Annotated in this window: 104 protein-coding genes and 1 tRNA gene; 32 read left to right on the top strand and 73 right to left on the bottom strand. The window is 67.3% G+C overall.

Annotation, left to right across the window (positions count from 1 at the left end; all coding sequences use genetic code 11):
* Positions 1 to 38: 38 nt before the first annotated feature.
* The 4 genes from B5F79_RS00530 to B5F79_RS00515 all read right to left on the bottom strand — a co-directional run bounded on the left by B5F79_RS00530 (position 39) and on the right by B5F79_RS00515 (position 2,992).
* Entirely contained in the window at positions 39 to 680 is a 642-nt protein-coding gene (locus tag B5F79_RS00530) for a class I SAM-dependent methyltransferase (protein WP_087216955.1), read from the bottom strand.
* Positions 681 to 755: 75 nt separating this feature from the next.
* Positions 756 to 1,343 carry a TetR/AcrR family transcriptional regulator gene (locus tag B5F79_RS00525; RefSeq protein WP_087216954.1) on the bottom strand — a complete coding sequence of 196 codons (588 nt, stop codon included), beginning with the start codon at positions 1,341 to 1,343 and terminating at the stop codon, positions 756 to 758.
* Positions 1,344 to 1,532: 189 nt separating this feature from the next.
* Entirely contained in the window at positions 1,533 to 2,270 is a 738-nt protein-coding gene (locus tag B5F79_RS00520) for an alpha/beta fold hydrolase (protein ID WP_087216953.1), read from the bottom strand.
* Positions 2,271 to 2,608: 338 nt separating this feature from the next.
* Positions 2,609 to 2,992: a hypothetical protein gene (locus tag B5F79_RS00515; RefSeq protein WP_087216952.1), complete on the bottom strand. Its 384-nt coding sequence runs from the start codon at positions 2,990 to 2,992 to the stop codon at positions 2,609 to 2,611.
* On the opposite strand from B5F79_RS00515, the gene B5F79_RS00510 reads away from it, so the two are divergent.
* The 4 genes from B5F79_RS00510 (at position 2,991) to B5F79_RS00490 (ending at position 7,176) form a co-directional block, all read left to right on the top strand.
* The gene (locus B5F79_RS00510) at positions 2,991 to 3,233 is read left to right on the top strand and encodes a hypothetical protein (protein ID WP_235858660.1); all 243 of its coding nucleotides are present in this window, start codon (positions 2,991 to 2,993) and stop codon (positions 3,231 to 3,233) included. The two genes, B5F79_RS00515 and B5F79_RS00510, sit on opposite strands and share 2 nt — an antisense overlap.
* A gap of 629 nt (positions 3,234 to 3,862) precedes the next feature.
* Positions 3,863 to 4,162, top strand: a complete 300-nt coding sequence (locus tag B5F79_RS00500) for a DUF6110 family protein (protein ID WP_083662194.1) — start codon at positions 3,863 to 3,865, stop codon at positions 4,160 to 4,162.
* An 8-nt stretch (positions 4,163 to 4,170) separates the two neighbouring features.
* Positions 4,171 to 6,246 carry a heavy metal translocating P-type ATPase gene (locus tag B5F79_RS00495; protein WP_087216951.1) on the top strand — a complete coding sequence of 692 codons (2,076 nt, stop codon included), beginning with the start codon at positions 4,171 to 4,173 and terminating at the stop codon, positions 6,244 to 6,246.
* A gap of 48 nt (positions 6,247 to 6,294) precedes the next feature.
* Positions 6,295 to 7,176 (top strand): acyl-CoA thioester hydrolase/BAAT C-terminal domain-containing protein, encoded by an 882-nt coding sequence (locus tag B5F79_RS00490; RefSeq protein WP_087216950.1) that lies wholly within the window; start codon positions 6,295 to 6,297, stop codon positions 7,174 to 7,176.
* 77 nt (positions 7,177 to 7,253) lie between these two features.
* Here the strand turns inward: B5F79_RS00490 and B5F79_RS00485 are convergent, their stop codons facing one another.
* The 7 genes from B5F79_RS00485 to B5F79_RS00455 form a co-directional block, all read right to left on the bottom strand.
* Entirely contained in the window at positions 7,254 to 9,161 is a 1,908-nt protein-coding gene (locus B5F79_RS00485; protein ID WP_087216949.1) for a heavy metal translocating P-type ATPase, read from the bottom strand.
* A 107-nt stretch (positions 9,162 to 9,268) separates the two neighbouring features.
* Positions 9,269 to 9,544, bottom strand: a complete 276-nt coding sequence (locus B5F79_RS00480; RefSeq protein WP_087216948.1) for a metal-sensing transcriptional repressor — start codon at positions 9,542 to 9,544, stop codon at positions 9,269 to 9,271.
* A 377-nt stretch (positions 9,545 to 9,921) separates the two neighbouring features.
* On the bottom strand, positions 9,922 to 10,746 hold the full coding sequence (locus B5F79_RS11080) for a TipAS antibiotic-recognition domain-containing protein (RefSeq protein WP_206390933.1): 825 nt from the start codon (positions 10,744 to 10,746) through the stop codon (positions 9,922 to 9,924).
* An 81-nt stretch (positions 10,747 to 10,827) separates the two neighbouring features.
* On the bottom strand, positions 10,828 to 11,211 hold the full coding sequence (locus B5F79_RS00470) for an MmcQ/YjbR family DNA-binding protein (protein ID WP_087216947.1): 384 nt from the start codon (positions 11,209 to 11,211) through the stop codon (positions 10,828 to 10,830).
* Between the two features lie 32 nt (positions 11,212 to 11,243).
* Positions 11,244 to 11,564 (bottom strand): type II toxin-antitoxin system PemK/MazF family toxin, encoded by a 321-nt coding sequence (locus B5F79_RS00465; protein ID WP_206390931.1) that lies wholly within the window; start codon positions 11,562 to 11,564, stop codon positions 11,244 to 11,246.
* A complete protein-coding gene (locus tag B5F79_RS00460) occupies positions 11,554 to 11,799 on the bottom strand; it encodes a type II toxin-antitoxin system RelB/DinJ family antitoxin (RefSeq protein ID WP_087216945.1) in 246 nt (81 codons plus the stop codon). The genes B5F79_RS00465 and B5F79_RS00460 overlap by 11 nt, the downstream gene beginning before the upstream one ends.
* Positions 11,800 to 11,918: 119 nt before the next feature.
* The gene (locus tag B5F79_RS00455) at positions 11,919 to 12,566 is read right to left on the bottom strand and encodes a GNAT family N-acetyltransferase (RefSeq protein WP_087216944.1); all 648 of its coding nucleotides are present in this window, start codon (positions 12,564 to 12,566) and stop codon (positions 11,919 to 11,921) included.
* Between the two features lie 391 nt (positions 12,567 to 12,957).
* On the opposite strand from B5F79_RS00455, the gene B5F79_RS00450 reads away from it, so the two are divergent.
* A complete protein-coding gene (locus B5F79_RS00450) occupies positions 12,958 to 13,740 on the top strand; it encodes a class I SAM-dependent methyltransferase (RefSeq protein WP_087216943.1) in 783 nt (260 codons plus the stop codon).
* 407 nt (positions 13,741 to 14,147) lie between these two features.
* Positions 14,148 to 15,392, top strand: coding sequence for an ATP-binding protein (locus B5F79_RS00445; protein ID WP_087216942.1), 1,245 nt, complete (start codon positions 14,148 to 14,150; stop codon positions 15,390 to 15,392).
* Between the two features lie 4 nt (positions 15,393 to 15,396).
* Here the strand turns inward: B5F79_RS00445 and B5F79_RS00440 are convergent, their stop codons facing one another.
* From B5F79_RS00440 to B5F79_RS00425, 4 genes are all read right to left on the bottom strand, one after another.
* The gene (locus B5F79_RS00440; RefSeq protein ID WP_087216941.1) at positions 15,397 to 16,233 is read right to left on the bottom strand and encodes a helix-turn-helix transcriptional regulator; all 837 of its coding nucleotides are present in this window, start codon (positions 16,231 to 16,233) and stop codon (positions 15,397 to 15,399) included.
* 193 nt (positions 16,234 to 16,426) lie between these two features.
* Positions 16,427 to 18,094: a hypothetical protein gene (locus B5F79_RS00435; protein ID WP_087216940.1), complete on the bottom strand. Its 1,668-nt coding sequence runs from the start codon at positions 18,092 to 18,094 to the stop codon at positions 16,427 to 16,429.
* A gap of 5 nt (positions 18,095 to 18,099) precedes the next feature.
* A complete protein-coding gene (locus B5F79_RS00430; RefSeq protein ID WP_087216939.1) occupies positions 18,100 to 18,408 on the bottom strand; it encodes a DUF1648 domain-containing protein in 309 nt (102 codons plus the stop codon).
* A 30-nt stretch (positions 18,409 to 18,438) separates the two neighbouring features.
* Positions 18,439 to 19,185 carry an ABC transporter ATP-binding protein gene (locus tag B5F79_RS00425; RefSeq protein ID WP_087216938.1) on the bottom strand — a complete coding sequence of 249 codons (747 nt, stop codon included), beginning with the start codon at positions 19,183 to 19,185 and terminating at the stop codon, positions 18,439 to 18,441.
* A 127-nt stretch (positions 19,186 to 19,312) separates the two neighbouring features.
* On the opposite strand from B5F79_RS00425, the gene B5F79_RS00420 reads away from it, so the two are divergent.
* The 3 genes from B5F79_RS00420 (at position 19,313) to B5F79_RS00410 (ending at position 21,259) form a co-directional block, all read left to right on the top strand.
* Positions 19,313 to 19,690, top strand: coding sequence for a GntR family transcriptional regulator (locus tag B5F79_RS00420; RefSeq protein ID WP_087216937.1), 378 nt, complete (start codon positions 19,313 to 19,315; stop codon positions 19,688 to 19,690).
* Positions 19,691 to 19,699: 9 nt separating this feature from the next.
* Positions 19,700 to 20,812 carry a DUF1648 domain-containing protein gene (locus B5F79_RS00415; RefSeq protein WP_087216936.1) on the top strand — a complete coding sequence of 371 codons (1,113 nt, stop codon included), beginning with the start codon at positions 19,700 to 19,702 and terminating at the stop codon, positions 20,810 to 20,812.
* A 237-nt stretch (positions 20,813 to 21,049) separates the two neighbouring features.
* Positions 21,050 to 21,259, top strand: a complete 210-nt coding sequence (locus B5F79_RS00410) for a hypothetical protein (RefSeq protein ID WP_143786191.1) — start codon at positions 21,050 to 21,052, stop codon at positions 21,257 to 21,259.
* Between the two features lie 208 nt (positions 21,260 to 21,467).
* Here B5F79_RS00410 and B5F79_RS00405 read toward each other — a convergent pair whose 3' ends face one another.
* From B5F79_RS00405 to B5F79_RS00390, 4 genes are all read right to left on the bottom strand, one after another.
* Positions 21,468 to 21,830 carry a metal-dependent transcriptional regulator gene (locus tag B5F79_RS00405; protein WP_087216934.1) on the bottom strand — a complete coding sequence of 121 codons (363 nt, stop codon included), beginning with the start codon at positions 21,828 to 21,830 and terminating at the stop codon, positions 21,468 to 21,470.
* Positions 21,820 to 23,607 (bottom strand): ABC transporter ATP-binding protein, encoded by a 1,788-nt coding sequence (locus B5F79_RS00400; protein WP_087216933.1) that lies wholly within the window; start codon positions 23,605 to 23,607, stop codon positions 21,820 to 21,822. The genes B5F79_RS00405 and B5F79_RS00400 overlap by 11 nt, the downstream gene beginning before the upstream one ends.
* 11 nt (positions 23,608 to 23,618) lie before the next feature.
* Entirely contained in the window at positions 23,619 to 25,415 is a 1,797-nt protein-coding gene (locus tag B5F79_RS00395; protein ID WP_087217134.1) for an ABC transporter ATP-binding protein, read from the bottom strand.
* A gap of 133 nt (positions 25,416 to 25,548) precedes the next feature.
* Positions 25,549 to 25,764: a helix-turn-helix domain-containing protein gene (locus B5F79_RS00390; protein WP_275083312.1), complete on the bottom strand. Its 216-nt coding sequence runs from the start codon at positions 25,762 to 25,764 to the stop codon at positions 25,549 to 25,551.
* Between the two features lie 103 nt (positions 25,765 to 25,867).
* On the opposite strand from B5F79_RS00390, the gene B5F79_RS00385 reads away from it, so the two are divergent.
* Both B5F79_RS00385 and B5F79_RS00380 read left to right on the top strand, forming a co-directional pair.
* Positions 25,868 to 26,371: a hypothetical protein gene (locus B5F79_RS00385; RefSeq protein ID WP_087216932.1), complete on the top strand. Its 504-nt coding sequence runs from the start codon at positions 25,868 to 25,870 to the stop codon at positions 26,369 to 26,371.
* Between the two features lie 66 nt (positions 26,372 to 26,437).
* The gene (locus B5F79_RS00380; protein ID WP_087216931.1) at positions 26,438 to 26,629 is read left to right on the top strand and encodes a hypothetical protein; all 192 of its coding nucleotides are present in this window, start codon (positions 26,438 to 26,440) and stop codon (positions 26,627 to 26,629) included.
* A 216-nt stretch (positions 26,630 to 26,845) separates the two neighbouring features.
* On the opposite strand, the gene feoB is transcribed toward B5F79_RS00380, so the two are convergent.
* Together feoB and B5F79_RS00370 are read right to left on the bottom strand one after the other, a co-directional pair.
* Positions 26,846 to 28,783, bottom strand: a complete 1,938-nt coding sequence (feoB, locus tag B5F79_RS00375) for a ferrous iron transporter B (protein WP_087216930.1) — start codon at positions 28,781 to 28,783, stop codon at positions 26,846 to 26,848.
* Positions 28,780 to 29,004: a FeoA family protein gene (locus B5F79_RS00370; protein ID WP_019128997.1), complete on the bottom strand. Its 225-nt coding sequence runs from the start codon at positions 29,002 to 29,004 to the stop codon at positions 28,780 to 28,782. Before B5F79_RS00370 ends, feoB begins: the two co-directional genes overlap by 4 nt.
* A gap of 169 nt (positions 29,005 to 29,173) precedes the next feature.
* On the opposite strand from B5F79_RS00370, the gene B5F79_RS00365 reads away from it, so the two are divergent.
* Positions 29,174 to 30,205: a helix-turn-helix transcriptional regulator gene (locus B5F79_RS00365; protein ID WP_087216929.1), complete on the top strand. Its 1,032-nt coding sequence runs from the start codon at positions 29,174 to 29,176 to the stop codon at positions 30,203 to 30,205.
* Between the two features lie 111 nt (positions 30,206 to 30,316).
* Here the strand turns inward: B5F79_RS00365 and B5F79_RS00360 are convergent, their stop codons facing one another.
* The 7 genes from B5F79_RS00360 to B5F79_RS00335 all read right to left on the bottom strand — a co-directional run bounded on the left by B5F79_RS00360 (position 30,317) and on the right by B5F79_RS00335 (position 37,726).
* A complete protein-coding gene (locus tag B5F79_RS00360) occupies positions 30,317 to 30,832 on the bottom strand; it encodes a sigma-70 region 4 domain-containing protein (RefSeq protein ID WP_143786190.1) in 516 nt (171 codons plus the stop codon).
* Between the two features lie 125 nt (positions 30,833 to 30,957).
* Positions 30,958 to 31,086, bottom strand: a complete 129-nt coding sequence (locus B5F79_RS11245) for an iron dependent repressor, metal binding and dimerization domain protein (RefSeq protein WP_275083307.1) — start codon at positions 31,084 to 31,086, stop codon at positions 30,958 to 30,960.
* 49 nt (positions 31,087 to 31,135) lie between these two features.
* On the bottom strand, positions 31,136 to 32,869 hold the full coding sequence (locus B5F79_RS00355) for an ABC transporter ATP-binding protein (RefSeq protein ID WP_087216927.1): 1,734 nt from the start codon (positions 32,867 to 32,869) through the stop codon (positions 31,136 to 31,138).
* A 2-nt stretch (positions 32,870 to 32,871) separates the two neighbouring features.
* The gene (locus tag B5F79_RS00350) at positions 32,872 to 34,716 is read right to left on the bottom strand and encodes an ABC transporter ATP-binding protein (protein WP_087216926.1); all 1,845 of its coding nucleotides are present in this window, start codon (positions 34,714 to 34,716) and stop codon (positions 32,872 to 32,874) included.
* A 141-nt stretch (positions 34,717 to 34,857) separates the two neighbouring features.
* A complete protein-coding gene (locus B5F79_RS00345) occupies positions 34,858 to 36,411 on the bottom strand; it encodes an ABC transporter ATP-binding protein (protein ID WP_087216925.1) in 1,554 nt (517 codons plus the stop codon).
* The gene (locus tag B5F79_RS00340) at positions 36,408 to 37,118 is read right to left on the bottom strand and encodes an energy-coupling factor transporter transmembrane component T (protein ID WP_087216924.1); all 711 of its coding nucleotides are present in this window, start codon (positions 37,116 to 37,118) and stop codon (positions 36,408 to 36,410) included. The genes B5F79_RS00345 and B5F79_RS00340 overlap by 4 nt, the downstream gene beginning before the upstream one ends.
* Positions 37,115 to 37,726, bottom strand: coding sequence for an MptD family putative ECF transporter S component (locus tag B5F79_RS00335; protein ID WP_087216923.1), 612 nt, complete (start codon positions 37,724 to 37,726; stop codon positions 37,115 to 37,117). Before B5F79_RS00335 ends, B5F79_RS00340 begins: the two co-directional genes overlap by 4 nt.
* 208 nt (positions 37,727 to 37,934) lie before the next feature.
* Here B5F79_RS00335 and B5F79_RS00330 point away from each other — a divergent pair, with 208 nt between their 5' ends.
* From B5F79_RS00330 to B5F79_RS00315, 3 genes are all read left to right on the top strand, one after another.
* Positions 37,935 to 38,900, top strand: coding sequence for a helix-turn-helix domain-containing protein (locus B5F79_RS00330; protein ID WP_087216922.1), 966 nt, complete (start codon positions 37,935 to 37,937; stop codon positions 38,898 to 38,900).
* A gap of 344 nt (positions 38,901 to 39,244) precedes the next feature.
* A complete protein-coding gene (locus B5F79_RS00320) occupies positions 39,245 to 39,835 on the top strand; it encodes a TetR/AcrR family transcriptional regulator (RefSeq protein WP_087216920.1) in 591 nt (196 codons plus the stop codon).
* Positions 39,836 to 39,838: 3 nt separating this feature from the next.
* Positions 39,839 to 40,336, top strand: a complete 498-nt coding sequence (locus tag B5F79_RS00315; protein WP_087216919.1) for a hypothetical protein — start codon at positions 39,839 to 39,841, stop codon at positions 40,334 to 40,336.
* Positions 40,337 to 40,443: 107 nt separating this feature from the next.
* On the opposite strand, the gene B5F79_RS00310 is transcribed toward B5F79_RS00315, so the two are convergent.
* From B5F79_RS00310 to B5F79_RS00300, 3 genes are all read right to left on the bottom strand, one after another.
* Positions 40,444 to 41,211, bottom strand: a complete 768-nt coding sequence (locus tag B5F79_RS00310) for a C40 family peptidase (RefSeq protein WP_206390927.1) — start codon at positions 41,209 to 41,211, stop codon at positions 40,444 to 40,446.
* A 435-nt stretch (positions 41,212 to 41,646) separates the two neighbouring features.
* Complete coding sequence (locus tag B5F79_RS00305) at positions 41,647 to 43,428, bottom strand: ABC transporter ATP-binding protein (RefSeq protein WP_206390925.1); 1,782 nt, start codon at positions 43,426 to 43,428, stop codon at positions 41,647 to 41,649.
* Positions 43,429 to 45,282, bottom strand: coding sequence for an ABC transporter ATP-binding protein (locus B5F79_RS00300; protein ID WP_206390923.1), 1,854 nt, complete (start codon positions 45,280 to 45,282; stop codon positions 43,429 to 43,431). It lies immediately after the preceding gene.
* Between the two features lie 106 nt (positions 45,283 to 45,388).
* Here B5F79_RS00300 and B5F79_RS00295 point away from each other — a divergent pair, with 106 nt between their 5' ends.
* Positions 45,389 to 46,372: a helix-turn-helix transcriptional regulator gene (locus tag B5F79_RS00295; RefSeq protein WP_158094796.1), complete on the top strand. Its 984-nt coding sequence runs from the start codon at positions 45,389 to 45,391 to the stop codon at positions 46,370 to 46,372.
* A 177-nt stretch (positions 46,373 to 46,549) separates the two neighbouring features.
* Here B5F79_RS00295 and B5F79_RS00290 read toward each other — a convergent pair whose 3' ends face one another.
* The 11 genes from B5F79_RS00290 to B5F79_RS00240 all read right to left on the bottom strand — a co-directional run bounded on the left by B5F79_RS00290 (position 46,550) and on the right by B5F79_RS00240 (position 57,478).
* Positions 46,550 to 47,998, bottom strand: coding sequence for an ATP-binding protein (locus B5F79_RS00290; protein WP_158094795.1), 1,449 nt, complete (start codon positions 47,996 to 47,998; stop codon positions 46,550 to 46,552).
* Positions 47,999 to 48,221: 223 nt separating this feature from the next.
* A complete protein-coding gene (locus B5F79_RS00285; protein WP_087216915.1) occupies positions 48,222 to 49,946 on the bottom strand; it encodes an FAD-dependent oxidoreductase in 1,725 nt (574 codons plus the stop codon).
* 76 nt (positions 49,947 to 50,022) lie between these two features.
* The gene (gene ahpC, locus B5F79_RS00280) at positions 50,023 to 50,586 is read right to left on the bottom strand and encodes an alkyl hydroperoxide reductase subunit C (RefSeq protein WP_087216914.1); all 564 of its coding nucleotides are present in this window, start codon (positions 50,584 to 50,586) and stop codon (positions 50,023 to 50,025) included.
* A gap of 185 nt (positions 50,587 to 50,771) precedes the next feature.
* Entirely contained in the window at positions 50,772 to 51,137 is a 366-nt protein-coding gene (locus B5F79_RS00275; RefSeq protein ID WP_087216913.1) for a heavy-metal-associated domain-containing protein, read from the bottom strand.
* Positions 51,138 to 51,187: 50 nt separating this feature from the next.
* Positions 51,188 to 51,574, bottom strand: a complete 387-nt coding sequence (locus tag B5F79_RS00270) for a YbaN family protein (RefSeq protein ID WP_087216912.1) — start codon at positions 51,572 to 51,574, stop codon at positions 51,188 to 51,190.
* Positions 51,571 to 51,936: a nitrous oxide-stimulated promoter family protein gene (locus tag B5F79_RS00265; RefSeq protein WP_087216911.1), complete on the bottom strand. Its 366-nt coding sequence runs from the start codon at positions 51,934 to 51,936 to the stop codon at positions 51,571 to 51,573. The genes B5F79_RS00270 and B5F79_RS00265 overlap by 4 nt, the downstream gene beginning before the upstream one ends.
* Positions 51,936 to 53,576, bottom strand: coding sequence for a thiol reductant ABC exporter subunit CydC (cydC, locus tag B5F79_RS00260; protein ID WP_342632967.1), 1,641 nt, complete (start codon positions 53,574 to 53,576; stop codon positions 51,936 to 51,938). Before cydC ends, B5F79_RS00265 begins: the two co-directional genes overlap by 1 nt.
* Positions 53,573 to 55,336: an ABC transporter ATP-binding protein/permease gene (locus B5F79_RS00255; RefSeq protein WP_164484265.1), complete on the bottom strand. Its 1,764-nt coding sequence runs from the start codon at positions 55,334 to 55,336 to the stop codon at positions 53,573 to 53,575. Before B5F79_RS00255 ends, cydC begins: the two co-directional genes overlap by 4 nt.
* Before the next feature lie 233 nt (positions 55,337 to 55,569).
* A complete protein-coding gene (locus B5F79_RS00250) occupies positions 55,570 to 56,181 on the bottom strand; it encodes a DUF4203 domain-containing protein (RefSeq protein WP_087216909.1) in 612 nt (203 codons plus the stop codon).
* A 93-nt stretch (positions 56,182 to 56,274) separates the two neighbouring features.
* A complete protein-coding gene (locus B5F79_RS00245) occupies positions 56,275 to 56,955 on the bottom strand; it encodes a hypothetical protein (RefSeq protein ID WP_087216908.1) in 681 nt (226 codons plus the stop codon).
* A 28-nt stretch (positions 56,956 to 56,983) separates the two neighbouring features.
* Positions 56,984 to 57,478 (bottom strand): hypothetical protein, encoded by a 495-nt coding sequence (locus B5F79_RS00240; RefSeq protein ID WP_087216907.1) that lies wholly within the window; start codon positions 57,476 to 57,478, stop codon positions 56,984 to 56,986.
* Positions 57,479 to 57,573: 95 nt separating this feature from the next.
* Between B5F79_RS00240 and trhA the strand changes: the two genes are divergently transcribed.
* The 4 genes from trhA to B5F79_RS00220 all read left to right on the top strand — a co-directional run bounded on the left by trhA (position 57,574) and on the right by B5F79_RS00220 (position 62,158).
* A complete protein-coding gene (trhA, locus tag B5F79_RS00235; RefSeq protein ID WP_087216906.1) occupies positions 57,574 to 58,296 on the top strand; it encodes a PAQR family membrane homeostasis protein TrhA in 723 nt (240 codons plus the stop codon).
* A 210-nt stretch (positions 58,297 to 58,506) separates the two neighbouring features.
* Positions 58,507 to 59,382, top strand: a complete 876-nt coding sequence (locus B5F79_RS00230) for an ROK family protein (RefSeq protein ID WP_087216905.1) — start codon at positions 58,507 to 58,509, stop codon at positions 59,380 to 59,382.
* A 303-nt stretch (positions 59,383 to 59,685) separates the two neighbouring features.
* Positions 59,686 to 61,104, top strand: a complete 1,419-nt coding sequence (locus B5F79_RS00225; protein WP_087216904.1) for a Sapep family Mn(2+)-dependent dipeptidase — start codon at positions 59,686 to 59,688, stop codon at positions 61,102 to 61,104.
* Between the two features lie 298 nt (positions 61,105 to 61,402).
* On the top strand, positions 61,403 to 62,158 hold the full coding sequence (locus B5F79_RS00220; protein WP_087216903.1) for a DeoR/GlpR family DNA-binding transcription regulator: 756 nt from the start codon (positions 61,403 to 61,405) through the stop codon (positions 62,156 to 62,158).
* A 92-nt stretch (positions 62,159 to 62,250) separates the two neighbouring features.
* On the opposite strand, the gene B5F79_RS00215 is transcribed toward B5F79_RS00220, so the two are convergent.
* From B5F79_RS00215 to B5F79_RS00165, 11 genes are all read right to left on the bottom strand, one after another.
* Positions 62,251 to 63,774: an alpha-amylase gene (locus tag B5F79_RS00215; protein WP_087216902.1), complete on the bottom strand. Its 1,524-nt coding sequence runs from the start codon at positions 63,772 to 63,774 to the stop codon at positions 62,251 to 62,253.
* Between the two features lie 132 nt (positions 63,775 to 63,906).
* Positions 63,907 to 64,866: a hypothetical protein gene (locus B5F79_RS00210; protein WP_087216901.1), complete on the bottom strand. Its 960-nt coding sequence runs from the start codon at positions 64,864 to 64,866 to the stop codon at positions 63,907 to 63,909.
* A 259-nt stretch (positions 64,867 to 65,125) separates the two neighbouring features.
* Positions 65,126 to 65,677 (bottom strand): transcription repressor NadR, encoded by a 552-nt coding sequence (locus B5F79_RS00205; RefSeq protein WP_087216900.1) that lies wholly within the window; start codon positions 65,675 to 65,677, stop codon positions 65,126 to 65,128.
* Positions 65,674 to 66,528, bottom strand: coding sequence for a carboxylating nicotinate-nucleotide diphosphorylase (gene nadC, locus B5F79_RS00200; RefSeq protein WP_087216899.1), 855 nt, complete (start codon positions 66,526 to 66,528; stop codon positions 65,674 to 65,676). The genes B5F79_RS00205 and nadC overlap by 4 nt, the downstream gene beginning before the upstream one ends.
* Positions 66,529 to 66,597: 69 nt before the next feature.
* Complete coding sequence (locus B5F79_RS00195; protein ID WP_241147204.1) at positions 66,598 to 67,848, bottom strand: FAD-binding protein; 1,251 nt, start codon at positions 67,846 to 67,848, stop codon at positions 66,598 to 66,600.
* A gap of 92 nt (positions 67,849 to 67,940) precedes the next feature.
* Entirely contained in the window at positions 67,941 to 68,870 is a 930-nt protein-coding gene (gene nadA, locus B5F79_RS00190; protein WP_087216897.1) for a quinolinate synthase NadA, read from the bottom strand.
* A 168-nt stretch (positions 68,871 to 69,038) separates the two neighbouring features.
* Positions 69,039 to 70,067 carry a polysaccharide deacetylase family protein gene (locus B5F79_RS00185; RefSeq protein WP_206390919.1) on the bottom strand — a complete coding sequence of 343 codons (1,029 nt, stop codon included), beginning with the start codon at positions 70,065 to 70,067 and terminating at the stop codon, positions 69,039 to 69,041.
* A gap of 317 nt (positions 70,068 to 70,384) precedes the next feature.
* A complete protein-coding gene (locus B5F79_RS00180; protein ID WP_087216896.1) occupies positions 70,385 to 71,659 on the bottom strand; it encodes a coiled-coil domain-containing protein in 1,275 nt (424 codons plus the stop codon).
* Positions 71,660 to 71,798: 139 nt separating this feature from the next.
* Positions 71,799 to 72,851, bottom strand: a complete 1,053-nt coding sequence (locus B5F79_RS00175; protein WP_087216895.1) for a nucleoid-associated protein — start codon at positions 72,849 to 72,851, stop codon at positions 71,799 to 71,801.
* A gap of 90 nt (positions 72,852 to 72,941) precedes the next feature.
* Positions 72,942 to 74,504, bottom strand: coding sequence for a 4Fe-4S dicluster domain-containing protein (locus tag B5F79_RS00170; protein WP_087216894.1), 1,563 nt, complete (start codon positions 74,502 to 74,504; stop codon positions 72,942 to 72,944).
* Between the two features lie 166 nt (positions 74,505 to 74,670).
* Entirely contained in the window at positions 74,671 to 75,330 is a 660-nt protein-coding gene (locus B5F79_RS00165) for an RluA family pseudouridine synthase (protein ID WP_087216893.1), read from the bottom strand.
* Between the two features lie 471 nt (positions 75,331 to 75,801).
* Here B5F79_RS00165 and B5F79_RS00160 point away from each other — a divergent pair, with 471 nt between their 5' ends.
* The 3 genes from B5F79_RS00160 to B5F79_RS00150 are packed head-to-tail and all read left to right on the top strand — an operon-like array spanning position 75,802 to position 79,564.
* Positions 75,802 to 77,484, top strand: coding sequence for an efflux RND transporter periplasmic adaptor subunit (locus tag B5F79_RS00160; protein ID WP_087216892.1), 1,683 nt, complete (start codon positions 75,802 to 75,804; stop codon positions 77,482 to 77,484).
* 2 nt (positions 77,485 to 77,486) lie between these two features.
* Entirely contained in the window at positions 77,487 to 78,314 is an 828-nt protein-coding gene (locus B5F79_RS00155) for an ABC transporter ATP-binding protein (protein ID WP_087216891.1), read from the top strand.
* A complete protein-coding gene (locus B5F79_RS00150; RefSeq protein ID WP_087216890.1) occupies positions 78,311 to 79,564 on the top strand; it encodes an ABC transporter permease in 1,254 nt (417 codons plus the stop codon). The genes B5F79_RS00155 and B5F79_RS00150 overlap by 4 nt, the downstream gene beginning before the upstream one ends.
* Positions 79,565 to 79,769: 205 nt before the next feature.
* Here the strand turns inward: B5F79_RS00150 and hisS are convergent, their stop codons facing one another.
* Positions 79,770 to 81,086 carry a histidine--tRNA ligase gene (gene hisS, locus B5F79_RS00145; protein WP_087216889.1) on the bottom strand — a complete coding sequence of 439 codons (1,317 nt, stop codon included), beginning with the start codon at positions 81,084 to 81,086 and terminating at the stop codon, positions 79,770 to 79,772.
* A 173-nt stretch (positions 81,087 to 81,259) separates the two neighbouring features.
* Here hisS and B5F79_RS00140 point away from each other — a divergent pair, with 173 nt between their 5' ends.
* Positions 81,260 to 81,637 (top strand): hypothetical protein, encoded by a 378-nt coding sequence (locus tag B5F79_RS00140; protein WP_087216888.1) that lies wholly within the window; start codon positions 81,260 to 81,262, stop codon positions 81,635 to 81,637.
* Positions 81,638 to 81,849: 212 nt separating this feature from the next.
* Here the strand turns inward: B5F79_RS00140 and B5F79_RS00135 are convergent, their stop codons facing one another.
* Positions 81,850 to 82,896 carry a branched-chain amino acid aminotransferase gene (locus tag B5F79_RS00135; protein ID WP_087216887.1) on the bottom strand — a complete coding sequence of 349 codons (1,047 nt, stop codon included), beginning with the start codon at positions 82,894 to 82,896 and terminating at the stop codon, positions 81,850 to 81,852.
* A 140-nt stretch (positions 82,897 to 83,036) separates the two neighbouring features.
* Between B5F79_RS00135 and B5F79_RS00130 the strand changes: the two genes are divergently transcribed.
* Entirely contained in the window at positions 83,037 to 84,095 is a 1,059-nt protein-coding gene (locus B5F79_RS00130) for a threonine aldolase family protein (protein ID WP_087216886.1), read from the top strand.
* Between the two features lie 286 nt (positions 84,096 to 84,381).
* Here B5F79_RS00130 and B5F79_RS00125 read toward each other — a convergent pair whose 3' ends face one another.
* From B5F79_RS00125 to B5F79_RS00100, 6 genes are all read right to left on the bottom strand, one after another.
* Positions 84,382 to 85,023 carry an HAD family hydrolase gene (locus B5F79_RS00125; protein ID WP_087216885.1) on the bottom strand — a complete coding sequence of 214 codons (642 nt, stop codon included), beginning with the start codon at positions 85,021 to 85,023 and terminating at the stop codon, positions 84,382 to 84,384.
* Between the two features lie 136 nt (positions 85,024 to 85,159).
* Entirely contained in the window at positions 85,160 to 85,618 is a 459-nt protein-coding gene (locus tag B5F79_RS00120; RefSeq protein ID WP_087216884.1) for a type II toxin-antitoxin system VapC family toxin, read from the bottom strand.
* Positions 85,615 to 85,917, bottom strand: a complete 303-nt coding sequence (locus B5F79_RS00115) for a type II toxin-antitoxin system RelB/DinJ family antitoxin (protein ID WP_087216883.1) — start codon at positions 85,915 to 85,917, stop codon at positions 85,615 to 85,617. The genes B5F79_RS00120 and B5F79_RS00115 overlap by 4 nt, the downstream gene beginning before the upstream one ends.
* 198 nt (positions 85,918 to 86,115) lie before the next feature.
* A complete protein-coding gene (locus B5F79_RS00110; RefSeq protein ID WP_087216882.1) occupies positions 86,116 to 86,742 on the bottom strand; it encodes a DUF47 domain-containing protein in 627 nt (208 codons plus the stop codon).
* Positions 86,743 to 86,811: 69 nt separating this feature from the next.
* The gene (locus tag B5F79_RS00105; RefSeq protein WP_087216881.1) at positions 86,812 to 87,861 is read right to left on the bottom strand and encodes an inorganic phosphate transporter; all 1,050 of its coding nucleotides are present in this window, start codon (positions 87,859 to 87,861) and stop codon (positions 86,812 to 86,814) included.
* 244 nt (positions 87,862 to 88,105) lie between these two features.
* Positions 88,106 to 89,554 carry a glycoside hydrolase family 1 protein gene (locus B5F79_RS00100; protein ID WP_087216880.1) on the bottom strand — a complete coding sequence of 483 codons (1,449 nt, stop codon included), beginning with the start codon at positions 89,552 to 89,554 and terminating at the stop codon, positions 88,106 to 88,108.
* A gap of 182 nt (positions 89,555 to 89,736) precedes the next feature.
* Here B5F79_RS00100 and B5F79_RS00095 point away from each other — a divergent pair, with 182 nt between their 5' ends.
* Positions 89,737 to 90,594, top strand: a complete 858-nt coding sequence (locus tag B5F79_RS00095; protein WP_087216879.1) for a MurR/RpiR family transcriptional regulator — start codon at positions 89,737 to 89,739, stop codon at positions 90,592 to 90,594.
* 418 nt (positions 90,595 to 91,012) lie between these two features.
* On the opposite strand, the gene B5F79_RS00090 is transcribed toward B5F79_RS00095, so the two are convergent.
* The 5 genes from B5F79_RS00090 to B5F79_RS00070 form a co-directional block, all read right to left on the bottom strand.
* On the bottom strand, positions 91,013 to 92,002 hold the full coding sequence (locus B5F79_RS00090; RefSeq protein ID WP_087216878.1) for an ABC transporter ATP-binding protein: 990 nt from the start codon (positions 92,000 to 92,002) through the stop codon (positions 91,013 to 91,015).
* 2 nt (positions 92,003 to 92,004) lie between these two features.
* Positions 92,005 to 92,994, bottom strand: coding sequence for an ABC transporter ATP-binding protein (locus tag B5F79_RS00085; RefSeq protein ID WP_087216877.1), 990 nt, complete (start codon positions 92,992 to 92,994; stop codon positions 92,005 to 92,007).
* 10 nt (positions 92,995 to 93,004) lie between these two features.
* Entirely contained in the window at positions 93,005 to 93,910 is a 906-nt protein-coding gene (locus tag B5F79_RS00080) for an ABC transporter permease (RefSeq protein WP_087216876.1), read from the bottom strand.
* 9 nt (positions 93,911 to 93,919) lie between these two features.
* Positions 93,920 to 94,840, bottom strand: coding sequence for an ABC transporter permease (locus tag B5F79_RS00075; protein WP_087216875.1), 921 nt, complete (start codon positions 94,838 to 94,840; stop codon positions 93,920 to 93,922).
* A 123-nt stretch (positions 94,841 to 94,963) separates the two neighbouring features.
* A complete protein-coding gene (locus B5F79_RS00070) occupies positions 94,964 to 96,673 on the bottom strand; it encodes an ABC transporter substrate-binding protein (protein ID WP_087216874.1) in 1,710 nt (569 codons plus the stop codon).
* A 263-nt stretch (positions 96,674 to 96,936) separates the two neighbouring features.
* On the opposite strand from B5F79_RS00070, the gene B5F79_RS00065 reads away from it, so the two are divergent.
* The gene (locus B5F79_RS00065; RefSeq protein ID WP_241147203.1) at positions 96,937 to 98,268 is read left to right on the top strand and encodes an alpha-L-fucosidase; all 1,332 of its coding nucleotides are present in this window, start codon (positions 96,937 to 96,939) and stop codon (positions 98,266 to 98,268) included.
* Between the two features lie 6 nt (positions 98,269 to 98,274).
* A complete protein-coding gene (locus tag B5F79_RS00060; protein WP_087216873.1) occupies positions 98,275 to 100,917 on the top strand; it encodes a transglutaminase domain-containing protein in 2,643 nt (880 codons plus the stop codon).
* A 527-nt stretch (positions 100,918 to 101,444) separates the two neighbouring features.
* On the opposite strand, the gene B5F79_RS00055 is transcribed toward B5F79_RS00060, so the two are convergent.
* Both B5F79_RS00055 and B5F79_RS00050 read right to left on the bottom strand, forming a co-directional pair.
* Positions 101,445 to 101,520: transfer RNA gene (locus B5F79_RS00055), tRNA-Thr, on the bottom strand.
* Positions 101,521 to 101,601: 81 nt separating this feature from the next.
* Positions 101,602 to 102,090 (bottom strand): aquaporin, encoded by a 489-nt coding sequence (locus B5F79_RS00050; protein ID WP_087216872.1) that lies wholly within the window; start codon positions 102,088 to 102,090, stop codon positions 101,602 to 101,604.
* Between B5F79_RS00050 and B5F79_RS00045 the strand changes: the two genes are divergently transcribed.
* Together B5F79_RS00045 and B5F79_RS00040 are read left to right on the top strand one after the other, a co-directional pair.
* Positions 102,007 to 102,660, top strand: a complete 654-nt coding sequence (locus B5F79_RS00045) for a transporter substrate-binding domain-containing protein (RefSeq protein WP_446723457.1) — start codon at positions 102,007 to 102,009, stop codon at positions 102,658 to 102,660. The genes B5F79_RS00050 and B5F79_RS00045 overlap by 84 nt on opposite strands.
* A 12-nt stretch (positions 102,661 to 102,672) precedes the next feature.
* A complete protein-coding gene (locus B5F79_RS00040; RefSeq protein ID WP_087216870.1) occupies positions 102,673 to 104,496 on the top strand; it encodes a hypothetical protein in 1,824 nt (607 codons plus the stop codon).
* A 138-nt stretch (positions 104,497 to 104,634) separates the two neighbouring features.
* On the opposite strand, the gene aspS is transcribed toward B5F79_RS00040, so the two are convergent.
* Entirely contained in the window at positions 104,635 to 106,404 is a 1,770-nt protein-coding gene (aspS, locus tag B5F79_RS00035; RefSeq protein WP_087216869.1) for an aspartate--tRNA ligase, read from the bottom strand.
* Between the two features lie 464 nt (positions 106,405 to 106,868).
* Between aspS and B5F79_RS00030 the strand changes: the two genes are divergently transcribed.
* A complete protein-coding gene (locus tag B5F79_RS00030; RefSeq protein ID WP_087216868.1) occupies positions 106,869 to 107,528 on the top strand; it encodes an HAD family hydrolase in 660 nt (219 codons plus the stop codon).
* 198 nt (positions 107,529 to 107,726) lie between these two features.
* On the top strand, positions 107,727 to 108,035 hold the full coding sequence (locus B5F79_RS00025; RefSeq protein ID WP_087216867.1) for a CDP-alcohol phosphatidyltransferase: 309 nt from the start codon (positions 107,727 to 107,729) through the stop codon (positions 108,033 to 108,035).
* Positions 108,036 to 108,308: 273 nt separating this feature from the next.
* Here the strand turns inward: B5F79_RS00025 and B5F79_RS00020 are convergent, their stop codons facing one another.
* The 4 genes from B5F79_RS00020 to B5F79_RS00005 all read right to left on the bottom strand — a co-directional run bounded on the left by B5F79_RS00020 (position 108,309) and on the right by B5F79_RS00005 (position 113,316).
* Complete coding sequence (locus B5F79_RS00020; protein ID WP_087216866.1) at positions 108,309 to 109,400, bottom strand: glycerol dehydrogenase; 1,092 nt, start codon at positions 109,398 to 109,400, stop codon at positions 108,309 to 108,311.
* A gap of 117 nt (positions 109,401 to 109,517) precedes the next feature.
* A complete protein-coding gene (locus B5F79_RS00015; protein WP_087216865.1) occupies positions 109,518 to 110,081 on the bottom strand; it encodes a PTS sugar transporter subunit IIA in 564 nt (187 codons plus the stop codon).
* Between the two features lie 327 nt (positions 110,082 to 110,408).
* A complete protein-coding gene (locus B5F79_RS00010) occupies positions 110,409 to 112,520 on the bottom strand; it encodes an FtsX-like permease family protein (protein WP_087216864.1) in 2,112 nt (703 codons plus the stop codon).
* Positions 112,510 to 113,316 (bottom strand): ABC transporter ATP-binding protein, encoded by an 807-nt coding sequence (locus B5F79_RS00005; protein WP_087216863.1) that lies wholly within the window; start codon positions 113,314 to 113,316, stop codon positions 112,510 to 112,512. Before B5F79_RS00005 ends, B5F79_RS00010 begins: the two co-directional genes overlap by 11 nt.
* Positions 113,317 to 113,453: the final 137 nt, after the last annotated feature.

Below are 113,453 nucleotides of genomic sequence, written 5' to 3'. Positions count from 1 at the left end.
TCGTGTTTTCATCTCCGATTCGCCGATCATATCGCTCCTCAGGCCCCCTTGTGCGCGACGGCGACGCAGGCGGACTGGCCCACGCGGCGCCAGGACACGTCGCTGAACCATGTGCCGAGGATGCGGCGCATCTCGGCCTCGGAGTAGATGCGGACGTCGCCCTCCTTCGAGTGGGGCATCCACGCGTTCATGATCGCGCGGGCGGGCGCCGGCTGCCACGCGTCGCCGATGATAAAAGTGCCGCCGAGAGCGAGCACGCGCCACGCCTGGAATGCCGCGCGCTCGGGGTCCGGGTAGTGGTGGAAAGAGTCGTTGCACCAGGCGGCGTCGAACGAGCCGTCGCGGAAGGGCAGGCGCTCGGCGTCGAAGAGGAGGACCTCGGCCCGCTCGCCCAGGCGCGCGCGGGCCGCCTCGGCCATCCTCGGCGACAGGTCCACGCAGCTGAGGCGCGCGCCCGGGAGCCCCTCGAGCACCAGCTCGGCGAGGGCGCCCGTGCCGCAGCCCAGGTCGAGCAGGCGCGGGGCGGGGTCGCCCTCCACGGCGCGCCTCACCTCCGCGAGCACGTGCGGGTAGAGCCGGCGCGCGTGGTCCCCCTGCATGCCGGCGTCGTAGGTAGCCGCCTGCGCGTCGAAAGCGGCGCGGGAGCGCGAGCGCAGCAGCTCGGCGTTCTTCTCGTCCATCTTGCGTCCTTTCTGTTAAACATTGTTCAATACAATCGGCCGAAAAGAGCCCCGGCAGCGGCCGGGGCGGGATCCCTAGTCGGCGGCGGCCCCCGAGCGGAACTCGGCGAGCAGCGCGCGGAGGTAGCGGCGGGCGGCGGCGGCCGCGGCGCCGTCCGGCATGCCCGGGCCCGAGGCGAGGCCCACCGCGCCGTAGGTCATGATCGCGGCGAGCTCGTCGGCGTCGGGCGCCGGCGCGCCGCGCGAGGCGGCGTCGGCCTCGAGCGCGGCGCGCAGGTGCGGCCGCACCGCCTCGCACATGGCGAGCGAGAGGCGGTCGTGCAGCGTCCCGTTGCCCTCGGCGTGGAAGAAGGCGGCGTAGGGGAAGCCGCCGCCCGCGCCGAGCTCGAGGGCGCGGTCGAGCCTCTCGTCCAGCGAGGGGCCCTCCTCGTCCAGGATGGCGATTATGCCCTCGGCGCAGCGGCGGGCGTAGTCCCCGATGGCCTCGGCGAACATCCTCTCCTTGGAGTCGAAGTAGTGGTAGGCGAGCCCCGGCGCCACGCCCGCGGCGCGCGCCACGGCCCGCACGGACACGTTGTCGTAGCCCTCCTCGGCGAAGAGCCTCATGGCGCAGGCAAGAAGCTCGCGCCGGCGCTCCCCGGGGTCCATCACGGTTCTGGTCACGGCGGCCACCTCCTCGTGACTGATGGTACACCTCTATTGAACATTGGTCAACACTGAGGCGCGCGGCGGGCCGCCCGTGGGGACTGTCTTTTGGGCGGCCCGCCCGGGGAGGCGCCGCGCGGGCGTTCTTCTCGTCCTATTTTGATACGCAACGCCTTGCATCTGCCGTGGCGGTGCTCGGGCGCTTGCCTATGGGCGACCCTCGAGCGCCTCGAGGTAGACACCGGGATGCCACAAGCTCGCCTCGCCGTGCCGCCAGCCAGGGCGCTCGACGAGCGTGCTGCCCGGCATGGCCTCAGCCAGTGCGCGCGCCGAGCGCACCATGACGCGGGGCTCCTTCCCGCCGACGAGGATGGTCGCCCGCGCCCCGCAGGCCGCGAGCTCGGGCCTCAGCCGGTAGGAGCTGTTCACCCGCATGAAGGCGATCATGTCCCGCTTCGATATGGCGCAGCTGTCACGGTAGTAGGGCTCGTAGAGCTCCTCGGGGAGGTGGAGGCTCGCGAACTGCGCCCGCGCGAACCAGGGGCGCCGCACGAGCGGGTAGCTCAGGGCGACGGCGGGCGCGGCGAGGGCGCGGGCGGCGCGCATGGGGAGCACGAGCGCGCTCTCGATGACGGCGCGCTCCGCGATCCGCGGCCGCTGCGCGAGGGCCTCGAGGGCGACCTGCGCCCCGAGGGAGACGCCGCCGAGCGCGTCGACGCGCCCGCCGAGCTCGCGGTCGATGAGGGCCACGAGCTCGGAGGCGTTGTCCTCGATCGAGGTGAACGGGCGGTCCGAGCCGGCGTGCCCGTCGAGAACGGGGAGCACGACGCGGTACCCGTTGGCGGCGAGCAGGTCGGCGACGGCCCGGTAGTTCCACCACGAGAGGCCGCCCCCGTGCAGGAGCACCGCCGTCCGCGGGCCCGAGCCGAGCGTGTGAGTGACCATCTTGATCCTTTCGACGGGGACATTGCCCGGGCGGCGCCGTTGGAGGCTCCCGCGAGCCTGGACCGACGCATGGGCACACGGCTCTTCTCGTCCCGTGCGCCCCATTATACGGGCGGCGTGCGGGAGTTTTCCACATTGGGGCCTCCGGGCGCTCTTCTCGGCGTGAGACGCTTTGGAACGCTGGGCAACGGAACGCGCGGAGCGCCGGGAGGTTATCGACAGCCTCTCGCGAGAATGTGGAAAGGCGCTGGTGGCGGTGCATGCGCGGTCGTTCTTCTCGCCTATAGCATTAATTAAGTTGATTACTGAATTGAGGGCGTTCTTCTCACCCAGCGAAACTACCTCGCGCCCGCCGCCTTGGCCTGCTTCCAGACCTGGTAGAGGATGTCCTTGAGCGCGAGCATGGCATCGAGCTCGGAGTAGCCGCGCTCGGCCTTGAGCTCGTCGAGCATCTGTCGGATGCGGCGGGCGTAGAGGGGCACGTTGACCTCGCCCTGGCAGCGGGCGAGGATGGGGTACCTCTTGGCCCAGGCGCTCGTCCAGTCGACCTTCTCCGTGACCTCGTCGCTCGTGCGCTCGATGGCCTCCTCTACCTGGGCGACGTCGAGGTCGAACGAGATGAGCTCGTCGAGCGTCACCCCGTAGGCCGTGGCGAGGCGCTTGGACTGACGGATGTCGGGGAGCGTCTCGCTGGCGGCGCACCCGGATTTCCCCCGGCTCATGGCTGACCTTGAAATCTATGTGAACGGCGTGGCGGTGAAGCAGGTGCAGACCGCAAACGCTATCGTGGACACCATGGGCGCAACGATTATGAAGCAATATAATCCCGGTCTGACCGACCCGCAGTTAAGACAGCTTGTTGCCGCCCACATTAACGATGACAGCTTTTGCCGCTATGTTATACAACAGGACATAAACGGAATAGCCCTTGACCTGCGAGAAGCCCACAGGGACGATTTTTAGGTCTCGTGTGGATGCGCGTGCCGCAGCCGGCGCGCTGCGTCCTCTTTGGCGGGTGGAGCAACCTCGTCTTCACGGTCATGTTCGCCGCGATGCTCATCTGCCTGCTCGCCTAATCACCACCGGACCTATACTATATGTAGACCGTCACGATCGTCTGTGGATCGCTTATCGGGGAGTCTCTTTGAAATCCACGCGAACGACCTGCAAATGCAGCGGCAGTCGACGAACCGGGCAAGAATGCGGTGGACGGGCGGCACGCCCGGCACCTTGAGCTTCTGGTAGCCCTGCATGTACCCGCAACTGGAAACGGAGAGCAGCGGCAACCAGGGCTCCAACTACGCTTGCGCATCCCTCACGGAGAAGTACGCGCCGATGTCCGTGATGCCCGTCTGCTTCACCCAGGTCTTGAGCATCAGCTTGACGTTGGTTCTCCCTCGCCACATCGAACGCCAGCCGCCCGCCGGGAAAGCGCTCCGCCATGGATGCGACCAGCCGCCGCATTCTTTCGAATTCTTGGCGGCAAGTTCTTCCCAATTCACAAATCACACCACTCCTCTCCTCAAAGTGAACTACAGTTAACTTGAAATTGTTTACCAAGGCGTACTGTTGTGCGCAGAGAGGAGTTTCGCATGAGTACTCTGGGCTTTCTCAAGGGGACGCACGGTCTGCTTTTGGGCGCGGGCGTACTGATCGGGTCTGTTGGCGCCAAGGTGCTTACGAGCGACGGGGCGAAACGCGTCTACGTAGAAGCCGTCGCGGCTGGGCTGCGCGCGAAGCAGGCCTGTGAAGACACCGTCGAACGCGCACGCGCCGAGATGGACGACATCGTCGCCGAAGCCGCGTATCTCAATGAAACCGTCTACGGCGTCGAGGACGAGGAAGACAGCGCGTCGGATACCGCCGCAGAGACCGTCCCCGCTAAGGCGTAGGCGCGCCCGTGCGATACGTCATCGAACACGAGGTGCCGGGGCGGCTGCGCCTTACGTTTGCCGATCACCTTGACGCGTCCGACGCCCTCGCCCTCGAGGCCTCGCTCTCTTCGTGGACAGGCGTCGAGCGCGTGCGCTCCTACCCGCGCATTCGCTCGGTCGCCATCTGGTACCGCGACGCCCTTGCAAGGACCGCCCTGCTCGATCGGCTGAACGAGCTCAGCCGCGTCCAGCTCGATACGGCGCGCGCCCAGGCGCCCACGGCGCTCGCGCCCGCGGTCCCGTCCGCCGCGCGCAGTATCATCCGCCTAGTGGGCAACCATCTCATCCGCCGCTGGCTCCTCCCGCCCGCACTGAGGGCGGTATGGGCCGGCCTTCACTACCTCGGGTTTCTGCGCGCCGGCCTCACCTCGCTCATGCGGCACCGCCTCGATGTGCCGGTACTCGACGCCACGGCCATCGGCCTGTCGTTTGTCAAGCGCGACCCCAAAACCGCGGCGAGCACCATGTTCCTCCTCGACCTGGGAGAGGTCCTCGAGGACGCCACCCGTGAACGCTCAGAGCACGAACTCATTCGCTCCCTCATGGCCATTCCCCAAAACGCCCGGCGCCTCGAGGACGGCGAGGAGGTCACCGTGCCCGCCCAGAGTCTCCGCGCGGGCGACCTCGTCGTGGCGCGCGCCGGCATGCCCGTGTGCGTCGACGGCGTGGTGGTACGCGGTGCGGCCATGGTCAACCAGGCGGCACTCACCGGCGAGCCGCTTGCCGTCGAGCGCAGGGCCGGCGACGACGTCTTCGCCGGCACCGCGGTTGAAGAGGGCGAGATCGTCATCCGCGTGGGCGCCGAGCCCGCATCGACCAAGCTCCGCTCCATCGTGAATCTCGTTGAAGCCTCCGAGCAGCTCAAAAGCGAGATCCAGACGCGCCGCGAGCACCTCGCGGACCGCTTCGTGCCGTGGAACTTCCTGCTTGCGGGGCTTGTGGCGGCGACCACGAAAAGCCTTGCCAAGACATCGGCCGCCCTCATGGTCGACTACTCCTGCGCCCTCAGGCTCACGTCGTCCATCAGCGTGCTCGCCGCCATGAGCCAGAGCGCGCACGAGGGCATGGCCGTCAAGGGTGCCAAGCATTTCGAGGCCATCGCCGCCGCCGACACCATCGTGTTCGATAAGACGGGAACGCTCACCGAGGCGACGCCCCGGGTCGCGCGCGTGCTCGCCCTCGTGCCCGATTGGACCGAGGACGAGGTGCTGCGCACCTCGGCCTGCCTGGAGGAGCATTTCCCGCATCCCGTGGCGCGCGCCGTGGTGGCGGCCGCCGCCGCGCGCGGCCTCGAGCATCGCGAACGCCATGCCGAGGTCGCCTATATCGTGGCGCACGGCATCGCATCGGCGCTCGATGGCAAGCGCATCGTCATCGGTAGTCGCCACTTCGTGATGGAGGACGAGCACGTCGAAGTCGCCCCCGAGGCAGAGGCGCGCATCGACGGCGACCTCGAAGGCCTCTCACCGCTCTACCTCGCCCAAGACGGAAAGCTGGTGGGCGTGCTCGGCATCGAAGATCCCTTAAAGGCAGGAGTGCCCGAGGCAATTGCGGCACTTCGCTCACAGGGCATCGGCCACATCATCATGCTCACCGGCGATAACGAGCGCACCGCCGCACGCATCGCCGCCGAGGCGGGCATCACCGAGTACCGGGCTAACCTGCTCCCCGAGGACAAGCATGCCTACGTGGAGGCGCTCGTGGCTCGCGGACGACGCGTCGTCATGGTGGGTGACGGCGTTAATGACGCGCCGGCGCTCTCCGCCGCCGATGTGGGCATCGCCATGGGCACGGGCACCGCCATCGCGCAGGAGGTCGCCGACGTCACGCTCGCCGCGGGCGGGCTCGACGCCATCGTGCGCCTGCACGCGCTCAGCCGCTCCCTCATGGGGCGCCTCGACCGCTCGTTCACCGCGGTTATGGGCATCAACTCGGCGCTTCTCGCTGCGGGAATCGTCGGCATCATCCGACCCCAGACCTCGGCGCTCCTGCACAACGGCACCACCATCGCGCTGGCCGCAGAAAGCGCTCGACGTCTCTAGGAAGCATCAATCGGTCCGCTGTGGAGCCTGTCGTTGGGAAGTGGAGACATGGAACGGTTCACCGTCGAGCAAGACGGCTTCTTCGGATTCCTCCACTTGCCGGAGCGGCACGTCGAAGCGTACTCCGGCAAGGCGCTCATCGTGCTCGGCGGCAGCGAGGGCAACGAGAACATCCCGCGCAACCTCGGTGCGCGTTTCGCACGGGAGGGCATCGCCGCACTCGGCCTGTGCTACTGGAACGTGCCGGGACTCCCCGATGAGCTCATCGAGGTGTCGATCGAGCCAATCGAGCGTGCCGTCGCCTATCTCCGGCAGCGTGGCTTTGACCGCGTGGCGATCTACGGCATCTCCAAGGGCGGCGAGCTGGCGCTTCTCGCCGCCTCGCTCATGCCTCAGATCACCTGCGTCGTCGCCATCTCCCCGCTCGCCTGCGCCATGCCGGGCATCACCGGCAACAAAAGCCTTGCCGGCAAGGGTCTGAGCGACCGCTCGAGCTGGACCTGGCGCGGCGAGCCCGTGCCCTGCGCGCGAGGCGGCGGGAGGCTCCCCTACCTCGGCATCATCCGCCGTATCGTCACCGAGCGCCAGCTCGACATGCGCTTCGTCTACGAGCGGATCGTCGAGCGCGCGCCCAAGGAGGCCTGGATTGCCGTGGAGCGCATCAACGGGCCAGTCCTTCTCGCCAGCCCCTCGCATGACGCCATGTGGCCGAGCGACGAGGCCTGTCGGATCGTCGAGCAGCGCCTCGCCAAGCACGCCCATCCCTTCGAGATCACGCGACGCTCCTACGAGTACGCGAGCCACATCCTCGTGCCCATGGAGACACCCTCGCTCAAGCTCTTCCGCGTCGAGCGCGCCCACCCCGAAGCATGCCGGCAAAGCCGCGAGGACGCCTTCACCCAGACGCTCGCGTTTCTCGCCCGGTGGTAACGGATGCTTCTACAGCGACGCCTCGTAAGCGTCAATCATCAAGCTCGCCGCTAGGCCGAATACCGCCCCTAGCAGCCTTACCGAACGCGCGGCTTCCATCCCAGTAGAAGCGCTGAGTTGACGATAACGAGCACCGAGCCCGCGTTGTGCACGAGGGCGCCCGCCACAGGGTTCAGGACGCCCGAGATGGCGAGCGCGATCGCGATGAAGTTGAGCGTCATCGAGAACGTGAGGTTGATCTCGATGGTCGTCATCATGCGGCGGGAGAGGCGCAGGAGGTGCGGTAGCTCGGCGATGTCATCGTTCACGAGCGCGATGTCCGCCGCGTCGACGGCGATATCGCTGCCGACGCCTCCCATGGCGATGCCCACAAGCGCGCGCTTGAGCGCAGGCGCGTCGTTGACGCCGTCGCCGACCATACAAACGCCCTTGCCCGCGCGCTCCGAGTCATCGATGAAGGAGAGCTTGTCCTCGGGCAGGCATGCGGCCTTGTAGGTGGTGATGCCGAGTTCGGCAGCCACGTGGGCGGCCGCCACCTCGCGGTCCCCCGTGAGGAGCACCGGCTCCACGCCCGTCTCCCACACTGCCGAAAGCGTAGCGGTGGCGTTCTCGCGCACGCGGTCGGCGAGCGCGATGAACCCCGCTGCCGCGTCGCCCCAGCCGAGATAGGTGATCGTTGCCCCCTCGGCGCGCGTAGCGTCCACGCGCCTCCCCAGCGCGTCCGGTATAGCCAGACCGTGCTCCGCCAGCAGCGCGGCGCTGCCGGCGTACACCGTGCGCCCGCCCACCTCGGCCACTACGCCGCGACCGGGCACCATGGCAAAGGACGTTGGGTCCTTCGGCGCCACTCCGGCGTGCTCCGTGGCCGCGGCCACGATGGCGCGCCCGAGGGGGTGCTCGGATCGCTTCTCGGCCGCGCCGGCAACTGCGAGCAACGCGTCCTCGCTCACGTCCTTCTCGCCCGCGCACACGGCAACCACCTGCGGCTCCCCCGTGGTGAGCGTGCCTGTCTTGTCAAAGCACACGCGCCTGACCTGCGCCAGGCGCTCGAGCGCGTCCCCCTCGCGCACCAGAAAGCCGTGCCTGGTGGCGTTGCCGATCGCCGCCATGATGGCCGTGGGTGTGGCGAGCACGAGCGCGCACGGGCAAAAGACGACGAGGATGGTGACCGAGCGGATGATCTCGCCCGTCACGAGATAGGTGAGAACTGCTGCCACAAGGGCGATGACGACGATCCACACCGCCCAGCGGTCGGCGAGGTTCACGATCTTGGCCTTGCCGGCGTCGGCCGACTGCACGAGGCGAATCATCCGCTGGATGGATGAGTCCTCGCCCACGCGCGTCGCGGCCATGTCGAACGAGCCGAACTGGTTGACCGTGCCGGATGACACCTCGTCCCCCGGGCCCTTGTCCACCGGCAGGCTCTCGCCGGTCATGACCGCCTGGTTCACCGAGGTCTGACCGGAGACGATGACGCCGTCTACGGGCACGGCCTCCCCGGGCAGCACGCGTAGGATGTCGCCCACCTGAACGGCTTCCGCCGCGATGGTCTCCTCCGCCACGGGGCGTGGCTCCCCGCCCTCGGCCGTTGCGCGGGCGATGCGCCGTGCCGTGCGCGGCGTCAGATGGACGAGCCGTTCGATGCCGGCGCGGGCGCGCGCCACGGTGAGCTCCTCGAGCAGCCCGCCGAGCTGCATGATGAAGGCGACCTCGCCCGCAGCGAAGTCCTCGCCGATGAAGACGCTCGCGATGAGGGCGAGCGAGACGAGCACGTCGGCCGTGATGTCGAACTCCGTCACGAGGCCGATGACGGCCTCCAGGATGATGGGCACGCCGCACAGGATGATGGCGACCCATGCGATCGAGAACGGAAACGGCTCGACGCCCGCGAGCGAGAGCACGAGTGCCACGCCCGAGACGGCGAGAAACGCGATGTTGCGCTTAGTGCCGCCCCACTCCAGCAGCTTCTCGAGACCTTCGATCATGGGCTCTCCCGTCCTTCTCGCCGGCGCGTTTTGATACCTATACCCCTATGGGTATAACGCTTTGAGGGAGAGGAGTCAAATCCGAAGTTCTTTTTTCAGCTGGGGCACTAAATCATGTTGGCGAAACGCTCGACGGCCTTGGTGAAGTCGGCAACGGTCTTGTCCGCGTCCCCGTGCTCGATACCGTCGCGCACGCAGTGTTGGATGTGCCCCTCGAGCACAACCTGGCCGCATCGGTGCAGGGCGCTCTTCGCTGCGTTGATTTGCGAGAGGATGTCCTCGCACGGCACGTCCTCGTCAATCATGCGATCGATGGCCTGCACCTGGCCGATGATCTTGTGCAGACGCCTGTGAAGGTTCGCCGCATCCATGCACTGCCTCATCGCATCCCCTCTCCGCGCCGCGCGCGATTACCAAAACCTTTCCGCCATCATAGCGGGCCGGGCCGGACAGCGCATCGCAGATGGTCTTCGTCCTGTTACGGCCCCCTTTTGACAACCCTGAACGCACGCCATGTCCCGCCTATACCCGATAGGTGGAGCATTCACACTCGAGGATGCCCGGAAAGGCGTTGACGACGTAGAGCGGAACGTTTACCAGCCAATCCTGTTGCTTCAACCCGCGCAGCGGGAAGCGCACCGCCATCGTGGCAAGGCCCGCGACGAGCTCATCTGCGGCGATCGCTCAAAGTGTGATCCGATACTACCCGTTTCCCACATGTACTGATGCAGGCAACCCTAAAGACAGCCACGCAAGACGATCACGCGCACACGCGGATCGCGTCGCGCAGGAACTGCGTGGCACCGGGCGCCACCTGCTCGTAGTAGGCGCGGAATCGCTCGTCTGAAATGTAGCCCTCCGCCAGACCCTTGTGCGCCTCGGGTGTGTAGGTACCCTCCGGCCAGTACATGCGCAGCCAGCGGGCGTGCATCGCCACGAGCTTGCGTGCCTCGGAGCCCGCCGGGTCGCCCGCCTCCATCGCACGGAGCAGCTGCTCGTTGATGGCGACCGCCAGCTCTTCCGCCTGTAGGTGAGCCGCTTCGCCCATCGCCAGGTACTTCTTGTTGGCGGCATCCACCACCTCGTCGCCGTACGCCGCGCGCGTCTCCTCGCCGTAGGTCTTCTCGTTCTCGGCGACCTCACGCCAGCGGCGAAGCGTCGGCAGCACCGCACCCAAAAGCGACGCCGCCTCGTCCACAGTCCAACCCATCGCCTCGGCCATGCGCGGCGCGCAGTCTTCGATCATCTCGTCCATCGTGGTCTCGTAGGTGTAGGCGCCCCCGTCGTAGCACCATCGGCAGAAGTCCTCGGCCTCGGAACCGTCCGCCTCATGACCGTGCTGGCCGGGGCCGGTGAACATCATGCCGCAGCTCTGGCAGTAGTGCTCGGGCATGTCGAGGAGCTCCGTTACGGGGACGTCCAGCTCGCGCGCGATGAGCTTGAGCATGTCGATGCCGGGCTCGGTGGCTCCGCATTCCCACCGGCTCACCGCCTGCCTCGTGATGTAGAGCCGACGCGCCAGCTCCTCCTGGGTGAGCCCGCGCTCGCGGCGCAGGCGGGCGAGCGCGTCCTTGAGCATGATCATCGGGGGCTCCTCTCGTCTGGGTCCTTCTCGCCCATTGTCCCGGAGGCCGGGCCGCCCGTCGAGCAACAGATCGTTGCACGGCTACCCGCCGGCGACCTCCCGTTGCACGCGCTTGGGCAGCCTAGCAAAGACGAGGTCGTAGCTCATGTCGCAGAGGTCGAGCACGAGCCCCTCGGGAAGGTTGGCGTCCAGGTCGACGGAGACCCACGTGCGCCCGTCGGAGTAGTAGCCGGGAAGAACCGCGCCCGGATGCTCCGCGCGCAGCTCCAGGATGCGGTCGGAGTCGCACTTGAGCGAGAGCAGGTGGCGCCCCGCGTAGGGCGGCTTGGCGTCGGGCGAGGCAGTGAACTCGCAGGCGAACTGCCTGTCGCCAACCCAGTACACCATCCAGCCCCACTTCTCGTGGAGGGCCTTCGTGGCGCCGGGGCGCGAGAGCAGATGGGCGTCTATGCGCGAAGAATCCATAGGACACCTCCCCCATACCTCACGACTACAGCTTATGAGATGTCCAAGACCATGGCGAGCTTTGCCGTCACCTCGTCCATCCGGTCACGCTCCAAAACGCCAATCCTCTTGCCCAGCATGCCACGACTCACCGAAGCGATCTTGTCAGCCATGACAAAGCTCGTGCGCTCAAGTCCGTTTTGAGCGAAGGGCTCGACGCGGACTCTCGTCGGCATTCCCGAACTCTCATAGGTCGTCATCAAGCAGAGGACAATGGAGTCGAACCCAGCAACGCTGTCGCTCTGCACGATGACAACCGGACGAGCTTTGCTTGCGTAAAGATCGTCGCGCATCGTCCAAATCTCACCGCGCATCACTCATCATCCTCAGGGCAAGTCGGTCGGAAAAGTCCGCCGCCTCCTGCTCGGTTGCGAAGGCCTCGATCTTGGGCTCAGGCAGCCGCACCTCAAACGGAAAACCCCGATGGGCATTAAAAGCAGACACGAAGATGCGCATCGCATCCGCCGGCGTGGTGCCCAGAAGCCTTGTCGTCTCGCGGAAGCGCTCCGCCTCAGCGTCCTCCACGCGCGTAGCAAGTTGTGAACTCATAGTGACCTCCAGCAATATGTTGATATTTGCTATGTATTGTACCCACTTGATAACAGATGACACCACCATGATGAGAATCAGTTACGGTTGCGAGGGGTGAATCGCGGTTCCGGACGCGCTCATAAGATAACGAAGCGGTAGGAGCCTGGACGAAGGGAGTCGCGCCCGGAGGCGACCCAGGGCACGAGACCTCCCTGGAGGTATGCCCTCCCGGCGAGGCCGGGGGCGGTCAGCACCCGCAGGGCGGCCGCGCGCGCCCGTTTGAAGGGGGCTCCCCCTCGGGCACTCTCGTCACGCCCGCCGAGCGGCGGCACCATCACGGCCTCCCCGTCGTCGCCGGAGACCTCTCGGAAACCGAACCTCTCGTAGAGGCGTGCGGCGGGGTTGGAGCGCCGCACCGAGAGCGACAGCGCGGGGTAGCCGAGCTCTGAGCACCGCTCGATGAGGGAGGAGAGCAAGGCGGCCCCCAGCCCGCGGCCGCGATGGCCCGGCAGGACGGAGACGGCGAGCTCCGGCACGCCGTCCCCCGCGAAGCCGTAGCCGCGCATGAGGCGCGCCCAGGCGGCCCCCACGACCTCGCCGCCCTCCTCGGCGCAGACGGCGACGTCGCCGGTTCGGCCGAAGCCCTCGACGTAGGCGCGCAGCGCCGGGTCCGCGGTCACGGAGCGCGGCGGGCGCGGCTCGCCCGGCTCGGTGTGGATCGCCTGGTACAGGAACTCGTCCAGCAGCCCGTACTCGCCGGGCAGCATCTCCCTGATTCTCGACATAGCTGTCCCTCCATCCGATAGCGAAAGCGTCAGGCGTCATCGGCTAGAGGTCCGTCGTCATGCGCGCCTCCTCGGGAGGGGATATCTGAGGCGATTGTACCCGCAGGGGGCACATGGACGCGCGGAGACCAGGGGGCGCCCCGCGGGAGGTTCCCCCAGGGCTAAGGGGCCTGCGATCGCGGCAATAGCGGCAGGCTGCACGTGTTCGTGAGCAGGAGAATGATTTGGACGTCGGGCAGGGCCCTCCGGGTTTTCCAGTTGCAGCTCGAGCACCGCGCTCTCCGCCCCTCACCCACCCCGTATGCCCGCCATCAAACTCTGGCGAGAAGGTAAGCTTGAGAACACATACTGGACGCATGCGTCCAGCGGGCAGAAAAGAAAGGGGGAGCCTATGGCGTCCTATGACTTCGACGGCGAGAGGTACGAGCGGGCCTCCGCCCATCAGCGTGCGTGGGGCGGCGACCTCATGTCCCTTCTTGACCTCAAGGGCAACGAGCGTGTGCTCGACTTGGGGTGCGGCGACGGCGCGCTCACGGAGCGGCTCGCTAGGCTCGTACCCGCGGGCTCGGTCCTTGGGATTGACTCCTCTGAGGGTATGGTCGCTACAGCCAGAGCCCACCATCAGGCGGACAATCTCGGCTTTTCCCTCATGGACATCACGGACATGAGCTTCGAGAACGAGTTCGACGTCGTGTTCTCAAACGCCGCGCTTCACTGGGTGCACGACCACGATGCCCTGCTCGCGGCGGCACATGGGGCGCTTTGGAGCGGTGGCTGCATACTGTGGGACTTCGCCGGTGAGGGCAACTGCCAGACGTTCTTCTCGGTCATCCGCGAGGTCATGAGCGCCAAACCCTGGTCGGAGCTCTTTCAGGACTTCACATGGCCGTGGTTCATGCCGTCACGCGACACCTACGAAACTATGGCCGCCGACGCCGGCTTCTCCAGGCTCGAGGTAACCGATCTTGTCCGCGACCAAGTCTTCCCCACGGCAGAGGCGATGGTCGCCTGGATTGACCAGCCGTGCATCGTTCCCTTCCTTGCTGCGCTTCCCAAGAGCGAGCGCGCGGCCTTCCGCGACGAGGTGGTGCGACGTACGCTGAAGATGGCCGGGCGGCCAGACGGCACCTGTTTCGAGTCCTTCAGGCGCATCCGCGTGTATGCGATGAGATAAAGTGACGCAGGCGTCATCTCAGATGTTATGGGCGCATCGTCGTACGTTTTATACCGGCGCTCATGTGCCTCTCAAATCTGGAGTGCATTCCGGATTTGAGAGGCACATACCACTGAAGCCGACATGGCACCCTCATAAAGATGTATGCCCCCAGCGTCGACATCGGCAGGACTCTGACAGGCCCCGGTGGCCCACACCCGCCCTTCATGAGCCGTGCACTCGATGAAATGGCCTCGTAGGCGGCTGCCACGCTGGCGTGGTGCATGGGGGCCGCGACCCAGGCGGGTACCCAAAGCCGATAGAGCCCACGCAGTTGTCAGCGCTGCCGGAATTTCAGGTGTAACTGAAATCTAGGACGTATTCGTGCATAGTTTCAGGTATACTCGAAACAAGAAGAGGAGGCCTATATGGACCTGCATCCCCGACGCATAAATCGTCCCCGCTACCAGCGTATCCTCGACTCGCTCCGCGAAACAGAACCGGTCAAGGTGCTCCAGGGAGTCCGCCGCTGCGGAAAATCAACGATGCTCGCCGCCTTTCGGGATCGACTCCTTGCGGACGGCGTTGCACCTCAGAACATCTTTTATCGCCGCTTTGACGAGTTCGGGCTCCCCCTTGAGCAGTCGGCGGAAAACCTCATGTCAGACCTCCAGACGGCCTTCAAGGCGGCAAATCCAACCGTAACGATGTACGTCTTCCTTGATGAGATCCAGGAGGTCGAGGGCTGGGAGCGCGTGGTCAGGCGTCTGCATACCCGTCCCGGCACCGACGTTTACATCACAGGCTCCAATGCGCACATCCTCTCATCAGATCTGGCGACGCTGCTCTCCGGTCGTCAGGCAAGCGTGATGGTCCACCCCCTCTCGTTTGAGGAATACCTTGCGTTTCGCAAGGCCTTCGACATGGATGGCTCCGAGGAAGCGGCCTTCGCTGACTACCTGCGCTTCGGTGGCATGCCCAGCCTATTCACGCTGCGAGACCGTTCGATTGAGAGCATCTCCCGCGAGCTCTCCTCGATCATGGACACCGTCGTCCTGAACGACGTTGCGCGCCGACTCAAGCTGCGCGACGTCGCCCTGCTCCAGCGCCTCATCACCTATCTATTTGCCACGGCGGGCAACCTCTTCTCCACCAACAAGGTCGTCGGTGCCCTAGCGAGCGCGCGGAGAAAAACGAGCTCCGAAACCATCGATAACTACATCGATGCGCTTGAAAAAGCTTACGTCATCTCGGAGACATCGCAGACGGGGTTGCAGGGCAAGCAGCTCCTTGCGCCGCAACGCAAGATCTACCCTGTCGACCAGGGGCTTCGGAACCTCGTGACGCACTTCTCGGCCGAAGACACGGGCTTCCAGCTGGAAAACGTCGTACACAACGAGCTGACAAGAAGGGGATACACCGTCGAGGTGGGGACGCTGAGGGTGGGCGAGGTTGACTTCGTGGCGAGAAGAAATGACGAGGTCTTCTACGTCCAGGTCTGCGCGACCATGCTCGACCCGGCAACACGCGAGCGCGAACTCAAGCCCCTGCGCGCCATCACCGACGCGTTTCCTCGGCGCGTGATAACCCTCGACCGGTTTGGTCTCGGCACGACGGAGGATGGCATCCAGGTCGTTAACGCGATTGATTGGCTGCTAAGAAGTAGTGAGTGAGAACTCATACACCGCTTGCATTGCGGCGCTTCCGCCCGATCGCCCAGAACGCGAGGAGCACGACCGCTCCACCCGCGACGGCGAACCAGTCGCGAGGAGAGCCAAGGCCGCCCGTCGCCGCGCCAAGGGCGACGGCGCCCGCGACCCAGAGCGCAGGCAGGACGGCGGCCGCCCACGTCGGGCGGGCGTAGCGACCCAGCATCCGCGCCGCCACCAGCGCGGCAGCGACGCCGACGGCTGCCGCAAGCCCGGTGAAATCCCGCACGTCAAGCAGCAGACCGCCCAGCACCAGCACGCCGATGCCCACGGCAAGCCCCACGAAGACCTGAAGCACCAGCCGCATGGCGTTGGCGGAGGCGCTCTCCCGCGCCGCCTCCACAGGGTCGCCAGACGCAGCCCCCAGAAGCTCGGCCGCGCTCCTGGCGTCGCACCCGCCCTCCTGGCGCCGCGCAACGAGGACGACCACGGCGGACACCAGCACAAGCACCGCCAGCAGCAGGCGCAGCGCCGAATCCAGGTCGTCTCTCCCCGCCGTCGCCATAATGGCGAGCACGGCGATGATGGTGACCTCGACCGCTCCCAGCGCTATCGCGAAGGCCTTCCTCTGCTGCTCGTTCTTCTCGACCATCTCGCGCATCTCGTCCACGTCCCCTCTCACCATCTCGTCGATCGTGGTGCCGAAGAGGTTCGCGAGCAGGAGCATGCTCTGGACGTCGGGCAGGGTCTTGCCGGTCTCCCAGCTACTCACCGTGACGCGGCTCACGTAGAGCCTCCGTGCGAGCTCGTCCTGGGAGAGCCCGAGCCGCTGCCTGCGCTCCCTGATCTGGTTGCCGACGTCCATGCGCGCTCCCCCATCCCTCGCGGTCTCTCCGACACCCCGAACGTAGCCGAGGGGCGCCCACGGTGCAGTATAAAGTGGTTTACAGGCCATCTGAACTGCGGAACAGGGTCTTCCGTCGAAGCTGCGCCGCTCGCGGGAGGCTCCGGGGAGGGGCCGCCGTGGGGACTTCTCGTGACGGCCCCTCCCACCGGCGTCACTCGCCCCAGCCGGGGCCCGGGAGCCCGCGGCGGGCGGCCGCGCGGAGGGCGGCGAGGCCGGCGAGCGCGCAGGCGGCGGGGGCGGCGAGGTTGATCGCGACCGCCGGTGCGGCCCCGAGGGAGCCGGCGGCGGTCGTCGAGAGGAGCCCGAGGCCGAGCGAGGCGAGGGCCCCGCCGAGCGCCCCGACCATCATGGGCAGGCCGCGCTTGACGACCTCGGCGGGCGTGGTCCAGGAGAGGTTGGGGCGCGAGGCGTCGATGGCGAGCGCGAGCGCCGCGAAGCCCGTGAGCATGCCGGCAGCCGTCACGACGCACTGGAGCACCAGGAGCGGAGCGATGCCGCCCGCCAGCAGCGCGACGGCGGAGGCCGCAACCGCCACCCCGCCGAGCACGAGGTTGGCGAGGAGCTTGGAGCCGAGCACGGTCCCGGCGCCCACCGGCGCCGTGAGCATGAGCCAGCTCGCGCGCGCCTCGAGCGAGACCGAGGGGGCGGCGGTGAGCGACATCGCACCGCAGAAACCGAAGACCCACGGAAGCGCCGCGTCGACCTGGACGCGCAGGGCCGCGACGGCCCGCGCGTCGAGCTGAACGCCGTTGATGACTCCCGAGGCGAGGAGCGCATCCGCGCCGAAGAGCGCGACCGCGCCCGCGGCCACGACCATGAGGATGAGCCCCGCGCAGCTGTTCATCGCGTAGAAGGGCATGGAGCCGATGCGGCGGAGCTCCTTGACCGCGAGGGCGCGCAGCGGGCTCGCGGCCGAGCGGGACGCCGCGACCGCATGCGCACGGCGGTGCGGCCCGGAGGTCGCCGCCGCGTTCGCCGACGGGTAGCGCGCCGCGAGGGCCCCCGTGACGAGCGCCGGAAGCGCAAGCGAGAGCGCGGCGAAGGCGGCAAAGCCCGCAGCCGAGCCCTCGCCCATCGCCGAGGCCGCCCATGCGGCCGGCGGGTAGGCGGAGGCCGCGGCCGCGGAGAGCGCGCCCGCGACGTCGCCCATCGCGGCGAGGGCGGCGGCGTCATCCGCCCCCGAAGAGGCGCCGCCGAGCGCGAGCGACCCGACGACGACGCCCGTCACCACGAGCACCGTGAGCACGAGCTGCACCGCCCCTGCGTGCCGGAACCGCACCGCGACCGACGTGAGCGCAAGCGACAAGAGCGTGGCCACCGCCGCCGGCGCGAGCGGCGCGCATACGGAGCAGAGCGCGGCGGCCACAACGCCGAGCGGGCTCACGGGCATCGCCAAAAAGTACGCCACGTAGAGCGGGGCGGACAGCAACACGGAAAGCGCAATGCCGAAACCATAGAGCGGTGCCGTGCGCGCGAGCACCGCGGTGCGCACGCTCACCGGCAGCGCCGCCACGAGGTCGTAGTCGCGGCAGCCGAACACCGTGCCCGGGGCCTTCACGAACACGAGCGCAACCGCGGCGAGCGAGCCCGCAAGCGCAGCGAGCGCCGGGATTGCCCCGGCCGCGCCAACGGCGACCATGCTGCTCCCGAGCAACCACATGTAGGCCACCGCCATGCCGGCAAGCAGGACGACGAGCGCCGCGGCGCCGAGCAGCCGCGCACGGCCCCTCCCGCCCCGGAAGCCGAGGCCGTAGAGGAGCGAACGCGCCTGCAGCGAGAGCAGCGGGCGGAGCGCACGACCAGGACGAAGGGCGGGCATCGCCATCACCTCGTCCCCAGGAACACGGTGGCGGCGGTCGCGAGGAGCGCGACGGCGGGCGCTATGTAGTACATGGCGGCGCGCCCCTCGCCCCTGCCCGCGAGCCTCGCCGAGACGAGGAGGCCGATCGCGACGCAGGCGGCGGGCACGCCGAACACCACGGCGTCCCGCGGCCAGAACGAGCTCGCCTCGCCCGTGAGGCCCCACTGCATGGGGACCTGCTCGGGCAGGATGCCGCGGGCGGCGAGGGTCACGGCGAGGGTGAGCGCGCACAGGGCGGTGCTGGCGACGATGTGGGTCTTTGCGGACTTCATGGCTGTTCCTCCTTGGTCTTGAGAACAGGTTTAGCGGCGCGACGGGATGGCGGCGTCCCTCTCGTCCACGAGCTCGAGGAACACGTCCTCGAGCGAGGCCGAGCCGCGCACCTCGTCGGTGGGGCCGGAGGCCACGAGCTCGCCGCGGCGGATCACCGCCACGGTGTCGCAGAGCCGCTCCACGACCTCGAGCACGTGGGACGAGAAGAACACCGCGCCGCCGGCGTCGGCGCGCTCGCGCAGGATGGCCTTGAGCTCGTGGGAGGCCGAGGGGTCGAGGCCCACGAAGGGCTCGTCCAGCACCAAAAGCGCCGGGTCGTGCAGGAGCGCGCCTGTGAGCACGAGCTTCTGGCGCATGCCGTGGGAGTAGGCGGAGACCGGCTCGCCGAGGGCGTCCGCGAGCTCCAGGCGCGCCGCGAGCTCGCCCGCGCGCCGCCGGCGCTCCTCCGCGCCCACGCCGAAGACGTCCGCGATCAGGTCCAGGTACTGCGCGCCGGTGAGGAAGTCGTAGACGTCGGGGTTGTCCGGCACGTAGGCCATGAGGCGCTTGGCCGCCACGGGCTCGCGCCAGACGTCGCGGCCGCAGACGCGGACCGTGCCGGACGTGGGCGGCTGCGCCCCCACCACCGAGCGGATGAGCGTGGTCTTGCCGGCTCCGTTGTGGCCGATGAAGCCGCAGATCTCGCCGGACGCCACCGCGAGCGAGAGGTCGCTCACGGCGACCTTGCCCCGGTACTCCTTCCGGTAGCGGCTCACATCGAGGACGGGCGTTTCCATGGTTCCTCCTGACGCCTCCAGTTGTTAGTTCTGCTATAGCTCAGCTATAACAGTTGACGGCATGCTACCACTCATCTGCTCCATTTGCTATAGTTCATATAGAACAATTTTCGGAAACGGGCACGCCATGGTCATCACCGTCGACAAGCTATCGGACGCCCCGCTCTACCTGCAGCTGCGCGACGCCGTCATCGCGGGTATCGCCTCGGGCGAGCTGCGCCCCGGCGACGCCCTGCCCTCCGTGCGCTCGCTCGCCGAGGACCTGGGCATCAACCTGCACACCGTCAACAAGGCCTACGCGACGCTGCGCGACGAGGGCTACGTCATCATGCTCGGCCGGCGCGGCGCCTACGTGGCGGACGCCCCCGCCGACCCCGCCGCCGGCATGGGCGAGGCCGCGCTCGAAGCGGCCCTTACCAAGCTCGCCACCGAGTTCAAGGCGTCCGGCGGCACCCGGCACGCATTTCTCGCGGCCGCCAAACGCGCCGCACAGAACCTGGACTAGGGAGCGCACATGTCGCCTGACCTCATAGCACTCGTCACCAACGCGTCGATGGCGCTCATCACCTTCCTCTCCGGCTGCCTCGTCGCCGCGACGCCCTGGCTCACCCGCGGGCGCGAGGCGTTCGCGGTGAGCGTGCCGGAAACGGCGCAGGCAGACCCCCGCATCCAGCGCATGCGGCGGGTCTTTCTCGCCAGCGTCCTCGCCATCTCGGCCGCATCCGCCGTCGCCACCCTGGCGCTCTCCTCCACGTTCCCGCTCGCGATGGCGGCGGTGGTGTGCGTGCCGGTCGCGGCGGGCTTCGCGCTCATGCTCGCCTTCCGCGCCCGCGTGCAGGCGATCAAGCGCGCCGAGGGCTGGGAGACGCGCGCGGCACGGCTCGCCGTCGTCGTCGGCGCCTCCGAGGCGAACGCGCCCCGCCCGCTCCCGCTTGCGTGGAATCTTCTCTATGTGCCCGTGATCCTGGCGACGCTCGCCCTCGCGCTCGCGCTCTACCCCGCGATGCCGGACCCGGTGCCCGTGCACTTCGACGCCGCGGGCGCGGTCGACGACTGGATGGCCAAGGGCTGGCAGGTCATCGCCATGCCGCTCGCCGTCCAGGCGTTCATGGCGCTCTGCCTCACCGCGTCGCACTGGCAGATCCTGAGGAGCCGCCGGCCGGCCTCGCCCGAGCACCCCGTCGCCTCCGCCATCGCCTACGGCGCGTTCGCCCGCGCCCAGAGCGCGGCGCTGCTCGTCACGGGCCTCGTGATCACCATGTCGATCGCGATCATGCCGCTCGCCTTCGCCGGCGTGGTCAGCTCGGACCAGTCCCTCGTGGCGCTCGTCGTGATCATCATCGGCGCGATACTCCCCAACCTCGCCGTCTCGCTCGTCTACGGGCAGGCGGGGTCGCGCCTCCTGCGGCGCATGACGGCGTCGAGCGCACTCGACTACGACGACGACGAGCGTTGGCACCTCGGCGTCTTCTACGTGAACCGCGAGGACCCCTCCGTCGTGGTGCCCCGGCGCTTCGGCGTGGGCTGGGCGATGAACTGGGGCAACCCCAGGTCGTGGGGGCTCGTCGCGCTGCTCGTCGCGGCGGTCGCGGCCTTCGTCGCGGTGGTCGAGGTCCTGCTCAGATAGGGCGGACCGGCTCGTCCACGCAAGAGGTCCAACCCCCGAGCGCCCGCGCCCCGGACGACCCGCCGGGGCGCGGGCGCCCTCATGCCCGGCCGGCGGCCGGAGCGGCGGTCGGCCCGTCGCCGACCGGGTGGCGCCTGCACTTTGCGGCCTCAAGGGCGCATGCAAAACCTCGCACAAACCTCCGCGCGGTTCCGGTTGGTGGGGGTTGCGGGCGCCCGGCGCCCTTTGCAGACGCCCTTGACCCCGCGACGCTCCGGCGCGGCTCCTCGGGGAGCAAGGCCGACGACGACGGGCGCGCTCGTCGGCGCGGGCGTCGTCGAGCTCGCGGGCCGCTCGGTCCGCTCGGGCTTCTGCTCGTACCCCCTCGCCGCCGTCCCTCGGGACGCGCTCGAGAGGCTCCGCGGCTACGAGGAGACCGTGCGTTCGCTCGCCTCCCGCGAGGGGTGAGAGAGCGGGTGACCGGGGAGCCTTTGCGCGGAGCACCCGCGGCGCCCGCGGTATGATTGGCTGGTGGGAGGGGCCGTCCGTGGGGATTGATCGTCTGGGCGGCCCCTCCCACCGGGGTTCTTCATCCCATTTGAAATGTTGCCAGCTCCGCCCGGAAAAAGAGCCGCCCTGAAAACCACACGTTGGGAGACTCGCTCGCCCATGTTGCTCAGCCCTCTGGCGCCAGGCGCTCTGAGAGCTTGCGGAACGAGTCCTCGGAGAGGCAGTGCTCCATGCGGCAGGCCTCCGCCGAGGCGGTCCGGGCGTCGACGCCCGCCTCGACGAGCAGGCGCTCGAAGAAGCGGTGGCGCTCGAGCGTCGCCGACGCGGCGCGCTCGCCCTCCTCGGTGAGGAGCACGTCGTGGCCGCACATCCGGACGAGGCCGGCCGCGGCGAGGTTCGAGAGCGCCTTCGTCACGCTCGGCTTGGAGCGTCCGAGACGCTCGGCGATGTCAACGTTGCGGCACGACCCGCGCAGGCGGCGAATCACGAGGATGGCCTCGAGGTAGTCTTCGCCCGACTCATGAAGCATCGATCGCCTCCCCGCTCACGCCGGCGACGGTCTCCTCGCCTATGCGCCAGCCCTCCGCGCGGCTGCGAATCTCGACGAAGCGGCGATACGTCCCTTCCTGACCGAGTAGCTTCTCGTGCGTGCCGCGCTGCACGATTCTGCCGCCCTCGACGACGAGGATCTGGTCGACATGCTCGATGGTCGCGAGCCTGTGCGCGATGACGACCACCGTCTTCCCCCGCGTGAGCTCGGAGAGGGACTCCTGTATGAGGGACTCGTTCTCTGGGTCGATGCTCGCCGTCGCCTCGTCGAGGATGACGATCGGGGCGTCCTTGAGCAGCGCCCTGGCGATGGAGATGCGCTGCTTTTGGCCACCGGAGAGGGCGCCTCCGGCCTCGCCCACCAAGGTTTCGTAGCCATCCGGAAGCTCGCGGACGAACTCGTCGACCCGCGCCCTGCGCGCCGCCTCGACGACCTCTTCGCGCGTGGCGCCCGGGCGCCCGAAGCGAATGTTGTTCTCGATGGTGTCGTTGAACAGGTAGACGTTCTGGAACACCGCCGAGAAGTTCCTCAGAAGGCCGTCGCAGGTCAGCTCTCGCACGTCATGCCCCCCGACAAGGACCGAGCCCTCGTCGACATCCCAGAAGCGCATCATGAGGTTGGCGATCGTCGTCTTGCCCGATCCGCTCGGGCCCACGATGGCGCACGTCGTCTTCTCCGGAATGCTGCACGACACGTCCGACAGCACCTTCGCGCCCGATTCGCGACCGTACGAGAACGAGACGCCTCGCAGCTCGATACCGTGCTCAGTAAGGGGGACGTCTCGGCCGTCGGAATCGATGTAGGGGGCGTTCTCTATGGCGTCGATACGGTTCATGATGTCATCGAGATCGCCGAGCATGTGGGCGGAATCGTTCACGCGCTCGACGCCGGAGAACACGGTGAACGAGAATGCGCAGAGGGCAAGGAGCATCCAGAGCTCGATGCCGCCGTTCGCATATCCCCACACGGCAGACGCCACGACGCTGACGCTCGCCAACTTGAACGCAACGAGGTGGACGAGATTGCGAGGCGTGAAGCCGAACTCGATCGCGATGCGTGCCTCCTTCAGCCTCCTTATCGTTGCCAGGATGGGCCGCATCGCGGCCCCTCCATGGCCGTACGGCTTCGCCGTTCCGAGCCCCCGGACGTACTCGACGATATCCCCAGCGAGTTGTTCGGTCTCCGCATGCGCCCTCGGCGTCAGGCGCTTCGAGACCCTGTTTACCGCCGTGAGCGCGAGGCAGGATACGACGGTGCCGGCGAGGGCGGCTAATCCGGCCATCGGCTCGAGGATGAAGAGGAACGCCACAACTGCGGCAAGGTTTACGTAGCCGTTGATCACTGCGTCGACCATCTTCATGCCCTGAAGCTCCAAGATGCCCAGTTCCGTGGTCGCCGTCGCCAGTATGTCGCCCGTCTTGACCTCGTCGAAATAGCCGAGCGGGACGCGCTTCAAGACGTTGCCGATCTTGATGCGATCCTCAGGCGCCACCTCGTATCCGATTGACTCCTGCAACCGATTCTTCCCGTATGTCAGGATGAAGCGCAAGCCTATGCAGGCGATGAGCGCCAGAAGCGACCACCAGACCCACGACGGGTCGAGCTCCTGGATGCCGCGCGCATCCTCCGCAACACGGGCGAGCAGCCAGGCCGCGAGCATCACGGGCGCGGCCGTTGCCCACGTCATGAAGAACGAGCAGACGCAGCCTAGGATGAGTCTTTTCTTGTAAGGGCCGGTCCAGCGGACGATTCTCATGAGAGCCTAGATCATCGGGAGCCCCCTTTCTGGCCACTCGATCCAGCCGCCCAGTCCCTCGCCCCGATGTGCGCCCTCCACATGCGCCCGTAGAGCGGGCATTTTGCGAGAAGGTCGTCATGGGTCCCTTGGTCGACGATCGAGCCCTTGTCGATAACGATGATGTTGTCCGCAGCCGTGATCGTCGAGAGCCGATGGGCTATGACCACAAGCGTCTTTCCGGCCGAGAGTTTCGCGATAGAGCGCTGGATCTTGTCCTCGTTCTCCGGATCGGTGAACGCGGTGGCCTCGTCGAGGAGGACGATCGGCGCGTCTTTGAGGATCGCGCGGGCTATCGAGATGCGCTGGCGCTCCCCACCGGAAAGGGCGCCGCCGGCCGCGCCGGCTTGTGTGTCATAGCCTTGCGGGAGCTTCGACACGAACTCGTCGCAGCAAGCAGCCCTGGCGGCCTCGGCGACCTCCTCGTCCGTCGCCTGCGGTCGACCGAGACGGATGTTCTCCCGGATCGTGGCATCGAAGAGGTAGTTGTCCTGGGCGACGAAGCTCACGAGTTCGGACAGCTGGTCGAGGGGCATCTCGCGGACGTCCACGCCGCCCACGGAGACCGATCCGCCGCATACGTCCCAATGGCGCGCGACAAGACGGGCGATGGTCGACCTGCCCGAGCCGGAAGGGCCCACCAGGGCGGTGAACGAGCCCTGCGAAATCGCGAGGGACACCCCATGGAGGACATCGTCGCCCTCGTCGTAGGCAAACCTCACATCTTTCATCTCGATCGACGCGTCGAGCGGCAGCGCCCGCTCGGCGGGATCGGAGAGCTCGGGCAGGTCGAGGAACTCTCTCGTGTCCGCGACGGCGTACTCCATGGACTTCATCTCGTTGACGAACGAGGTGAACCTCATGATCGGGTCAACGACGGCAAGCGCCAAAATCACGCACATCGCGAATTGCGACGGGGAGAGCGCTCCCGCGAAGTACATCCAAAGTCCGACGGGCAGCACGCCCAGAAGCGTCGTCGGCATGATGCTTGCCATGAGGTTCATGACGACCCACGTCGAGCGGAACCATCCCATCGTGTAGTCCTTGAAGCTTCGCACCGCATCCGCGTACTTCCGATACGAGTCGCTCGCCTGGTTGAACGCCTTGACTACCTGGATGCCCTCGATGTACTCGACGATCACGCTGTTCACGTGGTTGCTCTCGGCCATGTACGCCGCGTACCTGGCGTTGAACTCCTTGAGGCTCGACGCGAACACGGCAAGCCCGATCGGCACGGACGCCAGGCAGGCCAGCGCCACGCGCCAGTCGGTGGCCACGAGCCACGCCGCGAGCCCCAGGGCGAGGAGCGTCGACCCGGAGAGCTCGGGGATCATGTGGGCGAGCGGGACCTCGATCCCCTCTATCCGGTCGATGAAGACGTTCTTGATCTGGCCGATGCTCTTCCCCTGCACGGTGCCGAGCGAAGCCCCCATCAGCTTGTCGACGAAGTCCCGGCGAAGCGTCTCCAAGATGGTGTAGGCGGACACGTGGGAGAGAAGCGTCGAGACTCCGAACAGCATTTTGCTCGCGACGTAAGACGCCGCGGCCAGGCAGAGCCAGGGCAGCGCTTCCTCGAAGGCGAGCCGCCCCTCCATGGCTGTCGCCATGATCCGATACACCGCGTAGAAGGGCACGAACCCCGCGGCGACGCTCAGGACCGATGCGAGGAGGGAGCCCGCCATCCTCCCCCTGCATCGTCCCGAGTAGGAGAGCAGCGTGCCCAGCCAGGCGCGCTGTCCGCCGTTGCCCGACTTCTCGTTCTCGGCCATAAGCACCACATCCTCATCCCGCGCCGTCCGGCGCGGCCGCAAAAGAGTTAACCTTAGCTTATTATCGTGTCGGACAGGGGCGCCTTCAGCTCCATCTGGGCGATGTTCGCCCAGATGGTCAGAAACAACGGCCCTACTGCAAGGTGCGACGATAGTCGGCGGGACAGACGCCCCACACGGACTTGAAGGCGGCGGAGAACTTGGACGGGCTGTCGTAGCCCACCGCGGCCCCGATGTCGGCCACCCTCATCTCGGACTCCCTGAGGAGCTGGGCCGCGGAATCCATCTTGAGGCGCCGGAAGTACGCGGCGGGAGAGGAAGAGTTGATGGTATGATGGCAGCCCGGCAAGCCCCTTGTTATGTTCCGCGAAAGCGGGTAAGATACCTATCGATGGACCCGGGATGACCGCTGCTTGCATGTCACCGGGTCTAAATTTTTATCTGGAGGAGCCATGGCCGAAGAGCCGAAGACGAACCCCTCGTCAGAACCCACGACGGACGATGCGCGCGCCACGAGGGCGTGGGCGGAGCGCTGGCTCTCGCATAAGAGGTTCGCACCGTACCTTGCCGCCTGCGGGGGCGACGTGGAGCGGGCGCTCGACCTCTACGAGTGGAACATATCGCTCGGGCAGGTGCTCATGAGGGACATCTCGCACTTCGAGGTCGCGCTGCGCAACGCCTACGACCGCGTGATGGGCGAGCGCTGGGGCGGTGCCCACTGGCTGCTCGACGAGGGGTCGCCGGTGCTGCGCCCCATCGTGCGCATGAGCAAGAGCGGGAAGGCGCGCGACGTGAACCTCGTGAACCGCCGCGCCGTCGCCGAGGCGCGCAGCAACGCGCACGATCGCGACGACTCCGACCAGGTGATCGCCAACCTCATGCTGGGCTTCTGGACGCACCTGACCGACCGCAGCCGCGAGCGCGACCTGTGGATCCCCTACCTCAACGCCGCGTAGCCGAGGGGCACCAACCGTAATGACCTCAACCGAGTCCTCGCGGCCATCAACCGGGTGAGGAACCGCGTGGCCCACAACGAGCGGCTGTTCGACCCCCTGACGGAGACGCTCTCGCCTGCCCGCGCCGACGCGGACATCACACAGCTGCTGCGGGTCCTCTGCCCCGAGGCCGCCGAGCGGCTGTACGGGGACGGCGGGAGGACGCCCGTCGAGCTGTTCTGCAAGGAGCACCCCGCGCCGGCGGACGTGAGGCTGTAAGGGATTCGGGGACGGGGCGTCTACGGGCGCCCTTTTCCTTGCCCTTCGTGACGCACCCATCTTCCAAAACGAGAATCCTGTCACAGCATTCCGCAACAAGATCCATATCGTGGGCTATCACGAGCACGGCAACACCTCTTGAGGCGATGTCTTTCATTACATCTGCCACTCCAACCATATGGAAGAAGTCGTGCGGCGACTGCGGGGCAACGCTCGCTAGGAGCATAGCGAGCTCACGTGATAAACGACGCACCCCAACAGCAGCGAGCAGCAGATGTAGAACGCTGCGGTGATGACAGTCCACTTGGTCGAGTGCACCTCACCCCAGGTCGCCGACACGCTCGCCGCGCACGGCATGTTGAACGTGAACGCGAAGATGAACGCGAGCGCCTCGGGAGCCGAGATGGCCTGCGCCATGACCTCGCCGATGTTCGACGCCGCGGCGGCGGCGCCGGTCATGACGCCCACGAGCACGGCGTTGGGCGTCGCGGCACCCGTGAAGAGCCCCGAGAGCACCCCGAGCGCGGACTCCTTGAGCACGAGGGCGCACAACCACGCGGTGAACGTCTGCCAACCCATGCCGAAGAAGCGCGTGACCGGCTCGATGGCGGTACCGAGCGCGTAGAGCACCGACCCCTCGACGTTGCCGGTCGCGGTGTAGGTAAGCGCCCAAATCGCGAAGGCGAAGAGGGCGACGACCCGGATGGCTCGCACGAACATCTGTCGGCTCTTGAGCAGGGCTCCGCGCGCGACGTTGCCCAGATGCGGCCGATGGTACGGCGGAAGCTCCATGACCATGCCGGCGCGCTCCCCCTTGGCCACCAGGCGCGGCCCGAACACCCTGCCCACGAGCCACATGATGAGAATCGTCACGACGAAGATGCCCACGATCACGAGCGGCGCGCCGGCCACGCCGAAGAACGCCACGGCGAGCACCGGAACCACGCCCCAGGTCGAGCCGCACGGGATGGCCCAGGCCATCATCACCGTGAGCATGCGCTGGCCCCACGAGTCGATGACGCGCGAACCCGACACGCCGCCCATCGTGCAGCCGAGGCACATGAGGAAGGGCATGAGCGACTTGCCCTGCAACCCGAAGCGCGCCATGGTGTGGTCGAACACGTAGGAGATGCGCGCCATGTAGCCCGCCTCCTCGTAGAGGCCGAACACGAGGTTGATGCCGAAGACGTAGCCCACCATCATGGTGCCGAAGCACAAACTGTTGAACACCACGCCCGCGAGGAAGCTGCCCAGAACATCGGGCGCGCCCGCCTGCGCGAGCGCGCCCGCCACGACCTGCCCGAGCGACGAGATGGCGCCGCCGAGCATCATGATGGGAATAGCCGGCACGAACGCCAGGATGAACCCGAGCAAGATCATGCCGATGGTGATGGGCTTCGACCAGCGTGAGCCCGTGACCACGCGATCGAAGCGCGAAAGCGCGTGCGGGCGCGCGGGCGCCTCCACCGCTCCGTCGAGCAGCCTCTCGATCCAGGCGAACTTCGCTGCGGCCGTGCCCTGGATCGTGTCGGGGGCGGAAGCGATCCCCTCGCGCAGGCGCGCACCATCCACGACGGAACGCTCGCGCACCGTGCGTGCAAGCGCGTCAAGCAGCGCGCCGTATCCCTCGGGGCGCGAGGCGACGAGCGGCACCACAGGAACGCCCAGCCGCCGCGCGATAAGGACGGCGTCGATCCGCTTGCCCTGGTTCTCGGCGACGTCCATGAGGTTGAGGGCGAGCAGGCACGGCTGCTCCGGGCACGCCGCAACGAAGTCGGCGAGCATGTAGAGGCTGCGCTCGAGCTGCGACGCGTCGGCCATCACGAGCACGATGTCGGCAGCGCCCGATGCGAGGTAGTCGCGCGTCACCTCCTCTTCGGGCGAGTTGGCCGCGAGCCCGTACGAGCCGGGGAGGTCGACGACCTGGAACGCCGTGCCGCCGCGCTCGAACGTCCCCTCCTTCCGCTCCACGGTCTTGCCGGGCCAGTTGCCCACGTGCTGGCGCGCCCCCGTGAGCCCGTTGAAGAGCGTCGACTTGCCCGAGTTGGGCTGGCCGAGCAGCGCGACCGTGACGCCGCCCGCCGCCTTGCGGGCGGCGGGCGCCTTCGCGCCTCCCGCCGCGGGGCAGGAAGCCGCACATCTCTCGCAGCTCATGCGACCACCTCCACCTCGATGCGCATGCAGTCGCCGCGATCGAGCGCCACGTCGCTGTCGCGCACGTGCACGAGCACGGGCCGGTTCTTGACGTTTTGCAGGACCTCGACGGCGCATCCCTCCGTCAGCCCGATGGCCGTGACGCGCGAGACGAACCGGTCGTCGCCGGATACGGATGCGATACGGGCAGAAAGCCCCGTCGCCACATCGCATAGTCTCATGGAATCGCTCCTTTCCTTAAACGGGCATGACGCCCGCGGCCACCAAAGTAAGCCTGGAACGTATGCCCCCTCAACTCCGCGATGTAGGTTCAGCTCCAAATCTCATCAAGTTAGATAAAATAAACTTTTGAGACGAATGGGGCTGGACTGCGCGAACGGGAGATAGCCTATGGGGAACGCACCCTTCACCGATACGGAGAGCAACCGGGGGACGCGCCTGCGCGTCGCCTCCGGCGTCGAGCTCGCCCAAGACGCCGACGGCGTCTACGAGCTGGTGCTGTCGCACCCGGTCGGGAGCGGGTGCATGCGAGGCCGACCCCTGTCGCGCGACCTGTTCGTCGCCAACGTCGACTTCGCGTGCGAGCGGTGCCCCAACGTCCCAGAGGCCCCGTCCGTCCCCCTCCCCGCGTTCTCGCGGGGCAAATGGCTGACGATAAACCTGTGCCACGAGGGCCGCTGCGAGGTCGACGTCCCGAGCGGGGGTCTGGCGACGGTCTCGGCCGGCGAGGTGTGCATCAGCTGCTCGCAGGAGCGCCCCGCCGAGTTCCGGTACCCCTCGGGACGCTACCGGGGCGTCGAGGTGTTCGTGAACACGCGTATCGCTCGATCGCCGCTCTTCTCGCTACTCGATGACGAGGATGCCGTCGAGGCCATCGCGCGACAGGCGGGCAGCGCCGCCGTGCTCAGCGGCGACGGCGAGCTCAACGGGCATATGAGACGCATCGCCGCCCTCGTCGAAGCACCCGACAGGGCTCTGGCCACCTACGAGGTTCTCGGCTTGCTGCTTGGCCTCCAACGTCGCGACCTCTCCTGCGCCAGACCCCGCTTCATCCTCACACGCGCCCAGATGCACATCGTTGCCGCCGTGCACGACGAGCTCGAGGGCTCTCTCGACTGCGCCCACGACGCCCGCGTGCTAGCGTCGGCGTTCGGTGTGAGCGCGGCGACACTCAACCAGTACTTCTCGCGGGCATACGGGAGCACTGTCGCGGGGTACCTCCGCAAGCGGCGCATGGAGGTCGCCGCCGCCCTGCTTGCCAGCGGAGCGCGCGTCGCCGAAGCCGCCGTGCGCGTCGGCTACGCGAACCCGAGCAAGTTCTCCTCCGCGTTCAAGAGGGAATACGGAACCGCACCGAGCGAGTGGAGGCGGCGTCGATTCGGCGAGAGGGAGGGCGTTCACGAAGTCAAGGGGGAGTTCTAGGAACGCTGACGCGCGGCGGCTTGCCGGCGGCATGGTCACCGAGCCGAATCATTTTTGACCCCGGGATACTCAAGCCCGTTCGGGCAGGGGCCGAACGGGCTTGAGCGACCTTCAATCCCCGTCGGTCAACAAGGCCCTCATCCGCCTCCGTGCGCGCGCAAGGCTGTACTTCACCGCCCGCTCGGAGCAGCCCTCGCGACGGGCGATCTCCCTGACCGGGAGGCGCACGACGGCATGCATGAGTAGGCGGCGAAGCTGGACTTTCGGCAGCCGGGACAGCGCCGCGACGAACTCGTCCGCCTGGCAGTGCTTCATGAGGGCGAACCCCGGGTCCGACTCTGGTCCGGTTGACGCGGCGGACGGGCCCATGGCATCGAGGCCGAGCGTGTGCCGGGCCTCCCTGCGCTCGATCCGCCTCGCCTCGCGCCGCATGTCCTCGAGCGCGCCGGCGACCGCCGCGTCCACCTCTACGGGGACCGTCGTCCCGCCGGGGCCCGCAACGATGACAACGGTGCCACGGGCGCTCCCGGCAACGGGGCCGCGCCCGTAAAGCCGCGCTACCCCGTCCCCCTCCCGTCGAGGCGCGCACATGCCCACAAGAAGGCGGCCCCTCTTGTCGTTCGGCAAAAGGGGCCGTTCTGAAAGCCGCCGTGGGGAGGCGCGCTATCCTATGCGGCGCCGGTCTCTGGGGCCAGGCGGTCGGCGAGCCTGCGGAACGAGTCCTCGGAGAGGCAGTGCTCCATGCGGCAGGCCTACGCCGAGGCGGTCCGGGCGTCGACGCCGGCATCGGCGAGCAGCCGCTCGAAGAAGCGGTGCCGCTCGAGCGTCGCCGACGCGGTGCGCTCGCCTCCCTCGGTGAGAAGAACGTCGTGCCCAGACATCCGGACGAGGCCGGCGGCGGCGAGGTTCGAGAGCGCGTTTGTCGGGACGTCAGGCGAGCTGGCGGTCGGCCGCCCACATCACGGCGTACTTCCCGCCTCGCGCGACGAGCTCCTCGTGCGTCCCCTGCTCGATCACATGCCCGTCGCCGATGACGGCGATGCTGTCGGCGGTCCTCACGATGGGCAGCGTGTGCGCGATCATGATTACCGTCTTGCGGCGTGCGAGAAGGTTCCCGATCGCCCGTTTGACCGCCAGCTCGTTTTCGATGTCGAGCGATGCCGTCGCCTCGTCAAGCAGCACGATGGGGGAATCCCGCAAGATAGCGCGAGCGATGGAAAGCCGCTGCCGCTCGCCTCCCGAGAGGCGCGACCCGTTCTCGCCGATGCGGCTGTCGTAGCCCTCGGGCATCCGCTCGATGAAGCCCTCGGCGTTCGCCAGGCGGCACGCCTCCCTGATCTCCTCACCGCTTGAGCCGGGTTTGGCGTAGCGCACGTTTTCGGAAATCGAGTCGTCGAACAGGAAAACGTCCTGGTCTACGATCGACACGTTCTCGAGCACGCGCTCGGGGGCGTACGCCGCCGTATCCGTGCCTCCGATGAGGACCGATCCCTTGTCGGGCCTGTAATACTGGGCAACGAGCGAGAGCGCGGTCGACTTTCCGCAGCCTGAATCCCCCACGAGCGCCGTAAGCCTGCCGGGGAGACACACGAGATCGAGGCCTCGGAACACGGGATTGTCCCGCTCGTACGCAAAGTCGACGCCAGCAAGCTCGATGCCCGCGTCCCCGACAGGGAACGTGGTGTCTGTACCCTGTTCCTCCTCTTCGGAGGCGACTTCCGCAATGCGGCGCTTCGCAATGGACAGGTTGCGGTAGGCGGTCAAATCGACGAAAAGCGCCGTCGTCATCTTGATGATGAACAAGGGCAGCATGATGATGAGCACGGCGGAGACCACATCGAGCGTTCCCGCGAGCAGCGCTTCGCCGCAGACGAGAAACAGTGCGGGCGTCCCCATGCCGATAAGGGCAAACACCACGGCACCCGGCGGCGTTACCGCCGCTTCGTACCGATAGCTGATGTCGGAGAACGCACGCATGCTCTCGACGATGCGGTCGTTCGCCGTCCCGCCGATGCCGTAGGCGCGCAGCGTCTGCATACCCGTCACGTGTTCGACGATCGCGCTCGCGTTCGATACCTGGATGGCGCTTTTGCGCGCGCCGAAACGCCTGACCTGGCGCCACGAGTAGGCGAGCCCGGGAATGACCAGGAGGTACATCGCGGCGACGATGATCCCCGCCGGAGCGAAAAGCCAGGTAACGAACGCGATGAGCATGGTCGCCAGAGAGATGTTCTTCGCGATGCTGCCGGTTTTGTGCGTGAGAATCTGCTCGTAGTCGTTCACGTTCACCGTGAGCGCGTTCAGGTAATCGCCCGAGCTCCGTTCGGTAAAGCGCGAAAGGGGGATCTTCTTGATCTTCTCGCCGAGATAGACCCTGATGCTTCGGCTTATCTGAGCGCCGCCGATTTGTCCTTGGAGGTAGCCGTACCCGTACACGACGAGACGGACCGCGAACACCGCCGCGACCGCCGCCGTCATGGCGAGAGCCGACGACATCGTGAACGTCCCCTCAAAAACGCCCCGTATCACGAGGTAGATGAGGACGAAGTTGCACCCATCGAGCACTCCGTCCGCCACCATGCAGGCAACGTGAATGGAAAAACGCCTGTTCTTCGCGAAGATGCGCGCGGAATCCCGCCGCGACGCCGTATTCTGACCCGTCACCGCTACGCCCCTTTCCTCGAGCCTGCCCCGGCGCCTTCTGCGGAGCTCCTCGTCGAGCCCGCTTCCCCGCCGCCCGAGCTGTCGTCCTCCGAAGCGTCCGCCCATCCGAAGCTGACGCTTCGCGCTTCGTCGTAGTCGCGCCATGCCCGCGCGTAATACGGGCACGACGCGAGAACCCGTTCATGCGTGCCGACCGCCGTCACGGACCCGTCTTCGACGACGGCGACCCGGTCGCATCCGCGGACCACGCCGAGGCGGTGCGCGATGATGATCACTGTCTTCCCCTCGCACAGGTTCCCGATCGCCGTATCGATCTGGAGCTGGTTTTCCGGATCGGCGGCGCTCGTCGCCTCGTCGAGGATAAGGATGAGCGCGTCCTTCAGGATGGCGCGCGCGATAGCGATACGCTGGCGCTGCCCTCCCGACACCCTGTCGCCAAGGCTTCCCATCTCGGTGTCGTAGCCTTCCGGCAACGTCATGATGGAATCGTCGATGCAGGCAAGCCGCGCGGCCCGGCGCACGTCCTCGATCGAGGCGTCGAGGCCCATCCGGATGTTCTCCAAGATGCTGCCGCTCGTGAGGAACGTCTTCTGGAAGACGACGGCGACATGCGCCAAAAGGTCGTCGTATTCGATCGACCGCACATCCTGCCCACCGATGAGCACTTCGCCGGAATCGGGATCGTAGAAGCGGCTGATGAGCTCGACCAGGGTCGTCTTCCCCGCACCGGACGGCCCGACGATCGCAAGTCGCTCTCCCTGGGCGATGCGCAGCGATACCCCGCGCACCACCTCGCGAGAGGCGTCGTAGGAGAACCGCACGTCGCGAAGCTCGATGTCGGATCGTTCGGGGAACGGCGATCCGCCTCCGAACACCGGCATGTCCAGCAGCTCCTGGACGCGCGTCGCGCCGCTTGCGACCTCGGCGAGCTTGGATCCCACCTCCTGCAGCAGGCGAATCTCCACGAGGTAGAGGGATCCGACGAACGCGAACAGCAGGTAGGTGCTCCCCGAGATGGCGGCCGTCGTGAACATGAGCCCGCCGAGGGGAACCATGATGAGCAGCCCGCATTCGATTACGACCAGGTACGCCGCATAGGCTGGCGCGGTCTTGCGGGATATCTCGCACCATACGTCGTACTCTCCGTCGACGCTGTCCCGGAAGCGCTTGAAGGAGGCGGTCCCCATGTTGAGCGCCTTGATGACCCTCATTCCTGAGACGAACTCGACCATGACGGAGTTCATATGCGAAAGCGCCTCGGCAGCCCGGGGCATGACCTCTCCCATCACCTTGAAGCACGCCCCCATGAGCGCTACGGCAGCGGCAAAGGGGATGAGCGTCGCGAGCGCGAGCGGTGCGTTCGTCGAGCACAGGAAGGCGAACGCCGCGACGGGCCCCGCAAGATACATAAACGCTTCGGGAATGTTGTGGGCCAAGAACAGCTCGAGGCGCTCGACGTCGTCGAGCAGCACCGTCTTGATCTGCCCCGCCGACCGCTCTCCCAGGGACCCAAGCGGCGCGTGCGCCAGATGGTCGACGACCCGGCACCTCACGTCGAAAAGCGTCCGATAGGCGCCCTTGTGCGACAACAGGCTCGAGGCGGCGAAGCATGCGTACTGCACGACGAATCCAATCGCCACTACGACGGCGCACCGCGCGAGCAGCCCCTCGGTCAGGGTCCCCGCATACGCCGCCCGCATGATCTCGAAAACGCCCCAGTACGGAACCATGGTCATAAGGCCCGATGCCGTCGCCGTGATCATCGACGCGACCAGAAACTTCCGATTGGCGCCCGCCCATGCGAGCACGAGCGAGAACGCCCCGCCTGCCTTCTTCTCCTTTGCCATACCGCCTCCTTGTTCGCATGTCTGCACTTGTTCGTCTCTGTGACGAACGGACGTATTCGATCACGTAGTTTCAAGGCGAGGATAACTATTCTGCTTTCTAGCGGCGCTTACGAGGCGTGCATACGTCTTCTCGGCGCAAGGTTACGTCCAATCGTCGCACTGGCTATCGACGAATAACGCACGGCGTATCGCGCCGACACCCCCCGCGACGTCGTAGCTGCCCGCAACCACGCCTTCGGAGAGCTCCACGGCGCGATCGCAAGCGCACGCAATGAACTCAAGATCGTGCGTCACCACGAGAACGACTCGCCCCTCGTCGGCAAGGCGGCGGATAAGGCTTGCCACCCGCCTCATGCTCTCAAGGTCGAGCCCGCTCGTCGGCTCGTCGAACACGAGCACGTCTTTCCCGGCGGCGACGCACGACGCAACCGCAAGGCGCTGTTTCTGGCCGCCCGAAAGCGTTGCCGGATGGCGCCCGGAAACGTCACGCAGGCCAAGCGACGATAGGATGCCCTCCACGTCGACCGACCGCGCGCGGTCCTTCGGCAAGCCGAAGACGACCTCCGATGCGGCGCTTTCGGCAAAGAGCTGGTAGTTCACATCTTGGAATACCATCGACGAGCGCGAGAGCCGCTCCCGTTCGTTCACCTCTTTGCCGAAAAGCCGAAACGCCCCCGATCCTTTCGCCAGGCCGCATATCGCGCGCGAGAGGGTCGATTTGCCGGCGCCGTTTCTCCCCACAAGGGCGACGACATCTCCCGCTCGCACCGAAAGGTCCACACCGCGAAGCACCTCGTGCTTTCGGTACCCCGCCCTCGCGTCGCGAACATCGAGCCCCGCTTCCGCCTGAAAGACTTCGCCCGCCCCGGCCCGCCCATCAGCCCGCGGTGCCGACTCCGAACGCGTTTGGGAATCGGCCGTCACGCGAGCCGATGCCGCGACGTCGTTCAGGCTTCGGACGCGCAGCCCGAGCTCGCGGACTTCTCGCGCGGAGAGCGATGCGAACTCCTGCGCGGAAAGCCTCTTCGTAACGCGGCCGTCGCCCATGACCACAATCTCGTCGGCGATTCCCGCAAGCCACCAGAGGCGATGCTCGGCGACGAGCACGGACGCCCCGGCGGCTTTGGCGGTCGCCACGTACGAGCGCAGGTCCATGATCGCCTGCATGTCGAGATTGCTCGTCGGCTCGTCGAGCACGAGGTTCGTCGGCCGCGCCGCCCATGCGCTCGCGAACGCGATCCGCTGCTTCTCACCGCCCGAAAGCGAGAAAATGCTCCTGTCGGCGAGATGTCGGATGCCCAGCTCGCTGACGGTCTCCGCCACGCGTTTGCGGATCTCCTCTTCCGGCGTCGAGCGGCTTTCCAAAGCGAAGGCCATCTCGCCGGTCGAATCCACGTTGAAAAACTGCGTGCGCGGATTCTGGAACACGCTCCCGACGCAGAGCGCGACCTCCCAGCTCTGCATCTGAGCGCAATCGCGCCCGTCGATTGTCACGCGCCCGGAAAGCGCACCGGGAAAGAACGTCGGAGCGAGCCCGTTCGCCAGCCGCGTCACCGTCGTCTTGCCGCACCCCGACGGGCCGCACACCAGCACGCACGAGCCCTGCGGAACCGCAAGGTCGAGCCGCGACACGCCTGCGGCCCGCCCCGGCGCGGACCGCTCGTAGGTAAACGTCACGTCGCAAAGCTCTATCATGCCAGGCCCCTTAGTACGATCGCCGTCGCGAGGACGGCCGCGGCAACGACGGCAACCGCCGCGTCCGCTATGCCGAACTCGATATGCAGGTAGCACGTGCGCGGCGCCGGGTTCTCGATTCCTCGCGCCACGCTCGCGCACGAAAGCTCGTCGGCAACGTTGAGCGCGTTCATCATGAGCGGGACGTACAGGCACTCGACCGTGAGGCCCGGCCTGCGCAGAAAGCCGCCGAGGGTGGGGCTCACCCCGCGCATGCGCATGGCGTCCTTGATGTAGCCCCAATCCTCGCGAATAGCGGGAACGTAGCGCATCATCACCGCGAACGGAATCGTCACCTCGCGCGGGCAGCGCATCTTCGAAAACGCGCTCATGAACTCGTTGACCTGCGTGGTCGAAACGATGATGGCCGCCAGCAGCCCGCAGGGAAACACTTTGCGGACGAGCAGGAAGAACGAGTTGAAAAGCGTGCTGAAGATGCCGAGGTTCACCTGGACGAGCGCGATGGCGATTCCCATGGCTGCGCAGTAGAGGGCGAACATCGCGATCGACAGGCGCATTTTGCCGCACAGCGCCCCGAAGACGACGGCGAGCGCCATCATCCCCGCCTCGAACGGCAAGCCCGGGGAAAAGAGCACCGCAAGCGCCCAGACGAACAGCAGGGCGAGCTTCGTTCGCGGGTCAAGGCGCACGGAAAGCGGCCCGCTCACGCCGTCATCCCCGCTTTCTCGAACTGCTTGCGCAGCATCCGCATTCCAACGAGCGCGCTTGCCAGCGCGCAGGCGATCGTAAGCCCGATCATCGCAGGCAGCACCCAGTCGGCGCCGGTTGCGACCATCGTGTCCATATTCGCTTGTTCGGTGCCCTTTTCGGTCAGGTACGCGGAATACCCCGTCGGATCAAGCCAGAGCATAATGTAGGAGCCCATGGGGTTGAGCGAGAAGACGAGGAAGCTCGCGATGTTGAGCGGCTTGCTTCTAAAGCCTCCAGCGCCCGCTATCAGGTCGCCCACTATGCCGAGCACGACGAGGAACACCGACCAGAGCCAGTACATGCCCGTAACGAACATGACGACCGCCTCGACGATGCCAAGGATGATGAGGGGTCCGTGCTTCGGCACGCGGGTGACGAGGAGCAGGTAGACCGGACCGGTGAGAAGCGCCGCGCCCGCCGGCATGAGAAACGTCAAAACCGGGTTGGGCGCGAACAGCATGCTCCCCACCATCATGAACACGAAGTAGAGCGCGATGCACACGCCCGTGGTCACGAGGTCTCTCGCCCCGAGGCCACGTTTCGCCTTCTGAACGCCGCTTTGCATAGTTCCTCCTTACGAAGATAGATGTAAGTCATAGCTAACTCTATGTAGGAGAAGGTTATTGGGAAGAGTCACGCCCCCCGAGGCGTCCAATCGTCGTACTTTCGCGTCCGATCGTCGCGTGGTCGGCCTTATCGTCTGCTCCCGGGCCGGCGTCCCCCTGATATCATATTTGTTAACCATGTCTTACTGAAACGAAGGGACCGGACCAATGGAGGACGGCGGCATCCACGCCTCGACGATAGAGCAGTCGGGATTCGAAGAAACGCCTCGCCCCGCAGGGTTCGGTCCGCTGTGGAAGTCGTACGCCTCTTCGGGCGGATTCGCCCATGGGTATTACCATCTTTGCGCGCCGAGCGACCGATGGAACATCGCCATCCACGACTTCACGCTCGAGAAAGACGCGCTGCTCGAGTTCAAGCTGCCGGAGTACCTTTCAATCACTTGGTACGAATCCATTTCGGGCGAGGAGCTCACGCCGTATCGGAAACTGCGCTCAAAGGCGCTCTGGGGGTTCTGCAGCGACAAAGGCGGCTGGCGCGGGCTCGTCCACGGCGGCGTTCCCGTCCGTGCCATAGGAATCGAGGTCACGCCCCGCATGTCGGCCGAATACCTGGAGTCTGAATACGAAGGGCAGTTCGAAAGCGTGCGCGACGCGTTTCTATCCGTGAACGACATGCATGCGTTCCCGGAGATGAGGGCACTGCTCGCAAGCCTCTATCCGCATCCGGGCGACGAAAGCAGGAGCCTGCTGTTCTACGAAGGGAAGGTGCTTGAGGCGCTCGGGCTGCTCGTGGAGAGAACCCGCGCTTCCCACCAGAAACCTTGCGCTCGGCTTTCCGAAGAGGACGCCAGACGGATCCGCGCCGTCATCTCCTACATCGACGACCACGCCGCAGGCAACCTGCTCGTGCCCGACCTCGCCCGTGCGGCGTGCATGAGCCCCACCAAGTTCAAGGAGAGCTTCCGAATCGAGACGGGGTCGACCTTCACCGCATACGTGCAGCGACGCCGCGTGAGCATGGCCGAATCGCTCCTGCGGCAGCCCGACCTCACGATCGCCCAGGTTGCACGGGCGGTCGGCTACACCTGCTCGGGCCGCTTCTCGACAATCTTTCAGCGTGAAACCGGCATGCTTCCAAGCGAGTACCGAAACACTCTCGCTCGTCGGCCGTGAAGGGCGAGGACGTCGGCGGAACGCGCCCGATGGCGCGTTGACGATCCGCTGCGCTTCAAATACAGCGCGGCGTCCGTCAAGAAGACGGCGTTTGGCCCGGACCCCGCAGGATGGCACCGCGCTCGAACAGAGCGGCTTCGTCGCAGCATTCCGCTGCGGGGTTCATGCCATGACCGCCCTCGAGCGCTGCGGCTCCATTTTTCGTCGAGCCTCAAGCGAAGAACAGAGGATGCGCACGCCGGCGATGAAGGCGATGTGCTTCGCGACGAAGGAACTCTCCCTCTTGACAGGACTCCACGACCTGTTAGCGTCCAACCCGTAGGACCACGTTGGACGGAGGCGCCATGCCCGCAGCCATACCGCCGCAGCCGCTCGAACCGACCGAGGAGGCCCTCCTCGAGGCTGGGCTCGCCCTCATCCGGGAGAAGGGCGTGCGGAAGATGACCGTCGAGGAGGCGGTGCGTCGGGTCGGCGTCGGCAAGCGGACGCTCTACCGCCTCTACCCGACCAAGGAGGCCTTCGCGCTCGCCCGCATAACGCACGGCAAGGCCGCAATGTGGCGGGCCATCGACGGCCTCGCCCGCGAGCGGGGCGGGCTCGGCCGAGGCGAGGTCGCCGCGCTCCTCGGGCGCTTCTCCTTCGACGGCGGCGAGAGCGTCCTCGGCGAGGTCTCCCCGGAGGACATGGCGTGGCTCGCCGGGAAGCTGCCCGGGAGGTCCGTGCTCGACCCCGCGACCGACGAGGCGGTCTTCGCGGCGATCGCCTCGCGCCTGAGGGGGATGCGCGAGGGCGTCGACCCCCACGTCGCGGCGAACATGATGAAGGTGATGGCGCTCGCCTGGGAGAACCGGGCGCGCCTGCACGCGGACGCCCTCGCGGAGAACCTCGCCCTCATGCGCGAGCAGCTCCTCGACTACCTGTTCGGGAGGGGGTGAGCGATGTCGCCCGCCCTCTTCGCCGCTGAGGCCGCGGCGGCCTGCCTGCTGTTCTCCGCCGCCGTATGGGCGTCGCTCAGGCGCGACCCCATGTTCTGGTACCAGGACTTCCCACCCGCGGTCCGCGAGCGCCTGAAGGCGCTCCCCGAGTATGCCGGCAGGATCCCCGAACTCAGGCGCACCGCCGCCAGGAAGCTCTCCGTCGCGCTCGCGCTCGTGGCCCTGCTGGCCGCCGTGGCGCTGGCGTCCGGCGCGCGGGACTTCGCCGGCGCGCTCGGCTGGTGCTTCTCGCTGTGGTCCGTCGTCAACCTCTGGGACGCCCTCGTGCTCGACACCCTCTGGTTCTGCTGGGGGCGCGGCGTGAGGATCCCCGGGACCGAGGACCTCGAGGACGCCTACCTCGACGTCCGCCCCCACTGGCTGGGCTTCCTGGCGGGGGAGGCGATCGGGCTCGCCGTGTCCGCCGCGTCGGCCGCCGCGGTGGCCGCCCTCCCGCTCTGAGGCGGCGCGCGGGTCCAGCCGACAATCCCCACGGCCGCCCATTCGCCAAAGAAAAAGCGGGCGCCGAGAGACGGCGCCCGCAAAGCCGCGCCCTTGGCGCGGAACGCCTAGTACAGCGGCGTCCCGTACCCGAGTATCGACGCGCTGCCAATCCCATAGCTCCTCCTCGCGCAGGAGTCGCTCGTGTTGCCCTCGATGGTGTGGACGGTCGAGCCGTCGCAGGACTCCACGATGCCCACGTGGTCGGCACCGTCGTCCCCTCCCCAGTCGAAGAACACGATGTCGCCCGGCCGCGGCTCGTACCCACGGTCATGCCATAGCCCCGCGGACTTGAACCACTGGACCCCGGCCGAGCACGCGGCGAACTTCGGGACCGCACCGGCCTCGATGTAGCCGCACTCGTTGGCGCACCAGCTCACGAAGCACGCGCACCACTCGACGCGCCCGGAGAACCCGTACCACGACCAGTACGGCTGCCCGCCGACGTTGCCGATCTGCGAGGCGGCCACCTCGACGATGTCCCCGCTGCCGCCGGTCACCCCGTAGAGGACCGACTGCCACATCGCGGCGTAGCGCTCGTCGAGGAGCTGCGCGAGCATGTCCGCCTGCTCGGCCGTGAAGCCGTAGGACGCCGCCGCCTCGTCCGGGGACCTCGCGGAGAGCGTGACCACGAGCACGCGCCTGGTGACGGTCTCGGTTCCCTCCGCGACGGTGCCGTCCTCCCGCTCGACCTCGACGATCTCCTCGACGCGGCGCTCCTGCACCTCGAAGTCGATGGCGTTCATGTCCCAGAAGACCTCCTCGAGGGAGGCGAGGCGGCGCTCGTCGAGCGTGAGGACGTCCGCCGGGTCGTCCGGGTCCGCCGCGGTCCTCACCGACCACCAGCCCCGGGACGTCGACCGCGAGGACTCTTTCGTCGTTGTGCCCCGCCGCTTCGGCGTGGGCTGAACCATGAACTAGAGCAACCCCAAGTCGTAGGGACTCGTCGCGCTGCTCGCCGCGACGGTCGCGGCGTTCGTCGCGGTGGTCGAGGTCCTGCTTAGGTAGGGAGGGCGGCCAGCTCGTCAGCGCAGGAGGCCTGACTCCCCCCAGGCGGCCGCCGCCCCAGCGCCCCAGCCCATTGGAAAGCGCAACGCCCCGTGGGTTTGTTCCCCGAGGGGCGCTGCCATTTTGGTAGGCCGGGCAGACGATGTTTAATTCCGCTCAAGGCAGTTCATCGCTTGGCCCGAGGGAGGCTGGCGGCGGTGAGAGGAGCCGCCCGTGGGGACTGTTCGTCTGGACGGCCCCGCCCGCCGTTCGGCCCGCCGGCCTTAGCGTCCTCCCCTGCCGCCGACACTCCAGCCGAGGCTCTCGGCCTGGATGCGAACGAGACGGGCGTAGAGGCCGCCCGCGGCCATGAGCTCGGCGTGAGTGCCCTGTTCGGCGACGCGTCCGCCATCCAGCACCACGATGCGGTCGGCGCCAGCAACGGTGCGCAGGCGATGCGCGATCACGAGCACCGTTTTGCCGGTACAAAGCCTGCTCACGGCGTCCTGCACGAGTGTCTCGTTCTCGGGGTCGAGCGAGCTCGTCGCTTCATCGAGCAGCACGATCGGCGCATCCTTAAGAAGCGCGCGGGCGATGGAGAGCCGCTGGCGCTCGCCGCCGGAGAGCCTAGCCCCGTTCTCGCCGAGGCGCGTGCCCCAGCCCTCCGGCATCCGCTCGATGAACTCCTCGCAATGGGCCGCCCTTGCCGCCGCGAGCACCTCTTCGTCGGTGGCACCGCGCCGGCCCATGCGGATGTTCTCCATGACCGTGTCATCGAAGAGCGTCACGTCCTGGAAGACCACCGAGACGTTGCCGAGCCACGACTCCTCGTCGAGCGTCGCGAGGTCGACCCCGCCCGCCGAGACCGAGCCAGAGGTCGGTGAGAAGAACCGCGCGACGAGCTTGGCTACGGTTGACTTGCCCGAACCGGAGGGGCCCACGAGCGCCGTGACGGTGCCCGGCTCCATGCGGAAGGAGACGCCTCGCAGCACCTCGTCGCCGCCCGCGCCGTACGAGAAGCGCACGTCGGCAAGCTCGACGCCCTTCTCGCCCAGCCCTGCGGCGTCACCCGAACCCGTCGCGACCGGCTCGTCGGCGAGGGCGCGCAGCCGCGCCGTACGTCCCGAGAGCTGAAGAAGGTTCGGCAGCTGAGAGAGTATCGAGGTGATGGGCCCATACACGCGCGAGGCGATGAGCAGGAACATAAGGAGGGTCAGAAAGTCGACCTCGCCCGCCGCGAGCAGCGCCGTGCCGACGAAGACCGTGAGGCCCACGCCCGCCTGGAGCACCGTCGTGGCCGCCGAAACGCACACGTCAACGGAGAGCTCCACCCTCATCGCGATGTCGCGCAGGGTCTGGAGCGCGGCGCGCATGGGTGCGGACTGCGCACCCACCTGCCGGCACGCGCGGATGTCGCGGATGCCCCCAACGAAGTCCATGAGGCGGGCGGACGCCTCCAGGCGTGCACCGGTCTGCCGCTCGAAAAGCTGCCTCTCGTGTCCGCGCGCGGCAAGCACGATGAGAAGCGCCGCCGGCAGCGTCGAGAACACGCAGAGCGCGAGGTGCCACTCGAAGAAGGCGAGCATGACGCACACGACCGCCGTGGAGACGCAACTCGCCACAAGCTGCGGGATGGTACTCGACATAAGCGACTCACGGCTGGAGACGTCCCCCATAAGGTTCTCGGTGAGCTCGGAGAGATCCCGCTGGTTGAAGAAGCCCATGGGGAGCCGCCGCAGGTGCTCGGCGAGGCCCATGCGCGTGGCCTCGGTCTCGCGGTACGCCGTCACGTACGTGCGCCGATAGTCGTTGCGCGCGCAGAGGAACACGACGACGAGGCCTGCGACGCCCGCCGCGAAGAGTCCCCAGAGGGCCTGCCAGTCGACGTTCTCCCCCGTGAGCCGCATGAGCACCGCCCCGAACGCCATGACCGTGATGGCGAAGGGCACCATGAGGGCGAGGTTGGTAAGGGTGCACGCCGCGATGGCGCGCTTGAGGCCGCGGTAGCCCTGGTCCGTGAGGGCGAGCGCGCGCTGGAGGCGCGGGATCCTGTTCGGGGCAGCCATCTAGGCCACCTCCCTTCCGTTCGGCGCTTCCGACCCGATGCCCCATGAGAGGGCCTGCGTGTAGCGCTCCCACATGCGCGCGTAGGTGCCGCGCGCGGCGAGCAGGCCCTCGTGCCGGCCCCGCTCCGCCACGCGGCCGCCGTCGATGACGACGATCTGGTCCGCGCCCGCCACGGCCGAGAGCCGGTGCGCGATCATGATCACGGTCCTGCCCGCCATGAGGCGCTCGAACGCCTTCTGGATGAGGTGCTCGTTCTCCGGGTCCGAGAACGCCGTGGCCTCGTCGAGCACCACGATGGGCCGGTCGGCGAGGATGGCGCGGGCGATGGAGACGCGCTGCGCCTCGCCGCCGGAGAGGTGCACGCCCTCGCTGCCGTAGACGGTGTCGTATCCCTGTGGCAGCGCGCGGATGAAGGCGTCGGCCTGCGCGGCGCGCGCCGCCTCGACGACCTCCTCGCGCGTGGCATCTGGACGGGCCATGCGGATGTTCTCGAGCATGCTCGCCCGGAAGAGGTGCACGTCCTGGAAGACAAGGCTCACGCATCCCATGAGCACATCAGGGTCGATGTCGCGCACGTCGACGCCGCCGATGCGCACCGCGCCCGCCGAGACGTCCCAGAAGCGCGCCACGAGGCTCGCCACGGTGGACTTTCCGGCGCCCGACGGCCCGACGAGGGCGCAGGTGGTGCCCTCCGGCACGGAGAGGCTCACGCCGTCGAGGGCGAGCGGGGCGTCCTTCTCGCCCTCCGCCCCATACGAGAACGACACGCTGTCGAGCTCCACGTCGAAGCGCTCCGGCACGCGCGCGGACCCGGGCGCCGGCGCAGGGAGCACCGGGATGCCGAGCACCTCGTCGATGCGCGAGAGGTGGGAGGAGATGATCATGCTGTCCTCGGAGATGTACATCATCTTGTTGAGCGCGCCGGCGATGGAGGGCACGAACAGGAGGTAGAAGATGAAGTCGAGCGCGAACGGGCGGAACGCGCCGCCCGCGAGCCCCGCGCCGAGCGCGATGCCCACCGGCAGGACGAACAGGTAGGCGTTGTTGATGATGGCCGTGAAGGCCGGCATGAGGCTCTGCCAGAAGAGCGCCACGTCAAGCGCGAGGTCGGTGTAGGCGCGCACCGCCGCGGACAGGCGCCCGAACGACTCCGCCGTCTGGCCGAACGCCTTCACGACGGGCATACCGCGCACGTACTCCACCGTGGCGTTCGTCATGCGCTCCTGGTTGACCAGATGGCGCCGCATCTTGTCCGTGATCGACTTGTTGGAGAAGCCCGCCGCCTCGACGCCGAACGCCGCGACCACGCACGCCACCGCCGCCAGGCCGAAGCGCCAGTCGAAGACGAAGAGCAGCACCACGATCGCCACCGGCGCCGTGAACGCCACCGCCATGTCGGGCAGCGAGTGGGCGAGGAACCCCTCGATGGCGCCGACGCTCTCGTCCATGACCCTCCCGACGCGCCCCGCGCCAAGCGCCTCGAGCCGCCCCAGCGGGATGCGCCCCAGGTGCTCGACGATCTGGAGCTTGAGGTTGTACTCGGCGTCGAAGGCCGCCGAGTGCGCGCAGAGAAGCGCCGCGAGGTAGAGTCCGATGTTGCCCGCCACACCCCCGAGGGCCATCCAACCGAGCCCCGCCATGCGAGCCGCGTCGAGCGCGGCGAAGTCGGGGTAGACCGCGACGACGTCCGCCACCACGAGGTAGACCGCGATAAACGGCACGAACGAGCACATCGACGATAACGCCGAGAGCACCATGGAGAGGTAGATGAGCCACCTCCCGCCGCCGGTGAAGCCGATGACGCGGGCGGCCCAGGACTCCTCCTTGCCCACGCCCTCCATTCGCTTGGCCATGTGGCCCCCTTTCCGCTGCGACCGCGCGGATAGCCCGATGCGGACGCGGCAAGTTAGACTAGACTTACTGTTATTCTGCAACCGCGGAAAGGAAGGGCGTGCGAACATGGGGGAAACGACCGACCCGAGAGGCGCGCGACCAAACGAAGAGTCCCGGCTCTTCCAGGCGGAGGAACTCGAGCGCATGGGGCTCCTGCCCGCAGGCGACGACCGGGGCGCCGGCGAGCTCTTCGTGGGCGACGGCGTGCGCGCCGAGGGCTGGTACCGCGCGTGGGCGGGCGACGGTCTCACGGTGGTCACCTGCGACTTCACCATCCTCGTGGACACGCTCTTCGGCATCGACACGCGACGCTACCTCACCGTGCGCGGCCCGGCAGCGAGCGAGGGGCGCGCCGGCGCGGCGGATCCCGTGGCGATCGCCTACATCGAGACGCGCGAGGGATGGGTCACGACGCCCGTGCCGGCCGGCTCGCACTTCGCCTACGCGGAGGTCGAGTACTTCGAGGGCGCGCTCCGGAGCGCGTTCGCGGAACTAGAATGGAACTCCATCGGCGAGGCCTCGTCGCTCCTCGCGGAGATGCGCCATGACGTGGGCTGGGCGCCCGGGGTCCTCTCCGCCCTTGACGAAATCTCTGGCGTCGACCCGGCGGTGCCAGGAGCGGCGCTCGTCTACGAGGGCGCGGCAAAGGTGCTGCTCGGCTCACTCGTCGGAACCGTGGCCGCCTCCCTGCCGGAGAGCCGTGACGACCGGGTTGGCGTACTCGCCGCCGTCGAGCTTGCGAACACACGGTGGCGCGAGGGCGCGAGCCAGGAGGAGGCCGCCTCCGCGGCGGGCATGGGGCTCACGAAGTTCAAGCGGCTGTTCCAACATACGACCGGGAGCACGTGGAGTGCCTACCTTACCGCACGGCGCATGCGCGAGGCGAGGGTGCTGCTCGCATCCGGGAAGGCGGTTGCCGAGACGGCGAGGAAGGTCGGCTACCGCTCCCCCACGAGCTTCTCAGCAGCGTTCTCAAGGGCGTATGGGATGAGCCCACAGCTGTTCAAAGAGACCGTAAGCACGCGGTTTCTGGATGTTGCTGCGGCATGACGCATGCTCGCGCACTCACGACCAATAAAGCACCGGCGATGGTCAGTAAGCTCACGACGCCGCTTTTCGAGCTCGAAACGGGCTTTGCCTTCAGGTCAAGGATGTCCCGTTTGATAAAATAACTCTGTTCGCCTCTGCGCAGCATACCTGTCTAGCATGCACTTCAATGGTTTCTTCCTACCGAACCTGAGCATACAGGCGCTCAGTATCCACTAGGAGCCAGTTACCTTCTGTCTCGAGCTTCTTCCGCGTTGCGGGCGCGATGTCATGCTTGGTGAACAGCGCAAGCCACGTATCTCGGTAACTGCCAAGCAGCGCTGCGCGTCGACGCAGCTTTGCCACCTCATCACTTTCGTTGAAGGAATTCCTCCACTTGCACTCCCCGATCAGAAGCGACGAGCGGATGCGACTGTCAGCAACAACATCGATATCCTCCTGTTGCTTCGTTGTTGGGTTGGCCCCCCACCACCGTCCAAACCGGAGCGGAACAAACGGAAGATGTTCCTCCCTCGCCTGTGACACAACCCATTGCAGGCACATCTCCTCGAACCATAACCCAACGTACGCGTTGAGCTCCTCTCCGCCAAGGACCTCCCGAGAAATCGGCGCGCCCGCGTCAAGCTCGATGGCGTCGGCATATGGAGCGACAAAGCGATACCAAAACGCAAAGCTGGGCTCGTGAAGAGCATAGATTCCCTTGCGCGACGTTTTGGGATTCTCCCCAAACGGAACAACCTTCTTCACCAGGTGCAGCTGAGAAAGCGTTCCGAGATACTTGCCCACCGCCGTGCGATTCTCTCCAATGCGGTCGGCAATCGCCTGAGGACGATTCGCGCCGCACGCCACGGCGTCCAGAATCGAGCTGTACAGAGCGGGCTCTCGGAGCTCTTGGCGCAGCAGCATGAGAGGCTCTTCGTAAAGAAGCCCCTCTTTTGAGAAGAAAAGGTTAGCGATGTTCTCCTCGAATGTCAGCCCCTCGTCAATCCCTGCGAGGTAGTGCGGTGTGCCCCCAACGCACGCATAGTATCTCACCAGGTCCTCGAGGGACGAATTGGGGAGCATGCGTGCCGCATCAGCATAATCGAACGGGGCGAGATGGATTTGTGCTGTGCGCCGCCCGAACAAGGGGTTCTTTGCACCCATGCCGCCTCTGGAATCGGACGCCTCCCCCATCACACGCTCTTCCATAAACCCCTGGTTGCTCCCCGTGAGAATGAGGAAGATGTTCGTCTTCGAAAACAAATGGTCGATGACAACCTGCAATGCCGATATGAGCCCTTCGTTCTTTGATGCGGCATAGGGGAACTCGTCAAACACAAAGATGAGATGGGTGTCGCCCGCCTGTCGGGCAACAAAGGCAAGGGCTTCCTCCCATGAGGGAAATGCTCCCGTACTCACGGGAAAGCTCGCCCACTCGTAGATTTTCCGCGAGAAGTCACGCAGGTTCAGCGCATCGCTTTGAATCTTCGCCGTGAAAGAAAGCGTCGGCTTGCCCTGGGCGAAGGCAGCCGCAAGCGTTGTCTTGCCCACACGGCGGCGACCGTAGAGGACTACCATTTGGAACGACCCCTGTTGATAGAGCCGCTCGAGCTCTTCAAGCTCGCGCGCTCGCCCAACGAACTTCATGATGCCCCTCTCTAGTACAATTAGTATATTCATAAGTATACTACTTGTGAATATACAGTCTGTGCCACATGGCTTGGATCCGTCATTGCAGCCATGGGGCCGTAACGGCGGAGGACAGGTGCCCTTGTCAGTGGGACGGGTCTCGTTGTTACGGTCCTCGAACCGTAACAACGAGAGCGCAGGATGCCCGTAGGCAGGGTATGTGTGCAAAAGTGCCTGTCCCTTATACGATCTCCTCCAGCAGCTGCGCCACGCCCTTCTTGCCAAAGGTCACGCGCTCGCGACCGTCCGCATGGCGGATGACCACGCACGGCACGCTCATGGCGCGATAGCGGTCGCGCAGCGCGCCGAAGTGCGCCACGTCGTAGGCCTCCGCCGTCACGCGCGGGCTGAGCGCGGCGATGCGCTGCGCGGCCACCACGGTGTCCGGGCACATCGTGCACGAGAGCGAGACGAGCAGCGTGATCTGCAGGTCCTCGGTGATTCCCTCCGCCGCGGCGCGGTCCGCGTCCGCGATGGGCTGCCCGGGGCCTGCCGCGTTGTAGAGCCCGAGCACGAAGCTCGTGAGCTCGTGGCCGCCCGGCACGCCGTGGAAGGCAAGGCCCGTCCACGCGCCGTCCTCGCGGCACACGCGCACGCAGGGCAGCTCCCCGGCGGACAGCTCGCCCGAAGGCGCTACCTCCACGGAGAGCCTGTCCGTAAGCGCGGCCAGCTCCTCCATGTATGCTCGAAGCTCGGTCGAGACCGGACCATCGTCGAGGTGCAGCCGCAGGACGAGCGGGCGCTCCATGCGCGAGAAGACCGTGTCGAGCTGCGCCCTCATCTCCGGCGTGAGGAGCGACCCGTCGTCCTGGGCGGCCGGGAGCTCTCCCTTCGGCGCCTCGGGGGCGCGCGGGCGCGACACCGGCGCCTGGGGCACGAGGCCCGTGCGCTCCTGTGCGGCCTTGAGGTAGCGCTCCATGTCCGTCGCGGTCTGGGCGGCCTGCCCCACGGCCGTCGCCACCTGGCGCAGCGTCTTCACGCAGACGTCGCCCGCGGCAAAGAGGCCGTCCGCCGAGGTCATCTGGCGCTCGTCGGTGAGAACGTACCCGCGCTCGTCGAGCTCGGCTATCCCGCGCACGAGCCCCGTCGCCGGCGCGTAGCCCACAAAGACGAAGATGCCAAAGGTCTCGCCCGCCGGAGCCTCATACGTGGTCTCCTCGCCGGTATGCGTGTTGCGGCAGCGCAGGTGCCGGAGCCCGACCTCGTCGCCGCCTGCCTCCACGAGCTCGGTGTTGTAGAGCACGTCGATCTTGGGGTGGCTCTTCGCGGGCTCGGCCGCCGCGGGCGCGCAGGTGAAGTCGTCCCCGCGCACGAGCACGGTCACGTGGCTCGCATACTTGGTGAGAAAGACGCTCTCCTCAGCCGCAGCGAAGCCGCCGCCCACCACGAAGACCCGCTTTCCCGTGAAGAACTCGCCATCGCAGGTGGCGCAGTAGGCCACGCCGCGCCCGCGGAACTCCTCCTCGCCGGCAAAGCCCAGGCGGCGCGGGCTCGCCCCGGTGGCGAGAAGGACCGCGAGGCAGGAGAGCTCCCCGCGCGAGGTGCTCACGCGCTTGACGTCGCCCGCCAGATCGAGCCCCGTCACCTCGGCGAGCAGGAACTCCGCGCCGAACGACTCGGCCTGCCGCCGCATGGTCTCGGTGAGCTCGGCGCCGCTCGCGGAGAGGACGCCGGGGTAGTTCACCACCTCGCTCGTGATGGTGATCTGCCCGCCGAACGTCTCGCGCTCGACCACGAGCACGCGGTAGCGCGCCCGTGCGAGGTAAAGGGCCGCGGTGAGGCCGGCGGGACCGCCGCCGATGATGACGGCGTCGTAGAGGCTCTTGGAATCGGGCCGGGCCGCCGCGTTCTTCTCGCTTGCGTTCTTCTCGCTTGCGTTCTTCTCGCTCAGGTTTTTCTCGCTCATTCTTTGCTCCCTATGTACGAGGGCCGCGGCCGGATGCCCGGTCGCGGCCCTGTCCGAGTCTTCGCGCACAGCGCGCCTACAGCTGACCCACCAGGTCGAGGCTAGGCCTCAGCGTCTCGGCGCCCGGCTGCCACTTGGCGGGGCAGACCTGGTCGCCGTGCTCGGCCACGAACTTGGCGGCCTGGACCAGGCGCAGCAGCTCCTTGGCGTTGCGGCCGATGCCGCCGGCCGTGACCTCGTAGACCTGGATGCGGCCCTCGGGGTCCACGATGAAGGCGCCGCGCTCGGCGAGGCCGTCGTCCTCGATCAGGACCTCGAAGTCGCGCGCGAGGACGTGCGCCGGGTCCGCCAGCATGGGGTAGGCAACCTTGCCCACGCGCTCGGACTCGTCGTGCCACGCCTTGTGCACGAAGTGGGTGTCGCAGCTCACGGAGTAGACCTCGCAGCCCTCGGCCTTGAAGGCGTCATAGTTCTCTGCCAGCTCCTCGAGCTCGGTGGGGCAGACGAAAGTGAAGTCGGCGGGATAGAAGAAGAACAGGCTCCAGTGCCCGAGGGTGTCCGCCTTGGTGACGGTGTGGAAGTCCCCGTCCTGATAGGCCTGGACGGTGAAGTCGGCGATCTCCTTGTTGATGAGGGACATGCTTGGCTCCTTTGATTGGTGGCTACCCGTTGGGGCTTGCTCAAGTGATACCCCTCTGGCCGCATTTCTGACTCGAAAGTTTGAGTAGGTTTACTTTTAGCCCATACCACACGGGTTCTTCACAACTAGCGGGCCGCGCGCAGCTGCGGACGCTCTGGCGAGAAGAACCGTCCAGAAGCCGCGCGCTATCCCGCCACGTGGTAGCCGGCCGACTCCACGGCAGCAGCGAGCGCGACGGGATCGATCGGATCCTTGGAGAGCACGCGCACGCGGTCGGGGAGGCTCGCGCGCGCCCACACGCCGCCGATGCCGTCGAGCGCGGCCTCCACGGCGGCGAGGCAGTGGTCACAGTGCATGCCCTCGACGGTGAGGTCTGCAGCGTACGGGTAATGCGCCTCGTTGGTATCTGCGACCGTCGGGCGCGTGACGTGCGACTCTCCCCCGCCCGAGCACCCGCACCCGCAGCCGCCCCGGCGGAGCGTCCGCAGGTAGCGCTGGGCGGCAAGAAGGACGACCGCCACCACGGCCAGGACGATGATGACGTTGATCATGGCAACCTCCCCTTATCTCCTTACGAGCTCGCGTTCTTCTCGCCCGCCGCTCACGCCTCCGCAGGCACGCGACGGGTCTTCACGCCAAAGCAGAAGTACAGGATGTGGAACACCCACACGCACGCGAGGACGACCTGCCCCACGCGCACCGCGTGCATCATGACAAAGCCGATGGACATGAGCACGGTCACCGTGATCATCACGCGAATCTTGGTGGCCCAGTCCATGCCCTGGCCGCTCACGTAGCTCTCGAGGTTCTTCTTGTAGAGCTTGGTGCCCGTGAACCACGCGTGCAGCCGCTCCGAGCTCTTGGCAAAGCAGAACGCCGCGAGCATCAGAAACGGAAACGCCGGGAGCAGCGGCACCACCGCGCCAATGGCCCCCAGCACGAGCCCCGCGCATCCCAGCGCGACGAGCAGCACCTTCTTCACCTTCATGCGCCCTCCTTGGAAAGTCGCCTCTTCTCGGCCTTGGTCTCGATGACGTGACGGACGGCCGCCACGGGGTGATGGAAGATCATGCGCGGGCCCGAGAAGCGCATGACCTCGCGGATCTTCTCGCGCATCTCCGGCTTGTAGCAGTGAACGCGGCAGTTTGAGCAGAAGGTCTTGGTCTCCATGAACGGGCAGCGGTCGCTGCGCTGCCGCGCGTACTCCGCGAGCTCGGCACACTCCGGGCAGAGCTCGCCGCCGCGCGCACCGTGCCGTTTGCGGCAGTAGAGCGCGATCATCTCGGAGACCATGCGCTTCTCGCGCTCGCGCTTGGCCGCCACGCGCGCGGTGTCGGTCGTACGCGCCATCAGCTCACCCTCCCGTTCTCAACGCTGACCACGGTGTCGGCGATGCGCATCGTGGACGGGCGGTGGGAGACGAGAAGAACCGTGCGCTCGCCGCGCTCCTTGGTGATGGAGCGCAGGATGACGGCCTCGTTCAGGCTGTCGAGGTTGCTCGTGGGCTCGTCGAGCAGCATGAACGGGGCGTCGTGCAGGAAGGCGCGCGCGAGCCCCAGGCGCTGGCGCTCGCCGCCGGAGAGGGTGTCCCCGAGCTCGCCGACGGGCGTGTCGTAGCCCTTGGGCAGGCTCGTCACGAAGTCGTGGACCGAGGCCTTGCGGCAGGCGTCCTCGATCTCTTCGTCCGTGGCGTCGAGCCGCGCGATGCGCAGGTTGTTGCGGATGCTGTCGTGGAAGAGGTGGGTCTCCTGCGTGACGAGGGACTCCAGCTCGCGCAGGTTGGCGGTGTCCACGCGGCGCACATCGCGCCCGGAGACGGAGACGCTGCCCTCGTCCGCGTCCCAGAAGCGCATGAAGAGGCGCAGCAGCGTGGACTTGCCGGAGCCGGAGCGCCCGGTGATGCCCACCACCCTGCCCACGGGAGCCTCGAGCGAGACGTCATCGAGCACGCGCTCGTCTCCGTAGGAAAAGCCCACGTGGCCTGCCGCGGCGCCAGAGAAGCCCACGCGCTTCTCGCCCGTGACCTCCGGCGTCACCGGCTCCTCGTCCAGGATGGCGAGCACGCGATTGCCCGCGGCGAGGGTGGGCTGCAGCGTGGAGCCCAGGTTCGCGAGCGCCACCACCGGCCCAAACGAGCTCATGAGCGCGAGTACGGGGATGAGCACGCCGTCAAAGCCCACGGAGCCCCGCGCGTTGAGACCGGCCGCCACGAGCAGCATGGCCAGGTCGCAGGCGAGAATGACGGTGTTGGTGAGCGCCGTGGCGCGACCCGTTGCCCGCTTCATGCGCTCCTCGTCCGCGGCGAGCTCGCGGGACCGCTCGTCCATCTGAGCGAGGCGCCCCGCACCCGCGCCGTACTGCAGGATCTCGTCCAGGCCGCGCAGGCTCTCCAGAACGAAGCTCGAGAGCTCGCCCGCGCCGGCGCGGAAGTGAGCGCCGGCGTCCCCGGCGAGACGCGCCGCGACGAGCGGGCACGCCACGCCCACGGCGAGGTACGACGCCGCGGCCACGACGGCGAGCACAGGATGGAAGCTCCCGATGAAGGCGCAGGCACCCGCGCAGAAGAGCAGGGCGATCGCCGTCGGGGAGATGGTGTGCGCGTAGAAGACCTCGAGAAGCTCGATGTCAGAGGTGATGAGCGAGATGAGGTCGCCGCGGTCGCGCCCCTCGAGCTTGGCGGGCGCCAGGCGGCGGAGAGCCCGGAACACCCGGTCGCGGATGAGCGCGAGCAGCTTGAACGCGATGAAGTGGTTGCACGCCTGCTCGCCGTAGCGAAGAAGCCCGCGCGCCACGGCGCAGACCGCCATCGCCACGATGAGGCCCGCGAGCGGGGCGGCAGCGCCGCCGGCGAGCACCGCGAGCACGCCGTATCCGCCGAGCACCGTGATCGCCGCCGCGCACGCGTGGCCGAGAAGTCCCATGAGGATCGCCAGCGCCATGAACCCCACGAGCGGGCGCACCAGTCCAATAAGTCGCAGCATCACCCTCATGCGACCACCTCCCGTGAGACGGCGGGGACCGGCACGCTTGCCTCACCAAACTCCTCGAGCTCGCGCTGGGCGCGCCAGAGCGTTGCGTAGCGGCCTCCCAGAGCGACCAGCTCGTCGTGGCGCCCGCGCTCCACCACGCGGCCGCCGTCGAGCACGAGAATCTCGTCCGCGCGCACTACGTTTGCCAGGCGGTGGGAGATGAGCATCACCGTCGCGCGCCCCACGAGCCCGCGGACGGCTGCCATGATGGCGTCCTCGCTCTCCGCGTCCACGTTTGACGTCGCCTCGTCAAAGACGTAGACCGGCGTCTCGTGCAAGAGCGCGCGAGCGATGGCCAAACGCTGCCGCTGGCCGCCGGAGAGGTTGGAGCCCCGCTCGGCGAGCATCGTGTCCAGCCCGGCCTCGCCGCGGAGAAACCCCGCCAGGCGCGTGGCCTCGAGTGCCGCCCAGAGCTCGCCGTCGGTCGCCGAGGGCTTCGCGACCAGCAGGTTCTCTCGCACCGTGCCCTTGAAGAGATAGCTCTCGTGCCCAACGTACGTCACATGGGCAAGAAGGTCAGACGCGTCGAGCGCGGAGACCTCCGCGCCGCCCACCGCAAGCGAACCGCGATACCCGCGCAGGCGCCCCAGCAGCAGCGCGGCGAGCGTGGACTTGCCGCAGCCGGACTCCCCCACCACCGCGACGAAGCCGCCCTCCGGCACGTCGAGGTCGACGCCGCCCAGCACCTCGCGCTCCCCGTCGTACGAGAAGCGCAGGCAACTGGCGCGCACGCCGCAATGCGTCGGGAATGCTTCCCCGCCCGCCGGCGGCTCCGGCAGGTCCAGAAGCTGGAAGATCTTCTCGCTCGCTGCCATGCCGTTCATGGCCACGTGGAAGAACGACCCCAGCTGGCGCATGGGAATGAAGTAGTCCGCCGCCAGCAGGATGATGGCCAGGCTCCCGCCCAGACCAACGGCGCCCGCGGCCATCTGCGTGAGCGCCACCGCAACGCCCGCCGCCGCCCCGCCGTAGGCGACGAGGTCCATGATCGTGATGGAGTTGAGCTGCATCGTGAGCACGCGCATGGTGATGCGCCGGAACTTCTCGGCCTGCTCGTTCATCTCGGCCTGCTTGAACTCGTCGGCCTGGTAGACCTTGAGGGTGGTGAGGCCCTGGAGGTTCTCCAGGAAGGTGTCGCCGAGCTCGGTGTACTGGCCCCAGTAGCGGCCGAGCAGCCTCTTTGCCCAGGTCTGCACCGCGGCGATGGCCACCGGGATGAGCGGCACGCACACGAGCAGCACCACGGCCGCCGGCACGCTCACGCCAACGAGCGCCGCAAAGAGCGTGAGCGGCGCGAGCACGGCATAGAAGAGCTGCGGCAGGTACGCGCCGAAGTAGGTCTCCAGCTGGTCTGCGCCCTCCACGGCCACCTGCACGACCTCGGAGGTGCGCACTCCCTCGCGGTAGCTCGGCCCCAGACGCAGGAGCTTCTCGTAGATGCGGCGTCGCAGCGTGCGCTTGACCTCGCGACTGGCGAGAAATCCCATGCGGGCGGAGCCCACGGCGGCAAGCGCACGCACCACGGCGGCAGCAGCCACGCAGAGGGCGAGAAGAACGAGGTCCTTCTCGCCCGCCGCTCCCACCCAGAGCAGGGAGAGCGTCCTGCAGACGACGAACACCATCCCCATGTTGGCGAGAAGCGCAGCCCACTGGAGGGCCACGCTCGCCGCAACGTAGCGCATGCTCCCCGGCACGATGCCGATGAGCCTCCTGTCGATCATCACGTGTCGTCGCCCCTCACGTCCGACGGCTTTCTCTGTTAGACAGAGTAAACTATTTGGACGCAAGAGTTAGTTATGCGAAACTCAATTTGTTAGACGCACATAACTTTTTAGGCGCTGGCACGACAGCCCGACTTGACAAAGGGACTGTCCCTTTGTCAAGAAGGCGGGCCGCCCACGAGTGGCGGCCCGCCCCTACCTGACAGTTTGCTCAGGTCAAACTGTCAAACTGGCTAGTCGTGCGTCCTGGTCTGAACGATGGCGCCCACCACGGCGAGCGCGAGCGTGCCCACGAGGATGGGGGTGCCGTACGCGGCGGCGAACTCGCCCCCCACGTAGCCGGAGAGCGCGTCGAAGGTGGCCATGGCGTCGCCGGGCACCGCGCGCTCCGTGAGCGAGCCGAACGCCAGCGCGGCGGCGAGGACGTTGGGAACCGCGAAGGAGGCGCCGGTCCACGCCGTGCCCCAGCGAACGATGGTGTCGGACCAGCGCACGCCGGCGAGGCCCACGAGCACGCCCGCGACCACCATGATCACGGCAAGGAAGTCCGCGGCGCCCTCCGGGAGGAGCATCGTCACGATGAAGCCGAGCGCGGCGCCGGTGACGAAGCCCGCGAGGAAGACGGCCGCCTTGTAGGCGAACTTGGAGAGCAGCGCCGCCACCACGCCGAGGACGGCCGCGATCACGAGGGACACGGTCGAGGCATCGGACGAGGAGAGGGCGATGTTGAAGACGCCGAGAAACACGAGGGCACCGAGCATGAGGAAGAAGAGGCGCTTGCCAAAGAAGCAGGCGGCGGCGCCCACGAGGATGTTGACGAGCAGGTAGACGATCACGAACTCCATGCGGGACCTTTCACGCGCGAGACGGGAACAACCTTTCAAGCATATCCGCGGGCCGGTCCTTGCGCCGCCCACGGGCTGAATGGGCGCTTGAGGCTACTTGCGGGACTTCTTGCCCTTGCCCCTCTTGGCGGAGCCCTGCTGGCCGGAGCCCTGCTGGCCGCTCTTCTCGCCCTTGCCCGAGCGCTTCTCCTCCGCGCGGCGGGCGCGCTCCTCGCGTCGCTTGGCGCGGGCCTCGGAGCTGGCCTTCATGGCGGCCCGCTCCTCCTCCGCCTCGCGGGTGCGGCGCCGCTCCTCGGCCTCGCGGGCGGCGAGGTCGGCGGGGCTTCCCGTGACGGGAGCCCACGCCACCGCATAGGCAAACCCAAGCGCGATGTCCACGATCGGCAGGCCGAGTACGCTCCAGAACAGCACCGCCGGGAGCGTCATCCCCTGAGGGGGCTCGGGCGAGAGATAGGGCACCAGGGCGGCGATGAGGGTCATGACCACGAGCAGGCTCGCCGCACGACAGCCGGACTGCACCGCGGCGGGCACCGTCATGCTGGAGCGCCGCACGAAGATGATCCCGATGAGCGCGGCGAAGAGATAGATGGAGGCGGGCATGGCGTACGAGCCGGCGGCCTGCAGCTGCGCCGGGGCGTCCGAGGAGCCCTGCCCCACGGCGTAGAGGATGACGCTTGCCACCAGCAGCACGGAGAGAACGGCGAGGTTCTTGTAGTACGTCGAGCTCGCCATCGGGTAGGTGACGCCCTTCCTCGAGAACGGCATCTGGAACATACGGGTCTCCCCTCTCGTGTCCGGCGCGCTAGGAGGCGCGCCCGTCCTTCTCGTCATCCGGCAGGTACTTGGCGAAGGGCCCCCTCTTGGACGTGTCAACGCCGGCGCAGCCGAGCGCGTAGGCGAGGCCGAGCATCATGATGAGGATGGGCGCGGCCATGGTCACGTAGACCACTATGACAGCCGGCCCGAGGAAGGACTCGGCCGCGGCGGGCACCACCACGGGAACGGCGGCGAGCAGGATGAAGACGAGCGAGAGGACGGCCACCACGCGGCACGCGAGCCGGGCGCCGCGACCCATGAGGATGTGCTTGAACCAGAGGAGCAGAAGGCCAATGATCACGCCCATGCCGAAGAGCAGGAGCGGCGCCGCGAGCACCATGCCCGTCTGAACGACGGGCGAGTCCGTGGCGGCGAGGACGGTGTCCGGGTCGGTCAGGTGGTACCAGGCGAGAAACGCGATGCTCGCGGCGCAGACCACGACCCATGCGACAAAGTTTCCGATGAACGTCGATTTCTTCAAGGAGCCCTCCTTGGCGTAGGGTAGGGGTATGCTGTCCCCGATGGACAGCGGGGCACATTATACCCCCAGACGAGACCCGGACCTAGGGGGCCACCATGGCAGACGTCGAGACCATCGCAGCTCAGAAGCCCGAAACGGGGGCCCAGGGACCCAAGGGCCCTCAGAGGCCCAAGGGGCCCATCCGCAGGAAGCTCTACTCGCTCGGCGAGGAGATCGCCAACTCCGTGAGCCACGGCGTGGGCGTGCTGCTCTCCATCGCCGCGCTCGTGCTGCTCATCGTGGTCTCCGTGAGCCACGGGGGCGGGGTGCGCCTGGCGGCCGCGCTGCTCATGGGCATCTCTCTCATCATCGAGTACCTCTTCTCCACGCTCTACCACGCGCTCGCCCCCGAGAAGGCCAAGGCGGTCTTCCGCGTGCTCGACCACTGTGGCATCTACCTGCTCATAGCCGGGAGCTACGCGCCCTTCTCGCTGGTGACGCTGGCCGACCGCGGCGGGCTTGTGCTGTGCTGCGCCGTGTGGGCGGTGGCGGTGGTGGGCATCGTCGCCGAGTGCCTGCTGCGCGAGCGCCAGCCCGCCTGGCTCACCGCCGCGGTCTATGTCCTCATGGGCTGGCTCGTGGTCTTTCACATCGGCGACCTCTGGGAGCTCCTGGCCCCGCCCGCGTTCTGGCTGCTCCTCGCGGGCGGCCTCAGCTACACGGTGGGCGCCGTCTTCTACGCCATCAAGAAGGTGCCCTACCTGCACTTCGTGTTCCACCTCTTCACGCTTGCCGGCAGCGTGTGCATCACGCTCTCGGCGCTGCTGTTCGTGGTGTAGGCGCCCCTCGCGAGCCCCGCTCGAGGCTGACCAGCCCGCACGCTCCACCCGACGAGCGATCGCCATGTTTTTCCGGACAGTCCAGACACGGATGAGGCGTCGTTTTGTCCGGAAAAACATGGTGATCACGGAGGGTCGGAACCGGTCGTACAATGGGTGCAGGAATTGGGAGGGCGTTGGTGAGCCGGCCCCGAGAATAAGGAGGCAGTCATGCGCATAGGAGCGCTCGAGGCGGGCGGTACCAAGATGGTCTGCGCCGTCGCCACCGAGAAGGGCGAGATTCTGGACCGGGAGTCCTTCCCCACCGCGACGCCGGAGGAGTCCATCCCCGCCCTCACGGGCTGGTTCGCCGAGCGCAACGTTGACGCGCTGGGCATCGGCGCCTTCGGGCCCACCTGCGTGGACCCCGCCAGCCCCGCCTTTGGCACCATCCTCGAGACGCCCAAGCTCCCCTGGCGCGGCTACGCCCTGCGCAGGGCGTTCGTCGACGCGCTTGCCGTGCCGGTGGGCTACGACACGGACGTCAACGTGGCGTGCCTCGGCGAGGCCACGTTCGGCGACTCGCGGGGCATCGAGGACCTGGTCTACGTGACCATCGGCACCGGCGTGGGCGCGGGCGTCATGTGCGGCGGGCGCCTCCTGCACGGCATGCTCCACCCCGAGGCCGGCCACATGCTGCTCAGCCGCGTGCCCGGAGACGAGGGGCCCTGCGTCTGCCCGAGCCACGACTCCTGCCTCGAGGGCCTTGCCGCCGGTCCCGCCATCGAGCGCCGCTGGGGCGCGAAGGGCTTCGAGCTCGCCGACCGCCCGGAGGTCTGGGAGCTCGAGGCGAGCTACCTCGCGCAGATGTGCCACAACCTGGTGCTCTGCTACTCGCCGCGCCGCATCATCCTCGGCGGCGGCGTCATGCACCAGGAGCAGCTCTTCCCGCTCGTGCGCGAGAAGGCCCTCGCGTACCTTGGCGGCTACATCACCGCGCCCGAGCTCGAGGACATCGACTCCTACATCGTGCCGCCCAGCCTGAGCGACAACCAGGGCGTGCTCGGCTGCGTGGAGCTGGGCCGACGCGCCGCCGCAGAGGCGTAGGCGCTGAGTGACAAGCGCGATTGTGGCGCCGTCCCCGCGCGGGACGGCGCCATTTTGGTAGGATTCGCCGGCGTCTCCGAGGGGGGTTGGAAATTAGTTCACATTGGAATCGTAGGCGCATTGTTTATACCCCCATCCAACAGTAAATATGTGTTCTTGAACTAGTCGCGCGGCATCGCGGTGCGAACTAATTTTCCGCCACGCGCCAAGAGAGGGGCGAAACCCGCACGAACGGCACGGGCGCGCTAAGATGGACGGCAGGAAAAGCCGGCGCGACGCCTCGCGCGACCCTGAGGAGGGCACATGGTAGACGAGCAGTTCAAGCAGCAGGTAGACGCCTACGTGGACGAGGTCTGGGAGGACGTCGTGGCGGACATCGACCGCCTCGTGCGCCACGAGTCCGTGGAGGACATCTCCGCCGCCGAGCCCGGGAAGCCGTGGGGGCCCGCCTCCAACGCCGCGCTCGTTGAGGCGGAGCAGATGGCCGAGCGCCTTGGCCTCGACGTGACGGACGTGGACGGCTACCTGGGCTTCGCCGACGTGCCCGGCGCCTCCGGGCCCGAGCGCTACCTCGCCACCATCGCCCACACGGACATCGTTCCCCTGGGCCTGGGCTGGACCTTCCCGGCCCTCGAGGTCACCCGCAAGGACGGCTACCTCGTCGGCCGCGGCGTCCAGGACGACAAGGGGCCCTTCGTGCTCTCGCTCTACGCCGCGAACTTCTTCGCCCGCCGCGTCGCCGCGGGCGAGGCCCTTCCCTACACTCTGCGCTGCATCATCGGCAACAACGAGGAGACCGGCATGGGCGACGTGCCGTACTACCTCGAGCGCTACCCCGAGCCGCTCTTCTGCTTCTCCCCCGATGCCGACTTCCCGCTCATCTGCGGCGAGAAGGGCCTCTACCAGGGACGCTTCACCTCCGACCAGGTGGCTGGCGAGAAGATCGTGGAGCTCGACGGCGGCACCGTCCCCAACGCCATCCCCGGCCAGGCCACGGCCGTCGTGCGCGCGGACGCGGCGTCGCTGCCCGCCGCCGAGCGCGTCTCCGTCGAGCCCGCGGGCGACGGCCTCGCACGCGTCACGACCACCGGCGTCGGCGGCCACGCCTCCATGCCGGCGGGCACCGTCAACGCCATCGGCGTGCTCGCGCGCTACCTGCTTGCCAACGACCTCGCCGGCGCGGGCGAGCGCGACTTCCTCGAGCTCCTCGTGACCCTCACAGAGGACGCGTACGGCCGCGCCTCCGGCATCGCCGCCACGGACGACAAGTTCGGTGACCTCACCTGCGTGGCCGGCACGGTGCGCACGCAGGGCGGGCGCTTCGTCCAGACCGTTGACTCCCGCTACCCCACCACCACCTCGGACGCCGCCATCACCGAGCGTCTTGCTGCGCTCGGCGCCGGACACGGCTGCTCCTTCGAGCAGACCTCCAGCGACGCCCCGTTCTACCAGAGCCCCGAGAGCCCGGAGATCCAGGCCCTTCTCGACACGTACGCCGAGTACTCCGGCGAGGAGGCAAAGGCCTTCACCATCGGCGGCGGCACGTACGCGCGCCACTTCAGGCGCGCCTGCGCCTTTGGCCCCAACCTCCCCAACGAGGAGCGTCCCGTCTGGGCGGGCACCGAGCACGGCCCCGACGAGGCCATCTCCGAGGAGTCCCTGCGCCAGGCGCTCAAGATCTACATCGTGGCCATCGCGCGCCTGATGGAGCTCGACCTCTAGCCCCCGCGCCCGCGGTCCATGCGCTAACCCCGATTCCGAGAATCCCGACTTCCGCGTCCTTCCAACCACGCGTGAGTCGGGATTCTTCGCAATCTGGCGATGATTCCGGGGCTACGCGTTCGGTGGTTTGAAAAATAGCATGCGCAGGTCCAGATTTCGATCTGGCCCCGAACTCCGAACCTGCACGTCGCGCGCCCCGAGCCCCGGCGTTCGCCCTCCGCCTTTCCGCGACCTCCGCAAGAACTGCTATCCTACCAATCAGCATGCGACGCAGGCAGAGGCCGCGTAGGGAGGGACCGTGTTTCTGAGGGAGCGTCAGGACAAGATCGTCAGCCTGGTCAACGCCGAGGGGCGCGTGACCGTCACCGCGCTCGCGGAACGATTCGACGTCACCGAGGACTGCATCAGAAAGGACCTCAAGGCCCTCTCCGACCAGGGACTCGTGAGACGCGTCTACGGCGGCGCCATGAGCGTGGACACCAAGCAGGAGCGCAACATCAGGAAGCGCGTGACGGAGCACGCGGACGAGAAGCGCCAGATTGCCGAGAAGGCCCTTGCCCTGATAGAGGACGGGGAGGTCATCTTCCTCGACACCTCCACCACAAACCTCGCCCTCGCGCAGCTCATGGCCGAGAGCCGCCGCAAGATCACCGTGGTCTCCAACATGATCGACATCCTGCAGGTCCTGGGGACCAACGACGGAATCAGGACCGTGGGAACGGGAGGGACCGTCAACAGGGACCAGAACGCCTTTCTCGACGCGTACGTCCTGAGCTTCCTGGAGCCCATCCACTTTGACCGCGCGTTCATCGGGGTGCTGGGCGTGGACATGGAGACGGGAAGCGCGCTCACCTTCGAGCTCGAGGACGGCCTGGTAAAGGCCCTGGCCATCGAGAACTCCGAGCAAAGCTACCTCATGGCCGACTCGCACAAGTTCGGCGCGAGAGGCTCCTACGCCTACGCCAGGCTCGAGGACTTTGACGCCGCCATTACCGTCAACCCCTCCCCCGAGGTGAGGCGCCTGCTGAGAAGGGCCAACGTGACCCTCGTCTGACCCAGGGTTGACAGTTTGACCTGGGCAATCTGTCAACTTCGAGTGCGGGGCTGACAGTCTGATCCGAGCAGACCGTCAGCCCCTCTCATAGGCTAGGCGCGCATCTCCTCGGTGTCCTCCGCGATCTCGCGGGCGATGCGGTGGAGCTGACGATCGTTCTCGAGGGCGTCGGCCGTCCTCTCCGGCAGGTAGACCGAGAGGCGCCCGCCGAGCGTCCGGAAGGTCGCCCAGCCCTCGGCGTCCACCTCGACGTCGTCCTGCTCGCCCACGACGCACGACCAGGTCTCGCCGGCGTGCGCGGCGCCTACGAGCATGCGCTTCTCGCCACCGTCACGGTCGGTGAGGACCACGGCCACGCCGGAGCCCTCGTGCTCGGCGTCACCCTCGCGGGTCCACCCGATGACGTCCGGTGCGTCAAGGAAGTCGTGCTGCGCGCCGAAGGCGAAGCGGCGGCGGATCTCCATGAGCAGCGGCAGCTCGCGCACCGCGGGGATGTTGCCGTCGTTGGGCATGCCGTAGAGGTCGCCGTAGAAGACGCAGGGGTAGCCCGCCTCGCGCAGGAGGGTGAGCGCATAGGCGGACGGCTTGAACCACGTCTGCACGAAGGACTGCAGGGCCTGGCCCGGCTGCGTGTCGTGGTTCTCGGCAAAGGTCACGGCGTGCACGGGGTCGCGCTCCACGAGCGTGCCCGAGAAGATCTTCGAGAGGTCCTCGTTGCCGTTGGAGCAGCTCGCGCTGTAGAGGTTGTAGTGGAGCGGCACGTCGAAGAGCGACATGCTCTTCTCGGCGCCCAGATAGGCCTGGAGCTCGTCCGCCGTGCGGCCCCAGTACTCGCCGACCGTGAAGAGCTCCTTGCCCGCGTGCTTGCGCACCGCGTCGAGCCAGCGCAGGTAGAAGCCGCGGTCGATGTGCTTGAGGGCGTCCAGGCGGAAACCGTCCAGCCCGCAGGCGTCCACGTACCAGCAGCCCCAGCGCACGAGCTCGTCGAAGACGCGCGGGTCGTTGACGTCAACGTCCGCACCCATGAGGTAGTCGTAGTTGGCGTTCTCGCTCCGGTCCACGGCCTCGTCCCAGTGCTTGCCGTCAAAGAGGAAGACGCCCTTTCGCTTGGCGCGGTCGTCCCAGTCCACGCCGTGGAAGCAGCTCCAGTCCCAGGTGAAGTCGGAGTATGCGCCCGCGCGACCGGGGAAGGCGAAGCGCGTCCAGGCGGAGATGGTCTGGGGGTCGCCGATCTTCTCGCCCCGGTTTGAGGCGGAGACCTCCTGGGCCAGCACGTCCTCGCAGCCGTCCGCACCCAGGCGCTGGTTGAGCACGATGTCCGCGAGGGCCTGGATGCCGTTTGCCTGGAGCGCGCGCACGGCGGCCTCGTACTCTGCGCGCGTGCCGTACTTGGTGGCCACGCTCCCCTTCTGGTCGAACTCGCCGAGGTCGTAGGTGTCGTAGACGCCGTAGCCCACGTCCTCGCGGCCCTTCTCGGCCTTGTAGGCGGGAGGGAGCCAGACGGCGGTGATGCCCTGGTAGGCAAAGTCGGGCGCCTGCTCGGCTATGCGGCGCCAGTGGGAGCCGTCGGCGGGCAGGTACCAGGAGAAGCCCTGGAGCATGGTTCCGTTGTTCATGTCTTCCCTTCTTGATCTTGGTCGGGCTTGACAGATTGCTCTGACAGATTGCTCAGGTCAAACTGTCAAGTATCCACTTGACAGTTTGACCTGAGCAATCTGTCAGAGCAATCTGTCAAGCGCGTGCGTCCGTCACGCGTCCTCGGCGCCGGAGACGAGCGCCACGCCCGCGGCCGCGGCGAGCTCCTCGGGGGTGGGCTGGCGCATCACGCGCACGGCCAGGTACACGCAGACCCCCATGAAGAGGAGGTCGAAGATGACGTCAAAGGTCACGCCAAAGAGGCCGCGCTCGAGGAACATGCCCACCACCTGCACGAGGTCAAACGCAGCGGCGAGCACCGCCACCACGAGGAAGGGAACGATCTTCTGCGGCCGGTTGGAGCCGCGGATGCCGAGCGCCCCGGCGATCACGCCAACGCCCGACGCCGCGCCGCCCACGGCGAGGACGGCATAGAGCGTGTCGCTCACCGTGACCGGCACGCCGGAGATGACGGCGCGCTCCCCCTCCCCGTACACCACGAGGGCGGCGGCGAGCACGAGCACCACCACGAGCGTGGCCACGCCCTTGAGGACGATGATCTCCGAGAGCAGGTGAAGCACCCGCTGGTGGCGCGAGCGCAGGAAGGTCTCGCCCCGCACGCCGTTGTCGTGCTCCTCCTTGACCTTGTCCGCCAGGCGCGAGCAGATGAGCACGTAGACGATCGTGGTGGAGAGCACGATGGGGTTGAACAGGATGAAGGAGCCCACGCCCCAGCCCCACACGATCGCCACGAGCACGGCGAGCCCCACGAGGTAGCAGAGGAAGCGGTAGGGCTCCACGCGCGCGGAGTTGTTGGACGCCACGATGCCGAGGGCCGCGGTGAGGAGCAGCAGCCCGGCGGCAACGACGATCATCACGCCAAAGGTGACGGTGGTCCACAGGTCGCCCCCCGGCAGGAGCTCCATGACGTTGCCCACCAGCATCACCACGCCGCCAAGGAGCACGACGGCGCCCAGGATGCCCATGAGGATGGAGACCATGCGGAGCACGGCCTGCGCGGGCGTCCTGGGGATCGAGGGCTCGAGGTCGCTGATGACGCTCTCGTCTTCCATGGGGTACAGCTCCCTTCTCTGCAACGTGGGGAGTATACCCAAAACGGGACCGGCCGCCCGCTGTCCCGCTAGGGTATGCGCACTCCCCGTGAGGGTATGTACGCTCCTCGAAACGGCCGTTCTTCTCGGCACGTCTTCTAGATGCGGATTTGCGAGAAGGACGGCGAGGGAGAGTGTACATACCTGATATGCACACTGCGCATACCCTCAGAGGGGGTGCGCAGCGAGGCGAGGGCCGAGAAGGACGGCGAGGCCGGCGTCACGCGAAGGTGGCGGCCTCGTAGTCGGTGAGCTCGGCGAGGTAGCCGCGGGCCGCAAGGGCACGCTCGACGTCGTCGAGGACGGCCTCGCTCTCGGCGCTCACGTGGTGGAAGTGGTAGCCGCTCGTGACCTCCAGGAGCGGGGCGGAGACGCCCGAGGCGAGCTCCGCCGTGAAGCGCTCCACGTCGCGCCGGCTGGAGATGCCCAGCTCGGACGAGACCTTGCCGTAGACGCGGTGGTTCACGAAGACGTCCTCCACGCGCCCGCCCAGGTCGACGACGCAGGTCAGCTCGTCGGCCGTCTGGGCGGCGGTGTGGCGGCACTTGAAGAGCCGCGTGGGGCGTGAGGGCGACGGGGCGAGAAGGACGTAGCCGCGGTTGGTGGAGACGATCCGCTCCCCCCGCTCGCGAAGGAGCGCCACGTCCTGGACCACCACCTGCCGGCTCACGCCGCACTTCTCGGCAAGGGCCGACCCGGAGAGCGGCTCCGAGGCCGCCCTCAGGGCCTCCAGGATCCCCTCGCGCCGGGCCTCGCCCGAGCCCGCGCTCACGCCAGGACCTCGAGGTGCTTGAGGGAGAGGTCGAGGATGGGGGCGGAGTGCGTGAGCGCGCCGCAGGAGACGAAGTCGACGCCCAGGTCCACGTAGGCAGAGGCGTTTGCGGCGTCCACGTTGCCCGAGGCCTCGGTCTGCGCGCGGCCGGCGATGAGGGCCACGGCCTCCGCCATGGCCTCGTGGGTCATGTTGTCGAGCATGATGATGTCCGCGCCCGCCTCCACGGCCTCGCGCACCATGTCGAGGGTCTCGCACTCCACCTCGACCTTGTCCACGAAGGGCGCCGTCGCGCGGGCCGCGGCGATGGCCTCGGCCACCCCGCCCGCGGCGTCGATGTGGTTGTCCTTGAGGAGCACGCCGTCGGAGAGGCCGTAGCGGTGGAGCGAGCCTCCGCCCAGGCGCACCGCCTCGCGCTCGAAGAGGCGCATGCCCGGCGTGGTCTTGCGGGTGCACACGAGCGTGGTGCCGGTTCCGGCGAGCGCCTCGGCCACGCCGGCGGTGTAGGTTGCGATGCCGCTCATGCGCTGCAGGTAGTTGAGGGCCGTGCGCTCACCCTCCAGGAGCACGCGCACGTCCCCCTCCACGGTGGCCACGTGCTGCCCGGCGCTCACGCGCGCGCCGTCCGCGACGTCCGCCGTCACGCGGGTGGCGGGGTCCAGGAGCTGGAACACGCGCGAGAAGACCGCGAGCCCGGCGATCACGCCGTCGGCCTTGGCTATGAGCTGCACGCGCCCCGGGCGCGGCTCGGACATGACGGCGGCGGTGGAGACGTCGCCGAAGGGCATGTCCTCGCGCAGCGCCGCGCGAATGTGGTCGTCCATCTGCATCTGAATCATCGGGTCGGTCATGGGGGTCTCCTCTCTTGGTGGCTTGGGACGCCGGGGGGACGCGATGAGGGCGCACCGTCCCCAGGCGCCTCACTCGGCGCCCGTGAGAAGCGCCACGTCCGTCACGTCGCGCGACCCGGCAATGAAGCGCGAGCGCGCCCGCGCAGCCGCGGCGAGCTGGGCGCCCGTGTCCTCCTCAAAGCGGTCGCGCATGATCTTGTCCGCTGCGCGCTGCGCGAAGACGAGCGACTCAAGCAGGCTGTTCGACGCCAGCCGGTTGCGCCCGTGCACGCCGTTGCAGCAGGTCTCGCCGCAGGCAAAGAGGTGCGGCAGCGTGGTCTCGGAGTCGGAGTCCACGTGGATGCCGCCCATGAAGTAGTGCTGGGCGGGAACCACGGGGATCGGCTCCTCGCGGATGTCGTAGCCCTCCTCGAGGCAGCGCTCCAGGATGTGCGTGAAGTGGCCCTCGATCTCCTCGCGGGGCACGCGCTCGAAGGAGAGCCAGACGTGCTGCGCCCCCGTCCGCGCCATCTCGTCCAGGATGGCGCGCGAGACCACGTCGCGCGGCTGGAGCTCGTCCACGAAGCGCTCGCCGGCGTCGTTGAGGAGCACGGCACCCTCGCCGCGCGCGGACTCCGAGATGAGAAACGACCTCCCGGGCCGCTCGGTCCAGAGGGTGGTGGGATGGATCTGCACGTAGTCCATGTGCTCCAGGAGCACGCCGTGCTCGGCGGCCACGCGGCAGCCGTCCCCCGTGAGGCAGTCGAAGTTGGTGGAGTGCTCGTAGAGGCCCCCGACGCCGCCCGTGGCAAAGACGGTGGCGTCTGCGCGGATCTCCAGCTGCTCGTTCTTCTCGCCCGTGGCGACCACGCCGCGGCAGACGCGGCGCCCGGAGGCGTCGAAGCCCTCGATGATGTCCGTCATGCAGGTGCGCTCGAGAATCTGCGCGTGGGGCAGCTCGCGCACGCACGCAAGCAGGTGCGTGGTGATCTCCTCGCCCGTTATGTCCTCGTGGTAGACGATGCGCGGCCGGGAGTGGGCGCCCTCGCGGGTGTAGTCGAGGTCGCCCTCCGTCGTGCGGGCAAAGCGAACGCCGCGCTTGATGAGGTCGTCGATGATGGGCCGGCTCGCGCGGATCATGATGTCCACGCTCTCCAGGCGGTTCTCGTAGTGCCCCGCGCGCAGCGTGTCCTCGAAGAAGGCCTCGTAGTCGCCCTCGTCGTGCAGGACGCAGATGCCGCCCTGCGCGAGCATGGAGTCGCACTCGTCCACGGCGCCCTTGGAGAGAAGGACCACCGAGAGCGCGGAGGGAAGGTTGAGCGCGCAGTAGAGGCCGGCCACGCCGCAGCCCACGATGACGACGTCGCAGTCGATAACCCCATCAAAGTTTTCTGCAAATTGGGGACTGTCCCCAATTGACAGACGGGGGGACATCAGCGGGCCCCCAGCTCGAGCATGCGCGTCAGCGTTCGACGGGCCGCGTCGGCAACCTCGACGGGCGGCAGGCCGACCTCGCCCGTGCCGTCGCGCAGGCACGCCACGAGCTTGTCCGCGGTGATGCGCTCCATGTCCGGGCAGACGGGGCGCGTGGCCGGGAAGTGGAACCGCTTGCCCGAGCCGGCGCACCGCCGCTCGAGCTCGCCGCGGACGCCGTCAACGGTGAGGATGATGTAGTCGGTGGCCTCCCCCGCCGCAGCGGCCTCGATGATCTGGGAGGTGGAGCCCGCGAAGTCCGCGAGCGCCATCGCCTCGGGCCCGCACTCGGGGTGCGCGAGCACGGGCGCGCCGGGGTGCTCGGCCTTGAGCTGAGCAACCTCGTCGGCGGAGATGTCCCGGTGAATGGGGCAGTATCCGTCGTTCAGGATGACGTTCTTCTCGGGCACCTGGGAGGCCACGTAGGACCCGAGGTGGCGGTCCGGGATGAAGAGCACGTTGCGCTGCGGCAGCTCGCGCACGATCTTGACGGCGTTGGACGAGGTGACGCAGACGTCGGACCACGACTTGACCTCGGCCGTCGAGTTCACGTAGCAGGCCACGGCCAGGTCGTCGCCGTAGGTGGCGCGCGCGGCGTCCACGGTCTCGCGACGCACCATGTGGGCCATCGGGCAGTCTGAGGCGGGGTCAGGCATGAGGACGACCTTGTCCGGGGAGAGCAGCTTGGCGCTCTCCGCCATGAAGCGCACGCCGGCAAAGACGAGCGTGCGGTTGGGCAGGGTCGCCGCCTGGCGCGCCAGGGCGAAGGAGTCCCCCACGTGGTCGGCAAGCTCCTGGACCTCGGGCGGAACGTAGTAGTGGGCAAGGACCACGGCGTCGCGCTCCGCCTTGAGGCGCGCGACCTCGGCGCGCAGCTCGTCTGTCAGCATGCTGCTCCCCTCGACCGAGCCGTTCGCAAACCATGTCAGTATGACAGCAAGCTTGACAGGTGACAAGACAGTGGCAAGAAGAACACACGGGTTGACAGGGGGACAGTCCCTTTGTCACGTTATGCTAGGAACATAACGTGACAAAGGGACTGTCCCCCTGTCAACCCGCTAGTTGTTCACGCCGTGGTGGCAGACGAAGCTGCCGCGGTCAATGGCGCGGAACTCGTAGCCGCGCTCCTTGTAGAACTCGATCACCTGCGGCAGCGCGTCCACGGTGGTGTCCTTGGTGTTGGAGTCGTGGAAGAGAATCATCACGTTGCGGTACCCCTCCACGCAGGCGCTCTCCACGATGGTCTCGGGCGGGAGGTTGATGCCCGAGGCGTCGGCAGAGCCCACGTTCCAGTCGTAGAACTGGTAGCCGCGCGCGGGGACCTCCTCAACGAGCTCCGTCATGATGCCGGGCGTGTAGTTGGCGGAGACGGTGTTGGACGCCCCTCCCGGGAAGCGCGTGAGGTACGGCACGTAGCCGATCTGCTCCTTCACGACCTCCCCCACCTGCTCCAGGTCGTCGAAGAACGCCTCGGTGGAGGCGTAGACCTTGTCGTAGTCGTGCGTCATCGTGTGCAGGCCGATGGTGTTGCCGCGCTCGTAGGCGTCCTTGATGGACTCGCGGTACTCAGGGCTGCGGCCGGTCACGAAGAACGTGGCCTTGGCGTCGTAGCTGTCCAGGATGTCGAGGATCTTCTTGGTGTTGTAGGAGGGGCCGTCGTCAAAGGTGAGGTAGACGACCTTCTCCTCCACGCCGTCGTAGTTCCACTCCGTCGTGCGCTCCGGGTCCAGGGCAAGCTCGGCGGCCCGCTCGTCGACGGGCTCCTGCTCCTCCTGGGCCTGCCCCTCCTGCGCGGCCGCGTCCTGCTGCGCCGCCTGCGCGGCGGAGGACATGGCCCTGCTCGCAAAGGAGACCGTGGCCACCACGCCAAACCCGCAGAGCACCGCGATCACGGCGACCATCGCCACGGCGAGCACGCCCTGGGCGCGACGCTGCTGCGTGCGCGCGCTCGGGCGCCTGCCGGCAGAGACGGGACGCCCGCCGCCGGCCGGCCGACGCGCCGCCGCTGCGTGCGGGACGGCCTGCCTCGTCGTCACGCGACGGACCTCCGGGCGCCCGCCCGAGGGACGCTGATACCCACCTGCCATGTCACGCTCGCTTTTCTCGTACCTAGGCTTGTTGCCGCTTTGTTTCGGAAAGCCATTGTACGCCATACGCAACTCGTGATTTCCGATATCCCGACCTACGCGCCCGATGGTTTCAGTTCTTTCACGCGTAAACGGGGATTCCCCGCAAAATGGCGATAAATCCCGGCTACGCGTTCTTCTCGCCATGCGTAGCTCGGGATTTATCGAAAGAGGCAGCGTGCCCGCAACACGAGGGCACGAAACCTTAACCGCAGGTTCAGGCCGCGCCGCCCGGGAAGAGACAAGCACGGGGCGAGAAGAACGCGGAGCCGACGCCGCTACGAGAGCGCGATGCCCCCGAGCCAGCCGCAGAGCGGCGTGCAGAGCGGGCCGTAGACGCTGATCCACTGCGAGAGGCTGTAGCTCGCGACGTAGCCGATGTTGTGCATGACCGTGTTGCTGCCCACGTAGATGCCGATGTGACCGTAGATGCGACCGGCGTTGCTCGTGGGCGAGGAGTTAACGGCGATGATCATGCCGGGCTTGATGTTGGACGTGGAGGTGGTGCACCAGCTGTAGTACATGTCGTCCGCGTTGCCCCAGAACGAGCCGATGCCGGCGTTCTGGAAGACGTCCGTGACCCACGCGGCGCACAGGCCCGAGCCCGGCGACGGCGTGGAGTAGCATGCGCTGATGACGGAGGCCAGCGGGCCGGAGCCGGTGACGGGAGCCTGGCTCGGGGTCTGCGGCTGGCGGGCGGCCTCCTCCTCGCGGCGACGCGCCTCCTCGGCGGCCTGCTGCGCGGCGAGGAGCTCCGCGTCGCGCTGCGCCATGAGCTCCTGAACCTCCTCGGAGAGGCTCTCCACGAGCTCCTGGGACTCGAGCTGCTTGGCGCGGGCCTCCTCGAGCTCGGCGCGCTGCTGCTCCTGGAGCTCCTCGAGGTCGTCCTTGTAGCTCTCGAGCTCGGCCTTCTGCTCCTCGAGCTCGGCCTTCTGCTCCTCGAGCTCGGCCTTCTGCTCCTCGAGCTCCTCCCTCTGGGTCACGAGGGCGGCCTTGAGCTCCTTGACCTCCTCGATCATCTCGCGCTCGGACTCGCTCACCTTGTCGAGGTAGAAGATGCTGCTCGTGAGCTCCTCGAAGGTGGCGGAGGAGAGCAGGAGGTCGAGCGTCCTGCGGGGGCCGGACTTGTACGCCGCGGACATGCGGTCGCCGATCTGCTCCTGCTTGGTCTCGATCTTCTTCTGGGTGGACTCGATCTCCTTCTGCTTGTCGGAGATCTCGTCCTCCTTGTCATCGATCTTGTCCTGGGTGTCGTCGATGACGGCCTGGGTGTCGTTGATCTGCGTGGTGACGCCGCTGATCTCCACCTGGGTCTCGGAGACCTGGGAGGCGATCTCGGAGTACTCCTCGCCTATGCGCTCGAGCTCGGCCTGGGCCTCCTCGTAGCTCAGCTGGGCCGCGTCGAGCTTCTCCTGGGTGGTGGCGGCGAGCGCCATGTGGGGGGCCAGCGAGGCGCAGAGGCCCGCCCCCATGAATATCCTCAGGGCGTCGCGGCGCGTGACGGTGCGCGGCGTGAGCCCTGCGTCGCTCATGCGAACGTGCGAACGGGACATGATGTCTCCTTGGTCCTTGGGTACGGTTCCGGTGCAAAAGGACACGTTCAGTCATTGTAGCGGCAATGGCGCCCTGCCACGAGATGCACAGAGAGCTTGACCCCTCCGGGCAAGGGGTCCGACCCGTCCGGGCTTGGCGTCAGCGGTTCTCTATCGCGGCGACATTTCCCACGGTGATGGTTATGCGGCCCTCGGCGTCGCGGGAGAAGTCAAGGTAGCCGGGCTTGTCCGCGAGCTCGGAGGGGAAGGTGATCTCCACGCCGGTGTCGGTCTTTATCTTGTGGCTGCGGGTGAGGCGGTTTGCCACCCCGCGACGAACGGGCGCCTCCTCGGGAAGCGACGCCTGCCGAACGCGCTCCTCGAAGCGCTCCGCAACGTCCGGCCGGTCCTCGAAGACGGCGCGACCCACCTCTGCGGGCGCGAAGCTCTCCTCCACCTCCGCCGCGCGGGCCACCACGGCCTTGGCGCGGCCCACCTCGACCGCCGGCGTGAGCCCGAACTCCTCCGCCACGTCGCGCACGATGACGCTCACCTCGTCGATGACCTCGTGGCTCGAGGCCTCGCTCGTGCACTGGAGGAAATGCTCGGGGATGATGGAGACGCTCGTGCCGCCCACGCTGCGCTCCTTGTCGTGGAAGTCTATAGCCATGGTCTCCGCGTCAACGAGCACGTAGGAGGCGACCTTCTGCGACGGGTTGGGCAGCACGGCGTCCTGGCGGGCTATGTCGTTGGAGTCGCCGCCCACCTCGTGCACGAACGACTGCTTGCGGGGCAGGAGCAGCACCGCAAAGAAGCGCCTCCCCACGGGCCCGTCGAAGGAGGGGCCCTCGTCTCCGGACTCGGCGTCGCCGGAGCCGCCGGCGTCCGTGTCCGTGAAGTCCGCCACCAGGAGGTCGCACTGCTCGAGGTCCTCCGCGCGGCGCAGCTCCTCCCAGAACCACTGGGCTATCTCCACGGAGAAGTCCACGAACTCGCGCTCGCCCGCGAGGTAGCGAGAGAGCTCGAAGGCAAACCCGGAGTCCTGCGAGAACGAGCCGTGCCGGCTCTCCGCGTTGGAGGAGATCTTCCTCAGGTGCCGCTGCACGTAGGAGCGCGTCGAGCGCACCATGAGGTCGAGCGGCCGCTCCGAGAAGTACGTGGAGCCGGACTCGAAGTCAAAGACGTGGAGGATGGCGTGGTCTACCTTGAGCATGTGTTCCCTTCTCGCTTGACGGAAGTGGGACAGACGCCAGCAGGCGCCTGCCCCACCGAATGACTCAAAAGGGGTCTGTCCCCTATTTAATCACTTGCCGTCCTCCGGACGCTCGAGCGAGGGGATGAGGTCGCGGAACTCGTTCTCGTCGGCGTTCTTGTGCGGGGACTTCTTCGCGTAGCGCTTGACGGCCGCGGCGGTCTTGTTGATGGACTGCAGCGTGCCGGCGCCCGCGACGCAGCCGCCCGGGCAGGCCATGCCCTCGAGCAGGTAGCCGGGGTACTTGCCCTTCACGGCGTCCTTCATCATCTTGCGGCAGTTCTCGAGGCCCTCGGCGTTGACCACGTTGACCTCGCGCTCGGGGTGCAGGTTCTTGATGACGTTGACCACGGCGTTGGCCACGCCGCCCGCGACCGCGAAGCCGCGGCCGTCGGCCGAGGCGGTGCCGAAGTCGGACTCGCCCTCTCCCTCGAGCTTGGTGTACTCGTCGATGCCGGCGCCCTTCATCATGCCCGCCATCTCCTCGAAGGTGAGGACGAAGTCGACCTCGGAGCGCACGGACTTGCGCATGGCCTCGAGCTTCTTGGCCGAGCACGGCCCAACGAAGACGATCTTGGCGTTGGGGTGCTGCTGGCGCAGCATGCGCGCCGTGAGCGTCATGGGCGTGAGGGCCATCGAGATGCACTCGGCGTGCTCGGGGAACTCGGTCTTGGCCATGACCGACCACGCGGGGCAGCAGGAGGTGCCCATGAACGGGATCTTCTCGGGAACCTCCTCGAGGAAGTCCTCGGCCTCCTGGACGGTGCAGAGGTCGGCGCCGATGGCGACCTCCTCCATGCCGGAGAAGCCCAGCATCGTGAACGCCTGGCGCAGCTTGTCCACGTTGCCCTTGCCGCCGAACTGCCCCACGAAGGCCGGCGCCACCTCGGCGATGACCTCGTCGCCGCGGTTGATGGCCTGGATGACCTGGAAGATCTGGCTCTTGTCGGCGATGGCGCCAAAGGGGCAGTTGATGAGGCACTGGCCGCAGGAGACGCACTTCTCGTAGTTGATCTGGGCGCGACCGTGCTCGTCGGAGCCGATGGCGTGCATGCCGCAGGCGTCCGCGCACGGGCGCACGTGGTGCTGGATGGCATGGTAGGGGCAGGTGTTGAAGCACATGCCACAGTGGATGCACTTCTCCTGGTCGATGTAGGCCTTCTTGTCCTTGAAGGTGATCGCGCCCTTGGGGCAAATCTCGCGGCACGGGTGCGCGAGGCAGCCCTGGCAGCCGTCCGTCACGCGGTAGACGTTGTCCTCGCACGCGTTGCAGGCGAACTTGATGACGTTGACCAGGGGCGGCTCGTAGTAGGTCTCCGGCACCGCGGCGTCGGCGAGGCCGTCCGTGAGGCTCTCGCGCTTGTCCACGCCCTGCAGCGGCAGGCCCATCGCCAGGCGGATGCGCTGCTCGACGATGGCGCGCTCCAGGAAGACCGACTCGCGGTAGGTGGCCACGTCACCGGGGATGATCTCGTACGGGAGGTCACGGATCTTGCGACGGGTGGTCTTCTCGTCGTCTTCCTTCATGTCGTAGGCGATCTTGGCCACGTTGGAGAACACGTTGCGGCGAATCTCGGTAAGGTTGGTGTACACGCCACGCATGGTATCGGCCATAGGTGCCCCTCTCCTGGCAGCTTCCGTTCCGTCGTGCGCGTCCCCTCAGATGCGCACTCGTCCCTATAAGTATCGCACAGCGCGGTCCCCGCGACGCGATGGTCCGGGTGCCAATTCTCAGCGCCCGAAGAGGGACCGAACTTGACAGTTTGACCCGAGCAAACTGTCAACCCACGGGGGCAGGCCACAGGCGCTCCGGCCACGCGGTCTCGAGGCGCAGGCGCTCCCCCGTCACGGGATGGTCGAGCCCCTCCCGCCAGGCGTGGAGCAGAAGGCCGGCCCCGGAGCGCGCGCCGCCATAGAGGGGGTCTCCCACGATGGGAAACCCAAGCGACGCCAGGTGCACGCGAATCTGGTGCCGCCTTCCGGTGCCGAGCCTCACCAGCAGGAGCGACCTTGCGCCCGCAACCGCCAGTCTCCGCACGTGGGTCTCGGCGGGCTTTCCCTGCCCCGGGCGGCAGACGCGCATGCGGCGGGCGTCGTGGCGGTCCCGGCCGATGGGCGAGCGGACGTCCTTCTCGCCCCAGGGGAAGCGGCCCGAGACCACGGCGAGATAGGTCTTCTCCATGTCGTGACCCGCGACCTGGGCGTCCAGCGCCGGCTGCGTCGAACGGTCGAGCGAGAAGATCACGATGCCCGTGGTCTCCCTGTCGAGGCGCTGGACCGCCTGGGGGCGCACGTCCGAGCGGCCCTCCGCCACCAGATGCTCGGCCACGACGTCCGTGAGCGTGCGGGCGCCGGTCCCGTCCGCGTGCACCAGGATCCCGGCGGGCTTGTCCCAGGCCAGCAGGACCTCGTCCTCGTATATGATGCGCAGGCTCTCCATGTCCCTGACCCTATCACAGCCCGGCCGTCAGGGCGTGCGGCGTTGCGAGAAATCGAGCCGGGGCACTCGCGGGACGCGGGAGCGTTGCCAGATTCGGGGCCGGGGCACTCGCCGGGCGCAGAAGCGTTGCCAGATTCGGGGCCGGGGCACGTCGTGGGGGCGACGCGTGGACCGTTCTTCTCGTCTGGTACCCATCGATTAATATATTGCTTAAATTTCCCTAGGCCCTACCAGCTCTCAAAGCGAGAAGAACGTCGGCTCGCAGCCCAGGGCGTGCCCCGGCCCAAAATATGACAACGCCCGAGCGGAAATCCGTGCCCTGGCCGCCAAAGTCGCAACGCGAGTGCGCCGCCCCACACGTGCCCAGCCCGGCGACGCTCCGTGACAGTATCGTAAGCTCCGCCGCCCACCTGCGGTTTTACGGCCTCTGGCGGAAGCCACAGCCAAGACGCGGGCGCGACGGCGCCACGGATGGTCTACGCTCAGGCAACGGGAAGCCACGTGCCGGAGGATGCCATGACGCGCAAGGACCTCGAGAAGGTGCCCACCACGGGAGACGAGACCCGGGCCATGCCCGAGCAGGAGCCCATAGGGATCATCCAGCGCGGCCCGGTCAAGGACGGCTCCGCGGGAGGGGGCACGCCGGCTCAGGGAGGCGCCCCCGGCGGCGAGGTCGCCGTCGACGGCGACCCCGAGGAGACGGACGAGGACGTCGAGGCGCGCCTGGCCTACGAGTCGCTCATGCGCCACCGCAGGGCGCGCCGGCGCAAGAAGGTCGTCGCCGCGGCCATCGTGGCGGGCCTCGCGCTCGCGGGCGGCATAGCCTGGGGCGTCACGTCCATGCAGGCCAACCAGACGACCGAGGAGACGCAGCTCCAGACCTTGCCGGTGTACCGCGGGGAGTTCTCCGAGTCCGTCCAGGCGACGGGCACGGCCCAGCCCCTCTCCTCCGTGGTGGTGACGCCCGAGGTTGACGGCATCATAGAGTCCGTCCGCGTTGCGGAGGGCTCCACCGTGAGCGAGGGTGACGTCCTTCTCACCATAAAGAACGACGACCTCGACCGTGCGGTGCGCGAGGCGGAGATATCCGTGCGCAGCGCCAAGGCGGGCGTCTCCTCCGCGCAGGAGGCCTACGACCAGACCTTCAAGAGCTACGGCTCGGCAACGGCCGCCCGCACGTCAGCCGAGTCCCGCGCCGCCTCCGGAGAGGTCTCGCTCCTGGACACCTCCGGCATGCCGCCGGTGTCAGACACGGGCGCGACCGACGGGACGGACGCCCTGCCCGGCGCATCGTGGGCGGACGTCCAGCAGGCCGCGGCGCAGCTCGACTCCGCCAAGCTCGCGCTGGAGAGCGCGCAGCAGGCCTACGACCAGGCCGTCGCCCAGGCGGGCAAGCGCACCGTCACCGCACCGTCGTCCGGCTCCGTCGTGGTCATGAACGCCGTGCAGGGCGCCGCGCTCGGCGCGGGCGGAGGGGCGGGGTCCGGCTCCTCGGGCACCCTCATCCAGATCGCGGACCTCTCGCAGATGACCGTGAGCGTGCAGGTCAACGAGGTGGACATCTCCCGCATAGCGGTGGGGCAGGCCGCGCGCGTGACCTTCTCGGCCCTCCCCGGGACCATGCTCGACGCGCAGGTTACCCGCATCTCCACGGTGTCGTCCTCGGACCCCAACGGCTACAACTACGGCGTCGTGACCTACGACGTGGAGCTGCTCATCCCCGACCCCGTGCCCGAGCTCAAGCCCGGCATGACGGCGAGCGTGGAGATCCTCCTGCAGCACGTGCCGGACGCCATGACGGTTCCCTCCTCCGCCCTCGCGACCGATGACGGCACGAGCTTCTACGTCTACGTCATGACCGACCCCGAGACCCAGGCGTGCGAGCGGCGGGACGTCACCGTGACCGCACAGAGCGCCACCAACGCCGCGGTGGAGGGCGACCTCCAGGACGGCGACCTCGTGGTGCTAGACCCGTACTCCGTGCCCGTCGCGGGCATGGGCGCGGGCGAGCAGGACGGCGGGCTCGCGGGCGGGGGCCTCGACGACAGCGCGGCGGACGACGGCATGACGGCCGACGACGGTGCTGCGGCTGACGCCGTCGCGACCGAGAGCCAGGCGGACGCCGTCGCGACCGACGCCGAGCCGGCGGCCTAACCATGACGCCCGCCATCGACATCCGCCGCGCCTGGCGCATCTACGAGACGGACGCCGGCTACACCCCGGCCCTGCGCGGCGTCACGCTCTCAGTTGCCCGTGGCGAGTTCCTCGCCATCATGGGACCCTCCGGCTCGGGCAAGTCCACCCTCATGAACATCCTGGGCTGCCTCGACCGCCCCACCTCCGGCACCTACCTCCTCGAGGGCATAGACGTCACCGAGCTCTCCGAGGACGACCTCGCCCACGTGCGCGCCAGCCGGCTGGGCTTCGTCTTCCAGTCGTTCAACCTGCTCCCGCGCGCCACCGTCCTGCGCAACGTGATGCTGCCGCTCGTCTACTCCGACACGCCCCCGCACGACCGCGAGCTCGCCGCCTGGCGCGCCCTGCGCTCCGTGGGCCTTCCCGAGGAGCACTACCTCCATCGCTCCAACGAGCTCTCCGGCGGCCAGATGCAGCGCGTGGCCATCGCCCGCGCGCTCGTCAACGACCCCGCGATCATCTTCGCGGACGAGCCCACGGGCAACCTCGACACCGCGACGGGCGAGATGGTCATGCGCACCTTCCGCCGCATGCAGCGGCGCGGCAAGACCATCGTGCTCATCACCCACGACCCCGAGGTCGCCGCCTGGGCGGACCGCACCGTGCACATCCGCGACGGCAAGCTCTTCTCGGACGAGGAGGAGCGCGCCTATCTCGCCGGGCTCGCCGCCAGAAAGGACGGCGAGAAGGGCGCCGAGAAGGACGGCGGCATCGGACCCGCGTCCTTCTCGCCCGCGCCGCCCGCCTCCCCGCTCCGCTCCAAGCTCCTGGGGGTGCCCTGCCTATGAGAGCGCGCGACCTCGCCTACGAGACCTCCACCGCCCTTCTGGCCAACCGGGCGCGCACGCTGCTCACGGTGCTGGGCATCGTGATCGGCATCGGCGCCGTCATAGCCATGACGGCGCTCATCGACGGCGTCAAGGCGCAGCTGGTGGGACAGCTCGGCCTCAACATGTCCCGCACCGTGAGCATCACCTGCTGGCCCCCGGGCAACCAGCCGCTCGACCTCGACGACGTGGAGGAGATCGGCCAGGCGCTGGCCTCCGACTACGAGTTCGTCACCGGGTTCACGAGCACGGGCGCCCAGGCCTCCTCGAGCACGGCCTCCATCGACTACCTCACCATCACCGCGTGCGAGCCGGAGTACTTCCGCGCCATGGGCTACGAGGCGGCGCGCGGCAGGCTCTTCGACGAGGAGGAGGCCGAGGAGGGCGCCATGGTGGTGGTCCTGGGCGGCAGCTCGGTGAAGAGCCTCTTTGGCTCGCCCGACGCCGACTGCGTGGGACAGACCGTGCGCATTGGGTCCAGCAGCTACACCATCGTGGGCGTGGTGGACGAGGGCCTCACCTACGACTACGACGTCTGCTACATGCCGGCGGAGACCGCCGTGACGCGGCTCATTGGGCAGGGCGGGTACAACTCGTGGCAGATCACGGGCTTCGCGCGCGAGGGCTCGGACATGTACGCCGTCGCCGCGGCCACCGAGTCCTACCTCTACAGCCGCTACAACATCCCCGTGCCGGACCCGGACCAGACGAGCTTCTCGAGCGACGAGGGCTACGTCTACGTGCAGACCGCGCAGGCGCTCATCGACCAGCTGGACGCCACCACGGCCACCTTCCGGATGCTCGCGCTCGCCGTGGCGGGAATCTCGCTTCTGGTGGGCGGCATCGGCATCATGAACATGATGCTCACCAACGTGACCGAGCGCATCCGCGAGATAGGCCTGCGCAAGGCCCTGGGCGCGCGCCGCGGGGACGTCACGGGCCAGTTTCTGCTGGAGAGCGTGACCATCTGCATCGTGGGAGGGGTGCTGGGGATAGCCGTGGGCTACGGCGGCGCATGGCTGCTCGCGAGCGTGGCGGGCTCGGCCCTGGGCTCCATGATGGGCGCAAGCGGGGCCATCGTGCCCGTGATCTCTCCGGCAACGGTTGCCATGGCCACCGGCATCTGCGTGGGCATCGGCGTGGTCTTTGGCTGGTACCCGGCCCGCCGCGCCGCGCGCATGGACCCGGTGGAGTCGCTGCGCTACCAGTAGCGCCGTCCAGCGCGAGCGGCAGCCCCCTTGAGGGTATGTACCGTGCGCATACCAGGTATGTACGGTTTTCGACCCGGCCGTTCTTCTCGGCAGCGCTCTGACCTGCGGCTCTGCGAGAAGGACGACGGGCCGAATCGTACATACCCGGTGTGTACAGTGCGCATACCCTCACGCTCAGGAACGCCAGGCGAGAGGGACGGCGCGCCTACCCCAGGCGCGCCCTCACGGCGTCGACGAGCCCCGCCATCGGGACCTGGACCTGCTCGTGGGACCCCATGTCGCGAAGCGTGGCCGAGCCGGCGGCAACCTCGTCCGCGCCCATCACCACGCACAGGCGGGCGTGCAGCTTGTCGGCCTGCTTGAACTGGCTCTTGAGCGAGCGGCCCTGGTAGTCGGCCTCGGTGCGCACGCCCGCGGCGCGCAGCGCGAGGCACGCCTCGAAGGCGGCCGCGCGCTCGGCCTCGCCGCCGGTGGAGGCAACGTAGACGCACTCGGGCTCGGCGCCGCCCATCTCCACGCCCTGGGCGCTCAGCGCAAGCGCGATGCGCTCGAAGCCAACCGCAAAGCCCAGGCCCGGGGTGGGCTTGCCGCCCTCGAGCTCAACGAGCCCGTCGTAGCGGCCGCCGCCGCCGATGGCGCCCACGCCCGCGCCCACGGCCTCCACCTCGAAGACCGTGCGGGTGTAGTAGTCCAGCCCGCGCACGAGCGTGGGGTCCTCCACGTAGGAGACGCCCGCGGCGTCCAGGTAGCGCTTGACGGCGGCGTAGTGCTCGGCGCACTCGTCGCAGAGGTTGTCCGGGGCGAGCGGCGCGCCCTTCATGACCTTGCGGCAGTGGTCGTTCTTGCAGTCGAAGGCGCGCAGCGGGTTGATCTGGGCGCGCTCGAGGCAGTCCTCGCACATCTCGTCCGCGTGGTCCAGGATGAAGGTGCGGACCTTGTCACGGTAGGCGGGGCGGCAGGCGGCGTCGCCCATCGAGTTGATCACCAGGCGCAGGTTCTCGCGGGCAAAGCCCAGGCGCTCGAAGTACTGCATGAGCATGATGATGCACTCGGCGTCCGCGGCGGGGTCGGCGGCGCCCAGCCACTCGACGCCCACCTGGTGGAACTGGCGCAGGCGGCCCTTCTGCGGGCGCTCGCCGCGGAACATCGCCTCGGCGTACCAGAGCTTGGCGGGAGCGGCGCCCTGCGGCACGAAGTTGTTCTCCACCGCGGCGCGCACCACGCCGGCCGTACCCTCGGGGCGCATGGCCATGCGCTGGCGCGGCTTGAGGTGAGACTCGCTGCCGCGCTCCAGCAGGTCGCCGAAGAGCGCGCCGGAGACCACGCGGAACATCTCCTTTCGCACCACGTCCGTGGACTCGCCGATGCCGTGCACGAAGGTGTCCACCTGCTCGATGGCCGGCGTCTCGATCATGTCGAAGCCGTACGCGCCAAAGAGCTCGCGCGCCTCGTCCTGCATGCGCTGCCAGGCGCGCATGTAGCCGCCATAGAGGTCCTCGGTCCCCTGAACCTTCTGAGCCATCGGGCATCCCTTCTCGCCGTGCAGTTTTACAGCCGTCAAGTATAGCGCGAGTCCGCAGCGCGCCGTTCTTCTCGTCAGCTCGATCGACTTGTTCTTCCCACGGGGACAATCTCAGTCTCTGCCGTCACCACGCCGTGATACGCTGTCCGAAATCGCCGAGGTGGGGAGACACGATGGGGCTATTTGACAAGCTGCGCGGAAAGAAGGAGCCGGACGTCTGGGAGGATGCCGCCAAGATGACACCGCGCTTCTACCGCGACAAGGACGACGACCACCCCATGGGCATGCTCCTCCTGCACGAGGACAGAAAGACGATGCTCCCCCGCTATCCGCAGACAATGTACCAGGTGAGCGGTGAGGCCGTCTTTGACTGGCGCCTCCTGCTCGTGAGCAACGAGGCCGGAGATCTTCTCGCGACCATGGACTACTTCGAGGCGCTCGACCTCATCGAGCCCGATGCGCTCGCGACCGACGCAAACTTCGTGCTCACGCCGTCCTACACCACCGCCGACCTGCTCGACCTCGCCGCCCGCAGCTATTCGGCGCAGTAGCTCCCGCAGCGACGGCGCGACCGGCGGCCAAGTATAGCGGAGCAGCCACGGCACCGCCTCGGAGGGGCGCGTACACCCCGCCATCAAATGAGGGTCTCAAATCAGCAGGTCAAAGCTCTGTCGAGAAGAACGGGCCGCCCGGAAGGTGTAACCTCTCGGGCGGCCGCACATGTCACGACGCTAGGTTCTTCTCGCCAGGCTCTTCTCGCCCGCTAGGCGATCTTGACGACCCAGCCCTCGGGGCCCTCGATCTCGCCGGCCTGGATGCCGGTGAGCGTCTCGCGCAGTCTGGACATGACGGGGCCCACGTGCTCCATGCCGCCCTCACCAAAGGTGACCTCGACGTCGCCGTTCACGACCTTGCCCACCGGCGAGATCACGGCCGCGGTGCCGCACATGCCGCACTCGACGAAGGCACCCTCCGCGACCTCCTCGAACTTGACCGGGCGCTCCACCACGGTCATGCCGAGCATGTCCTGCGCCACCTGCACGAGGCTGCGGCGCGTGATGGACGGCAGGATGGAGTCGGTCGCGGACTGCGGCACCACGAGCGTACCCTCGCGGTCGACGAACAGGAAGTTTGCGCCGCCGGACTCCTCCACGAAGGTGTGGGTCTGCGGGTCGAGGAACATGTTGTCCGCGAAGCCCTCGGCGTGCGCCTGCACGCTCGGGTAGAGGGACATGGCGTAGTTGAGGCCGGCCTTGATGGCGCCGGTTCCGTGCGGCGCGGCGCGATCGTACTCGGGAACCTTGACGGCCACCGGCTTGACGCCGCCCGAGTAGTACGGGCCCACAGGCGTCACGAGGATGCGGAACTGGTACTCGTCGGCAGGCTTGACGCCGATGACCTCGCCGGTTGCCACCATGAAGGGGCGCACGTAGAGCGTGGCACCGGAGCCGAAGGGCGGAACCCAGGCCTCGTTGGCCTTGACGACCATCTTGACCGCCTCGACGAACTTGTCCTCCGGGAAGGGCGGCATCACGATGCGACGCGCGGAGTCGGCCATGCGCGAGGCGTTGAGGTCCGGACGGAAGCAGACGATGTCGCCGTCCTTGGTGGTGTAGGCCTTGAGGCCCTCGAAGACCTCCTGGCAGTAGTGGAAGATGCCCGCGCACTCGGAGAGCGTGAGGGTGTGGTCGGTGGTGAGGCCGCCCTCCTCCCAGGCGCCGTCGTGATAGTTGCAGACGTAGCTGTAGTCGGTGGGCTGATAGGCAAAGCCGAGGCTGCCCCAGTCGATGTCCTTCTTCTCCACTGCCATGATTGCCCCCTCGTGCCGAGATTGCGTGAAATGCGTGCTGCGGACACGATAAACCCTTTGGTGGCGCAGGGCGCGGCGGGTTGCTGAGGTTGTAACATTGCTGGGACACGAACCCAGCCCCAGAAGAGCCGAGGCACACCATGCGCATGTTCCGCAACGACTACTCCGAGGGCGCGGCACCCGAGATCATGGCCGCGCTCGTGGCGACCAACGACGAGCAGACCGTCGGCTACACCGAGGGCGACGCCCACTGCGAGCGCGCCCGCGAGCTCATCCGCGCGGCGTGCGGGCGGGACGACGTGGACGTGGAGTTCTGCATCGGCGGAACGTCGGCCAACGTCATCGGCGTGACCGGGCTGCTGCGCGACTGGGAGGGCGCCGTCTGCACGCCGGACGCCCACATCAACGTGCACGAGACCGGAGCCGTGGCGGCGTGCGGGCGCACCGTGCTGCCCACGGACGACCGCGACGGCTTCCTCTCCCCCGAGGCCGCCGAGCGCGTCTGGCGCTTCCAGACCTCGACGGGTCGCCACATGACGCGGCCGGGCTGCGTCTACATCTCCGACACCACCGAGATAGGCGGCGTATGGGACCTCGAGCGCTTCGACGCGATCTGCGACTGGGCGGACGGTCACGAGCTGCCGGTCTTCCTCGACGGAGCGCGGCTGGGCAGCGGCCTCACCTCCCCCGCCGCGGGCGGCCTCACGCTGGAGCACATCGCCAGGCGCTGCGGGGCGCTCTACATCGGCGGCACCAAGAACGGCATGCTCATGGGCGAGGCCATGGTCATCTCCGACCCGCGCCTGCGCGAGGCCTTCCCGTTCCTCCAGAAGGAGCGCGGCGGGCTGCTCGCCAAGGGGCGCCTGCTCGGCGTGCAGTTCGAGGCGGCCTTCGAGCAGCCGACAGACGGCGGCGGCGAGGCGCTCTACTGGAGGCTCGCGCGCCATGCCAACGAGTGCGCGCTCAGGCTGCGCTCCGGCATGCGCGACCTTGGCTTCGAGCCGTACGGTGACTCCGCCTCCAACCAGCAGTTCTTTGTCATGACACCGGCGCAGCGCGACGCCTTCGAGGCCGCGTGCGGCTGCGAGACCTTCTATGAGCTTCCGGACGGCAACGTGGTCGCGCGCTTCGTCTGCTCCTGGGCCACACGCCAGGAGGACGTCGACGAGCTCCTGGCTCTCGCTGAATCTCTGGCTTAGACCGGGGCGCCCGGGCTGCAAATCTTGCCTTCGGGCCGGTGATTTGCCGGGCCAGCTGCAAAACCGGCCTTCGGGTCAGTGGATTTTGGGGCCAGCCGCGCGCATTCTGCGGGAGCATAGCACCGTTCTCCCATATGAGCTTTAGGCCGCTCTTTGGTATTCAAGCTCTGGGACACATTTTCCACCGGCCCGAACGGGGTTTTTGCATCCACGGGCCCCGATCACTGTCCCGAAGCCAGGTTTTGCACTCACCCCGCCGAGCCACCGGCGGCCGAAGAGGCCGGAGCTACAGCTCGAGCCCCACGAAGGTATCGATGAGCTCGTCGGCGGCGCTCAGGTCCTGGCCGATGGCGCAGCGCGTGCAGCCAATCGTGTAGCAGCCCGCCGCCTGCCCCGCCGCAACGCCCGTCGAGGAATCCTCGAACACCACCGCATGCCTCGCGTCCACGCCAAGGAACTCGAGCGCTCGCCGGTAGGGCTCCGGGTCCGGTTTGCAGCGCGTGACCATGTCCCCGAAGACCATCACGTCAAAGAGGTCGGTCGCGCGCAGGCGGTTGAGCGCCGTGAGGACGCAGCGGGCGATCGTGGTCGAGACCAGGCCCACGGCGATGCCGCGCTCCCTAAGGCCCGCCAGAAGCTCGCGCACACCAGGCTCGAGCTCGAGGTCCGCCTCGGAGTACGTGCGGTAGCAGTGGTCGCGCAGGCGCTCGTAGTCGTCAATCGTGTGGGGAGAGCCGTACTTCTCAAGCAGCGGCGGCACCACCACGCGGTCGTCCCCGCCCGAGAGGGCGTAGAGCTCCTCGTCCGGAATGGGCGCGCCGAGCTTGCCCAGCACCTCGCGCACGAGCACGAGGTTGTGGCGCTCCGTGTCGCAGAGCGTCCCGTCAAAGTCAAAGAGCACGGCGTCGATGCGCTCCGGGCGCGCCATCGCGGCCTCCTTAGGTCAGCGGTCGGGCAGACGGACGATTGGTGGCAGCAGTGTAGCAGACCACCGCTGACCTGCATGTCAAAGCATTTTGACACGCCCCGTCAACCCGCCGCTCCCACCGCAGCGCTGACACCCCTCAGAGCTCGATCACGGCGTACGAAACGCGGTTGCGCCGCTCCATCCACGAGAAGAACTCCTCGGGCGTACGCACGGGAATCGCGGAGCGCTCGAAGTCGCGCGCGTTTCTCGTCACGATGACGGACGCATCGATGCTCGTGGCAACCTGGTACACCAGCGCGTCCTCGAAGTCGGGCCAGTCGGAGTCCAGCGCGCGGTCGACCTCGCGCTCTCCCGGGGCGCACACGCGCACAAAGCGCCTCAGTGCCCGCAGCGCATCTCGCGCCGCAGACACGCACGACGGGCGCCCGCCGTTGCTCAGCACGTAGAACACGTCGGTCACCTGCGATGAGCTCATCCAGAGCTCATAGTCCCCCATCTCGGCAAAGACCATGAGCTTCCGCGCGAGCTCGTAGAAGTCACCGCGTCGGGCGAGAAAGTCAACGAGCACGTTGCTGTCCACGAGCACGCGAATCATCGACCGTCCCCCATCAGGCCGTCGTCGGAAAGCCGCTCCATCCGAGCCCGTCTCACGTCCATTGCCGCAAACCGCGCGTCAAGCTCGACCTTGGGCACGGCGTCCACCGCCGCGACGGCGGCACGCAGCCGCTCTCCCCGCTCCTCCTCGGGAGCCGAGAAGGGCAGCGCGCGCCGGGAGATGACGTAGTCATACAGCTCGTTAATCACCTGAGAGGCGTTGGTCCCAAGCTCCCTGAGCACCTGGTTGCCCAGTTCCTTCTTGGCCTGCGACATCCGGCCCGTAACCATCGCGTCCACGGTCCACCTCCTCGAAGCGTTGTACCGTACAACAACTATATCACGCCACGCCCCCCACAGCGGCTAGAGAATCCGCTCAGAGACGACCGCCCCGCCGGCACCTCCGACTTTCTAAGCAGGATCTTTCGCGAAGCGCAGTCCTGCGTGAAAGTCGGAGGGGCCGGCGGGGCGGCAAAGCGCGATGAGACGTTCTTCTCGCTATGCGTCCTTCATGATGATGTCGCGCACGATGCCGGAGACGCGGTCGCACGCGTCGAGGCAGAGCTCCATGCGGTCGAAGATGCGCAGCCAGGTGACCGCGTACTTGCCGGAGGCGTCCTCCTCGTCGGAGAAGAGGCGGCGCAGCGCCTGCTGGTAGACGGTGTCGCCCTCGTCCTCCACGGTGCCCACGCTGATGGCCTTCTCCAGGACCACGCGGTCCTTCTTGTAGTCGGGCAGGTGGTCGATCATCTCCTGCATCTCGTGGACGGCGTGGACCGTGAGCTCGGAGATCTGCTTGGCCTCGATGCGCAGGTCGCCGATGTTGAAGAGGTCAAGGCGCACCGCCACGCCGTACATGGAGTCAACCACGTCGTCCAGGGCAAGGGCGAGCGACGAGATGTCCTCGCGGTCGATGGGGGTGATGAAGGAGGTGTAGAGCTTGGCCATGATGGCCTTGACGCGCTCGTCGGCCTTGGACTCGTAGACCTTCATCTGCGGGATGGAGCTCATGGACTCCGGGAAGTTGCAGATGATCTCGTTGTACTCGTCCGCGGCGTCGACGATGAGCGCGGCGAACTCCTTGAGCATGGTGTAGAACTCGTCTTCCTTCTTGATGCGGGGCATGTGGACTCCTTTTCGGGTTGGGCGATAGGAACGGTTGAGAAGAACGGCGGGCTCGCCGCTCAAGCGTGACTAGAACAGGACGAGGAAGAGCTTGGCGAGCAGAAAGCCGATGACGCCGCAGCCCGGGAACGTGAAGACCCAGGTGAGGACCATCTCCTTGGCCACGCCCCAGTTGACGGACTTGGGGTCCTTGGCGGCGCCGGCACCCATGATGGCGGCGGTCTTGGTGTGCGTAGTGGAGACGGGCAGGCCCGTCAGCGTGGCAATGAGCAGGCTCGCCGTGGCCGAGACGGAGGCGGCGAAGCCCTGGTACTTGTCCAGGCGCACCATCTCCATGCCCACCTTCTTGATGATCTTCTTGCCGCCCACGGCGGTGCCGATGGCCATCACCGCGGCGCACATCACCATGATCCAGAGCGGGAACCCGCCCATCTCCCCCACCGTCAGGTTGAGCGAGAGCGCGATGGCGAGCATGGCGGTGGACATGAACTTCTGGCCGTCCTGCGCGCCGTGCATGAGGGCCACGCCCGCGGCGCCGAGCACCTGCATGCGGCCAAAGAAGTTGTTGGCCGTGCGACGGTCGGCGTTCTTGCAGGCGATGGGGATGATCTTGGAGATCACCCAGCCGGCGATGAAGCCCAGGACGGTGGAGAGCACGAGGCCGTAGACGACCTTGATCCACTCGCCCATGTTGACGCCGTCGAGGCCGCCGGAGACCGCGAGCGCGGCGCCCGTGAGGCCGGCGATGAGCGCGTGGCTCTCCGAGGTGGGGATGCCAAAGAGCCAGGCCCCCACGCCCCAGGCCACGATGCCCACGGTGGCGGCGGCAAGCGCTATGAGCGCGGCGTGCGTGTCCCCGCCAAAGTCCACCATGCCGGAGATGGTGTCCGCGACGGCCGTGGAGATGAACGACATCGCCACGAGGCCCACGAAGTTGCAGACGACGGACATGAAGATTGCCGAGTCGACGTCGATGGAGCGGGTTCCCACCGGCTCGGCGATGGCGTTCGCGGCGTCGGTGGCGCCGTTCACGAAGATGGTCCCCATGACGAGGAGCATGACGATGATCAAGAAGGGGTTGCTCGACAGGACGCCGAGGAACTGGTCAAAGCTAATCAAGGGCGCACTCGCTTCCTTTACCGGCCGCGCACGCTGCGTGTCGGCCAATTGTCACAGCTTTGTAAACGACTGATAAGGATAGCGTAAAGTGCCCGGGAGAAACGGCGAGAAGAACCGTGTTAGGCCGACCGTTCGCCGTAGCTTACAGGAAGCTTACAATACGCCGCCGCGAAGAGGCGTGTGCGAAAGGGGGTCGGGTCCCTTTTCGCACACGCCCCGTCTGTTAATTGGGGACAGTCCCCAATTAACAGACGCCGTTGGAGCGGATGATCTGCTGGTACGCGTAGAAGCTGTCCTTGCGGATGCGAGAGTAGTCGCCCGTGCCGTCGTCGTGCTTGTCCACGTAGATGAAGCCGTAGCGCTTGCGCATCTCGCCGGTGCCGGCGGAGACCAGGTCGATCGGGCCCCACCAGGTGTAGCCGATGAGGTCCACGCCGTCGTCGATGGCCTCGCCCATCGCCGCCACGTGCTTCCTCAGGTAGTCGATGCGGTACGGGTCGTGCACGCGCGGCGTGCCGTCCGCGTCCTTCTCGACCTCGTCGAGGGCGCCCATGCCGTTCTCCACCACCATCATCGGGATCTGGTAGCGCGCGTAGATCTGGTTGAGGGCGATGCGCAGGCCCGTGGGGTCCACCTGCCAGCCCCAGTCCGTGCTCTCGAGGTAGGGGTTCTTGCCGCCGGAGACCATGTTGCCTCCCGTGACCTCGGCGTCCCCGTGCGTGGTCACCGTGTTGGACATGTAGTAGCTAAAGGTGTAGAAGTCCACCTTGCCGGCGGCGATGTCCTCGAGGTCGCCCGGCTCCACCTGCAGCTCCACGCCGTGCTCGCGCCAGTAGCGGCGCGCGTAGTACGGGTAGGCGCCGCGCACCTGCACGTCGGAGCAGTACCAGTTCATGCGGTCCATCTCCACCTGGTTGGCCCACACGTCCGCCGGGTCGCAGGTGGCGGCGTAGGTGAGGATGAAGCAGTCCATGTTGCCCATCTTGAGCTCGGGATAGCGCTCGTGGGCATAGCGCACCACGCGACCCGAGGCCACGAACTGGTGGTGGAGCGCCTGGTAGCACTGCTGCGGCGTGAGCTCCACGGCCGAGGCCGGGCCCTCGAAGCCGCGGATCATAGAGGTCTCAAAGAGCGCCCCGGCAGACGACGCGCCAAGGTTGATCTCGTTGAACGTGAGCCACCAGCGCACCTTCTCGTGATAGCGGTCGAGGACGGTCCTTGCGTAGCGCTCGAAGAGCTCGATGAGCTCGCGGCTCTCCCAGCCGTTGTACCTCTCCACCAGCGCATAGGGCATCTCGTAGTGAGAGAGCGTCACCAGAGGCTCGATGCCGTGCGCGCGACAACAGTCGAAGACGCGGTCGTAGAACGCCAGGCCCGCCTCGTTGGGCTCGGCCTCCGTGCCCGTGGGGAAGATGCGGCTCCAGGCGATGGACATGCGGTACATGTTGAAGCCCATCTCGGCAAAGAGCGCGATGTCCTCCTCGTAGCGGTGGTAGAAGTCGATGCCGTCGTGGTTGGGGTAGAACCGGTCGGGGTCGATCTCTATCGTGATCTCGCGCGGGGTATCCACCGAGCCGCCGAGGAAGTGGTCGTCCACGGACGGGCCGCGCCCGTCCACGTCCCACGCGCCCTCGAGCTGGTTGGCCGCCGTCGCGCCGCCCCAGAAGAATCCCTCGGGGAAAGTAACCGCCATGATGTGCCGCCTTTCTTCTCGCCCTTGCCTCTGGTCACAGTATGGCGCAGACATGCGGTCACGGTCTTGGTATCAGGCAAGTGGATAGGTCTTTTCGCTGCTTGAGCAATGCGAACGAGCTCTGCTGATACGTTCTGATATCTTTTCTGGTGAAGAGTGCACGGCAAGAAGAACGGAGCGTCATGGACGTCAGGCGTCGCATACGCGAGGCGCGCGACCTCACCCCGACCGAGCAGCAGCTCGGCCAGAGCGTCCTCGCGCTGGAGGACCGCCTGCGGGACCTCACGATCAAGGAGCTGGCGCGGGCCGCGTCCGTGTCCGTCCCCACGGTTCACCGCTTCTGCCGAAAGCTGGGCCTCACCGGCTACAAGGAGCTCAAGGTCGAGCTGGCGCGGGTCTCGGCGGCGGAGGCCGGGACGACGCCAGTCGACATCAACTTCCCGTTTTCTCCCGGGGAGGAGGCGGGCAGCGTCGCGACACACATCCGAGCGCTCTACGAGGCCACGCTGCGAGACACGCGCGAGCTTCTGGACCCGGCGGAGCTCGACCGCGCCGCCGTTCTTCTCGCCAAGGCCGGGCGCATAGACATCTACACGCAGTCTCACAACCTCTTTCCCGCGCAGATGCTCTGCGAGCGCCTGCTCTCCGTGGGTCGCGACGTCACCTGCCACGAACGCGACGAGCGGCAGATACGCCAGGCCCTCGCCTCCTGCGAAGACGACGTAGCGGTGATGATCTCCTACTCCGGGCTTAACCCGCACCTGCGCAGCCTCGTCCCCGTGCTCGAGGAGCGCCGCGTTCCCGTGATCTTCGTGGGAACGCCCGCCGCCCACCGGCGCAACCCCGGCCTCGACGCGTACCTGGCGGTGAGCGACCGCGAGGACCTCCAGGACCGCATCACCCAGTTTGCGAGCCACGTTGGCGTGCAGTACGTGCTCGACGCCCTCTTTGGCTGCATGTTCTCGCGTGCCTACGAGAAGAACCTGGCGTTCCTGAGGGCATCGCTCCCCTACACCCGTCTTCCGGCACCGGAGGGGTGAGCCCGCCGCAGTGGGGACGCCACCCGCGCCGGCGGCTCGAGCGAGTTGGGTTTTTCGGAGGCGGGGCACAAGATCGGGCAGTAGGTGTCACAAAATGCTTGGCCAGGGCACGCCCCATGTCGCGAGCCCTCGTTCTTCTTGGCAGGCAACTCATTGTTGCATGATGTTTTTAACGGATTAAACTGTCCCTCGAGGATGCTGACGAGAAGGACGGGCTGAATGTCACGCAACGCCGTGCCCTGGCCCCACATTGCGCAACGCCCGGGCGGCCCATCGTGCCCTGGCCCAAAATGACGCGACGGCGCTCCGCAGCCAAGCACGCGACGGACCGGCGTTCAACCGAAACAGCGGCCGCCGGACGCAGCTCAGGCGTCCGGCGGCCCGCGTAACATGACAAAGGGACTGTCCCCCTGTCAAGTTAGAGGGTGTTGCCGGGGAAGTGGCAGTTCACGAAGTGACCCGGCTTGACCTCCTTGGTCGGCGGAACCTCCGCCTTGCACTTCTCGGTGGCGTGAGGGCAGCGCGTGTGGAACGGGCAGCCCTTGGGGATGTTGGTGGGGCTGGGAAGGTCGCCCTCGATGAGCACGTGCTTCTTCTCGATCTCCGGGTCAGCCACGGGAACGGCGGAGAGCAGCGCCTGGGTGTAGGGGTGCTGCGGGTTGGAGTAGAGCTCCTCGTTGGGCGCGATCTCCATGATGTGTCCGAGGTACATGACGCCGATGCGGTCGGAGATCATCTCCACCACGGCGAGGTCGTGGGAGATGAAGAGGTACGTGAGGTTGTACTCCTCCTGGACGTCGCGCAGGAGGTTCAGGACCTGCGCCTGGATGGAGACGTCGAGCGCCGAGACCGGCTCGTCGGCCATGATGAGCTTGGGGTTGACCGAGAGGGCGCGCGCGATTCCGATGCGCTGGCGCTGGCCGCCGGAGAACTCGTGCGGGTAGCGCTCGCCGTGGGCGGGCGACAGGCCGACGACGCCCAGCAGCTCGTGGACGCGCTTGAGGCGCTCGCCCGGGGACATCTTGGTGTGAATGAGCATGGGCTCGCCGATGATGTCCTGGACCTTCATGCGCGGGTTGAGCGAGCCGTACGGGTCCTGGAAGACCATCTGCATCTCGGAGCGGAGCGGCCTGACCTCCTTCTCGGGCAGGTGCGCGATGTCCTTGCCCTCGAAGATGATCTCGCCCTCGTCCGGGGCGATGAGGCGGTTGATGAGGCGGCTCGTGGTGGACTTGCCGCAGCCGGACTCGCCCACGAGCGAGAAGGTCTCGCCGGGGTAGATGTCAAAGCTCACGTTGTTGACGGCGTGAACCCACTTGTTGGGGCGACCGAAGAAGCTCTTGCCCACCGGGAACTGCTTGGAGAGGTTGCGCACGGAGAGCAGGGGCTTGTTCTCAGTTGCTGCCATGCCTAGGCCCCCTTTCTAACGTTTTCGTGGAAGGGGCAGGCGCACTTGTGGTCTTCGCCCACCTTGATGAGCTCGGGCAGCTTCTCGCCGCACGACGGCTGCGCGTACTTGCAGCGCGGCGCGAAGCGGCAGCCCTTGGGCATGACCGAGAGGTCGGGCACCGAGCCGGGGATGGACGGAAGACGGTGCACGCGGCGGCCCAGCTTGGGCACGGACTCGATGAGGCCCTTGGTGTAGGGGTGCTGCGGGTTGCGGAAGAGCTCCTTGACGGGGGCCTCCTCCACGATGTTGCCCGCGTACATGACGATGACGCGGCTGCAGGTCTCCGCCACGACGCCGAGGTCGTGCGTGATGAGCAGGATGCCCGTGTTGCGCTTGTTGCGGATGTCCTCCATGAGGGCCAGGATCTGGGCCTGGATGGTCACGTCGAGGGCCGTGGTGGGCTCGTCGGCGATGAGCAGCTTGGGCTCGCAGGCCATGGCCATGGCGATCATCACGCGCTGGCACATGCCGCCGGAGAGCTCGTGCGGGTAGTTGCGCAGCGTCATCTCGGGCTCGGGGATGCCCACGAGCTTGAGGGAGCGCACGCAGCGCTCGTGGATCTCCTGCTTGGAGAGGCCCTTGTTGTGGAGCGAGATGGCCTCGGTGAGCTGGTTCTCGATGCGCATGATGGGATCGAGGGCGCTCATGGGCTCCTGGAAGATCATCGAGATCTCGTTGCCGCGGATGGAGCGCATCTCGGCCTCGGAGAGGTCGAGGATGCTCTTGCCGCCGAAGTTGATCTCGCCCGTGAGGCGGGTGTTGAGCTTGGAGTGCAGGCGCATGACGGAGAGCGAGGTCACGGACTTGCCGCAGCCGGACTCTCCCACCAGGCCCACGATCTCGCCGGCGCGCACCTGGAAGGAGACGCCGTTGACGGCCGTGATCCAGTCCTTCTTGCCGCGCTTGAACTCGGTCTTGAGGTTCTTGACCTCGAGCAGTGTTTCAGCCATGAGAACCTCCTTAGTTGAGCTTGGGATCGAGCGTGTCGCGCAGGCCGTCACCAAAGAGGTTGAACGCCAGCACCGTGAGGAAGATCACGAGGCCCGGGAAGAGGACCAGGTGCGGGGCGATGGCCAGGTAGTTGCGGCCCTGGGAGAGGATGGCGCCCCACTCGGCCTGGGTGACCGACGCGCCAAAGCCCAGGAACGAGAGCGAGGACGCGGAGAGGATGGCGCCGCCGATGTTCATCGTGAAGTTGACGATGAGGGCCTGCATCGTGCCGGGGAACACGTGCACGAACATGGTGCGCGCGTTGCTGCAGCCGATGGACTTGGCCACCTCGACGTAGAGCTCGCCGCGCACCTCGAGCACCGCGCCTCTGATGATGCGCGCGAACGAGGGCACGGTGAACACCGCGAGGCCGATCATGATGTTGGTGATGCCCGGACCGATGATGGCGACGATGGCGATGGCGAGGAGGATCGAGGGGAACGCGAACATGACGTCGCAGATGCGCATCACGATCGAGTCCAGGATGCCGCCGAAGAAGCCGGCCATGAGGCCGAGCACGACGCCGCCCGCGGTGCCCAGCAGCGTGGCCGTAAGGGCCGTGCCGATGGAGAGCTGCGTGCCCGCGATGATGCGGGAGAAGACGTCGCGGCCGAACTCGTCCGTGCCCCAGATGTGCCTGGCGTTGGGGCCGGCAAGGATGGCGCTGTAGTCGTAGGCGTTGGGGTCGTACGGGGTGATCATGGGGCCAATCACCGCGAGGATGAGGATGGCCACGATGATGACGAAGCCGAGAACCGCGGTCTTGCGGCGCAGGAACTTCTTCAGGAAGTCCTTCACCTGGCTCTGTGCGCGGGGCAGCTCCTCGCCCGAGGCGAACTCGCCCTGAGCGGGCTTCTTGGTAGTGGTGTCTGCCATTGCTCGCTCCTATTCGTATCTCACTCGTGGGTTGATGATGCCGTAGAGCACGTCGGCTATCAGGTTGATGGCCATGTACTCGAACGAGAAGAACAGGATGAGCGCCTGGACCACCTCGTAGTCACGGAAGCCGATGGAGTCGACCAGCAGGCGTCCGAGGCCCGGGATCGAGAAGACCGTCTCCACGACGACGGAGCCGGCGATGAGGGCGCCGATCTGCAGGGCGGTGACGGTGATGATGTCGATCGAGGAGTTCTTGAAGGCGTGGACCATGATGACGCGGGACTCGGGCAGGCCCTTGGCACGTGCGGTGCGGATGTAGTCCTTTCCGAGGTTCTCGATCATGGACGAGCGCGTGACGCGGGCGAGGATGCACATGATGCCGGCGCCCATGGCCACGGAGGGCAGGATGTATCCCGTCCAGTCCGTGAGGCCACCCGTGGGGAGAAGCCGCAGGTTGACGGCGAAGATCTGCATGAGCTGCAGGCCCAGCCAGAAGTTCGGCAGCGAGATGCCGGCGATGGCGATGAGCATGCCGATGAGGTCGAGCGCGCGGCCGCGGTTGATGGCGGCGATGACGCCGATGGCGACGCCGAGGATGACCGACCAGGTGATCGAGCAGATGGTCAGGTACATGGTGATCGGCAGGCGCGGGGCGAGAAGCTCGACCACGGACGTGTTGTTCGTGAACGAGTGGCCCAGGTCGCCGTGGAAGATGCCGGTGAACCAGTCGACGAACTGCGGGACGAGCGGCTGGTCGAGGCCGAGCTGCGTGCGGATTGCCTCGATCTCGCCGATGGTGGCGGTGGGGCCGCCGATCTGGCGGGCGGGGTCGCCCGGGATGAGTCGGATGAACAAGAAGACAATGATGGAGACCACGAACATGAGCGGGATCATGCTCAGGATTCGCTTGACGACGTACTTCCCCATATAGCCCCCCTCCTTCTCTCATATGGGTTCGAACGAGGAAGAAGCCAGCCCCCGCTTGCGACGGGGGCTGGCAGCTACCTCGTCCCTAACGATGCGACGCGGACCGCATGGTCCTTGTCGGCCTTAGACGTTGAGCGTGGCGTGGATGACGTCGATGCCCTGCGGCACGTACTTGATGCCGTTGAGGTACGCCTTGTAGGAGAGCAGGGTGTTGTCGGAGGCGAGGTACAGCCACGGGCACTCCGCCCAGGCGATGTCCTGGCACTTGCCGTAGTGCTCGTTCTGCTCCTCGACGGTGGGGGCGGCGTTGCCGGCCTCGAGCTCGGCGTCGAACTCCTCGTTCTTCCAGAAGGCGGTGTTGTAGCCGGTGGGCGGCACCATGGCGCTGGAGAGGAGCGAGCGGAGGAAGCCGTCCGGGTCGGACTGGGACCAGTTGACGTACCACATCTGGAGCTCGGTGGTGTCCTCGGGCTCGGCGGCGATCTCGGCGTTGGTCGCGGCCTCGTTGGGCAGGACGTTCACGTGGACGCCGATCTGCTCGAGCTGCTGCATGACGAACGTGGCGCCCTTGGTCTCCTGCGTGGAGTTGTCGCAGATGACGCTGACCTCGAAGCCGTCGGCGTAGCCGGCCTCCTCGAGCAGGCTCTTGGCCTTCTCCAGGTCGTACTCGTACGGGGTCTGGGCCTTGTAGCCGGGCACCATCTCGGGCAGGACGGAGGTCGCCGGGGTGGCGGCGCCGGAGTACATGACCTTGACGTACTCGTCCTGGTTGAGGGCGTGGTTCAGGGCCTGGCGCACCTTGACGTCGGAGAGCGGCTCGTAGTTGGTGTTGAGCGTGACGTAGCGCATCGTCGTGGACTCGAGGGAGACCATGTTGATGTCGCCGGCGGCGCGCACGGTGGCAACCTGGTCGGTGGGCATCGGGTAGATGGCCGTGGCCTCGCCCGTCTGGAGGGCGGCGATGCGGGAGCCGGCCTCGGGGACCACGCGGAAGTCGATGCGGTCGATCGAGGGCGCCTCGCCCCAGTAGTCCTCGTTGCGAAGGATGCTCACGTGGTCGCCCTGGGCGTACTCCTCCAGGACGTAGGGGCCGGAGCCCGCGGACTTCTTGGAGTAGTCCCAGCTGGAGTCGGCGAGGGCGGCGGGGCTGATGAGGTAGAACTGCGTCACGGAGTTCATGAAGGGCGCGTAGGGCGTGGGCAGGTGGAACTCGACCGTGTAGTCGTCAACGGCCGTGCAGGAGTCGATGCGGACCTCCTCGGTGTTCTCGTCGATGGTCTCGATGAACATGCGGCGACGGCGCCAGTTGTTGTCCTTGTCGATGGCGGCCTCGTAGTTGGCCACGACGGCGGCGGCGTTGAGGGGCTCGCCGTCGGTGAAGGTGATGCCCTCGTGCAGGTGGAAGGTGTAGGTGCAGGCGTCGTCGGAGACGTCGTAGGAGTCTGCGGCGCGCGGCTGGAGCTCGTAGTTCTCGTCCAGGTCATAGAGCGAGTCGTAGATGTAGTACACGACGTTGCCGGAGTTGCCGTCGGACCAGTCCATCGGGTGCATCTCCTGGAACTCGCCCTCGAAGGCGAGGACGCACTCGTTCTTGGGGGCCTTGCCGTCGGTGTTGGTGGCGCGGACGACGAAGCCCTCGTCGTCGGCCTCGATGAGCTCGACCGCGGACGTGCTGGTGTCGCCGGTGTCGCCGGTGTCACCGGTGTCGCCCGTGCCGCCGCCGGAGCAGCCGGCGAGGCCGAGGCCCGCGACCGTGGCGCCAGCAGCCGCGACGGTGCCCACGAAACCGCGGCGCGTCATGTTGAGCTTGCCGTTAAGCTGGTCGTTCCTCATGTCAGATCCTCCCTTCGGCGCCCGTCCTCCCCGGTCGGGCGCGCCTCCTGTTTTGGCCGCCAGAGGCAACCAATTTGTGACGGTCAGCTGGCGCAGTTCTCACCATTTTGTGACCTCATTGAATACTACGCGCAAATCGGGTACAAACGTGAGGCTCGAAACGGCGAGCGGAACCTTTCACCAGCTTGAAATGCACGCTCGCGGGTTTACGAAACAGCAAATTAATAGTCTGGCGTCCTAAACGATGGGAAGGGGTGGCCCGCTTGGCGTTCCGGTTCGACCGCGCCCGCTACGACGAGCGCATGCGGTGGTGGCTGCACGACCGCTTTGGGATGTTCATCCACTTTGGCCTCTACAGCATCCCCGCGCGCGGGGAGTGGGTGCGCAGCACCGAGGAGATGCCCGAGGAGGACTACCTCCCCTACTTCCGGGAGTTCGACCCCTCCGCGCTGGACGCGCGCGACTGGGCGAGAAGGGCGCGCGAGGCCGGCATGCGCTACGCCGTCCTCACGGCCAAGCACCACGACGGCTTCTGCCTCTTTGACACCGCCACCACCGACTTCAAGTCCACGAACACCCCCTTCGGGCGCGACATCGTGGCCGAGTTCCTGGACGCCTTCCGCGCCGAGGGCCTGCGCGTGGGCCTCTACTACTCGCTCATCGACTGGCACCACCCGGACTTCCCGCAGTACGGCGACCGCCAGGCCCCGCTGCGCAACGACCCCGTGGCCGGCTGCAACGACAACCGCGTCTTCGACCGCTACCTCGACTACATGCACGAGCAGGTGCGCGAGATCTGCACCAACTACGGCAAGCTCGACCTGCTGTGGTTCGACTTCTCCTACGACGACCTGCGCGGCGAGGCCTGGCGCGGCACCGAGCTCATGGAGATGGTCCGCGAGCTCCAGCCGGACGTGGTGACCAACAACCGCATCGAGGTCTCCGGCGAGGGCTACGGCTCGCTCGCCGCGTGCGACCCCAAGCCCTACCACGGCGACTTCGTCACGCCCGAGAAGATCGTCCCGCCGCAGGGCATCCGCGACGTGGAGGGACGCCCCGTGGCCTGGGAGTCCTGCGTCACCATGAACGACAACTGGGGCTACTGCGCCACCGACAAGAACTACAAGCCCGCACCGCTCCTCCTGCACAAGCTCGTGGAGTGCGTCTCCAAGGGCGGCAACATGATCCTCAACGTGGGGCCCGACGCAACGGGTCGCATCCCGGACGAGTCCTGCCGCATCCTCGCGGAAATGGGCGCCTGGATGGGCCGCAACGGCGCCTCCGTCTACGGCTGCGGCCCCGCCGCGGGCGGCCCCGTCGACGCCGAGGCGCCCGAGGTCGGCCGCCTCACGCGCAACGGCCGCACCTACTACTTCCACCTCTACGAGAACGCCCTCGGCCCCGTGCCGCTGCTCGGCGTCCCCAAGGACCGCATCGAGAAGATCCGCCTCCTGAGGGACGGCACCGAGGTCCCGCTCTCCACCAGCTGGACGCACAGCGACTACCCCGACATCGCCTTCGCAGACCTCGGCCCCTCCGCAACCCTTCCCGACCCCGTCGACACCGTCCTCGCCGTGACCATCAAGGAGGCCTAAGCACCCATGTCCCTGCTCTCCCCCGCCTTCCACGCCTACGCGGACGAGCGCCTCTCCGAGCGCTCCGCTCTTCTCGCCCCGCTCTCCGACATGATCGAGGAGACCCTGGCCTCCCTCAAGGACGAGGACGAGCGCGCCCTCCTCAAGAGTTACCTGGGGACCCTCCCGCTCACGGACGTCTTTGACACCAGCCTTGCCGTGCTCGCCTCCTTCGCCCGCCAGTCGCGCGAGCTGAGGGCGGAGAGCCCCTGGTGCAAGGACGTGCCCGAGGACGTCTTCGTGCACTTCGTGGCCTACCCCCGCGTGAACAACGAGCCCCTCGAGGACGCCTGGCCCACCTTCCGCGCGCACCTCTCCGAGCGCCTTGACGGCCTCGACGCCGAGGCCGCCGTGCTCGAGGCCAACTACTGGTGCTGCGAGACGGCCACCTACCAGGCCTCCGACGGCCGCACCCTGGGACCCCTGGGCGTGCTCGCCTCCGGCGACGGCCGCTGCGGCGAGGAGTCCACGTACCTCGTGACCGCGCTGCGCAGCGTGGGCATCCCCGCGCGCCAGCTCTACACCCCCTGGTGGGCGCACTGCGACGACAACCACGCCTGGGTCGAGGCATACACCGGCGACGGCTGGCACTACCTGGGGGCCTGCGAGCCCGACCAGCAGCTCGACCGCGGCTGGTTCACCGCCGCGTCCGGTCGCGCCATGCTCGTGCACACCCGCCTCTTCGGCGACTACGGCTGCGACTTCGAGCGCGACGCGCACCTGCTCGCGCGCGAGGGCAGCCAGGTGATCGTCAACCTCACCGAGCGCTACGCCCCCACGACCACGCTCACCGTGCACGTGAGGGACATGCTCGGCGCGCCGGTGGCCGGCTCCGCCGTGCGCCTCCAACTGGTGAACGAGGCCGGCTGGCGCGACATCGCCTCCCTCGTCACGGACGGCAGGGGCTCCGCCTCCATCGTCGTGGGCGAGGGCACCCTGCGCGTGGCGGCCTCCATCGGCGAGCGCCTCTGCCAGCAGGTGATCAGCACCGCCGAGACGAGCGAGGTGACGCTCGTGCCCGAGCCCGAGGACAGCCAGCCCGCCGGCTGGGAGGAGATCGACGTCCACGCCCCGGCGGACCACCCCGCGCCCTCCCGCCCCGTCACACCCGAGCAGGCCGCCCTGGGCCGCAGGCGCAAGCACGAGGCCGACGCCATGCGCACCGAGCGCGTGGCGGGCTACGTCGCCGCCGCCCGCGAGCTCGCGCACGAGTGCGGGCGCGACTACGAGACCTGCCTCCCCTTCTTCGAGCACGCCTTCGCCAACGCGCCCGAGGTGGCCCGCTTCCTCACCACGGACGACGGCGAGGACCGCGCCCAGCTCCTCTCCACGCTCACCACGAAGGACTTCCGCGACCTGCGCGCGAGCATCCTCGAGGACCACGTTCAGGGCTCCCGCCTCGTTCACGCGGACGCGCTCTCCTACCTCGAGCGCGAGGGCGTGGACGACGCCGAGCGCGCCGAGGGCCTCTACCGCCGCTACGTCCTCTGCCCACGCGGCCACTTCGAGCACCTGAGCGCCTACCGCTCCTTCATCCGCGTCTTCTTTGACGAGGAGCAGGTCGCGGCCTTCCGCGAGGACCCCATGGCCGTGTGGTCCTACATCTGCGAGAACACCTCCATCGACGTGCGCCACCACGTGAAGAAGCTCGTGGGCACCCCCGTGGGCGCGCTCGTCTCCGGCCAGGCCGGCGAGTTCACGCGCAGGGCGCTCTTCGTGGCCATCTGCCGCACCTTTGGCATCCCGGCGCGCATCAGCACCATCGACCTCGGCATCGAGTACTTCTCGCACGGTGGCTTCGTCCCCGTGGAGCGTCCCGAGTGCACCGTGGGCGTCACCTTCTCCTACGACGAGACCCCCGCGCCCGGCTACTTCCACGACTGGACGATCGCCCGCCTCAAGCGCGACAACGCCCCCTCCGGCGCGCCCCGCCTGGGCTTCGACACGCTCGACCTCTTTGGCAAGGCGGAGTTCGAGAACGGCGTCTGCCAGGTGGGCCTGCCCGTGGGCACCTACCTCGTCACCACCTCCTCGCGTCTCCCCAGCGGCGATTCCCAGGTGGCAGAGCGCCTGGTGAGCGTGGGCGAGGGCGGCGTGGCTGAGCCCGTCGAGCTCGTCGTGCGCCAGCCCGCCGTGGACCAGATGCTCGAGGACATTTCCGTGGAGGAGTTCGAGCTGCGCGACGGCTGCGGCGACGCGCTCGACCCCGCCTCCACCATCGTCGAGGGTCGCCCGCTCGTCACCGCCTTCCTCGAGCCGGGCATGGAGCCCACCGAGCACCTCCTGAACGAGATGCGCGAGGAGCGCGAGCGCCTGGCCGAGGCCGGCGCCTCCCTGCTGCTGGTGGTGCGCGACGAGTCCGAGCTCGCCGACCCCACGCTCTCCCGCACCCTCCCCGCCCTCGAGGACGTCACGGACGTCACCGTCGCCTTCGACGACTTCTCCGAGCTCCCGGAGCGCCTGGCGCGCCGCATGTTCGTCAACCCGGAGAAGCTGCCGCTGTGCATCCTCGCCACCGCCGGCGAGGGCGCCTTCCGCGGCCGCTACGCCGCCGCCGGCTACAACGTGGGCACCGTGGACCTCATGCTCAAGCTCATGACGCTGCTGTAGGGAGCGGGGCTCTCCGCCAATGCGTCTGGTGCGGCCGCACTTCTCGCCTGCGTGCGAGAGGGCGGCCGCACTTCTGTGTGGCGCCAACGTGCGTGCCCGCACTTCTCGGCATATCCCGAGTAGCCGCCCGCACTTCTCGGCACTTGATCCAAGTGCGGCCCAAACCGCACCCCTCAAGCGCACCTGCGCTCGTCCGCCAAGAGACAGCCCGCACTCCTCTGGCATAACGCCCCGGAAAGCCCGCACTCCTTGCCCGCACCCATGGGCGCGTGCTCAATCTCGTGCAAAAGGGACAGGCACCTTTGCACGCCTGCGCTGACCTGCAGGGTATGTACACCACCCCCTGAGGGTATGTACACCACCCCGACAGGTACGAATCGCATCGCCGCAGGTCAGAGCGTTGCCGAGAAGAACCTCCCGCTGGGAAACTGCGCATACCCTCAGGGTGATCGTACATACCCGAAAAGGTCGCCGCGCATACGAAAACAGGCCAGAGACCGTTACGGCCTCTGACCTGTACAAATCACTGGAGCCAGCAATCGGACTCGAACCGATGACCCCCGCTTTACGAGAGCGGTGCTCTACCAACTGAGCTATGCTGGCGCGGTCTCATATCTTACGAGAAGACCGGGCGGCGCGCAAGCCCCAATTGCGGGGTCGCAAGCGCGCCGGAGGCACCGCCGACTAGGCCTCTGTGCTGTAGAAGCTCTTGAAGGCCCTGAAGATCACGGCGGCGAGGGCGGCGCCCACGAGCGGGGCGAAGATGAAGACCCACACCTGGTCGAGGGCGGCGGTGTTGCCGGTCACGGCCATCGCGAGCGCGGGCCCGAAGCTGCGGGCGGGGTTGACGGAGGTGCCCGTCAGGGGGATGCCCATGATGTGCACGAAGGTGAGCGTGAGGCCGATCACGATGCCGGCGAAGTGACCGGTCTTGCCGTCGGCGGTGACGCCCAGGATGGTGAGGACGAAGTCGCAGGTGAGGATGACCTCGACGACGATGGCGCCCATCATGGTGATGCCGGTGGTGGAGGCATCGCCAAAGCCGTTGCAGCCGAGGCCGGTCTCCGCGACGCCGCCGAGGGCACCGCACTGGGTCACGATGAGCAGCAGCACGAAGGCGGCAGCGATGCCACCCACGAACTGGCCGATCCAGTAGCCGTAGAGCTCCTTCATCGAGATGCGCCCGTCAAGATGCTGCTCGACGGGGAAATCGACCTCATCTGCGGGTGCTACTCCATCGCCGACTCCCGCCTCGAGAACTTCGACTTCTCCCCCGCCTACTACGACGACAAGGTCGTCGCGGTGGTGCAGAACTCCTCGATGACCGAGACCATCGACGACCTCAAGGGCCGCTCCTTCGGCACCATGGCCGGCTCCAACGCCGCACCGCTGCTCTCCATCAAGCTCTACGAGATCGGATTCTCCGACGGCGAGGTCGTCACCGCCAACGAGGACAACTCCGACTGCACCTTCGACACCTGGCGCCTGCTGCAGTTCCCCAGCTACCAGGAGCTCTCCGACGCCCTCGAGGCCGGTGACGTGGACGCCATGGTCCTGGACAGCGCCATCGCCCAGACCTACCTGGACGACAAGCGCGCCGTGCTCGAGGACTTCGTGGTGGCCGAGCAGTCCTATGGCGTGGCCACGCAGAAGGGCTCCGAGCTCTCCCAGCCCGTGGCGGACGCGGTGCAGGAGATGCTCGACGACGGCACCATCGAAGCGCTCGTGAACAAGTGGAACTAGGGAGGCCCAACGATGCAGATGTCACGCAGCCTCAAGGTGAAGATCGCGGCGATCGTGCTCGCCGCCGTCGCGAGCATCGTCGTCATGGGCGTGCTCCTCACCAACATGCAGGGGGCGCTCACGCGAGCGAACTATGACGCCGAGATGGCCGAGGAGGCCAAGCATCTCTCCGTCCTTCTCGACGAGGCGGCGGATGAGAACGCACAGAACAAGGAGACCTACGACGCCATCTACCAGTCCAAAGCTCAGAGCGTCTCCTTCATGGCGGCAAACGAGACGGGCTTCGAGGCCACGGACGCCAAGATGCGCGAGTACCAGGAGCTCCTGGACGTGAGCAACGTGCTCGCGGTGAAGGCCGACGGCACCGTGGTGGCCAAGGCTGCCGAGACGCGCGCCGACTTTGCCGCCGCCCGCTTCAACTACCTGCGCGAGTCCCTTGAGACCGGCGAGCCCTCGCGCGCCGTGGAGATCGACCTGCCGAACGAGGAGTGGAACACCCGCTACTACGCCGCGAGGATCGACGACGAGACCATGGTCGTCATCGAGCAGGACCCCGCCGAGCTCCACGAGCTCCTGGACTCCACCGGCTCCACCGCGAGCGTGCTCAAGAACATCCAGATCGGCCAGGACGGCTACGTCTTCGCCCTCTCCGCGCAGACCTACGTGATCGAGTACCACCCCAATGACAGCCTCGTGGGCGCCGACGCGCTCGACGCCGGCATCAAGGTGGGCGACTTCGAGGACGGCTACACGGGCTGGATGAGGCTCGACGGCCAGGAGATCTACGGACGCGTGTGCCACATCGACGACACCTACTACGTGGAGGCCGTCCCCGCCGACGACATGAACGCGTCCGGCACCGTCACCGTGGGCGTCATCCTCTTCGTGTTCTCCGTGGTGGCCGCCTCCATGGCGCTCTACGGCATCTTCGTCCTGCGCGAGGACGAGCGCAGCGGCCACTCCGAGGAGAGCTTCCGCACCATCGCCGGCGTGCGCGTGAACCGCCGCATCGCCAGCAGGGCCGCCGTCCTCTCCGCGGTGGGCTTCCTCGCCGTGGTGATCATCTCCTTCTACATGCAGACGCTCTTCGCGCTCTCCTCCCAGTCGCTCACGCTCACCGAGCGCGTGGACCAGGTGGCCTCCACCATCGAGCGCAGCCAGGACCGCGCGGAGGAGCTCGAGAGCCAGTACAACGAGCGCTATCTCTCCAAGGCGCGCGTCGCCGCCTACGTCCTGGATCGCAACCCCGAGCTCGCCACGCGCGAGAAGCTCCAGGAGCTCGCGGACGTCCTGCAGATCCAGTACCTCTTCACGTTTGACCTCGCGGGCACGATGACGGCCACCAACTCCAACTTCACCAACTTCGTGCTCTCCGAGGACCCCGAGGACCAGTCCTACGACTTCCGCAAGCTCCTGCAGGGCGTGGACTACGTGGTGCAGGAGGCCGGTCCCGACGAGGTCTCCGGCGAGCTCAGGCAGTACATCGGCGTGACCACGCACGACGAGTCCGGCACCATCAACGGCGAGGAGCTCTACGCCGCCTCCGCCGAGACGAGCGACTACTACGTCTTTGCCGCCGGCCCCGACGGCACGCTCATGGCCGAGCGCGGGCCGCTCACCATGGCCACGGGCGGCGTCGCGCTCGTCTGCTTCGTCATCATCTTTGGCCTCATGGTCCTCGAGCCCCTGCCCAAGCAGCTCGCGGGCGAGAAGGCCGCCGAGAAGGACGAGAAGACCGACGGGCGCCCCCACATGGTCGACGTCACCGTGGGCGGCCGCACCATGCGCACCGTCAGCGCCGCGAGCCGCTGGTTCCACCGCTCCTTCAACTGGTGACAGTTTGCTCAGGTCAAACTGTCAAGTCACAAGAAGGGGGCCGGACGCAGTTTCGCGTCCGGCCCCCTCTTCATCTGTCAAGGCGCTCGACTTGACAGTTTGACCTGAGCAAACTGTCAAGCGGTCAAGCCCGGGCGGCTACATGAGCCGCAGGCCGACCTCCTTGAGCTGCTTGCCCGAGACCTCGCTCGGCGCGTCGGACATGAGGTCGGAGCCGGAGGACGTCTTGGGGAACGCCATGACGTCGCGGATGGAGTCCTCCCCCGCCAGCAGCATGCACACGCGGTCGAGGCCGAGCGCGAAGCCGCCCATGGGAGGCGCGCCGTACTCGAGGGCGTCCATCAGGAAGCCGAACTGCTCGCGCGCGCCCTCCACGGTGAAGCCCATGAGCTCGAGCATGTCGAGCTGCATCTGTGCGTTGTGGATACGCATGCCGCCGCCGCCCGCCTCGCAGCCGTCCATGACGAAGTCGTACGTGGCCGAGCCGATGGCCAGCGGGTCCGCCTTGATCTTCTCGACGTCGAGCTCGGTGGGGAGGGTGAAGGGCTGGTGCTCCGCCTCGTAGCGCTTGGCCTCGTCGTCCCAGTGGAAGAGCGGGAAGTTCACGACCCAGAGGAAGTCGTGGCCCTCGCGCGGGACGTCGAGCGCGTTCGCCATGTGCAGGCGCATCCCGCCCAGGATCTCGTCGGCCGTCTTGCGGTCGGACACGGCAAACATCACGAGGTCGCCGAGTTCGACGCCCATCTCCTCGCGCAGCGCCGCCATCTCCTCGTCGGAGAAGAACTTGACGATGGGGCTGTTGACCGAGCCGTCCTCGCGGAAGGCGATCCACGCGAGGCCCTTGGCGCCAAACTCCGCCGCCACGTTGGCGAGCTTGTCGATCTGCGCGCGCGGCCACTTGCCGGCGCCCTTGGCGTTGATGGCCTTGACGTACTGGCCCTCGGTCGCCGCGGCGGACGCGAAGAGCTTGAACTTGGAGGAGCCGAAGATGCCCGTCACGTCGTGGAGCTCCATGCCGATGCGCGTGTCCGGCTTGTCGGAGCCGTAGGTGTCCATCGCGTCCCAGTAGTCCAGGCGGCGCAGCGGCGTGGGCATCTCCACGCCCATGCGGCCGAAGGCGTCGGCAAGGACGTCCTCGAGCTCGCCCATGACGTCGTCCTGCTCGACGAAGCTCATCTCGATGTCCACCTGCGTGAACTCGGGCTGGCGGTCGGCGCGCAGGTCCTCGTCGCGGAAGCACTTGGCAACCTGGTAGTAGCGCTCGACGCCACCGACCATGAGGAGCTGCTTCAGGAGCTGCGGGGACTGCGGCAGCGCATAGAAGTGGCCGGGCTGCGTGCGGGACGGCACGAGGAAGTCGCGCGCGCCCTCGGGCGTGGACTTGAAGAGGGCCGGGGTCTCGACCTCCATGAAGTCGCGCCCGTGCAGCGCCTCGCGCAGGGCGAAGGTGAAGTCGGAGCGCAGCTTGAGGTTGGCCATCATGCGCGGACGGCGCAGGTCGAGGTAGCGGTAGCGCAGGCGCACGTCCTCGGAGGTGTCCACGTGGTCCTCGATCTGGAAGGGCGGCGTCTTGGAGGAGTTGAGGACCTCGATGTTGTCGATGAGAACCTCGACGTCGCCGGTGGCGAGCTTGGCGTTCTCCATGCCCTCGGGGCGCTCGCGCACCACGCCGGTGACCTTGATCGGCCACTCGGAGCGGATGGTCTCGGCCGCGTGGAACGCCTCGCCGCCGGAGTGCTCGGGGTCAAAGGAGACCTGCGTCACGCCGTCGCGGTCGCGCAGGTCGACGAAGATGAGGCCGCCGTGGTCGCGGCGGTGCCACACCCAGCCCGTGAGCGTGACCGTCTGGCCGATGTGCTCGCGGCGCAGCTCGCCGCAGGTGTGGGTGTGCATGGTGTGGGAGTCCATGTGATGCCTTTCTCGTCCTGCCGCCCCGTGCCGTACGGGCGGCGCCTCTCGGATGGCCGCGGGACGCGTAGACGGCGCGTCGTCGCAGCGGGGCCGATTGTACTACGGGCCCGGCCACAGGAGCGGGGGCGTAACCTGAACACAATAATCGCGGCGCGTTCGACCGCCGGACACGCAAGGAGATGGCCTTTTTCCCTGGCAATCTGGACGACTCTCATTTTCGGGGTATTTCGTGACGAGTTGGCTGGATACACCACAAATAGGGCAACTCATCTACCTGCCGTTTCTTGGCCAAATCGTTTGCGGTGTATTCCGAGTTCCGCCTGAGAAATACCCTGAAAACGACGGAGCGTGGGGAGGCATCGACGGCCCAGTGCAAACGCCCAGATAACCGATTCACGACGCCTTGTTCTGCGTGTGCTACCCTAGCCTGCGGCCTTACCCGGCCTAGCAAAGGAGCGCGCATGCCCGCATACAAGACGGCCGTCTTTGACCTCGACGGAACCCTGCTCGACACGCTCGAGGACCTCATGCTCTCCACCAACGCCGCGCTCGCCGCGCACGGGATGCCCGAGCACAGCCTCGAGGACGTCCGGCGCTTCGTGGGAAACGGCGTTGCCCTGCTCATCAAGCGAGCCGTGCCCGCCGGCACGCCGGCAGACGTGGAGGCCGCGGTGCTCGAGGACTTCAAGTGCCACTACAGCGCGCACTGCGAGGACCACACCGGCCCCTACCCCGGGATCCCCGAGATGCTCGCGAGCCTGCGCGAGGCAGGCGTGGCGCTGGCGGTCGTGTCCAACAAGCCCGACTTTGCCGTGCAGGAGCTCGTGGAGCGCCGGTTCCCGGGAACCTTCGACGCGGTTCTGGGCGAGAACGAGGCGGCCGGCATCTCCAAGAAGCCAGCTCCCGCCATGGTGGAGGCGGCGCTCGCCTGCATGGGGCGCGACCGCGAGGGCATGGTCTACGTGGGCGACTCCGAGGTCGACGTGGCAACCGCCGCCAACTCCGGCTGCCCGTGCCTGACCGTCACCTGGGGCTTCCGCACGCGCGAGGAGCTCCTGGCCGCAGGCGCCACGACGTTCGTGGACACGACCGAGGAGCTCGCGCGCGTCATCCTGGGCTAGCGGCGGTTCGTTCTTATCGGCACGTTCTTATCGGCATTTTGGACGGCACATCCCGGGTCGATTCCGGGAAGGTCCCGGAAACGTTCGTGGGAGCTCGGCAGACGCTCGCCTAACATTTTGAGAACCGGCGCATAACACGCCGCCGCTCGGGTTACACTCTACCTAACGTCCGTTTGGCCTCCGTCGAAAGGAACCGCCATGGGAAAGAAGGCAGCTGAGGCCCTCGACATCAACTACGATGGCCTGGTGGAGTACCTGCACTGCAACCACTCCGTCTACATGAAGATTGGCTCGTCCGTCTACTACCTCACCGACTGCAACTATGAGTCCTGGCGCGCCCAGGACACGAGCCGTCGCAACGAGAAGAACCACTTCGTCGACTGCTCCGAGCTCGTTCCCACTGTTGACGAGTTCCTCGCCCTCCCCTTTGTCAACGGCAAGACCATCAAGGACGTCTTCGATCACGCCACGTTCTACGCCTCCCTCTCCGGCGAGAAGGACGAGTAGCGGCGGGTCTTTCGCTCTGAGCTGACGGCGGGGCCGGTTCCACTGGGAGCCGGCCCCGCTGCTTGTGCGATGGGTTGTTGGAGTGCGGCGATGCGACGCTTCTTGGACGAAAAGTGTCGTTCTACCGCACGTCATCCGAAGGGGTGCGGCGAAGCGACACTTTGGCAGCATAAATTGTCGTTCTTCCGCACCTCATCGGCCGAGGTGCGGAAGAACGACACTTCTTAGGGCCAAAGTGTCGCCGAGCCGCACCTCAACCGATGTCGCTTGCGTCTACTCGGCGAGGGCGGCGCGACCGTAGGCGTCGGCCGCGAGCATGGCGGCTGCGACCTTCTCCGGCGTGACCTCGAAGGGCATGTTGCCGAGGGTGTCGTTCTCCGCGCAGGCCAGCTTGGCGACCTCGAGCACGCGCTCGTAGCTCGCGTCCTCGACGCCGAGCTGCGCGAAGGTCACGGGCAGGCCCACCTCCACGCAGAAGTCGAGCACCTCGTAGAGCTCGTCGGCGTTCTCCAGCACGAGCTGGGTGAGCGTGCCAAAGGCGACCTTCTCGCCGTGGTAGTAGGCGTGGGTCTCGGGCATGGCGGTCATGCCGTTGTGAATGGCATGCGCGCCGGCGAGGCCCGCGGACTCGAAGCCCAAGCCGGAGAGCAGCGTGTTGGCCTCGATGATCTTCTCGACGGACTCGGTGCAGGCGCCGGCCTCGAGGGCGAGCTTGGCCTTGAGGCCGTCGGAGATGAGGGTCTCGTAGCAGAGCTGCGCGAGGGCCATGGCGGCCTCGGTCACGTGTCCGCCGGCGCAGGTGGTGGCGTCGGAGCGCTTGCAGGCGCGGGCCTCGAAGTAGGTGGCCAGGGCGTCACCCATGCCGGAGACCGTGAGGCGCACCGGGGAGGCGGAGATGACGTCGGTGTCCATGAGGACGAGGTTGGGGTTCTGCTTGAAGAACTGATACTCCTTGAACTGGCCTTCGTCGGTGTAGATGACGGAGAGCGCGGAGCACGGGGCGTCCGTGGCGGCGATGGTGGGGACGATCACCACCGGCGCGTCAACGGCGGCGGCGACGGCCTTGGCGGTGTCGAAGATCTTGCCGCCGCCCACGCCCACCACGACGTCGGTGCCAGCGGAGCGATAGACCTCAACGAGGCGGTCGATCTCTGCCTGGGAGCACTCGCCGTTGAAGTTGTCGTAGGTGAGCTCGACGCCGGCCTCGGCAAAGCTCGCGGAGATGACGTCTCCGGAGCGGCGCAGGCCGCCGGCGGAGATGACCACGAGCGCGTGGGCGCCGTACGCCTTGACGTAGGAGCCCAGGTGGGCGAGCTCGCCAGGACCCTGGACGTACTTGCTGGGGCTGATGAAGACGCGTGCCATGCTTGATCCTCTCTCCTCATGGGAAGGCTCCGCACGGCTTTCCGTACGGAGCCTCTGCTACTTTCTATCGTAACACCTTTGCAGATCAGTCGAACTAGAAACGAAGCGTCGCGACACCTACTTGCGCGCCACGAGCAGCGGGTCGCCGATCTTGACGAGCGGGCGGCCGCCCAGGAGGGTGCCCGTGTCGCCCACGTGCTCGATCGAGGAGAACGCGTCGGGGTTGGAGATGACGCAGGCGATGACCTCCTCGTAGCCGGCGAGCTTGATGGCGTCCACGTCAAAGGTGATGAGCGGCTGGCCGGCGCGGACCTCGTCGTTGGCCTCGACGAGGCGCGAGAAGCCCTTGCCCTCCATCTTCACCGTGTCGATGCCGATGTGGATGAGGACCTCCATGCCGTCCTCGGTGCGCAGGCCGATGGCGTGGTTGGTGACCGTGGTGGAGCTGATACGGCCGTTGACCGGCGCGTAGAGGACGCCCGAGCCGGTGGGCAGGATGCCGTAGCCGTCGCCCAGAAGGCCGGCGGAGATGACGGCGTCGTTGACCTCCTTGAGGCTCATGAGAACGCCGGACGCGGGGGCGTACACCACGTCCGGGCGGGTGGCGAACGTCGCCGAGGGGGGCGTGACCTTGCCGTCGGCAGAGACGAACGCGCTCTTGATCTTGTCAAAAAGTCCCATAGGGCTACCTCCTGGTCGCATGCGGGCACTCACCTTGTACCCACCTATGGTACTCGTGCGCGACGGGGCGCTCACGCCCCGCTTGAGGCCCTTTCGGCCAGCGGGGCGTGAGCGAGACGGATGGCGGCGACGGATGGGGCCGCCGGACGAACTCCGAGATTTCTGTACACTGCGGGCCGCGCTGAACGGGCGAGAAGAACGGTCGTGTCGTTGACCTGCGCAAACGCAAGGTTCTTCTCGGCCACGCCATGGGCCTGCGGTCGTAAAGTACAGAAAAGTCGGAGTTCGCCCAGCAGCCCCGCGCGTCGTGCGACCCTACGCCCGAACCTACGCCCGAACGATCATGTTCCTCGAGGTGAGGTACGTCACGAGGAAGTAGCCGCCGTAGAGCACCACCACAAAGGCCACGGTCCCCACGAGCGCGGTGCCGATCTGGAAGCCCGTGAGCAGCGCCACGATGTCGTTCACCACGGAGAGCGCCACCGCCGCGTGCGCCACGGCCACCACCAGCGGAAAGAGGAAGTACACCCCCACCTGGGCGAGAAGAGCGCGGTCGATCATGCGCCGCTCGGCGCCGAGCTCGGTGAGCACGCGGTAGCGGCCCACGTTGTCCGCCGCCTCGGAGAGCTGCTGGAGGGCAAGCACCGTGGCGCAGCACACGAGCAGGACCACGCCTATGTAGATGGCCAGGTAGGTGACCACGACGGTGGTGCCGGAGGACTGGTCGAGCAGGCTCTGGGCGGTCGTGCACATCCAGACCGGCCAGGCGTCGAGCGAGGAGCCCTGGCCCATGATGTCACCGTAGGCCTCGTCGGTCGCGGCGACGGCAGCGGCCTCCACCTCCGCGCGATCCCCGTTGTACATGAGGTTCACCACGGTCGAGGTGGGACCGACGCCCTCCGGGACCAGGTCGTCGGGAACGACGAGCGCACCTGACACCGTGCCACCGGCGCTCGAGTCCGAGAAGGGCAGGCTCGCGAGCGGATCCGCGGCGAAGCGCAGCGTCTGGCCCTGGACCTCGACCTCGGGGTTCTGCGCGATCACGGCCTCCCAGAGCTCGTCGAGGGACGACATGTCGTTCCAGAGCAGGCACTCGTCGCCCGCGAGCTCCACGTTCTTCTCGCCCAGCATCTGGGCCAGAGCGTTGTACTGCGAGACCGGCACGATGACGAGGCGCTGGTCGGTGTTGCCCTGCATCATGGTCTGCATGGTCGCGTTGCCGGTGAAGTCCGTGTTGGCAAAGAGCTCCTCCACCGTGGTGTCCACGAGCACGTTGCCCTCGGCGTCGTAGGTGTACTGGTTGACCTGCACGGCGTCGCGGAAGAGCTCGTCGTAGTTGGGGATGTCCGCGCGCAGGCGAGCGATGGCGTCGTAACCGTCCGCCGCAGCAGGGCCCTCCTCGGGATCGGCGGAGACGAGCGCCGAGGCCATGCCCATCGGGTAGCTCACGAGCGACATGTCGTAGCGCGTGCCAACCGCCAGGCTCTCGTTCATGCCCGTGGCCACCGAGAAGCCCGTGCACACGCCGCAGATGGCGAGGAAGAGCATCGCGCACACCAGGCTGATGGAGAGCCACGCGGTGTTGATGCGGCTGTTGAGCTGGCGCATCACGAACATGTTGAGGCCGCTGAGGTAGGTGCGCGGGCTCGCCTGGAGCGCGCGCAGCGCGAAGCCGGAGATCGAGAAGAAGAACAGCAGCGTTCCCACCGTGACCAGGCCCGTGGCGATGGCGAAGTACGGGCCCTCCTCCATCATGCCGTGCTCGAGCAGCGTCTTGTACGCCACGCCTATGAGCCCAAGGGACACGAGGAAGAGCACCACGGAGAGCGGCAGGCTCCGCAGACGGACCTTCTCGCTCACCTTGTCCGCGTTGATGAGGTCGATGAGCTTGTAGCGGCTGACCGTGGTCACGTTGAAGACGAGCGTCACGAGGAAGATCCCCGCGAAGCACGCCACGGTGGAGAGCGCCGCTGCCGGCGAGAACGCAAAGACGAAGCCCTTGATCGTGGCCTCGAAGAGCCCCGCGGTCACGTACATCATGACCTGCGAGAGCGCCAGCCCCAGAAGCAGGCCCACCCCGAGCGCGACCACGCCCACCACGAGCGTCTCTATGACCACGATCAGCGACACGTGGCGGATGTCCATGCCCAGCGTGAGGTAGATGCCAAACTCGCGCTTGCGCCGCCGTATGAGGAAGCGGTTGGCGTAGACCACGAGAAACCCGAGGATGACGACGACGAACACGGAGAGGCCGGAGAGGATGTCCGTGAGGGCCTGCACCATGCGGCGCTGGTCCTCGCCCATCTGGATGACGGCCGCCTGGTCCGTGATGGAGCCGAAGGCGTAGAACACGCACACGCCAAAGGCGAGCGTGAGGAAGAAGACCGAGAAGTCCCGGAAGGACTTGCGGACGTTGCCGAGCGCGATCTTAGCGTACATCTGCGCCCTCCCCTCCCAGGAAGGACACGACGTCCATGATCTGGTCGAAGAACTGCTTGCGCGTCTTGGAGCCGCGGACGATCTCGTTGAAGATGCGGCCGTCCTTGAGGAAGAGGGCGCGGCGCGCGTAGCTCGCGGCGAAGGAGTCGTGCGTGACCATGATGATCGTGGCGCCCGCCCCGTTCATGGCCTCGAGGCTCTCCAGCAGGCGGCGCGAGTTCTTGGAGTCGAGCGCGCCCGTGGGCTCGTCGGCGAGGACGAGCGAGGGGCCGGTCACGATGGCGCGCGCCGCGGCGACGCGCTGCTTCTGCCCGCCGGACATCTCGTGCGGGAACTTGTCGAGCACGTCCGTGACGCCCAGGCGCTCGGCCACGCCGGTCACGCGCGCCGTGACCTCCTTGGCGCTCACGTGGTTGATCGTGAGCGCCAGGGCGATGTTCTCGCGCGCGGTGAGGGTGTCCAGCAGGTTGGAGTCCTGGAAGACGAAGCCCAGGCGCTCGCGACGGAACTTCGAGAGCTGGCCCGAGCGCAGCGCGGTGATGTCCTGACCGTCCACGTAGATGTGCCCGGAGGTGGGCCGGTCGATCGTGGAGATGCAGTTCAGGAGCGTGGTCTTGCCCGAGCCGGACGGGCCCATGATGGCCACGTACTCGCCGGCGGCAACGTCGAGGGACACGCCGTCGAGGGCGCGCGTGACGTTTGAGCGGCTGCCGTAGAGCTTCTCGACGTTCTGGCAGGAGAGGACCGGGCGGTCCGGCCTCGCGGGCTTCTCGGGTCTGATGTGAGCGGGTGCCATGGGCGCTCCTCTCGTCTTGGGTGCTGGTACAAGACCATACTCGCCCGGCAAGGAGTGCGGCGCCATCGGACGGGCTTATCGGTGGCTTATGCTTTCGTAAGGTTGGCGGGTTGGGGGCGGGGCGGTTTCTGACAGGG

This window comes from Olsenella sp. An285 (assembly GCF_002159625.1).
In the GTDB taxonomy this organism is placed as follows: Bacteria; Actinomycetota; Coriobacteriia; order Coriobacteriales; family Atopobiaceae; genus Thermophilibacter; species Thermophilibacter avicola.
This window is presented reverse-complemented; position numbering and strand designations above follow the sequence as displayed.

Coding starts and splice junctions, on each gene's coding strand:
- B5F79_RS00530 (WP_087216955.1), bottom strand. CDS start 680: ATGGACGAGAAGAACGCCGAGCTGCTGCGCTCGCGCTCCCGCGCCGCT.
- B5F79_RS00520 (WP_087216953.1), bottom strand. CDS start 2,270: ATGGTCACTCACACGCTCGGCTCGGGCCCGCGGACGGCGGTGCTCCTG.
- B5F79_RS00510 (WP_235858660.1), top strand. CDS start 2,991: ATGGCTGACCTTGAAATCTATGTGAACGGCGTGGCGGTGAAGCAGGTG.
- B5F79_RS00515 (WP_087216952.1), bottom strand. CDS start 2,992: ATGAGCCGGGGGAAATCCGGGTGCGCCGCCAGCGAGACGCTCCCCGAC.
- B5F79_RS00500 (WP_083662194.1), top strand. CDS start 3,863: ATGAGTACTCTGGGCTTTCTCAAGGGGACGCACGGTCTGCTTTTGGGC.
- B5F79_RS00490 (WP_087216950.1), top strand. CDS start 6,295: ATGGAACGGTTCACCGTCGAGCAAGACGGCTTCTTCGGATTCCTCCAC.
- B5F79_RS00485 (WP_087216949.1), bottom strand. CDS start 9,161: ATGATCGAAGGTCTCGAGAAGCTGCTGGAGTGGGGCGGCACTAAGCGC.
- B5F79_RS00480 (WP_087216948.1), bottom strand. CDS start 9,544: ATGAGGCAGTGCATGGATGCGGCGAACCTTCACAGGCGTCTGCACAAG.
- B5F79_RS11080 (WP_206390933.1), bottom strand. CDS start 10,746: ATGATCATGCTCAAGGACGCGCTCGCCCGCCTGCGCCGCGAGCGCGGG.
- B5F79_RS00470 (WP_087216947.1), bottom strand. CDS start 11,211: ATGGATTCTTCGCGCATAGACGCCCATCTGCTCTCGCGCCCCGGCGCC.
- B5F79_RS00465 (WP_206390931.1), bottom strand. CDS start 11,564: ATGCGCGGTGAGATTTGGACGATGCGCGACGATCTTTACGCAAGCAAA.
- B5F79_RS00460 (WP_087216945.1), bottom strand. CDS start 11,799: ATGAGTTCACAACTTGCTACGCGCGTGGAGGACGCTGAGGCGGAGCGC.
- B5F79_RS00455 (WP_087216944.1), bottom strand. CDS start 12,566: ATGTCGAGAATCAGGGAGATGCTGCCCGGCGAGTACGGGCTGCTGGAC.
- B5F79_RS00450 (WP_087216943.1), top strand. CDS start 12,958: ATGGCGTCCTATGACTTCGACGGCGAGAGGTACGAGCGGGCCTCCGCC.
- B5F79_RS00445 (WP_087216942.1), top strand. CDS start 14,148: ATGGACCTGCATCCCCGACGCATAAATCGTCCCCGCTACCAGCGTATC.
- B5F79_RS00440 (WP_087216941.1), bottom strand. CDS start 16,233: ATGGACGTCGGCAACCAGATCAGGGAGCGCAGGCAGCGGCTCGGGCTC.
- B5F79_RS00435 (WP_087216940.1), bottom strand. CDS start 18,094: ATGCCCGCCCTTCGTCCTGGTCGTGCGCTCCGCCCGCTGCTCTCGCTG.
- B5F79_RS00430 (WP_087216939.1), bottom strand. CDS start 18,408: ATGAAGTCCGCAAAGACCCACATCGTCGCCAGCACCGCCCTGTGCGCG.
- B5F79_RS00425 (WP_087216938.1), bottom strand. CDS start 19,185: ATGGAAACGCCCGTCCTCGATGTGAGCCGCTACCGGAAGGAGTACCGG.
- B5F79_RS00420 (WP_087216937.1), top strand. CDS start 19,313: ATGGTCATCACCGTCGACAAGCTATCGGACGCCCCGCTCTACCTGCAG.
- B5F79_RS00415 (WP_087216936.1), top strand. CDS start 19,700: ATGTCGCCTGACCTCATAGCACTCGTCACCAACGCGTCGATGGCGCTC.
- B5F79_RS00405 (WP_087216934.1), bottom strand. CDS start 21,830: ATGCTTCATGAGTCGGGCGAAGACTACCTCGAGGCCATCCTCGTGATT.
- B5F79_RS00400 (WP_087216933.1), bottom strand. CDS start 23,607: ATGAGAATCGTCCGCTGGACCGGCCCTTACAAGAAAAGACTCATCCTA.
- B5F79_RS00395 (WP_087217134.1), bottom strand. CDS start 25,415: ATGGCCGAGAACGAGAAGTCGGGCAACGGCGGACAGCGCGCCTGGCTG.
- B5F79_RS00385 (WP_087216932.1), top strand. CDS start 25,868: ATGGCCGAAGAGCCGAAGACGAACCCCTCGTCAGAACCCACGACGGAC.
- feoB (WP_087216930.1), bottom strand. CDS start 28,783: ATGAGCTGCGAGAGATGTGCGGCTTCCTGCCCCGCGGCGGGAGGCGCG.
- B5F79_RS00370 (WP_019128997.1), bottom strand. CDS start 29,004: ATGAGACTATGCGATGTGGCGACGGGGCTTTCTGCCCGTATCGCATCC.
- B5F79_RS00365 (WP_087216929.1), top strand. CDS start 29,174: ATGGGGAACGCACCCTTCACCGATACGGAGAGCAACCGGGGGACGCGC.
- B5F79_RS11245 (WP_275083307.1), bottom strand. CDS start 31,086: ATGTCTGGGCACGACGTTCTTCTCACCGAGGGAGGCGAGCGCACCGCG.
- B5F79_RS00350 (WP_087216926.1), bottom strand. CDS start 34,716: ATGGCAAAGGAGAAGAAGGCAGGCGGGGCGTTCTCGCTCGTGCTCGCA.
- B5F79_RS00345 (WP_087216925.1), bottom strand. CDS start 36,411: ATGATAGAGCTTTGCGACGTGACGTTTACCTACGAGCGGTCCGCGCCG.
- B5F79_RS00335 (WP_087216923.1), bottom strand. CDS start 37,726: ATGCAAAGCGGCGTTCAGAAGGCGAAACGTGGCCTCGGGGCGAGAGAC.
- B5F79_RS00330 (WP_087216922.1), top strand. CDS start 37,935: ATGGAGGACGGCGGCATCCACGCCTCGACGATAGAGCAGTCGGGATTC.
- B5F79_RS00320 (WP_087216920.1), top strand. CDS start 39,245: ATGCCCGCAGCCATACCGCCGCAGCCGCTCGAACCGACCGAGGAGGCC.
- B5F79_RS00315 (WP_087216919.1), top strand. CDS start 39,839: ATGTCGCCCGCCCTCTTCGCCGCTGAGGCCGCGGCGGCCTGCCTGCTG.
- B5F79_RS00305 (WP_206390925.1), bottom strand. CDS start 43,428: ATGGCTGCCCCGAACAGGATCCCGCGCCTCCAGCGCGCGCTCGCCCTC.
- B5F79_RS00300 (WP_206390923.1), bottom strand. CDS start 45,282: ATGGCCAAGCGAATGGAGGGCGTGGGCAAGGAGGAGTCCTGGGCCGCC.
- B5F79_RS00295 (WP_158094796.1), top strand. CDS start 45,389: ATGGGGGAAACGACCGACCCGAGAGGCGCGCGACCAAACGAAGAGTCC.
- B5F79_RS00290 (WP_158094795.1), bottom strand. CDS start 47,998: ATGAAGTTCGTTGGGCGAGCGCGCGAGCTTGAAGAGCTCGAGCGGCTC.
- B5F79_RS00285 (WP_087216915.1), bottom strand. CDS start 49,946: ATGAGCGAGAAAAACCTGAGCGAGAAGAACGCAAGCGAGAAGAACGCA.
- ahpC (WP_087216914.1), bottom strand. CDS start 50,586: ATGTCCCTCATCAACAAGGAGATCGCCGACTTCACCGTCCAGGCCTAT.
- B5F79_RS00275 (WP_087216913.1), bottom strand. CDS start 51,137: ATGATCAACGTCATCATCGTCCTGGCCGTGGTGGCGGTCGTCCTTCTT.
- B5F79_RS00270 (WP_087216912.1), bottom strand. CDS start 51,574: ATGAAGGTGAAGAAGGTGCTGCTCGTCGCGCTGGGATGCGCGGGGCTC.
- B5F79_RS00265 (WP_087216911.1), bottom strand. CDS start 51,936: ATGGCGCGTACGACCGACACCGCGCGCGTGGCGGCCAAGCGCGAGCGC.
- cydC (WP_342632967.1), bottom strand. CDS start 53,576: ATGAGGGTGATGCTGCGACTTATTGGACTGGTGCGCCCGCTCGTGGGG.
- B5F79_RS00255 (WP_164484265.1), bottom strand. CDS start 55,336: ATGATCGACAGGAGGCTCATCGGCATCGTGCCGGGGAGCATGCGCTAC.
- B5F79_RS00250 (WP_087216909.1), bottom strand. CDS start 56,181: ATGGAGTTCGTGATCGTCTACCTGCTCGTCAACATCCTCGTGGGCGCC.
- B5F79_RS00245 (WP_087216908.1), bottom strand. CDS start 56,955: ATGTTCCAGATGCCGTTCTCGAGGAAGGGCGTCACCTACCCGATGGCG.
- trhA (WP_087216906.1), top strand. CDS start 57,574: ATGGCAGACGTCGAGACCATCGCAGCTCAGAAGCCCGAAACGGGGGCC.
- B5F79_RS00230 (WP_087216905.1), top strand. CDS start 58,507: ATGCGCATAGGAGCGCTCGAGGCGGGCGGTACCAAGATGGTCTGCGCC.
- B5F79_RS00225 (WP_087216904.1), top strand. CDS start 59,686: ATGGTAGACGAGCAGTTCAAGCAGCAGGTAGACGCCTACGTGGACGAG.
- B5F79_RS00215 (WP_087216902.1), bottom strand. CDS start 63,774: ATGAACAACGGAACCATGCTCCAGGGCTTCTCCTGGTACCTGCCCGCC.
- B5F79_RS00210 (WP_087216901.1), bottom strand. CDS start 64,866: ATGGAAGACGAGAGCGTCATCAGCGACCTCGAGCCCTCGATCCCCAGG.
- nadC (WP_087216899.1), bottom strand. CDS start 66,528: ATGACCGACCCGATGATTCAGATGCAGATGGACGACCACATTCGCGCG.
- nadA (WP_087216897.1), bottom strand. CDS start 68,870: ATGCTGACAGACGAGCTGCGCGCCGAGGTCGCGCGCCTCAAGGCGGAG.
- B5F79_RS00185 (WP_206390919.1), bottom strand. CDS start 70,067: ATGGCAGGTGGGTATCAGCGTCCCTCGGGCGGGCGCCCGGAGGTCCGT.
- B5F79_RS00180 (WP_087216896.1), bottom strand. CDS start 71,659: ATGTCCCGTTCGCACGTTCGCATGAGCGACGCAGGGCTCACGCCGCGC.
- B5F79_RS00175 (WP_087216895.1), bottom strand. CDS start 72,851: ATGCTCAAGGTAGACCACGCCATCCTCCACGTCTTTGACTTCGAGTCC.
- B5F79_RS00170 (WP_087216894.1), bottom strand. CDS start 74,504: ATGGCCGATACCATGCGTGGCGTGTACACCAACCTTACCGAGATTCGC.
- B5F79_RS00165 (WP_087216893.1), bottom strand. CDS start 75,330: ATGGAGAGCCTGCGCATCATATACGAGGACGAGGTCCTGCTGGCCTGG.
- B5F79_RS00160 (WP_087216892.1), top strand. CDS start 75,802: ATGGTCTACGCTCAGGCAACGGGAAGCCACGTGCCGGAGGATGCCATG.
- B5F79_RS00155 (WP_087216891.1), top strand. CDS start 77,487: ATGACGCCCGCCATCGACATCCGCCGCGCCTGGCGCATCTACGAGACG.
- B5F79_RS00150 (WP_087216890.1), top strand. CDS start 78,311: ATGAGAGCGCGCGACCTCGCCTACGAGACCTCCACCGCCCTTCTGGCC.
- hisS (WP_087216889.1), bottom strand. CDS start 81,086: ATGGCTCAGAAGGTTCAGGGGACCGAGGACCTCTATGGCGGCTACATG.
- B5F79_RS00140 (WP_087216888.1), top strand. CDS start 81,260: ATGGGGCTATTTGACAAGCTGCGCGGAAAGAAGGAGCCGGACGTCTGG.
- B5F79_RS00135 (WP_087216887.1), bottom strand. CDS start 82,896: ATGGCAGTGGAGAAGAAGGACATCGACTGGGGCAGCCTCGGCTTTGCC.
- B5F79_RS00130 (WP_087216886.1), top strand. CDS start 83,037: ATGCGCATGTTCCGCAACGACTACTCCGAGGGCGCGGCACCCGAGATC.
- B5F79_RS00125 (WP_087216885.1), bottom strand. CDS start 85,023: ATGGCGCGCCCGGAGCGCATCGACGCCGTGCTCTTTGACTTTGACGGG.
- B5F79_RS00120 (WP_087216884.1), bottom strand. CDS start 85,618: ATGATTCGCGTGCTCGTGGACAGCAACGTGCTCGTTGACTTTCTCGCC.
- B5F79_RS00110 (WP_087216882.1), bottom strand. CDS start 86,742: ATGCCCCGCATCAAGAAGGAAGACGAGTTCTACACCATGCTCAAGGAG.
- B5F79_RS00100 (WP_087216880.1), bottom strand. CDS start 89,554: ATGGCGGTTACTTTCCCCGAGGGATTCTTCTGGGGCGGCGCGACGGCG.
- B5F79_RS00095 (WP_087216879.1), top strand. CDS start 89,737: ATGGACGTCAGGCGTCGCATACGCGAGGCGCGCGACCTCACCCCGACC.
- B5F79_RS00090 (WP_087216878.1), bottom strand. CDS start 92,002: ATGGCAGCAACTGAGAACAAGCCCCTGCTCTCCGTGCGCAACCTCTCC.
- B5F79_RS00085 (WP_087216877.1), bottom strand. CDS start 92,994: ATGGCTGAAACACTGCTCGAGGTCAAGAACCTCAAGACCGAGTTCAAG.
- B5F79_RS00080 (WP_087216876.1), bottom strand. CDS start 93,910: ATGGCAGACACCACTACCAAGAAGCCCGCTCAGGGCGAGTTCGCCTCG.
- B5F79_RS00075 (WP_087216875.1), bottom strand. CDS start 94,840: ATGGGGAAGTACGTCGTCAAGCGAATCCTGAGCATGATCCCGCTCATG.
- B5F79_RS00070 (WP_087216874.1), bottom strand. CDS start 96,673: ATGAGGAACGACCAGCTTAACGGCAAGCTCAACATGACGCGCCGCGGT.
- B5F79_RS00060 (WP_087216873.1), top strand. CDS start 98,275: ATGTCCCTGCTCTCCCCCGCCTTCCACGCCTACGCGGACGAGCGCCTC.
- B5F79_RS00050 (WP_087216872.1), bottom strand. CDS start 102,090: ATGAAGGAGCTCTACGGCTACTGGATCGGCCAGTTCGTGGGTGGCATC.
- B5F79_RS00040 (WP_087216870.1), top strand. CDS start 102,673: ATGCAGATGTCACGCAGCCTCAAGGTGAAGATCGCGGCGATCGTGCTC.
- aspS (WP_087216869.1), bottom strand. CDS start 106,404: ATGGACTCCCACACCATGCACACCCACACCTGCGGCGAGCTGCGCCGC.
- B5F79_RS00030 (WP_087216868.1), top strand. CDS start 106,869: ATGCCCGCATACAAGACGGCCGTCTTTGACCTCGACGGAACCCTGCTC.
- B5F79_RS00025 (WP_087216867.1), top strand. CDS start 107,727: ATGGGAAAGAAGGCAGCTGAGGCCCTCGACATCAACTACGATGGCCTG.
- B5F79_RS00020 (WP_087216866.1), bottom strand. CDS start 109,400: ATGGCACGCGTCTTCATCAGCCCCAGCAAGTACGTCCAGGGTCCTGGC.
- B5F79_RS00015 (WP_087216865.1), bottom strand. CDS start 110,081: ATGGGACTTTTTGACAAGATCAAGAGCGCGTTCGTCTCTGCCGACGGC.
- B5F79_RS00010 (WP_087216864.1), bottom strand. CDS start 112,520: ATGTACGCTAAGATCGCGCTCGGCAACGTCCGCAAGTCCTTCCGGGAC.
- B5F79_RS00005 (WP_087216863.1), bottom strand. CDS start 113,316: ATGGCACCCGCTCACATCAGACCCGAGAAGCCCGCGAGGCCGGACCGC.